At 74.0% G+C, this 111,570-nt stretch carries 109 protein-coding genes and 4 tRNA genes (1 of these 113 only partly in view); 51 read left to right on the plus strand and 62 right to left on the minus strand.

Annotated features, from left to right (window positions below):
- Positions 1-124: 124 nt before the first annotated feature.
- The 4 genes from J3473_RS16645 to J3473_RS16660 form a co-directional block, all read right to left on the minus strand.
- Positions 125-625, minus strand: coding sequence for a DUF4395 domain-containing protein (locus J3473_RS16645; RefSeq protein ID WP_207025010.1), 501 nt, complete (start codon positions 623-625; stop codon positions 125-127).
- A 229-nt stretch (positions 626-854) separates the two neighbouring features.
- Positions 855-1,715 (minus strand): 3-keto-5-aminohexanoate cleavage protein, encoded by an 861-nt coding sequence (locus J3473_RS16650; RefSeq protein ID WP_207025011.1) that lies wholly within the window; start codon positions 1,713-1,715, stop codon positions 855-857.
- Between the two features lie 75 nt (positions 1,716-1,790).
- Complete coding sequence (locus tag J3473_RS16655) at positions 1,791-2,822, minus strand: folate-binding protein YgfZ (RefSeq protein WP_242525929.1); 1,032 nt, start codon at positions 2,820-2,822, stop codon at positions 1,791-1,793.
- Entirely contained in the window at positions 2,819-3,238 is a 420-nt protein-coding gene (locus J3473_RS16660; RefSeq protein WP_030528480.1) for a Fur family transcriptional regulator, read from the minus strand. Before J3473_RS16660 ends, J3473_RS16655 begins: the two co-directional genes overlap by 4 nt.
- Positions 3,239-3,296: 58 nt before the next feature.
- Between J3473_RS16660 and J3473_RS16665 the strand changes: the two genes are divergently transcribed.
- Positions 3,297-4,364 (plus strand): LCP family protein, encoded by a 1,068-nt coding sequence (locus J3473_RS16665; RefSeq protein WP_242525930.1) that lies wholly within the window; start codon positions 3,297-3,299, stop codon positions 4,362-4,364.
- A 21-nt stretch (positions 4,365-4,385) separates the two neighbouring features.
- On the opposite strand, the gene J3473_RS16670 is transcribed toward J3473_RS16665, so the two are convergent.
- Positions 4,386-4,895: an FABP family protein gene (locus J3473_RS16670; RefSeq protein WP_030528478.1), complete on the minus strand. Its 510-nt coding sequence runs from the start codon at positions 4,893-4,895 to the stop codon at positions 4,386-4,388.
- 12 nt (positions 4,896-4,907) lie between these two features.
- Here J3473_RS16670 and J3473_RS16675 point away from each other — a divergent pair, with 12 nt between their 5' ends.
- Positions 4,908-5,279 carry a DsrE family protein gene (locus tag J3473_RS16675; RefSeq protein WP_030528477.1) on the plus strand — a complete coding sequence of 124 codons (372 nt, stop codon included), beginning with the start codon at positions 4,908-4,910 and terminating at the stop codon, positions 5,277-5,279.
- A 19-nt stretch (positions 5,280-5,298) separates the two neighbouring features.
- Here J3473_RS16675 and J3473_RS16680 read toward each other — a convergent pair whose 3' ends face one another.
- Together J3473_RS16680 and J3473_RS16685 are read right to left on the minus strand one after the other, a co-directional pair.
- Positions 5,299-6,252 (minus strand): hypothetical protein, encoded by a 954-nt coding sequence (locus tag J3473_RS16680; RefSeq protein WP_207025013.1) that lies wholly within the window; start codon positions 6,250-6,252, stop codon positions 5,299-5,301.
- 16 nt (positions 6,253-6,268) lie between these two features.
- Positions 6,269-6,562, minus strand: coding sequence for a MoaD/ThiS family protein (locus tag J3473_RS16685; RefSeq protein WP_051750507.1), 294 nt, complete (start codon positions 6,560-6,562; stop codon positions 6,269-6,271).
- 21 nt (positions 6,563-6,583) lie between these two features.
- On the opposite strand from J3473_RS16685, the gene J3473_RS16690 reads away from it, so the two are divergent.
- The 10 genes from J3473_RS16690 to J3473_RS16735 all read left to right on the plus strand — a co-directional run bounded on the left by J3473_RS16690 (position 6,584) and on the right by J3473_RS16735 (position 18,439).
- Positions 6,584-7,291 carry a response regulator transcription factor gene (locus J3473_RS16690; RefSeq protein WP_207025014.1) on the plus strand — a complete coding sequence of 236 codons (708 nt, stop codon included), beginning with the start codon at positions 6,584-6,586 and terminating at the stop codon, positions 7,289-7,291.
- A gap of 1 nt (position 7,292) precedes the next feature.
- Positions 7,293-8,174, plus strand: a complete 882-nt coding sequence (gene mshD / locus J3473_RS16695) for a mycothiol synthase (protein ID WP_207025015.1) — start codon at positions 7,293-7,295, stop codon at positions 8,172-8,174.
- Between the two features lie 219 nt (positions 8,175-8,393).
- Complete coding sequence (locus J3473_RS16700) at positions 8,394-9,488, plus strand: oxidoreductase (protein ID WP_207025016.1); 1,095 nt, start codon at positions 8,394-8,396, stop codon at positions 9,486-9,488.
- 52 nt (positions 9,489-9,540) lie between these two features.
- A complete protein-coding gene (locus J3473_RS16705; protein ID WP_207025017.1) occupies positions 9,541-11,853 on the plus strand; it encodes an RNA degradosome polyphosphate kinase in 2,313 nt (770 codons plus the stop codon).
- Positions 11,854-11,927: 74 nt separating this feature from the next.
- Positions 11,928-12,809: an NUDIX hydrolase gene (locus tag J3473_RS16710; RefSeq protein WP_242525931.1), complete on the plus strand. Its 882-nt coding sequence runs from the start codon at positions 11,928-11,930 to the stop codon at positions 12,807-12,809.
- 277 nt (positions 12,810-13,086) lie between these two features.
- On the plus strand, positions 13,087-14,217 hold the full coding sequence (pstS, locus tag J3473_RS16715) for a phosphate ABC transporter substrate-binding protein PstS (RefSeq protein ID WP_030528469.1): 1,131 nt from the start codon (positions 13,087-13,089) through the stop codon (positions 14,215-14,217).
- Between the two features lie 128 nt (positions 14,218-14,345).
- Complete coding sequence (gene pstC, locus J3473_RS16720) at positions 14,346-15,338, plus strand: phosphate ABC transporter permease subunit PstC (RefSeq protein WP_207025019.1); 993 nt, start codon at positions 14,346-14,348, stop codon at positions 15,336-15,338.
- Positions 15,335-16,267: a phosphate ABC transporter permease PstA gene (pstA, locus tag J3473_RS16725; protein ID WP_207025020.1), complete on the plus strand. Its 933-nt coding sequence runs from the start codon at positions 15,335-15,337 to the stop codon at positions 16,265-16,267. Before pstC ends, pstA begins: the two co-directional genes overlap by 4 nt.
- A gap of 46 nt (positions 16,268-16,313) precedes the next feature.
- Entirely contained in the window at positions 16,314-17,090 is a 777-nt protein-coding gene (gene pstB / locus J3473_RS16730; protein WP_030528466.1) for a phosphate ABC transporter ATP-binding protein PstB, read from the plus strand.
- Positions 17,091-17,329: 239 nt separating this feature from the next.
- Positions 17,330-18,439: a type IV toxin-antitoxin system AbiEi family antitoxin domain-containing protein gene (locus J3473_RS16735; protein ID WP_207025021.1), complete on the plus strand. Its 1,110-nt coding sequence runs from the start codon at positions 17,330-17,332 to the stop codon at positions 18,437-18,439.
- On the opposite strand, the gene J3473_RS16740 is transcribed toward J3473_RS16735, so the two are convergent.
- The 4 genes from J3473_RS16740 to J3473_RS16755 all read right to left on the minus strand — a co-directional run bounded on the left by J3473_RS16740 (position 18,412) and on the right by J3473_RS16755 (position 21,220).
- Positions 18,412-19,407, minus strand: coding sequence for an inorganic phosphate transporter (locus tag J3473_RS16740; RefSeq protein WP_306790193.1), 996 nt, complete (start codon positions 19,405-19,407; stop codon positions 18,412-18,414). The two genes, J3473_RS16735 and J3473_RS16740, sit on opposite strands and share 28 nt — an antisense overlap.
- Before the next feature lie 6 nt (positions 19,408-19,413).
- Entirely contained in the window at positions 19,414-20,037 is a 624-nt protein-coding gene (locus J3473_RS16745; RefSeq protein ID WP_207025022.1) for a DUF47 domain-containing protein, read from the minus strand.
- A 67-nt stretch (positions 20,038-20,104) separates the two neighbouring features.
- The gene (locus tag J3473_RS16750) at positions 20,105-20,308 is read right to left on the minus strand and encodes a hypothetical protein (RefSeq protein WP_207025023.1); all 204 of its coding nucleotides are present in this window, start codon (positions 20,306-20,308) and stop codon (positions 20,105-20,107) included.
- Between the two features lie 267 nt (positions 20,309-20,575).
- Positions 20,576-21,220, minus strand: a complete 645-nt coding sequence (locus tag J3473_RS16755) for a hypothetical protein (protein ID WP_030528461.1) — start codon at positions 21,218-21,220, stop codon at positions 20,576-20,578.
- A 145-nt stretch (positions 21,221-21,365) separates the two neighbouring features.
- On the opposite strand from J3473_RS16755, the gene J3473_RS16760 reads away from it, so the two are divergent.
- Positions 21,366-22,484, plus strand: coding sequence for a YihY/virulence factor BrkB family protein (locus tag J3473_RS16760; RefSeq protein WP_207025024.1), 1,119 nt, complete (start codon positions 21,366-21,368; stop codon positions 22,482-22,484).
- Positions 22,485-22,515: 31 nt separating this feature from the next.
- Here J3473_RS16760 and J3473_RS16765 read toward each other — a convergent pair whose 3' ends face one another.
- Complete coding sequence (locus tag J3473_RS16765) at positions 22,516-23,835, minus strand: serine hydrolase (protein ID WP_207025025.1); 1,320 nt, start codon at positions 23,833-23,835, stop codon at positions 22,516-22,518.
- A gap of 264 nt (positions 23,836-24,099) precedes the next feature.
- On the opposite strand from J3473_RS16765, the gene J3473_RS16770 reads away from it, so the two are divergent.
- The 4 genes from J3473_RS16770 (at position 24,100) to J3473_RS16785 (ending at position 27,798) form a co-directional block, all read left to right on the plus strand.
- On the plus strand, positions 24,100-25,248 hold the full coding sequence (locus J3473_RS16770; RefSeq protein WP_242525932.1) for a serine/threonine-protein kinase: 1,149 nt from the start codon (positions 24,100-24,102) through the stop codon (positions 25,246-25,248).
- Positions 25,249-25,503: 255 nt separating this feature from the next.
- Positions 25,504-25,797: a DUF4193 domain-containing protein gene (locus J3473_RS16775; protein ID WP_030528457.1), complete on the plus strand. Its 294-nt coding sequence runs from the start codon at positions 25,504-25,506 to the stop codon at positions 25,795-25,797.
- A 181-nt stretch (positions 25,798-25,978) separates the two neighbouring features.
- The gene (locus J3473_RS16780) at positions 25,979-27,046 is read left to right on the plus strand and encodes an ATP-binding cassette domain-containing protein (protein ID WP_207025026.1); all 1,068 of its coding nucleotides are present in this window, start codon (positions 25,979-25,981) and stop codon (positions 27,044-27,046) included.
- A complete protein-coding gene (locus J3473_RS16785; protein ID WP_207025027.1) occupies positions 27,043-27,798 on the plus strand; it encodes an ABC transporter permease in 756 nt (251 codons plus the stop codon). The genes J3473_RS16780 and J3473_RS16785 overlap by 4 nt, the downstream gene beginning before the upstream one ends.
- Before the next feature lie 15 nt (positions 27,799-27,813).
- On the opposite strand, the gene J3473_RS16790 is transcribed toward J3473_RS16785, so the two are convergent.
- The 4 genes from J3473_RS16790 to J3473_RS16805 all read right to left on the minus strand — a co-directional run bounded on the left by J3473_RS16790 (position 27,814) and on the right by J3473_RS16805 (position 32,644).
- Positions 27,814-28,149, minus strand: coding sequence for a hypothetical protein (locus J3473_RS16790; RefSeq protein WP_207025028.1), 336 nt, complete (start codon positions 28,147-28,149; stop codon positions 27,814-27,816).
- A 240-nt stretch (positions 28,150-28,389) separates the two neighbouring features.
- Positions 28,390-29,457: a DUF1524 domain-containing protein gene (locus tag J3473_RS16795; RefSeq protein WP_207025029.1), complete on the minus strand. Its 1,068-nt coding sequence runs from the start codon at positions 29,455-29,457 to the stop codon at positions 28,390-28,392.
- A gap of 571 nt (positions 29,458-30,028) precedes the next feature.
- Positions 30,029-30,571 carry a cysteine hydrolase family protein gene (locus J3473_RS16800; protein ID WP_207025030.1) on the minus strand — a complete coding sequence of 181 codons (543 nt, stop codon included), beginning with the start codon at positions 30,569-30,571 and terminating at the stop codon, positions 30,029-30,031.
- 189 nt (positions 30,572-30,760) lie between these two features.
- A complete protein-coding gene (locus J3473_RS16805) occupies positions 30,761-32,644 on the minus strand; it encodes an amidohydrolase (RefSeq protein ID WP_207025031.1) in 1,884 nt (627 codons plus the stop codon).
- Between the two features lie 122 nt (positions 32,645-32,766).
- On the opposite strand from J3473_RS16805, the gene J3473_RS16810 reads away from it, so the two are divergent.
- Complete coding sequence (locus J3473_RS16810) at positions 32,767-33,792, plus strand: LacI family DNA-binding transcriptional regulator (RefSeq protein WP_207025032.1); 1,026 nt, start codon at positions 32,767-32,769, stop codon at positions 33,790-33,792.
- A gap of 32 nt (positions 33,793-33,824) precedes the next feature.
- On the opposite strand, the gene J3473_RS16815 is transcribed toward J3473_RS16810, so the two are convergent.
- Positions 33,825-34,373, minus strand: a complete 549-nt coding sequence (locus J3473_RS16815) for a MarR family winged helix-turn-helix transcriptional regulator (RefSeq protein WP_242525933.1) — start codon at positions 34,371-34,373, stop codon at positions 33,825-33,827.
- A gap of 92 nt (positions 34,374-34,465) precedes the next feature.
- Between J3473_RS16815 and J3473_RS16820 the strand changes: the two genes are divergently transcribed.
- Positions 34,466-35,041: an NADPH-dependent F420 reductase gene (locus J3473_RS16820; protein ID WP_207025033.1), complete on the plus strand. Its 576-nt coding sequence runs from the start codon at positions 34,466-34,468 to the stop codon at positions 35,039-35,041.
- Between the two features lie 68 nt (positions 35,042-35,109).
- On the opposite strand, the gene J3473_RS16825 is transcribed toward J3473_RS16820, so the two are convergent.
- Positions 35,110-36,297, minus strand: coding sequence for an MFS transporter (locus J3473_RS16825; protein WP_207025034.1), 1,188 nt, complete (start codon positions 36,295-36,297; stop codon positions 35,110-35,112).
- 133 nt (positions 36,298-36,430) lie between these two features.
- Here J3473_RS16825 and J3473_RS16830 point away from each other — a divergent pair, with 133 nt between their 5' ends.
- Positions 36,431-36,868, plus strand: coding sequence for a MarR family winged helix-turn-helix transcriptional regulator (locus tag J3473_RS16830; RefSeq protein WP_207025035.1), 438 nt, complete (start codon positions 36,431-36,433; stop codon positions 36,866-36,868).
- A gap of 39 nt (positions 36,869-36,907) precedes the next feature.
- On the opposite strand, the gene J3473_RS16835 is transcribed toward J3473_RS16830, so the two are convergent.
- Positions 36,908-37,474: a 2'-5' RNA ligase family protein gene (locus tag J3473_RS16835; RefSeq protein ID WP_207025036.1), complete on the minus strand. Its 567-nt coding sequence runs from the start codon at positions 37,472-37,474 to the stop codon at positions 36,908-36,910.
- Between the two features lie 234 nt (positions 37,475-37,708).
- Here J3473_RS16835 and J3473_RS16840 point away from each other — a divergent pair.
- Positions 37,709-37,784 (plus strand) — tRNA-Lys (locus tag J3473_RS16840).
- A 119-nt stretch (positions 37,785-37,903) separates the two neighbouring features.
- Here J3473_RS16840 and J3473_RS16845 read toward each other — a convergent pair.
- From J3473_RS16845 to J3473_RS16860, 4 genes are all read right to left on the minus strand, one after another.
- Positions 37,904-39,547, minus strand: a complete 1,644-nt coding sequence (locus J3473_RS16845; protein WP_207025037.1) for a glycoside hydrolase family 13 protein — start codon at positions 39,545-39,547, stop codon at positions 37,904-37,906.
- Positions 39,548-39,646: 99 nt separating this feature from the next.
- A complete protein-coding gene (locus J3473_RS16850) occupies positions 39,647-40,471 on the minus strand; it encodes a carbohydrate ABC transporter permease (protein WP_242525934.1) in 825 nt (274 codons plus the stop codon).
- 5 nt (positions 40,472-40,476) lie between these two features.
- Positions 40,477-41,448, minus strand: coding sequence for a carbohydrate ABC transporter permease (locus J3473_RS16855; RefSeq protein ID WP_207025038.1), 972 nt, complete (start codon positions 41,446-41,448; stop codon positions 40,477-40,479).
- Positions 41,445-42,812 carry an extracellular solute-binding protein gene (locus J3473_RS16860; RefSeq protein WP_207025039.1) on the minus strand — a complete coding sequence of 456 codons (1,368 nt, stop codon included), beginning with the start codon at positions 42,810-42,812 and terminating at the stop codon, positions 41,445-41,447. Before J3473_RS16860 ends, J3473_RS16855 begins: the two co-directional genes overlap by 4 nt.
- 210 nt (positions 42,813-43,022) lie before the next feature.
- Between J3473_RS16860 and J3473_RS16865 the strand changes: the two genes are divergently transcribed.
- Positions 43,023-44,066, plus strand: coding sequence for a LacI family DNA-binding transcriptional regulator (locus J3473_RS16865; RefSeq protein ID WP_207025040.1), 1,044 nt, complete (start codon positions 43,023-43,025; stop codon positions 44,064-44,066).
- 4 nt (positions 44,067-44,070) lie between these two features.
- Here the strand turns inward: J3473_RS16865 and J3473_RS16870 are convergent, their stop codons facing one another.
- The 6 genes from J3473_RS16870 to J3473_RS16895 form a co-directional block, all read right to left on the minus strand.
- Positions 44,071-45,138 carry an ABC transporter ATP-binding protein gene (locus tag J3473_RS16870; protein ID WP_242525935.1) on the minus strand — a complete coding sequence of 356 codons (1,068 nt, stop codon included), beginning with the start codon at positions 45,136-45,138 and terminating at the stop codon, positions 44,071-44,073.
- On the minus strand, positions 45,135-45,884 hold the full coding sequence (locus J3473_RS16875) for an ABC transporter permease (RefSeq protein ID WP_207025041.1): 750 nt from the start codon (positions 45,882-45,884) through the stop codon (positions 45,135-45,137). Before J3473_RS16875 ends, J3473_RS16870 begins: the two co-directional genes overlap by 4 nt.
- Positions 45,885-46,027: 143 nt before the next feature.
- Complete coding sequence (modA, locus tag J3473_RS16880; RefSeq protein WP_207025042.1) at positions 46,028-46,867, minus strand: molybdate ABC transporter substrate-binding protein; 840 nt, start codon at positions 46,865-46,867, stop codon at positions 46,028-46,030.
- A 10-nt stretch (positions 46,868-46,877) separates the two neighbouring features.
- Positions 46,878-47,288 carry a molybdopterin-binding protein gene (locus tag J3473_RS16885; protein WP_030526880.1) on the minus strand — a complete coding sequence of 137 codons (411 nt, stop codon included), beginning with the start codon at positions 47,286-47,288 and terminating at the stop codon, positions 46,878-46,880.
- A 169-nt stretch (positions 47,289-47,457) separates the two neighbouring features.
- On the minus strand, positions 47,458-48,480 hold the full coding sequence (locus J3473_RS16890; protein ID WP_207025043.1) for an NADP-dependent oxidoreductase: 1,023 nt from the start codon (positions 48,478-48,480) through the stop codon (positions 47,458-47,460).
- A 129-nt stretch (positions 48,481-48,609) separates the two neighbouring features.
- The gene (locus J3473_RS16895; RefSeq protein WP_226902022.1) at positions 48,610-48,783 is read right to left on the minus strand and encodes a hypothetical protein; all 174 of its coding nucleotides are present in this window, start codon (positions 48,781-48,783) and stop codon (positions 48,610-48,612) included.
- Between the two features lie 305 nt (positions 48,784-49,088).
- Between J3473_RS16895 and J3473_RS16900 the strand changes: the two genes are divergently transcribed.
- Positions 49,089-49,667 carry a TMEM165/GDT1 family protein gene (locus tag J3473_RS16900; RefSeq protein ID WP_030526883.1) on the plus strand — a complete coding sequence of 193 codons (579 nt, stop codon included), beginning with the start codon at positions 49,089-49,091 and terminating at the stop codon, positions 49,665-49,667.
- Positions 49,658-50,500 (plus strand): transglutaminase family protein, encoded by an 843-nt coding sequence (locus tag J3473_RS16905; protein ID WP_207025044.1) that lies wholly within the window; start codon positions 49,658-49,660, stop codon positions 50,498-50,500. The genes J3473_RS16900 and J3473_RS16905 overlap by 10 nt, the downstream gene beginning before the upstream one ends.
- A 220-nt stretch (positions 50,501-50,720) precedes the next feature.
- Here J3473_RS16905 and J3473_RS16910 read toward each other — a convergent pair whose 3' ends face one another.
- The 10 genes from J3473_RS16910 to J3473_RS16955 form a co-directional block, all read right to left on the minus strand.
- Positions 50,721-51,887 (minus strand): AGE family epimerase/isomerase, encoded by a 1,167-nt coding sequence (locus tag J3473_RS16910; RefSeq protein ID WP_207025045.1) that lies wholly within the window; start codon positions 51,885-51,887, stop codon positions 50,721-50,723.
- Positions 51,884-52,717, minus strand: a complete 834-nt coding sequence (locus J3473_RS16915; protein WP_207025046.1) for a D-hexose-6-phosphate mutarotase — start codon at positions 52,715-52,717, stop codon at positions 51,884-51,886. Before J3473_RS16915 ends, J3473_RS16910 begins: the two co-directional genes overlap by 4 nt.
- Positions 52,718-52,820: 103 nt before the next feature.
- A complete protein-coding gene (locus tag J3473_RS16920; protein WP_207025047.1) occupies positions 52,821-53,897 on the minus strand; it encodes a TerC family protein in 1,077 nt (358 codons plus the stop codon).
- A 257-nt stretch (positions 53,898-54,154) separates the two neighbouring features.
- The gene (locus tag J3473_RS16925; RefSeq protein WP_207025048.1) at positions 54,155-55,519 is read right to left on the minus strand and encodes a deoxyribodipyrimidine photo-lyase; all 1,365 of its coding nucleotides are present in this window, start codon (positions 55,517-55,519) and stop codon (positions 54,155-54,157) included.
- Positions 55,520-55,532: 13 nt separating this feature from the next.
- On the minus strand, positions 55,533-56,267 hold the full coding sequence (locus tag J3473_RS16930; RefSeq protein WP_030526889.1) for a CPBP family intramembrane glutamic endopeptidase: 735 nt from the start codon (positions 56,265-56,267) through the stop codon (positions 55,533-55,535).
- A gap of 5 nt (positions 56,268-56,272) precedes the next feature.
- Positions 56,273-57,298, minus strand: coding sequence for an NAD(P)H-binding protein (locus J3473_RS16935; protein WP_030526890.1), 1,026 nt, complete (start codon positions 57,296-57,298; stop codon positions 56,273-56,275).
- Positions 57,295-57,726, minus strand: a complete 432-nt coding sequence (locus tag J3473_RS16940; RefSeq protein WP_030526891.1) for an SRPBCC family protein — start codon at positions 57,724-57,726, stop codon at positions 57,295-57,297. Before J3473_RS16940 ends, J3473_RS16935 begins: the two co-directional genes overlap by 4 nt.
- A complete protein-coding gene (locus tag J3473_RS16945) occupies positions 57,723-58,976 on the minus strand; it encodes a cyclopropane-fatty-acyl-phospholipid synthase family protein (protein WP_207025049.1) in 1,254 nt (417 codons plus the stop codon). Before J3473_RS16945 ends, J3473_RS16940 begins: the two co-directional genes overlap by 4 nt.
- Complete coding sequence (locus tag J3473_RS16950) at positions 58,973-59,728, minus strand: DUF1365 domain-containing protein (protein WP_207025050.1); 756 nt, start codon at positions 59,726-59,728, stop codon at positions 58,973-58,975. Before J3473_RS16950 ends, J3473_RS16945 begins: the two co-directional genes overlap by 4 nt.
- Before the next feature lie 4 nt (positions 59,729-59,732).
- A complete protein-coding gene (locus J3473_RS16955) occupies positions 59,733-61,013 on the minus strand; it encodes an NAD(P)/FAD-dependent oxidoreductase (RefSeq protein WP_207025051.1) in 1,281 nt (426 codons plus the stop codon).
- Between the two features lie 101 nt (positions 61,014-61,114).
- Between J3473_RS16955 and J3473_RS16960 the strand changes: the two genes are divergently transcribed.
- The 3 genes from J3473_RS16960 (at position 61,115) to J3473_RS16970 (ending at position 64,274) form a co-directional block, all read left to right on the plus strand.
- Entirely contained in the window at positions 61,115-62,110 is a 996-nt protein-coding gene (locus tag J3473_RS16960; protein ID WP_207025052.1) for a B12-binding domain-containing protein, read from the plus strand.
- 71 nt (positions 62,111-62,181) lie between these two features.
- Complete coding sequence (locus J3473_RS16965; RefSeq protein ID WP_030526896.1) at positions 62,182-63,480, plus strand: cyclopropane-fatty-acyl-phospholipid synthase family protein; 1,299 nt, start codon at positions 62,182-62,184, stop codon at positions 63,478-63,480.
- Positions 63,480-64,274 carry a DUF1295 domain-containing protein gene (locus tag J3473_RS16970; protein WP_030526897.1) on the plus strand — a complete coding sequence of 265 codons (795 nt, stop codon included), beginning with the start codon at positions 63,480-63,482 and terminating at the stop codon, positions 64,272-64,274. Before J3473_RS16965 ends, J3473_RS16970 begins: the two co-directional genes overlap by 1 nt.
- 24 nt (positions 64,275-64,298) lie before the next feature.
- On the opposite strand, the gene J3473_RS16975 is transcribed toward J3473_RS16970, so the two are convergent.
- Together J3473_RS16975 and J3473_RS16980 are read right to left on the minus strand one after the other, a co-directional pair.
- A complete protein-coding gene (locus J3473_RS16975; RefSeq protein WP_030526898.1) occupies positions 64,299-64,727 on the minus strand; it encodes a DUF2177 family protein in 429 nt (142 codons plus the stop codon).
- Positions 64,728-64,761: 34 nt separating this feature from the next.
- Positions 64,762-66,009 (minus strand): DUF445 domain-containing protein, encoded by a 1,248-nt coding sequence (locus J3473_RS16980; protein WP_306790194.1) that lies wholly within the window; start codon positions 66,007-66,009, stop codon positions 64,762-64,764.
- 214 nt (positions 66,010-66,223) lie between these two features.
- On the opposite strand from J3473_RS16980, the gene J3473_RS16985 reads away from it, so the two are divergent.
- The 7 genes from J3473_RS16985 (at position 66,224) to J3473_RS17015 (ending at position 70,923) form a co-directional block, all read left to right on the plus strand.
- On the plus strand, positions 66,224-67,660 hold the full coding sequence (locus J3473_RS16985) for a GuaB1 family IMP dehydrogenase-related protein (RefSeq protein ID WP_242525937.1): 1,437 nt from the start codon (positions 66,224-66,226) through the stop codon (positions 67,658-67,660).
- A 95-nt stretch (positions 67,661-67,755) separates the two neighbouring features.
- Positions 67,756-68,967 carry a cysteine desulfurase-like protein gene (locus J3473_RS16990; RefSeq protein ID WP_207025054.1) on the plus strand — a complete coding sequence of 404 codons (1,212 nt, stop codon included), beginning with the start codon at positions 67,756-67,758 and terminating at the stop codon, positions 68,965-68,967.
- 76 nt (positions 68,968-69,043) lie between these two features.
- The gene (locus J3473_RS16995) at positions 69,044-70,099 is read left to right on the plus strand and encodes a PHP domain-containing protein (protein ID WP_207025055.1); all 1,056 of its coding nucleotides are present in this window, start codon (positions 69,044-69,046) and stop codon (positions 70,097-70,099) included.
- Positions 70,096-70,512 carry a GntR family transcriptional regulator gene (locus J3473_RS17000; RefSeq protein WP_242525938.1) on the plus strand — a complete coding sequence of 139 codons (417 nt, stop codon included), beginning with the start codon at positions 70,096-70,098 and terminating at the stop codon, positions 70,510-70,512. The genes J3473_RS16995 and J3473_RS17000 overlap by 4 nt, the downstream gene beginning before the upstream one ends.
- A gap of 120 nt (positions 70,513-70,632) precedes the next feature.
- Positions 70,633-70,705 (plus strand) — tRNA-Glu (locus tag J3473_RS17005).
- Positions 70,706-70,723: 18 nt separating this feature from the next.
- Positions 70,724-70,797 (plus strand) — tRNA-Asp (locus J3473_RS17010).
- 49 nt (positions 70,798-70,846) lie between these two features.
- Positions 70,847-70,923 (plus strand) — tRNA-Phe (locus tag J3473_RS17015).
- Positions 70,924-70,990: 67 nt separating this feature from the next.
- On the opposite strand, the gene J3473_RS17020 is transcribed toward J3473_RS17015, so the two are convergent.
- On the minus strand, positions 70,991-71,839 hold the full coding sequence (locus J3473_RS17020) for an SDR family oxidoreductase (RefSeq protein ID WP_207025056.1): 849 nt from the start codon (positions 71,837-71,839) through the stop codon (positions 70,991-70,993).
- A gap of 79 nt (positions 71,840-71,918) precedes the next feature.
- Between J3473_RS17020 and J3473_RS17025 the strand changes: the two genes are divergently transcribed.
- From J3473_RS17025 to J3473_RS17050, 6 genes are all read left to right on the plus strand, one after another.
- Positions 71,919-72,791, plus strand: coding sequence for a DUF72 domain-containing protein (locus J3473_RS17025; protein WP_242525939.1), 873 nt, complete (start codon positions 71,919-71,921; stop codon positions 72,789-72,791).
- A gap of 75 nt (positions 72,792-72,866) precedes the next feature.
- The gene (locus J3473_RS17030; protein ID WP_207025057.1) at positions 72,867-73,616 is read left to right on the plus strand and encodes a sulfite exporter TauE/SafE family protein; all 750 of its coding nucleotides are present in this window, start codon (positions 72,867-72,869) and stop codon (positions 73,614-73,616) included.
- An 86-nt stretch (positions 73,617-73,702) separates the two neighbouring features.
- Entirely contained in the window at positions 73,703-74,215 is a 513-nt protein-coding gene (locus tag J3473_RS17035) for a hypothetical protein (RefSeq protein ID WP_207025058.1), read from the plus strand.
- A gap of 82 nt (positions 74,216-74,297) precedes the next feature.
- Positions 74,298-75,149 (plus strand): DUF4097 family beta strand repeat-containing protein, encoded by an 852-nt coding sequence (locus J3473_RS17040; RefSeq protein ID WP_207025059.1) that lies wholly within the window; start codon positions 74,298-74,300, stop codon positions 75,147-75,149.
- 53 nt (positions 75,150-75,202) lie between these two features.
- Positions 75,203-76,159 carry an ATP-binding cassette domain-containing protein gene (locus J3473_RS17045; protein WP_207025060.1) on the plus strand — a complete coding sequence of 319 codons (957 nt, stop codon included), beginning with the start codon at positions 75,203-75,205 and terminating at the stop codon, positions 76,157-76,159.
- On the plus strand, positions 76,156-76,971 hold the full coding sequence (locus tag J3473_RS17050) for an ABC transporter permease (RefSeq protein WP_207025061.1): 816 nt from the start codon (positions 76,156-76,158) through the stop codon (positions 76,969-76,971). Before J3473_RS17045 ends, J3473_RS17050 begins: the two co-directional genes overlap by 4 nt.
- Here the strand turns inward: J3473_RS17050 and J3473_RS17055 are convergent.
- A complete protein-coding gene (locus J3473_RS17055) occupies positions 76,947-77,825 on the minus strand; it encodes an ROK family protein (protein ID WP_207025062.1) in 879 nt (292 codons plus the stop codon). The two genes, J3473_RS17050 and J3473_RS17055, sit on opposite strands and share 25 nt — an antisense overlap.
- Positions 77,826-77,993: 168 nt before the next feature.
- On the opposite strand from J3473_RS17055, the gene J3473_RS17060 reads away from it, so the two are divergent.
- Together J3473_RS17060 and J3473_RS17065 are read left to right on the plus strand one after the other, a co-directional pair.
- Positions 77,994-79,145, plus strand: a complete 1,152-nt coding sequence (locus tag J3473_RS17060) for a lysylphosphatidylglycerol synthase transmembrane domain-containing protein (protein WP_207025063.1) — start codon at positions 77,994-77,996, stop codon at positions 79,143-79,145.
- A complete protein-coding gene (locus J3473_RS17065; RefSeq protein WP_207025064.1) occupies positions 79,097-80,065 on the plus strand; it encodes an aldo/keto reductase in 969 nt (322 codons plus the stop codon). The genes J3473_RS17060 and J3473_RS17065 overlap by 49 nt, the downstream gene beginning before the upstream one ends.
- 13 nt (positions 80,066-80,078) lie before the next feature.
- Here J3473_RS17065 and J3473_RS17070 read toward each other — a convergent pair whose 3' ends face one another.
- Positions 80,079-80,963: an alpha/beta hydrolase gene (locus tag J3473_RS17070; RefSeq protein WP_207025065.1), complete on the minus strand. Its 885-nt coding sequence runs from the start codon at positions 80,961-80,963 to the stop codon at positions 80,079-80,081.
- A 44-nt stretch (positions 80,964-81,007) separates the two neighbouring features.
- A complete protein-coding gene (locus J3473_RS17075) occupies positions 81,008-81,739 on the minus strand; it encodes an HpcH/HpaI aldolase/citrate lyase family protein (RefSeq protein WP_207025066.1) in 732 nt (243 codons plus the stop codon).
- Positions 81,740-82,441: 702 nt separating this feature from the next.
- On the opposite strand from J3473_RS17075, the gene J3473_RS17080 reads away from it, so the two are divergent.
- Positions 82,442-82,909 (plus strand): hypothetical protein, encoded by a 468-nt coding sequence (locus J3473_RS17080; RefSeq protein WP_207025067.1) that lies wholly within the window; start codon positions 82,442-82,444, stop codon positions 82,907-82,909.
- 41 nt (positions 82,910-82,950) lie between these two features.
- Here the strand turns inward: J3473_RS17080 and J3473_RS17085 are convergent, their stop codons facing one another.
- From J3473_RS17085 to J3473_RS17130, 10 genes are all read right to left on the minus strand, one after another.
- The gene (locus J3473_RS17085) at positions 82,951-84,486 is read right to left on the minus strand and encodes an ATP-dependent DNA ligase (protein ID WP_207025068.1); all 1,536 of its coding nucleotides are present in this window, start codon (positions 84,484-84,486) and stop codon (positions 82,951-82,953) included.
- 37 nt (positions 84,487-84,523) lie between these two features.
- A complete protein-coding gene (locus J3473_RS17090; RefSeq protein ID WP_242525940.1) occupies positions 84,524-84,958 on the minus strand; it encodes a GNAT family N-acetyltransferase in 435 nt (144 codons plus the stop codon).
- Positions 84,959-85,052: 94 nt separating this feature from the next.
- Positions 85,053-86,741, minus strand: a complete 1,689-nt coding sequence (locus J3473_RS17095; RefSeq protein ID WP_242525944.1) for a BCCT family transporter — start codon at positions 86,739-86,741, stop codon at positions 85,053-85,055.
- Positions 86,742-87,107: 366 nt separating this feature from the next.
- On the minus strand, positions 87,108-87,794 hold the full coding sequence (locus tag J3473_RS17100; protein WP_207025069.1) for a response regulator transcription factor: 687 nt from the start codon (positions 87,792-87,794) through the stop codon (positions 87,108-87,110).
- A complete protein-coding gene (locus tag J3473_RS17105; protein ID WP_207025070.1) occupies positions 87,791-90,292 on the minus strand; it encodes an ATP-binding protein in 2,502 nt (833 codons plus the stop codon). Before J3473_RS17105 ends, J3473_RS17100 begins: the two co-directional genes overlap by 4 nt.
- A gap of 10 nt (positions 90,293-90,302) precedes the next feature.
- The gene (gene kdpC, locus J3473_RS17110; protein ID WP_030526923.1) at positions 90,303-90,872 is read right to left on the minus strand and encodes a potassium-transporting ATPase subunit KdpC; all 570 of its coding nucleotides are present in this window, start codon (positions 90,870-90,872) and stop codon (positions 90,303-90,305) included.
- Positions 90,873-90,882: 10 nt separating this feature from the next.
- Positions 90,883-92,919 (minus strand): potassium-transporting ATPase subunit KdpB, encoded by a 2,037-nt coding sequence (gene kdpB / locus J3473_RS17115; protein WP_207025071.1) that lies wholly within the window; start codon positions 92,917-92,919, stop codon positions 90,883-90,885.
- Complete coding sequence (kdpA, locus tag J3473_RS17120; protein WP_207025072.1) at positions 92,916-94,562, minus strand: potassium-transporting ATPase subunit KdpA; 1,647 nt, start codon at positions 94,560-94,562, stop codon at positions 92,916-92,918. Before kdpA ends, kdpB begins: the two co-directional genes overlap by 4 nt.
- Before the next feature lie 13 nt (positions 94,563-94,575).
- On the minus strand, positions 94,576-94,662 hold the full coding sequence (locus J3473_RS17125; RefSeq protein WP_084696573.1) for a potassium-transporting ATPase subunit F: 87 nt from the start codon (positions 94,660-94,662) through the stop codon (positions 94,576-94,578).
- Positions 94,663-94,904: 242 nt separating this feature from the next.
- Positions 94,905-95,666, minus strand: a complete 762-nt coding sequence (locus tag J3473_RS17130; protein ID WP_207025074.1) for an enoyl-CoA hydratase-related protein — start codon at positions 95,664-95,666, stop codon at positions 94,905-94,907.
- A 61-nt stretch (positions 95,667-95,727) separates the two neighbouring features.
- On the opposite strand from J3473_RS17130, the gene J3473_RS17135 reads away from it, so the two are divergent.
- On the plus strand, positions 95,728-96,894 hold the full coding sequence (locus J3473_RS17135; protein WP_242525941.1) for an SGNH/GDSL hydrolase family protein: 1,167 nt from the start codon (positions 95,728-95,730) through the stop codon (positions 96,892-96,894).
- Between the two features lie 82 nt (positions 96,895-96,976).
- Here the strand turns inward: J3473_RS17135 and J3473_RS17140 are convergent, their stop codons facing one another.
- From J3473_RS17140 to J3473_RS17150, 3 genes are all read right to left on the minus strand, one after another.
- Complete coding sequence (locus tag J3473_RS17140) at positions 96,977-98,131, minus strand: CaiB/BaiF CoA-transferase family protein (protein ID WP_207025076.1); 1,155 nt, start codon at positions 98,129-98,131, stop codon at positions 96,977-96,979.
- Complete coding sequence (fgd, locus tag J3473_RS17145) at positions 98,128-99,165, minus strand: glucose-6-phosphate dehydrogenase (coenzyme-F420) (protein WP_030526929.1); 1,038 nt, start codon at positions 99,163-99,165, stop codon at positions 98,128-98,130. Before fgd ends, J3473_RS17140 begins: the two co-directional genes overlap by 4 nt.
- 274 nt (positions 99,166-99,439) lie before the next feature.
- Positions 99,440-99,838, minus strand: a complete 399-nt coding sequence (locus J3473_RS17150) for a VOC family protein (RefSeq protein ID WP_207025077.1) — start codon at positions 99,836-99,838, stop codon at positions 99,440-99,442.
- Positions 99,839-100,015: 177 nt separating this feature from the next.
- On the opposite strand from J3473_RS17150, the gene J3473_RS17155 reads away from it, so the two are divergent.
- The 5 genes from J3473_RS17155 (at position 100,016) to J3473_RS17175 (ending at position 105,011) form a co-directional block, all read left to right on the plus strand.
- Entirely contained in the window at positions 100,016-101,107 is a 1,092-nt protein-coding gene (locus J3473_RS17155; protein WP_207025078.1) for a Glu/Leu/Phe/Val dehydrogenase, read from the plus strand.
- Between the two features lie 184 nt (positions 101,108-101,291).
- Positions 101,292-101,474 (plus strand): DUF3073 domain-containing protein, encoded by a 183-nt coding sequence (locus tag J3473_RS17160; protein ID WP_030526932.1) that lies wholly within the window; start codon positions 101,292-101,294, stop codon positions 101,472-101,474.
- 98 nt (positions 101,475-101,572) lie between these two features.
- Positions 101,573-103,117, plus strand: a complete 1,545-nt coding sequence (locus J3473_RS17165; protein WP_030526933.1) for a cytosine permease — start codon at positions 101,573-101,575, stop codon at positions 103,115-103,117.
- Positions 103,114-103,641, plus strand: coding sequence for a cysteine hydrolase family protein (locus J3473_RS17170; protein ID WP_207025079.1), 528 nt, complete (start codon positions 103,114-103,116; stop codon positions 103,639-103,641). Before J3473_RS17165 ends, J3473_RS17170 begins: the two co-directional genes overlap by 4 nt.
- Before the next feature lie 191 nt (positions 103,642-103,832).
- The gene (locus tag J3473_RS17175; protein WP_207025080.1) at positions 103,833-105,011 is read left to right on the plus strand and encodes an endonuclease; all 1,179 of its coding nucleotides are present in this window, start codon (positions 103,833-103,835) and stop codon (positions 105,009-105,011) included.
- Positions 105,012-105,203: 192 nt separating this feature from the next.
- Here J3473_RS17175 and purM read toward each other — a convergent pair whose 3' ends face one another.
- Positions 105,204-106,331 carry a phosphoribosylformylglycinamidine cyclo-ligase gene (purM, locus tag J3473_RS17180; protein WP_207025081.1) on the minus strand — a complete coding sequence of 376 codons (1,128 nt, stop codon included), beginning with the start codon at positions 106,329-106,331 and terminating at the stop codon, positions 105,204-105,206.
- A gap of 172 nt (positions 106,332-106,503) precedes the next feature.
- Between purM and J3473_RS17185 the strand changes: the two genes are divergently transcribed.
- Together J3473_RS17185 and J3473_RS17190 are read left to right on the plus strand one after the other, a co-directional pair.
- Positions 106,504-106,848 (plus strand): PadR family transcriptional regulator, encoded by a 345-nt coding sequence (locus tag J3473_RS17185; protein ID WP_207025082.1) that lies wholly within the window; start codon positions 106,504-106,506, stop codon positions 106,846-106,848.
- A complete protein-coding gene (locus J3473_RS17190) occupies positions 106,845-107,534 on the plus strand; it encodes a hypothetical protein (RefSeq protein ID WP_207025083.1) in 690 nt (229 codons plus the stop codon). Before J3473_RS17185 ends, J3473_RS17190 begins: the two co-directional genes overlap by 4 nt.
- Before the next feature lie 264 nt (positions 107,535-107,798).
- Here J3473_RS17190 and pntB read toward each other — a convergent pair whose 3' ends face one another.
- The 3 genes from pntB to J3473_RS17205 form a co-directional block, all read right to left on the minus strand.
- Positions 107,799-109,202 carry a Re/Si-specific NAD(P)(+) transhydrogenase subunit beta gene (gene pntB, locus J3473_RS17195; protein WP_207025084.1) on the minus strand — a complete coding sequence of 468 codons (1,404 nt, stop codon included), beginning with the start codon at positions 109,200-109,202 and terminating at the stop codon, positions 107,799-107,801.
- Positions 109,199-110,749, minus strand: coding sequence for a Re/Si-specific NAD(P)(+) transhydrogenase subunit alpha (locus J3473_RS17200; RefSeq protein ID WP_207025085.1), 1,551 nt, complete (start codon positions 110,747-110,749; stop codon positions 109,199-109,201). Before J3473_RS17200 ends, pntB begins: the two co-directional genes overlap by 4 nt.
- A gap of 183 nt (positions 110,750-110,932) precedes the next feature.
- A protein-coding gene (locus J3473_RS17205) for a hypothetical protein (RefSeq protein ID WP_207025086.1) crosses the window boundary here: on the minus strand, positions 110,933-111,570 show its 3' portion. 1,396 nt of this gene lie beyond the right edge of the window; 638 of the gene's 2,034 nt are visible here — the last part of the coding sequence; its start codon lies beyond the right edge, outside the window; its stop codon occupies positions 110,933-110,935.

Consider the following 111,570-nt stretch of genomic DNA (forward strand, 5'->3'; position numbering starts at 1 on the left):
CCGGCCGCCCCCGAAAGTCCCTACTGTCAGGCCCACGATGACACTTGTGTCAGCGATGTCCTGGCACATGACAGTCGGCAGGCCGACGTTCTTCACACACGTTCGGAGAAGGAGGAGGCGAGCGTCAGGCGGCGGCGGCCTCGTGGCGGTGGCGACGCAGCGAGATGTCCGCACACTCGACGCAGGTGTCGTCCGAGACGACGCCGAGGCGCATCAGCTGCGCGAAGGCGAAGCAGCCGGCGCAGAAGCCGACGAAGGCCTCGAGCGCGGCGAAGACCATGAGGACCGACAGCAGCACGACGGTGACGACCGGCGCGCCGAGCGCGAGGGCCACGGTGCCGGCGAGGGTGAACGCGAGGCCGATGCCCTGCGCGAAGCGCTTCGGCGCGCCGGAGACCATCCGGGGCTCACCGAGGCGCGGGGCGATGAGCTGCGTGGCGAGGCGGCCGAACGGGTCGAACCGCGGCCCGGAGGCCACCCGGAGGGCGAACCCGACGGCGAGGACGGCGGTCAGCCAGAGCCACCCGGTGGCCAGGGCGACGACGGCGACGAGCACGACCTGGGCGGCGACGGCGCGCGCGGCCTTCTCGTTGACGATCGCCGGGAAACCGATCAGTGAACGCATGGTCGCCATAACACCGGATTATGCGGTCGGCATTCCGCGACCGGCGATCCCGGTCCATCCCTCGGACCCCGAAACCCCCCGAACCCCCGAGACCCGCGCCGCCCCACCCCGCCCCGACCATCCGCGAACGCGTGTGAAATCGCCGGGCGGTACCGGCGGTTTCACACACGTTCGCGGAAGGGAGCGAGGGGAGGCGCGGGGCGGGGACGGGTGGACGGGGCGCGCGCGGTCAACGGCCGGGGCGGCGCTCCTTGATGCCGAGCAGGGTGCGGGCCTCGTCCGTCGAGAGCGCCGGGCGCTGCATCGTCGCGGCCAGCTCCGCGGCCCGCGAGACGAGCTCGTCGTTGTGCTGGACGACCTGCCCGCGCCGGTAGACGACGTTGTCCTCCATCCCGACGCGCAGGTGGCCGCCGGCCGACAGCGCCGCCGCCATGACCGGCAGGTGGCCGCGGCCGATGCCGGTGGCCGACCAGGACGTGACCTCGGCGGGCAGCATCGCGACCCCGGCCATGAGCGCGGCCGTCGTCGCGGGCATCCCGCCAGGCACGCCGGTCACGAAGTCGACGTGCACCTTGCCGCCGTACGGCAGGCCGTGGGTGTCGAGCAGGCGGGCGAGCGCGTGGACGTGGCCGAGGTCGAAGAGCTCGAACTCGGGGACGACCTCGCGCTCCTGTGCCTGCACGTAGAGGTCGCTCATGAACCCCCACGGGTTGAGGAACACGTCGTCGCCGAAGTTCGTCGTGCCGCAGGTGAGCGAGCACGAGTCCGGCTCGGCGTCGAGCACGGTGAGCCGCTGCTCCAGGGGGTCGTGCACGGACCCGCCGGTCGAGAGCTGGACGACGAGGTCGGTGGCCTCGCGCAGCGCCTCGACCGCCGCGCGCAGGTACCCGCCGTCGAGGGTCGGCCGGTGCTCGGCGTCGCGGATGTGCAGGTGGACGAGCGACGCGCCGGCGGCCTCGCAGCGCCGGGCCGTCTCGACGACCTCGTCGAGGGTGGTCGGCAGCTGCGGCAGGTCGGCCTTGGCGTGCTCGGCGCCGGTCGGCGCGACGGTGATGAGCGTGCCGGTCACCCCGGCGGACGGCGTCGTCATGCCGCCATCCTGTCAGGCGGGGGACGCCGCGCGCCATCCGGTCGCCGCCACGGTGCGCCGGAGGATCTTCGGCGATCAGCCGCGGACGACGACCGTCTGTGCGGCCGAGATGCCGTCGACGAGAAGATCGACGTCCTCGGCGACCGACCGCTTGACGACCCCCAGCGCGACCGGCCCGTCCTCGTGGTGGCGCGCGACGCTCGTCAGCCGGCCGACCTCACGACCGTCGAGGCTCAGCGGCGACCCGACGGCCGGCAGCACGTGCCCGGACCCGTCGAGGTGCAGGAAGACGAGGCGGCGCGGCGGCCGCCCGAGGTTGTGGACCCGGGCGATCGTCTCCTGGCCGCGGTAGCAGCCCTTGTGCAGGTGGACGGCGGTGCGCAGCCAGTCGACCTCGTGCGGGATGGTGCGGTGGTCGGTCTCGTGGCCGAGGCGCGGACGCCACGCCGCGACGCGCAGGGCCTCGGCCGCCCACGTCCCGGCGAGCGGGCGGTCGCCGACGGCGGCCTCGAGCCCGTCGCGCGGCACGAGCAGCTCGCGCCAGGCGCGCCCCTCCCCCGCGTGACCCTCGACCGGGCCGTACGCAACGGTGTCGCCGACGAGGCGCGGCCAGGGGTCGACCCAGGCCAGCGGCTCGCCCTCGGCCGACTCGGTGCCGACCGGCTCGCCGAGCACCGCCCAGGCGTCACTGACGTCGGCGACCTCGACCCGCAGCATGAAGCGCATCGACTCCAGCCACGCGACGAGCGCCGGCGCGGTGCCGGGCTCGAGCGTCAGCCACGTCGTCGTGCCGTCGTCGACGACGTGCAGCGCGTGCTCGACGTGACCCTTCGGCGACAGGACGAGCGACTCGGCCGAGGTGCGCGGCGGCAGCCCCGTCAGCTGCTGGGTGGTCATCGAGTGCAGCCACGTGAGCCGGTCGGAGCCGGTGACGGTGACGACACCGCGGTGCGACAGGTCGACGACCGCGAGCCCCTCGGTGAGGAGGCGCTGCTCGCGCATCGGGTCGCCGTAGTGGGCGGCGACCCCGGCGTCGGGCCCCTCGCCCTCGACCGCGCCGTGGCGGTCGAGCAGCGGGGAGCGGGTGGTCTGGACGGATGCGGTCACGGGTCCTCCCGGCAGGTGCGGCACAGCCCGTGCACGGCGGCGTGGCCGACGTCGGCGGCGAAACCGAGCCGGTCGTCGACCCGGGCCACCAGCTCGTCGGCGACGTCGAGCGGCAGCTCGCCGACCCAGCCGCAGCCGCGGCAGACGAGGTGGAGGTGGGTCGCGTGCTCGGCCAGGTGGTAGCTGGGGCTGCGGTGGTCGACGTGCGTGTGGGCGACGAGCCCGAGCTCCTGGAGCGCGTCGAGGGAGCGGTAGACGGTCGAGACCGGCACGGCGCCGCCCCCGTCGGCGGCGACCGCGTCGGCCACCTCGTCGGGGGTGCCGTGCCCGAGCCGGCCCACGGCCGCGAGCACGCGCTCACGCTGCGTCGTCAGACGCTTGCCGTGCGCCCGCAGGCGCTCACCGAGGTCGCTCACCCCTCCAATGTAGGCCGACCTCCCGACGCGACCCAGCGGGCCTTCCTACACTGACCCGGTGAGCGGACAGAACCTCGACCTGCTCGGGTTCGGTGACGACCGCCCCGAGACCCCCGACGACACCCGGGAGGACGGCGCCGGCCGTCCGCCCCGCCGCCGCCTGCGCCGGGTCCTCACCGTCCTCGGCGTGCTCGTGCTGCTCGTCGTCCTCGTGGTCGGCGGGTTCGTCGGCTACCTCGGCTGGCGCGTCTCCGACAACGTCACGCAGGCGGACCTCCTGCCCACCGTGGCGCCGCCCACCGTCGCCGCCGACGGCACGCCCATCACGATCGGCCCCGACAAGGGGACGAACTTCCTCCTCGTCGGCTCCGACAGCCGCGGCGCCGACCGCGGTCGCGCCGACGTCATCGTCCTCGTCCACGTGCCCAAGGACCCGCAGACCATCCAGATGGTCCACTTCCCCCGCGACCTCTTCGTCAGCATCCCCGGCCACGGCAAGAACAAGATCAACGCCGCGTACGCCTTCGGCGGCGAGCCGCTGCTCGTCGAGACCATCCAGGACCTCGTCGGCATCAAGATCGACCACGTCGCCCGCACCGACTTCGAGGGCTTCAAGGGCATGACGGACGCCGTCGGCGGCGTGCGCGTCTACGCCGAGGAGGGCAACTCCGCGACCGGCAACGGCGGCCTGGCCATCAAGAAGGGGTGGAACGAGCTGAACGGCGAGCAGGCGCTGGCCTTCGTCCGGGAGCGCTACCAGCTGAGCGAGGGTGACATCTCCCGCGGCCGCCGCCAGATGGCGTTCGTCAAGGCGCTGCTGCTCAAGGCGACGAGCGCCGAGACCGTCCGCAACCCGCTCGCGATCGCCCGGTTCACCGACGCCGCGACGAAGAACCTCGTCGTCGACCGCGGACTGAGCGTCGGGACGATGAAGGACTACGCCCTCGAGCTGCGCGACATCCGCGGCTCCGACGTCGTCTTCGCGACCGCGCCGTTCACCGGGTTCGGCACCGACCCCACGGCGGGCAGCATCGACATCGTCGACGAGAAGGGGATGGCCCTGCTCGGCGAGGCGCTGCGCGAGGACACGATGGACGACTACCTCGACGTCTTCGTCACCCCGTGACGCCCCGGCGGGGCCGGGCGCTCACTCGACGCGCTTGAGCTCCGCCGAGACGTGCGACTGGAGCGGCTGCCCGACGGCGGCCATGTCCATGACCCACATGAGGTTGGAGTTGACGTACCCGTAGAGCCGGTGCGCCGCGCTGTACTCCTTGGCGTCGGGGCTGCGCATCACGCCGTCGGTGCGGATCTCGACCTTGGCCGGCTCGGCGACGCCCGCGTACATCTCGACGAAACCGGTGGGGTGGGCGAGCAGCAGCTCGACGTTCGTGCCGTCGGTGGCGCCGGTGACCGGGCGCCAGAAGCCGGTCTCGGTCGCGAGCGGGCGGACCTGGTTGCCGTCGTCGTCGAGGAGCCAGGTGCGCGAGTCCCACCGCAGGAAGCGGCGGCCGTCGTGGCTGCAGACGACCTCCTGCCCGAAGCGCTGCGACTCCATCGTCGGGTAGCCGACGAGGCCGGCCCCCGCCCAGGTGCCGACGAGCCAGGCGAGCGGGGCGAGATCCTCGTGGAGGGAGGTGTCGAGCGTGAAGACCATAGGGTCCAGTCTATGGATGACGCCGCGCGCACCCTCGTCGTCAAGGTCACGTGCGGGCCGGAGGCCCCCGAACGGCTGGCGCAGGGTCTCACCGTCGCGGCCACCGCCCTCGCCTCCGGGCTCGAGGTGAGCCTGTGGCTGACCGGCGACGCCGCCTGGATGGCGGTGCCCGGCCGCGCCGAGGAGGTCGACCTGCCGCACTCGGCCCCGCTCGCCGAGCTGCGCGACGCGGTGCTCGCGGGCGGCCGGATGACGGTGTGCGGGCAGTGCGCGGCCCGCCGCGGGCTCACCGAGGCCGACCTGCTGCCGGGCGCGACGGTCCGGGGCGCCGCGGCGTTCGTCGAGGAGGTCGTCGCCCCCGCGACCCGGGCGCTCGTCTACTGACCCGGGCCGGCCGCAGCCGTCAGCCGACGAGCCAGAGGGAGAGGCCGTAGGCGACGACGCCCGGCACGAGCAGCGAGGCGGCCCCCGTCGCCAGCTGGCAGCGCACGGCGGTGACCGGCGGGAGCACGACGAGGGTGCGGCGCAGCGCGTGGGCGACGGCGGTGCAGAGGACACCGACGGTCGCGGCCGTGCCCGCGCTCGGTCCGCCGAGGAGGCTCGCCGCGACGAGCGCGCCCGCCCCACCCAGCACCATGGAGAGCGGGAGCAGCCAGCCGCGCAGCGGCTTGGTCCCGGCGGCGAGGTCGGCGAGCGCCCCGACGGCCACCCCCACGAGGGCCACCGTGGCGAGGTCGGTCGCGCGCGCCGAGCGGGCCAGCGGCAGCCACGTGGTGCCGACCGCGACCAGGCCCAGCCCGAAGGCGGTGACCCCGATCGACTCGGTGAGGCGGGGCCGGCCGTCGCGGCGGACGATCTGGTGGACGAACATCACGCCGAGCGCGATGGCGAGCGCGACCGGCACGAGGCGCAGCCACGGCTCGTCGGAGGTCGCGGCCCCGGCGGCGGGCGCGAGCACCCCCGCCACGCCGACGGCGAGCGAGGAGCCGAACCGGCTCGAGCTGCCGAGCAGTCGCGGCCATCCCCACGCGAGGACCAGCCCGGTCCACGCGAGGCCGCCGGCGAGGACGACCGCGTCGGTGCGCAGCGCGAGGACGAGCAGGGCGGCGAGCACGACGGTGACGGCCACGACGACGGGACGCACGACGGTCGCCATCTCCGGGAGCACCGGGTGGCGGCGGAGGGCCTCGAGCCGGGCGCGGCGCGAGGCGCGTGTCTCGGCGGCGGGCGCGCCGGAGGGGTCCGAGCCGTCCGGGGCCTCCGGGCCCTCGAGCACCGCGTCGCTCCCGACGGCCTCGTCGATCGTCACGGGCGCGTCGGATGCCTCGGCGCCTGCGCCGTCCGGGTGCTCGTCCACGCCCGGCATCCTCGCATCACCCACCGGCGAACGGCGGGAGCACCTCGACCGTGGCCCCGGGCGGCAACGGGTCGTCGCCGGAGGCGGCGAGCCCGTCGACGAGCACGGAGCAGACCGGCAGCACGGCGGCGAGTGCCGGGCGGGCCTGCCCGAGAGCCGTGGTCAGCTCGCCCACCGTGGCGGGCGCGGCGACGTCCTCGCCGTCGACACCCGCGGCGGCCCGGGCCCCGGCCCAGTAGCGCACCGTGACGACCGCCGTGGAGGAGGCGCCTGTCCCAAGAGGAGCCGTGGCCCCGTGCCGTGCGTCCATGACCGCCTATCCTGTGGGGCGATGGCCCACCTGCTGCTGTTGACGAACACTTTGGCCCCCGCGGCCGAGGTGCTCCCGGCGCTCGGGCTGCTCAGCCACCATGTTCGCATCCTCCCGGCCGAGGCGTCGGCGCTGGTGGACGCCCCGGAGGCGGACGCCGTCCTCGTCGACGCCCGCCGCGAGCTCGCGATGGCCCGCTCGCTCTGCCGCGTCCTCACGACGACCGGCGTGTCCGGGCCGCTGTTCGCCGTCGTCACGGAGGGCGGCCTCGCCGGGCTGACGAGCGAGTGGGGCGTCGACGACGTCCTCCTCGACACCGCCGGCCCCGCCGAGGTCGAGGCCCGGCTGCGGCTCGCCCTCGGGCGCCGCGCCGAGACCGCCGACGACGAGGCGGGCCCGATCACCGCCGGCGCGCTCGTCATCGACGAGGCCACGTACTCCGTGCGCCTGCGCGGCCGGCTGCTCGACCTCACGTACAAGGAGTTCGAGCTCCTCAAGTACCTCGCGCAGCACCCGGGCCGCGTCTACACGCGCTCGCAGCTGCTCCAGGAGGTCTGGGGCTACGACTACTTCGGCGGCACGCGCACCGTCGACGTCCACGTCCGCCGGCTGCGCGCGAAGCTCGGCACCGAGCACGAGCTGCTCATCGGCACCGTGCGCAACGTGGGCTACCGCTTCGTCCCGGAGGCCGCGGCCGCCGACGACGAGCTCGAGGAGGTCGAGGGCTGACGTGGGGTCGACGGACCGGCTGGAGGCGATCGACGGCGACCTCGCCGCACGGCTGCGCGCGCTGTGGGCGCGGGCCGAGGAGGCCGACGGGGTCGGCGCGGTCTCGGAGGCGTTCCGGCTCGCGGTCGGGCCCGCGCGCGACGGCGTCGTGCACCTCGTCCGCGCGGACGGCGACGAGGTCGTGGGGTACGCGCAGGTCGCATCCGCCGGCACCGACGACGCGGTGGCCGAGCTGGTCGTCGACCCGGCGCACCGGCGCGCGGGCCACGGCCGGGCGCTGCTCGACGCCGCGCTCGCCGGGGGCGCCCGGTCGGTCTGGGCGCACGGCGACCTGCCGGCCGCCGGCGCGCTCGCCGCGTCCGCCGGGCTGGAGCGCACCCGCGAGCTGTTCCGGATGGCGCGGCCGCTGACCTCCGACGACGCCGCCGACCCCGAGCTCCCCGACGGGTACACCGCTCGCGCCTTCGAGCCCGGGCGCGACGACGAGGCCTGGGTCGCGCTCAACGCCACGGCGTTCGCGAGCCATCCCGAGCAGGGCCGGCTCACCGTGGCCGACCTGCACGAGCGGATGGAGCAGGACTGGTTCGACGCCGCGGGGTTCATCCTCGTCGAGCGCGACGGGCGGGTCGTGGCGTTCCACTGGACCAAGGTCGAGCCCGGCTCGACATCAGGAGAGGTCTACGTCGTCGGAGTGGACCCGGCCGAGCAGGGCCACGGCCTCGGCGGTCCGCTGACCCGCCTCGGCACGGCGCACCTGGCCAGGCGCGGCCTCGCCGAGGTCGAGCTCTACGTCGACGGCGACAACACCGCCGCGCGCCGCACCTACGCGCGCCTCGGCTTCGAGGACGCCGCGGTCGACGTGCAGTACACCGTCCCCCGCTGATCCCGGCGCACCCTCCATCGCGGGCTACGCCGCAGTAAGTGTCGCCACAGCAGCAGTTACTGCGGTGTAGCGCGCGCCCGGTCGAGGTACACCAGCGCGGGCTACGCCGCAGTACGTGTCGCCACAGCAGCAGTTACTGCGGTGTAGCGCGCGCTGCTCGCGCGGAGGGGGTCGGCTGCCCGGGTGGCGCGACCCACCCGGCGGGGGAAGAGTGCCGGCATGCGCCGAACGCTGCCCGCCGCCCTCGCCTCCGCTGCCGTGCTCGCGGCCTCCCTCGTCGCCGCCGCGCCGGCTCACGCGGGCACCGCCGACGGACGCCACGCACCGCACCTGACGACCTCGACCCGCGTCGTCGACGCCGACCAGTCCTTCCGCGGCCTCGACGCCGTCGACCGCCGGACCGCCTGGGTCGCCGGCGGCAGCGTGTCCGGCGGCACGGGCGGGGTCTGGCGCACCCACGACGGCGGCCGGACGTGGGTGGACGTGTCGCCACCGCAGACCGAGGGCCTGAACTTCCGCGACGTCGAGGTCACCGGCCGCGGCACGGTCACCGTGCTGGCCATCGGCGAGGGCGAGGCCTCACGCATCTACCGCACCCGCGACGACGGCCGGACGTGGACCGAGAACTTCCGCAACACCGAGCCCGCCGCGTTCTACAACTGCCTGGCGTTCTTCCCCGGCGGGCGCACCGGACTCGCCGTCAGCGACCCGGTCGACGGCCGTTTCCGCATCGCCCGCACCACCGACGGCGGCCGCTCGTGGCACGTCCTGCCGAGCACGGGGATGCCCGACAGCACCGGTGAGGCCAACTTCTCCGCGAGCGGAGAGTGCCTCACCGTCTCCGGCCACGAGGCGTGGTTCGGCAGCGGCGGCGAGCGCGCGCGCATCTTCCGCTCGGGTGACCTCGGTCGCACCTGGAGGGCCACCGAGTCCCGCATCCCCGCCGGTGAGGCCGCGGGGGTCTTCGGCCTCGCGGTGCGCCCCGGCGTGGGCGGTCTCGCGGTCGGCGGCGACTTCTCGGCCCCCGCCGACGGCGTCGATGCGACCTCGACGAGCCGCGACGGCCGGCGCTGGACCTCGGCGGGCGACCTCGAGCACCTCGGCGAGGACGTCGCCTGGCTCCCCGGTGTGCGCCGCGGCGCGGTGACCGTCGGCGAGAGCGGCGACGTCGGCGGCGTCAGCGTCACCCTCGATGCGGGCCGCTCCTGGTACCGGCTCTCCGACACCGGGTTCCACACCGTCGACTGCACCGCCGACGGGTCGTGCTGGGCCGCCGGGGGCAAGGGTCGTGTCGCGCGCGTGTCCATCCGCTGAACCGGCCGCGAGCGGGCTGACCGCCCGGGCGCGGACCTGACAGGATGGACGCATGACGGACGAGACGGCGGTGGACGTCGAGGAGCAGGGCGGGACGGCGCGCGACGCCGCGGCCGACGCGTCGGCCGAGGGCGCGATCGTCAGCGAGGTCTCCATCGCGAGCGCCTCGGCCACCGAGACCCGGCAGCAGCCGCGCAGCGCCAACGGACGGTTCGTCCGCGGGGCGCACCACCCCGAGCCGGACGACGACGAGGGCCTGCCGGCCGACCGCTTCCTCGACCGCGAGATCTCGTGGCTCCAGTTCAACGAGCGCGTCCTCCAGCTCGCCGGCGACGAGAACGTGCCGCTGCTCGAGCGCGCCCGCTACCTCGCGATCTTCGCCTCGAACCTCGACGAGTTCTTCATGGTCCGGGTCGCCGGCCTCAAGCGGCGCATCGCCACCGGCATCGCCGTCCGGTCGGCCTCCGGGCTCGAGCCGCGCGAGGTGCTCGAGCAGATCAGCCTCGTCGCGCACGAGCTGATGGGGATGCAGGCCCGCGTCTACGCCGAGCAGGTCCGCCCCGCGCTGGAGTCCGAGGGCGTGACGATCGTCCACTGGGACGCCCTCTCCGACGACGAGCGCGAGCGCCTCGGTGACGTCTTCACGCAGCGCCTCTTCCCCGTCCTCACCCCGCTGGCCGTCGACCCGGCGCACCCGTTCCCGTACATCTCGGGCCTGTCGCTCAACCTCGCGGTCATCCTCGTCAACCCGCGCACCGGCAAGGAGCACTTCGCCCGCGTCAAGGTGCCGCCGATGCTGCCGCGCCTCGTGCGCGTCGAGCCCGGGCCGGACGAGTCACCGCTGGCCGACATGTACGACACCCGGTTCGTGCCGCTCGAGGACGTCATCGCCGCGCACCTCGACCAGCTCTTCCCGGGGATGGAGATCCGCGAGCACTTCACCTTCCGGGTCACGCGCAACGAGGACCTCGAGGTCGAGGAGGACGACAACGAGAACCTCCTCACCGCGCTCGAGCGCGAGCTGACCCGGCGCCGCTTCGGGCCGCCGGTGCGCCTCGAGGTCGAGGAGGACATCGACGACCACGTCCTCGACCTCATCGTCCGCGAGCTCGGCGTCCACGCCGCCGAGGTCTACCGGCTGCCGGCGCCGCTCGACCTGCGCGCGCTCAACGTCATCGCCGACCTCGAGCGCTCCGAGCTGCACTTCGAGCCGTTCGTGCCGCGCACCAACGCCGACCTCGCCCCGACCGAGTCGGCCAAGGCGCGCGACATCTTCGCGTCCATCCGCAAGCAGGACGTGCTGCTCCAGCACCCGTACGACTCGTTCTCGACCTCGGTGCAGGCGCTCCTCGAGCAGGCCGCGGCCGACCCGAAGGTCCTCGCGATCAAGCAGACCCTCTACCGGACGAGCGGCGACTCCCCGATCATCGACGCCCTCATCGACGCCGCCGAGGCCGGCAAGCAGGTGCTCGCGGTCGTCGAGATCAAGGCCCGCTTCGACGAGGAGAACAACATCTCCTGGGCCCGCAAGCTCGAGCACGCCGGGGTCCACGTCGTCTACGGCATCGTCGGCCTCAAGACCCACGCCAAGCTCTGCCTCGTCATCCGCCAGGAGGCGGAGGGGATGCGCCGCTACTGCCACGTCGGCACCGGCAACTACAACCCGAAGACCGCGCGCCTCTACGAGGACCTCGGGCTGCTGACCGACGACGAGCAGGTCGGCGAGGACCTCAGCCGCCTGTTCAACCAGCTGTCGGGCATCGCCCCGCGCAGCAAGTTCCGCCGCCTCCTCGTCGCGCCGCGCTCGGTCCGCTCGGGCCTCGTCGCGCACGTCCACCAGGAGATCGAGCACGAGCGCGCCGAGCCCGGCAGCGGCTACATCGGCCTCAAGGTCAACTCCATCGTCGACGAGCAGGTCATCGACGCCCTCTACCGCGCCTCGCAGGCCGGGGTGCGGGTGCAGCTGTGGGTGCGCGGCATCTGCGCGCTGCGGCCGGGCGTGCCGGGCCTGTCCGAGACGATCGAGGTGCGCTCGGTGCTCGGGCGCTTCCTCGAGCACTCGCGCATCTTCTACTTCGGCGGCGGCGGCGACCCGCTCGTCTACATCGGCAGCGCCGACATGATGCACCGCAACCTCGACCGCCGCGTCGAGGCGCTCGTCCGGCTCACCGACCCGCGGCACGTCGAGGACCTGCGCTCACTCATGGAACGCGGTGCCTCGGAGCGGTACTCGCACTGGGCCCTCGGCCCGGACGGTCGATGGACCCGCCGCCACCTCGACGACGAGGGCCAGCCGCTGGAGGACCTCCAGACCGCGCTGGTCGAGATGCACGCCAAGCGCCGCCGCAAGGCCCGCCGGCGCTGAGCGGCCCGACCGTGCCGACGACGATCCCGGCGGCCGGCACCCTTCCCTGGAGGGTGCGCGGTCACGCTCTCCAGGTGGCCCTCGTGCACCGTCCGCGTTACGACGACTGGGCCTGGGCCAAGGGCAAGCTCGACCCGGGCGAGGAGTGGGCGCCCGCCGCCGCCCGGGAGACCGAGGAGGAGACCGGGCTGCAGGTGCGCCTCGGCGTGCCGCTGCCCGAGGCCCGCTACACGATGCTCGACAAGGACGGCCGGCCCGCCGACAAGGTGGTGCGCTACTGGGCGGCGCGCGTGGTCGGCGGCACCGGCGAGCTGGTCAACGAGATCGACGACGTCGCGTGGCTCGACCCCCGTGAGGCCCACGACCGGCTCGACTACGCCCGCGACCGCGAGCAGCTGCGCGCCCTCGTCCGCCACCACCAGGCCGGCTCGCTCGACACCTGGCCGCTCGTCGTCGTCCGGCACGCCCACGCCGTCGCGCGCGGGGCGTGGTCCGGCGGCGACGACACGTTGCGGCCGCTCGACGCCGCCGGGGTGGCGCGCGCGTCGGCGCTCGTCGGCGTGCTCGGGGCGTACGCCCCACGGCGGGTCGTCAGCTCGCCGTCGGTGCGCTGCGTCGCGACCGTCGCGCCCTTCGCGGACTCCGCCGGGCTGACCGTCCGCACCCGCGCCGGGCTGTCGGAGGAGGGGTTCGACGAGGACGCCACGAAGGCGCCCCGCCGCGTCCTGCGGCTGCTCGAGGCCGGCCGGCCGGCGGTGCTCTGCTCGCACGGCCCGGTGCTCCCGGCCCTCCTCGAGGTGCTGGCGCCGCTCGCGGCCACGGCCCCCGCCGCCGACCGGGCGCTGCTGGCGGCCGCGGCCGACGCGAAGCTCGTCAAGGGCGAGGCCCTCGTCCTCCACGTCGCCGGCACCGGCCCGGCCGCCCGCGTCGTCGCCGTCGAGCGCCACCTCCCCTGACACGGGGGCCCCACCCGCTCCCTCCCGGACGTGTGTGGAGAACGTCGGCATGCCGACGTTCTCCACACACGTCCGCAGGAGGGCGGGACGCGGGAGCGCCCGTCGCGACACGCATCCGTCCCCGGGACCTGACCGTCCCGTCGGCCGATGCTCGGGTGCTGTTCACGCCCCGTTCACCGGTGACGGGCCACGGCGTCACCCGGCGTCCCTACCGTCCTCAGCGTCGGACATCGGTGTCCGGCTCCACGACTCCCCTTGACCTCCGAGAGGTACACCTGTGAAGACCCGCCGCTTCGGCCAGCTCGCGAGCCTCGCCCTGGTCGGTTCCATCGCTCTCGCCGGCTGTGGTTCGGACAACAACTCGGGCACCGGCGCGACCGCCGGCTCCGGCTCGAGCTCCGCTGCCTCCTCCGCGTCCGCCGACTGCTTCGACGGCACCCTGAACGCCGAGGGCTCCTCCGCGCAGAAGAACGCCTTCGAGGAGGCCGCCGCGTCCTACTCGGAGGCCTGCTCCGGCGCCACCGTCAACTACAACCCGACCGGATCGGGCGCGGGCATCAAGCAGTTCATCGCCGGCCAGGTCGACTTCGCCGGCTCCGACTCGGCGCTCAAGACCGAGGAGAAGGACGGCGTCGTCGAGACGGACGCGGCCGCCCAGACCTGCGGCTCCCCCGCCTGGAACATCCCCATGGTCACCGGCCCGATCGCCCTGGCGTACAACGTCCCCGGCGTCGACTCGCTGACGCTCACCCCGGACGTCGCCGCGCAGATCTTCGACGGCAAGATCACGAAGTGGAACGACGCCAAGATCGCCGCGATCAACTCCGGCGTCACCCTCCCCGCGACCGACATCAAGGTCTTCTTCCGCTCGGACGAGTCCGGCACCACCGAGAACTTCATGAAGTACCTCTCGGGTGCGGCCGGCGACGCGTGGAGCTACGACCCGGCCAAGGTGTGGCCCGCCTCCGGTGAGGGCAAGGAGAAGTCCGCCGGTGTCGCCGAGGGCGTCAAGTCCACCGAGGGCGGCATCACCTACGTCGAGTGGAGCTACGCCAAGGACAACGACCTCGGTGTCGCGAAGGTCGACAACGGCGGCGGCGCCGTCGAGCTGACCGGCGAGTCGGTCGGCAAGGCCCTCGAGGCCGCGGCCAACGACGGCGAGGGCAACGACCTGCGCCTCAAGCTCGACTACGCGACCAAGGAGGCCGGCGCCTACCCGATCCTCCTCGTCACCTACGAGATCGTCTGCTCGAAGTACAAGGACGCGGCGACCGCCACCAAGGTCAAGGGCTTCCTCACGCACTTCGCGGACCCGGAGGTCCAGAAGGGCCTCGAGGAGATCGGCTACGCGCCGCTCCCGTCCTCCATCGAGGAGAAGGTCCAGACCGCCATCGCGGCGATCTCCTGACCCACCGGCGCCCGCGGCGCCACCCGGTCGGAGCGTCTCGCCGCCCCGACCACCCGCCACGGGGGCGGGCCGGAACCACCGGCCCGCCCTCTGGCACGACCACCACCCCCACCGAGACCGAGGACGACGTGACGACCTCCATCACCGGCCGCTCGACGATCGACGACGACCCGCACGACGCCGACCGCGCCTCCACCGGCCGGCTGGGCGACCGCATCTTCGGCGGTCTCGCCACCGGCTCGGGCCTGCTCGTCGTCGCGATCGTGACGCTCGTCGGCGTCTTCCTGCTCGTGCAGGCCGTGCCGTCGCTCATGAACAACGACGCCAACTTCCTCCTCTCGCGCGAGTGGAGCCCGAGCGGCGCGAACCCGCGCTTCGGCATCGCCGACCTCGCCTGGGGCACCCTCGTCACCTCGGTCATCGCGATGGTCATCGCGGTGCCGCTCGGCGTCGCCGTGGCCCTCTTCATCACGCAGTACGCGCCGCGCTGGCTCTCCCGCCCGGCGGCCGCCACCGTCGACCTGCTCGCCGCCGTCCCCTCGATCGTCTACGGCTTCTGGGGGCTCAACATCGCGGGCCAGTACTTCGAGCCGGTCGCGGGCCTCCTCCAGGGCGCGCTCGGCTGGATCCCGTTCCTCTCCGACCAGAACGTCAGCGCCAAGAGCACCCTCGCCTTCGCCGGCGTCATCCTCGCGATCATGATCCTGCCGATCGTCACGGCCATCTCCCGCGAGGTCTTCGCCCAGGTGCCGACGACGCACAAGGAGGGCGCGCTCGCCCTCGGCGCGACGAAGTGGGAGATGATCCGCGTCGCGGTGCTGCCCTACGGCAAGCCCGGCATCATCAGCGCGGCGATGCTCGGCCTCGGTCGTGCGCTCGGCGAGACCCTCGCCGTCCTCATCCTCCTGTCGACCCTCAGCCCGACGAAGGAGTGGAGCTTCTCGATCTTCAACGGCGGTTCCACCTTCGCCTCGAAGATCGCCGGCGGCGCGAGCGAGTTCGACACCCCGCAGAAGACCGGTGCGTACATCGCCGCCGGCCTCGTGCTCTTCGTCGTGACGTTCCTCGTCAACGCCGCCGCCCGCATCGTCATCGAGCGCAGGAAGGCCTTCTCCGAATGAGCACCGCCCAGCTCGACACCACCGCCCCCACGACGCCCCCCGGCACCGGGTCCTCCCCGACCCGCGGCCTCGGCGAGAAGTCCGGCGGCCGCGCCGCGAAGGACCTCCTCGCGAAGGTCGTCATGTGGCTGGCCTTCGCCATCGCCGTCGTGCCGCTGGTCTGGATCCTCGGCTCGACGCTCGTCAAGGGCGGCCACATGCTGCTCGAGGCGCAGTGGTGGACCAACAGCCAGGCCGGCATCACCTCGCGGCGCGAGGGCGGCGGCGCCGTCCACGCCATCCAGGGCACGCTCATCCAGGCCGTCGTCACCGCCGTGATGTCGGTGCCCGTCGGCGTGCTGACCGCCGTCTACCTCGTGGAGTACGGCCGCGGGCGCCTCGCCCGGGTCGTCTCGTTCATGGTCGACATCCTCACCGGCATCCCCTCCATCGTCGCAGCGCTGTTCATCTACGCGCTCTGGGTGACGACGTTCGGCTTCCAGCGGGTCGCCTTCGCGGTGACGCTCGCGCTGACCCTGCTCATGATCCCGACGGTCGTGCGCTCGACCGAGGAGATGCTCAAGCTCGTCCCCAACGAGCTGCGCGAGGCGTCGTACGCGCTCGGTGTGCCGAAGTGGAAGACGATCATGAAGGTCGTCGTCCCGACCGCGTTCTCGGGCATCGTCACCGGCATCCTGCTCGGCCTCGCCCGCGTCATGGGCGAGACGGCGCCGCTCATCATCCTCGGCCCGTACACGAAGGTCATCGCGACCGACCTGTTCGGCGGCCTCATGGCGACCCTGCCGACGATGATCAACCAGGACCGCACCGAGGCCCTCCAGCCGGCCCTGGACCGGGTCTGGGGCGCCTCGCTCACCCTCATCCTCCTCGTCTTCCTGCTCAACCTGCTGGGCCGCTTCGTCGGCCGCTTCAGCAAGGTCAAGAGCTGACCCCCGACGTCCCCGACGACCACCTCCGGAAAGAGACACCGCACCCATGGCCAAGCGCATCGACGTCAAGGACCTCGACATCTACTACGGCGACTTCAAGGCCGTCGAGGGCGTGACGATGACCGTGGAGCCCCGCTCCGTCACCGCCTTCATCGGCCCGTCCGGCTGCGGCAAGTCGACCGTGCTGCGCACCCTCAACCGGATGCACGAGGTGATCCCCGGCGGCCGCGTCGACGGCTCGGTCATGCTCGACGACCAGGACCTCTACGCCTCCTCGATGGACCCCGTGGCGGTGCGCCGGACGGTCGGGATGGTGTTCCAGCGACCAAACCCGTTCCCGACGATGTCCATCCGCGACAACGTCGCCGCCGGGCTGAAGCTCAACGGGCTGAAGAACAAGAAGAAGCTCGACGAGGTCGTCGAGACCTCGCTCAAGGGCGCGAACCTCTGGAACGAGGTCAAGGACCGCCTCGACAAGCCCGGCGCCGGCCTCTCGGGCGGGCAGCAGCAGCGGCTGTGCATCGCGCGCGCCATCGCCGTGAACCCGCAGGTGCTCCTCATGGACGAGCCGTGCTCGGCGCTCGACCCGATCTCGACGCTGGCCATCGAGGACCTCATCAACGAGCTGAAGTCCGACTACACGATCGTCATCGTCACGCACAACATGCAGCAGGCGGCGCGCGTCTCGGACCAGACGGCGTTCTTCAACCTCAAGGCCACCGGCGAGCCCGGGCGCCTCGTCGAGGTCGGCGACACCCAGCGCATCTTCTCCAACCCGACCGAGAAGGCGACCGAGGACTACATCAGCGGCCGCTTCGGCTGATCCGCCAGACCCAGCCCCCTCCCACACCACCACCCGCGACCCCCTCCTTTCCGACTTATTGCGAGTTCCGCCGCTCGACACGCCCCCCTGCAGCGTGTCGAGCGGCGGAACTCGCAATAAGTCGGGTGGATCGGGAGTGACCGGGGCGTCGTCCACAGGGGTGCGGACCGCCGGCCGTCGTCCACAGATCAGCGGTGGCCACTGGCGGCGCTCATCGGTCGCGTCCCAGCATCGACCGGGTGCTGCTCACCCGCCTCCAGGCCCTGCCCCAACCCTTCTTCCTCGACGACGCGGCCGACGCCGGGGTGACGCGGCACCAGGTCGCACGCGCCGTCGAGCGCGAGGTCCTGACCCGGGTGCACCGAGGGCTCTTCGCCGTGACGGACACCTGGCACGGCACTGCCCCGTGGGACCAGCACCTCGGACTCGCCGACGCCGCGCACCGGGCGCACCCCGGCTACGTCACGAGCCACGTCAGCGCTGCCGGTCTGCACGGTCTTCCGTTGCCCTCTCGCCGGCTCCCGCTGGCCGTCCTCACCGTCGACGACGACTCGACGACCAGCCACCACGAATGGCTCGACCTGCGGCGCGGCGGGCTCCCCGACGACGAACGCACCAGCCTCGCCGAGGTCGACGTGACGAGCGTCGCCCGCACCGTCGTCGACTGCAGCCGCTCGCTCCACCTGCCCGAGGCCGTGGCCATCGCCGACGCCGCGCTCCGTTCCGGTGCGTGCAGCGCGGCGGAGCTGACCTCCGTCCGACGCGGGCAGCGCCGCTGGCCCGGGGTCACGGGCGCCGACGCCATGTTCGCCTTCGCCGACCCCCGGCGCGAGAGCTGGCTCGAGTCCGCTTCGGCCGTGACCTTCCACGGTTGGGGGATGCCCCTCGGCGTGCCGCAGGTCGACGTGTTCACCCCGGACGGCGAGTGGCTCGGGCGGGTCGACGTCGCCTGGCCGACCCTGGGGGTCGCCGGGGAGGCCGACGGCCGCGGCAAGTTCCTCGGCGCCCCCGAGCTCGGGTTCGGCGACGCACCGGCCGACGTCGCCACCCGGCTGCTCAGATCGCACGACCGGGCCGAGTCGATCCGCTCCCTCGGGCTGCAGATGGTCCGCTGGACCTCCCGCGAGCGCACCGAGTCCCCTCTCGCGGTGGTCACCCGCTGGCACCGCGCGGTCGCCGCCGCGGCGGCGACGGGCCATCGGGCGGTCCTGCGGTGCAGCTGCTGCCGACGCCCGCCCACTGATTGCGAGTTCGACCGCTTTCCGGGCCTCACACCGGCGCGTCGAGCGGCTGAACTCGCAAGAAGTCGGGAGAGGCGGGGTCAGGTGAGGGGGGAGAGGGCGGCGTAGACGAGGGCGGCCGCGAGGCCGGCGCCGGGGAAGGTGAGTAGCCAGCCGATGACGATGGAGCGCGCCACGCCCCACCGCACCGCCTTGGCCGAGCGCGTCGCCCCGGCCCCCGTGATCGCCGCCGTGATGGCGTGCGTCGTCGAGACCGGCGCCCCGGTCATCGTCGCGACCCACAGCACGGACGCCGCCGACGCCTCGGCCGCGAACCCCTGCGGCGGGTCGAGGTGGATGATCCCGCGCCCCAGCGTGCGGATGATCCGCCACCCACCGGCGTACGTCCCGAGCGAGAGCACCACCGCCGACAGCGCGAGCACCCACCACGGCACCGACGCGTCGTCGGCCCCCCGGTGCCCCCCGGCCACGAGCGCGAGCACGACGACACCGGCGGTCTTCGAGGCGTCCTGCATCCCGTGGCCGAACGCCATCGCCGCCGCCGACACCGTCTGCGCGTACCGGAAGCCGCGCACCGCCGGCCCCGGCCGCGCCCCCCGGAAGACCCACAGGATGAGCGTCATCAGCACGAACCCGCCGGCCAGCCCCACGACCGGCGAGACGAGCATCGGCACGACGACCTTGTCGAGGATGCTGTCCCACTTGACGGTCGCCCCGGCCGCGAGCGCCGCCCCGCCGAGGCCGCCGATCAGTGCGTGCGTCGACGACGACGGCAGTCCCCGCCACCAGGTGAGCAGGTTCCAGCCGGTCGCACCGAGCAGCGCGCCGACGCACAGGACGATCCCCGTGGGCCCGGTCGGCACCGAGACGATGTCACCGCCGACGGTCTCGGCCACGCGCACGCCGACGAACCCGCCGGCGAGGTTCATGACCGCCGCCAGCGCCAGGGCGATGCGGGGCGTGAGCGCCCGCGTCGAGACCGAGGTCGCGATGGCGTTCGCCGAGTCGTGGAAGCCGTTCGTGTACGTGAAGCCCATCGCGAGGACGACGACGAGGGCCGCGGGCCACCACTCCACGACCGGTCAGGACTCCCGGACGGCGATCGCCTCGACGGTCATCGCCACGTGCTCGAAGCCGTTCGCGGTGGCCTCGAGCGCGTCGATGATGTCCTTGTGCTTCATGACCGTCAGGGGGTCGGCCTTCTTGGCGTTGAAGAGGTCGGCGAGCATCCGGCGGTACTGCTTGTTCGCCCGGTTCTCGAGCCGGTTGATCTCCACCCAGTAGGCGTCCATCTCCTTGAGCGAGCGCAGCCGGGGCATCGCGTCGGACGTCAGCTCCGCCATCCGCTGGATCACCTCGACCTGCTTGGCCACGCGCGGCATCAGCTCGTCGACGCGGTAGAGGACGATGAGGTCGACCGCGGCCTCCATGAGGTCGACGCACTGGTCGAGGGCGACCGCGAGGGCGTGGATGTCGGAGCGGTCGAACGGCGTGACGAACGAGCCGCCGACCTTGCGGACGATCGCGCGCGTCGCGTCGTCGGCCGCGGCCTCGATCTCGTGCATCTGCTTGAGGATGGCCTCGCGCTCGTCCGCGTCCGCCCCGAGGAGCGCGGTCAGCGCCCCCGCGCCCTCGACGAGCTGTCGGGCCGAGTCGGCGAACAGCGCGAAGAAGGAGGGGTCGGACGGGGTGCGGCGAAAGCCCACGATGAAGGTCTCCCGGGGAACGGCCTGGTGCTCGGGTACAGGCTAGGCCCCCGCACGACACCCCGCGTCAGGACCCCGCATCCTCCGCGGTCGCGTCGTCCCCGTCGGCGTCTGACTCCGCCGGTGCGTCGCCCTCCCCGACCCCGAGGACGGCGTCGATGTGCTCCTGGTCCATGGGGCCGTCGCTGGCCGAGGCCTCGAGCACGAGCGCTCCGACGAGCTCGATCTCCTCCTGGAGCGCGTCGTCGGTCAGCGGGTCGTCCGGTGGCATGTCGTCACCGTAGGGGCAAACACCGCATGACGGCAGGACGCCGACCGGACGAACGGGCGCGGCGTCCAAGACGGCCGCGGGGCGATGAGGGTGGATGCCGGACCGGGAGCGCCTCACGGCGCGTGGCCGCTCGTAGCGGCTGATGTTGGGACCCGGGGCTGCCGCGGCCCGGCACCCACGGAAGACCATAACGCGTGCCCCGGCCGGGGATGTTCCCGATGCGGGGACGGATCCGTCGACGGGACCGCCGGACGGGCCGGAGGGCTCTCAGTCGAGCTCGCCGGTGCGCCAGAGCCGCGCGCTGGCCCGCAGGTCCTCACCGGTCGCGAGCAGCGCGGCGCCGCTGCGCGTGAGGTCGGTGGCCGAGAGGGGGTCGAGGACGTCGTGGTCGTGGGCGAGCTCGGCGCGTCCGGCGGCGATGACCGCGCAGAACGCCGACGCCCGTTCCAGCGCCACGGCGAGGTCGCCCTCGAAGACGCCGGCGAGGATCTGGTCGGCGACGCGCATGAGCTCGGCGGGCTCGGGCGGCTCGGCGATGCCCGCGACGACGTGCGCGACGTCGGTGAACCGGATGCCCGCCGCGTACTCGCGGCTGGCGGCCTCCGGGCTGCGCCGCACCCACTCGCGCAGCGCGTAGAGCCGCCACAGCGCGCCGGGCAGGGAGCGTCCCGGCCGTGAGGACCACAGGTCCGCGACGGTCGAGAGGCCGAGGTCGTCGACGAGCGAGACGAGGCGCGAGGTGACCTGCGGGTCGTGGGCCGCGCGTCCCGCGCCGACGAGGATGGCGGCCGTCTGGTGTGCCATCTCGGTGGTCTCGGCGGGGCCGGGCAGGGTGCCGCCGTGGGCCTCGAGGGCGTCCGGGCCGAAGCGCACCGGCCGGCGCGGCACGGGTCGTCCTCCGTCGCTCGTCATCCGGGCAGTCTCGCACCTCGCACGCCGCCCCGTGGCGGCACGGGGCATCGAGGCGCCCTCACCAGCGCCGATGCGGGTGGCCCCGGCTAGGTTGGGAGGGACCGCCGTGCCCCGCCGGGCACCCCCGCACCCCCGGAGGACGACCATGGCCACCGACGCACCCGCCGACCGGCGGCGCGAGCCCGGGGCCGGCCGCGACCGCACGCCGGACTCGCCCACCGACGTCAGCCCCCGCGGATGGCGCCGGACCGCCAAGGCCGCGTTCGCGGAGTTCCAGCGCGACCAGTGCACCGACCTCGCCGCCGCCCTCACGTACTACTCGGTGCTGGCGATCTTCCCCGCGATCCTCGCGCTCGTCTCGCTGCTCGGCGTGTTCGGGCAGGGCGAGTCGACGACCCAGCAGCTGCTCGACATCGTGCGTCAGCTCGGTCAGGGCGACGCGGCCGACCAGCTGCAGGAGCCCATCCGCTCGATGATCGGCGCGAGCGGCGCCGGGTTCGCGCTGGTCCTCGGCATCGGCACCGCCCTCTTCTCCGCCTCGGGCTACGTCGGCGCGTTCGGCCGGGCACTCAACCGCGTCTACGAGGTGCCCGAGGGGCGTCCGGTGTGGAAGCTGCGGCCGCAGCAGGTCCTCATCACCCTCGGTCTCGTCGTGATGGCGGGCCTCGTGCTCGTCGGGCTCGTCGTCAGCGGCCCGCTCGCCGACGTCGTCGGCAGCCGGATCGGGCTGCAGGCGGCCACCGTCACCGTCTTCTCCGTCGCCAAGTGGCCGGTGATGCTCGGTGTCGTCGTCGTCATGGTCGCGGTGCTCTACTACTGGACGCCCAACGTGCGCCAGCCGCGCTTCCGCTGGGTCTCCGTCGGGGCCGCGGTCGCGATCGGCGTCTGGGTCCTCGCCTCGGTCGGCTTCGGGTTCTACGTGACGACGTTCGGCTCCTACGCGAAGACCTACGGCTCGCTCGCCGGCATCATCGTCTTCCTCCTCTGGCTGTGGATCACCAACCTCGCGCTGCTCTTCGGTGCCGAGGTCGACGCCGAGCTCGAGCGGGTCCGCGAGCTCGAGGCGGGCATCAAGGCGGAGCACACGGTCCAGCTGCCGCTCAAGGACGCCTCGGGCGCGGAGAAGGCCAAGGAGAAGCTCGACGAGCGGGTCCGCGCGGGGCGCCGGCTGCGGCGGGGCATCCCGGAGCCGCGGCCGCACGACGAGCGCGCCGACGGCGTCGAGCTCGAGCCGCTGCCCTCGCAGGGCGCCCGCCGCCGCTGAGCCGGCAGGCGCCCCGCGGGAGGAGCCGCCCTCACCGGGCCGCGAGCGCCTCGGGCAGGGCCTCGGCCCGGGTGTCGAGGCCGGCCGAGAGCCGGTCGAGCTCGCCGAGGCTGCGCTGCGCCGCCCCCGGCGGCACGGGCCGGGGGCACGTCGAGACGAGCGCGTCGACGAGGACCTGGTTGGCCGCCGGGAGGGTCGGTGCGTCGGCGGTGTACTGCCGTCCACCGAAGGCGACACTCGCCTGGCGGGTGCCGTCGGCGGAGGTGAAGACGAGCGTGATGGTGCCGAACGAGGCGCCGTCGTGGCCGTAGAGGGTGCCGGGCTGCCCGGAGGCGTCCGGGCAGGGGTCGGTCGCGCGGTAGACGCCGAGGCCGTAGGCGAGCGGCTCGGTGGTGCGCGGGGTGAGCATCTGCGCCAGCGAGCGCTTCGAGACGAGCCGGCCCGCCATGAGGGAGCGGTAGAAGGACCCGATGTCCGCGGCGCTCGCGACGACCGCGCCCGCCGACGAGAAGACGCTCGAGCTCGTGCCGTCGAGCAGGTAGGGCCGCTCGAGCACGGCGTAGTCGCCGAGGTGCGTCGGCCCGGAGAAGGTCCGTCCGACGGTCGGGAAGCGGGCGTCGCGCATCCCGGCCGGGCGGAAGACGCGCTGCTGGAGGAGCGAGGCGACCGAGCGGTGCGTCGCGCGCTGCAGCATGAGCCCGACGACGACGTAGTTGGTGTTGGAGTACGAGAAGGACGTGCCGGGCTCGAACAGCCAGGGCTGGGAGAGCCCGGCCCGCACGAGCTGCCGGTCGGTGCGGTCCCGGGTGAGGACGTCGACGAGCTCGGTGCCGGTCTGCGCGTCGCCGAGGAGCGGCACGAGGTAGTCGGGCAGGCCGCTGCGGTGCGAGAGCAGCTGCTCGAGGGTGACGTCACCGTGGCCGGGCAGCAGCCCCGGCCAGACGTCGTCGACGGTCGTCTCGAGCGTCCACCGCTGGCGGTCGACCTCCTGCAGCGCGAGGACGGCGACCATCGCCTTGGTGACGCTCGCGACGCGCGCGGTGTCGCCGGGCCGGGCCGGGCGCGCGGCGTCGATGGTGCGGACGCCGGCCGCCCCGTTCCAGGCGCGCCCGGTGGCGCCGCGGCTGTGGGCGACGGCGCCCACGGCCCCGGCGGCGGTCAGCTCCTCGAGGCGGTCGTCGAGGCGCGCGCGGGCGGCGGCCCGGTCGTCGGCCGTCACCGCAGCCACCGGCGAGGCCTCCGTCGCGGCCGGGGCGGGGGCGGCCTGGGCGGCGCCGGTGGCGGTCAGGGCGCCGACCGCGCCGAGGGCGAGGCCGGCGCGGAGGCGGTGGAGTCGTCGGGTGCTGGTCATCGGGTTCCCCTCGGGTCGGGTCGGGTGGCGCGGGCGTGCTGCCCTCCTCCGGTCTACCCGTGGGCCGAGGTCCGCGGCTCCCCCGCAGGGCGGGCTCCGGCCTCCCCCTCACGCCTGAGGCGACGGGTGCACCGGTGCCGGGTGGGGCGGATGGGGTCTCGGTTCGGTCTCATCTCGACAAACCCTCAACACCGCAGGTCAGCCTTGGCGAGCGGACCGCCCCGACGGGCGTATCGTCGTCCCCGTGCGAACGAGTCGACACCGGTGAACCGGCTGCAGCAGGGGTACCGCCTCGGGGGCCGGTACCTGCTGGGCTCACGCATCGCCTCCGGCGGGATGGGCGACGTGTGGCGCGCCGACGACGAGGTCCTCGACCGCACGGTCGCCGTCAAGGTGCTGCGCCCCAGCACCGACAGCGAGCCGGTCTTCGCCCGCCGTTTCCGTGACGAGGCCCTCTACACCGCGGGACTCGCGCACCCGAACATCGCGACCGTCTACGACTACGGCGAGGAGGACCACCTCGCGTACCTCGTGATGGAGCTCGTCGACGGCGAGCCGCTCTCGGTCCTCGTGCGCCGTGAGGGAGCCCAGCCGCCGGAGCGCGTGCGGTCGGTCATGGCCCAGGCCGCGCTCGCCCTCGGCGCCGCGCACGAGGCCGGGGTCGTGCACCGCGATGTCAAGCCGGCCAACATCCTGCTCACCGCCGACGGCACGGTGAAGCTCACGGACTTCGGCATCGCCCGCGCGCTCGACGGCAGCGGGCACACCCAGACCGGCGAGGTCGTCGGCACACCGCACTACCTCTCCCCCGAGCAGGCCCTGGGCGAGGCCGCCACGGGCGCCAGCGACCTCTACGCCCTCGGCATCGTCGCGCACGAGATGCTCACCGGCAGAAGGCCGTTCGACCGCAACACGCCCGTGGCCACCGCCTTGGCGCAGGTCAACGACCCGCCGCCGCCGCTGCCCGAGCACGTGACCGGCGAGCTGCGCGCGCTCGTCGAGCGCTGCCTGGCCAAGCGGGCGGACGAGCGCCCGGCGAGCGCGCGCGAGCTCGGGGAGCAGCTGTCCGACTCGCCAGTGCGGACGCCGGACGAGGTCGCCGCGCACCACGTCGAGGGTCGCGCCCTGTCGGCCGAGCGCCGTTCCGCGGCGGCCGAACCCCAGGACGCACCGGGGCACGCCCACCACGACCCCGCCCCGACCCCCACCACCCCGGTGGCCCCTCTCGCCGCTCCGCGGGTCCGCCGTCGACGTCGGCGGGCGCTGCACCACGAGCGCGGGAGCGTCCCGGCCGGCCCGTCGGTGACGGTCGGCGAGGACGGCGTCCGGCGCGTCCACTGGGCCTGGCTGCCGGCCACGGCCGTGCTCGCGGCGACGCTCGCCGTCGGCCTCGTCCTCGCCCTCACGCGCTGACCGACGCCCGCGGCCGACGGCCCCGTCCGGGGTCGACCAGCCCTCCTGTCGACACCCGTCGACCACCCACCGGACGCAGCGCGCCGACGGCTGCGGGACCCCTCGGGAACATCGGCGGGCCCCCCGCCGTTCACCGAGCAGACGCACCTTCGTCAAACTTCAGACAAAGCTTTGACAAAGGTCCCTGACCTCGACATACTCATGGCTCCGGCCTCACCGCCCCAGCCGACCCAGACCGACCGAGAGGTGCTTGACATGGCAACCGACTACGACGCTCCCCGGGTCCGTGACGGCGAAGAGGAGAAGTCCGACAACATCATCGAGCTCGACGCCGCCCGCTCCCGCGGCACCAGCGTCGACCTCCTCGAGGAGGACACCGAGGCCGTTGACGGCCTCACCCTCCCCGGCGCCGACCTGTCCGACCTCTCCCTCGAGGTGCGGGTCATCCCGCGCCAGGCCGACGAGTTCTCGTGCATCAGCTGCTTCCTCCTCGTGCACCGCTCGCAGGAGTCCAAGCCGGGCACGAGCATCTGCCTCGACTGCGCCTGAGCGTCCGGAACCCGCCGCACCGCACGCCCCCGAAGGCCGCACTCCACCGGAGTGCGGCCTTCACGCGTCCCACCCCGCGCCGATGAGTCCGGCGGCCGGCCCCGGTCCATCCTGACGGGACGGCGACCGTCGTCCCGTGCGACGACGCGGCCCCGCCGTCACGGGGCCCCCGGGAGGGACCATGATCCAGGCACGAGGCCTCGTGCAGACCTTCACGACCCGCGAGGGACGTGCCAAGAAGCAGGTCCGAGCGGTCGACGGCGTCGACCTCGACGTCGCCGAGGGCGAGGTCGTCGGCTTCCTCGGACCGAACGGCGCCGGCAAGACGACGACCCTGCGGATGCTCACGACGCTGCTGCGGCCGAGCGCGGGCACCGCCACCGTCGCCGGCTTCGACGTGGTGCGTGCGCCGGCCGAGGTGCGGCGCCGCATCGGCTACGTCTCGCAGAGCGGCTCGACCGGCAGCTTCGCGCGGGCCGGTGACGAGATCGTCGACCACGGCATGCTCTACGGGATGTCCGGGGCCGACGCCCGTCGACGCGGACGGGAGCTCTTCGAGCAGCTCGACCTCCCCGGGATGTGGACCCGCCAGCCGAGGTCCATGTCGGGCGGCCAACGCCGGCGCCTCGACATCGCGATGGGTCTGGTCCACGACCCGACGCTGGTCTTCCTCGACGAGCCGACGACCGGTCTCGACCCGCAGGCGCGCGCGAACCTCTGGCAGCACATCGCCGGGTTGCGCACGGAACGCGGGGCCACCGTCTTCCTCACGACCCACTACCTCGACGAGGCCGACACGCTGTCGGACCGCATCGTCGTCATCGACCACGGCCGGATCGTCGCCGCGGACACCAGCGACAACCTCAAGGCGCAGGTGGCCGGCGACCTCGTCGACCTCGAGGTCGTCGACCCCGGCCGCGTCGCCGACGTCGCGGCACGGCTGGGAGCGATCGCGACGGGCGTGGAGGTCGAGGGTCGGCACGCCCGTGGCCGGGTACCGCGCGCGGCCGTGGCCGTGCCCCCGCTGCTGCGCGACCTCGCCGTCACCGGGACCGACCTCGCGACGTTCGAGGTGCGCCGCCCGACGCTCGACGACGTCTTCCTCGCCCTCACCGGCCGCTCGCTGCGCGACTCCGGCGCCGCCTCCGAGGATCCCGGCCCGCCCGGCTCCGCCGACAGCCCCGAGCGCGCCGACCGCGCCGACTCGCCGACCACCGACACCAGCCGTCCGACAGGAGTCCGGGCATGACCTTCCTGCGCCAGTCCTTCATCGTCTTCCGTCGCCAGCTGCGGATGAACCTGCGCAACCCGGCGTGGGTGCTCATCGGGCTCATGCAGCCCGTGCTCTACCTCTTCCTCTTCGGGCCGCTGCTGGAGCCGATCGCCCGGCAGTTCGGCTATGCGAACAGCTGGACCTTCTTCGTCCCGGGGATGCTCGTCCAGCTCGGCCTCTTCGGCGCCTTCTTCGCCGGCTTCGGCCTGATCTCGGAGTGGCGCGACGGGGTCGTCGAGGCCGAGCGGGTCACCCCGGCGAGCCGCACGGCGCTGCTCATGGGCCGCCTGTGGCGCGACCTGCTGCAGCTGTTCGTCCAGGCCCTCGTGCTCGTCGGGCTCGGCTACGCGCTCGGGATGGACGCCTCGGCCGGCGGCGCGGCGCTCGGGGTCGTGCTCACCCTGCTCATGGGCGGGGCGTGCGCCGCCGCCTCCAACGCCCTCGCGCTGACGACGAAGAGCGAGGACGTCATGGCGCCGGTCATCAACGTCGTGATGATGCCGGTGCTCCTGCTCTCGGGCATCCTTCTGCCGATGACCCTCGGCAAGCAGTGGCTCCAGGACGTCAGCGACTTCATGCCGGTGCGCTGGATCACCGATGCCGTCCGCACCTCGTTCCTCGGCGAGTTCGGCAACGACCGGATGCTCTGGGGGTCGGCCTGGGCGCTCGGGCTCTTCGCCGCCGCCATGTGGTGGGGCACGTCGACCTTCCGGAAGGAGGACGCCTGACGCCGGCCCGGCGCCTCAGGGGGTGCCGGGCTCCCGGGCGAGGGTCCCGCAGGACGAGGACGGGTCGCCCGACCCCTCGGGCAGGACGGTGTCGAGGTCGATGCCCTGCTTCTGCGCCACGGCCCCGAGCAGCCGGCACATGTCGTCGACCTGGGCGCTCGACGCGGCGTCCCCACCACCGAGGACCCCGGAGACGACGTCACCCGACCGGCTCGCCGCGCCGCAGGACGCGAGCAGCGTGATGATCAGCACGATGTTGACCCAGGTCTGGAGCCGGACGAGCGGAGGGCCGGACGGGCCGCGCGGCGGTGGCTCGAACCCCGGGACGGGCGGTGTCTCGTGCGTGGACATGGTGCTGCTCCCCTCACTCGCGGCCCGGAGCGCCGTGCTCCTCGGAGTCTGCCGGACCCGTCCCACGGGTCGAGGGAGGCGATCTCCGCCGGAGCGGCGCGTCGTCGGTCGGTTGACAGGACGCAGGGATGCTCCGTGCCGTCCTCGTCGGCCTGCGCCGGCACGGCGTGCGCGTCGGTCTCCTGTCCAACATCGGCCTCGACCCACGCGATCGGCTGGACGAGCTCCGTGCGACCGGGGCTACTCGCAGACCGTGCCGTCGGAGTCGCCGTCGCGGTACCAGCCGTACTCGACGTCCCGGCCCTCGACGTAGGGGCCGTACCCGGCGGCCAGGGCTGCGCGGCACGAGCCGAAGCGCGGGTCGGGGGTGCGCCCGGAGGAGACCGGTCGCGGCGTCGCACGATGTGACGGAGCCGGTTCGGGCTCCTCGGGCGCGCCTCCGAGGGCGACGGGTCGCGTCGTGGGCACGGCCTGCCCGGGACAGCCGCCGAGGACGCGCTCGGCGGCGGCCCGCTCGGCGGCGGTCATCCACAGGCGGTAGCGGCTCTTGACCGCGACCTGGCGGGCGACGTACCCGCAGCGTGCGGCCTTCCGTGGCGGCAGCCAGGTCGCGGTGTCGCCATCGCCCTTCGCCGCGTTCGTGGGCCCGTCGACGGCGAGCAGGTTGAGGGGGTCGTTCGCGAACGCCGTGCGGGTGGCCTCGTCCCAGCGCTGAGCGCCCTTCTGCCAGGCGTCGGACAAGGCGACCACGTGGTCGACCTGCACCGCGCCGGAGGTGCGTGCGCCGCGCACGAAGGCGAGGGTGCGTCCGGTGTAGGGGTCGTGCAGGGTCCCCGACAGGACGACGCACCCGCGCGTACCGCGCTTCAACGTGACTGCCGAGAGGTCACGCCGGAGGATGTCGTTGCGGGTGTCGCACCCGTTGCGGTCGACGTCGGCCCACGCCTGCCCGAACCGGTCGCGGTCGTACCCGGACTTCGCCGCACGACCCTTGACGGGGATCGAGCCGAGCGTGGCCAGCGCGGTGCCGAGCTCGGGGGGCGACGGCGCCGGGGCGGGCGTCGCTGCCGGGGACGACGGGCGAGAGGGCGTCCCCGAGGCCGAGGGCCCCGGGAGGGGAGGAACCGTGGTCGCGGGTCCCGATGCTGCAGTGGGGGTGGGGGTGGGAGCGTCGGCCGACGCCCCCGCACATCCGCTGAGCACGAGAGCGAGCAGACCGGCTCCGAGCGTCAGTCGCCGGCGGGCGGACCCGCGCGCCACCCGTCCGAGCCCGGGGAGTCGATGGTCATGACTCCCGGTGTGCCGCACCCGGACAGGATGCCCGCGGCCGACCCTGCCGCCACGGGGACCCGCCGAGGAGGGTCCGAACGGACGACGGACCCGCCGATCGGACGGGTGCGTGCGTGGAGGCCTGTCGTGGACCGCGCCCGATCGCGACGATGCCGGCGAGCGCGGCCGACGTCATCATCACGCCGGCGGCGAGTGGCCACGGCCCGAGCGTGACGGCGAGGACCACCCCGGTGAGCGCGAGGCCCAGACCGGCGACGAGGACGAGGAGAATGGCGAGCACGCCGACGACTTCCGACCCCGGCCCGACGCGTCGGCCGGCCGATGCGCCCGCCGCAGGACGTCGCTCGGGTTCGTGCGACCCCGCAGGGTCTCCCGTCCACGCGATCATGCCGTCGGCTCCTCCCTCATGACCCGACGGTCGACGACCCCCGGTCCGCGATGCCCCGTCGACCCCGGACGCCCGACCGTGTCGTGGCACCCGGGACCGCGACGCCGGGCACGCTCGTGCCCCACGTCGATCCCCCGTGACGGCGCGACTCTAGGCGCCCGGGCCGGACCGTGTCCCGAGAACGGCGCGACGACCGCAGGCTCAGACCTCGAGCTCGGCGGCGGTCGTGACGGTGGCGTACGAGTCGGCGAGCGCGGCGAGGAACGCGGCGTGCACGTCGGCGGCGGCGACCGTGCGCCCACCGAACTCCAGGTCCGGTGCAGCACAGGCGTCGGCGACCACCGTGACGTCGAACCCGAGGTCGGCGGCCGCCCGGACGGTCGCGTCGACGCAGAGGCTCGTCATCATCCCGGCGACGACGAGCGCGTCGACGCCGAGCGACGCGAGCTTCGCCCGCAGGTCGGTGTCGCGGAACGCGTTCGGGAAGGCCTTCTGCACGACCGGCTCGCCGTCCCGCGGCGCGACGAGGTGGTGGATCTCGACGCCCGGCGTCCCCGGCCTGAAGAAGTCGGCCTCCGGGTCGTCCCACACGTGCTGCACGTGGACGACGGGGCGGCCGGCCACGCGGAACCGGTCCAGCACGTCCGCCGCGTGGCCGGCGGCCTCCTCGGGCCCGACGAGGGGGAACGCGCCGCCGGGGAAGTAGTCGTCCTGGATGTCGATGATGAGGAGCGCGGTGGTCATCGGGGTCCTGTCGTCAGGGGCCGCCCCGCGGGCGGCCGGGCCGTCTCCCCATCCCAGCACGAAGGCACCGCGGAGTGGCTGCGCGAGGTCGACCTCGGGCTTTCGGGTGACGGGTCGTCACGGGAGGACGCGACCGGCCGGGGTCCGCGGGCGCAGGGAAGACCCCGGCCGGTCACGCGATGGAGGGGGTCAGTGACCGCAGGCGGAGTGCGGAGCGGGGCGCTGGGCCGCCCGTCCGTGACGCTCGACCGCAGTCATCGCCGCATCCACGGTCCGCGCGCTGCGGGCCGCCGCCGAGCCGGCCGAGTAGACGACCTCACCTCGGATCAGGGTGTGCTGCACCAGCGCGCTCCGGATGTCCCCGACCGGCCCGCGGGTGATGTCCCGGTCGAGCACGACGAGGTCGGCCCGCTTGCCGACCTCGACGGTGCCGGTGCGGTCCGAGTGCAGCTGCCGCGCACCGCCGGCGGTGTGCATCCTCAGGCTGGCGGCGCGAGAGATGCCCAGGCTCCGGTTCAGCGGCGTCGTGTCACCCGTGGGATCCAGCCGGTCGACCGCGGTCGCGATCTGGTTGAAGGGGCGGAACTGGTCGACCGGCCAGTCGGACCCGCCGACGAGCTCGCCGCCCGCCCGGGCGATGGCGGCGGCAGGGTAGATGCGGGCCCACCGCTCCTCCCCGAGATAGGGGCGCAGCGCGTCCAGGGTGAAGACGTTCCGGACGGCCCACTGGAGCTGCATCGAGGCGAGGACGCCCAGCCGGCCGAACCGAGGGACGTCGCGGGGGTGGACGAGCTGGAGGTGCGCGATCGTGTGCCGACGCGCGCGGGCCCGCGCACCGTGCGCGGCCACCGCGGCCTCGTAGGCGTCGAGCGCGACCCGGACCGCCGCGTCACCGATGGCGTGCGAGTGCATCTGCCACCTCGCCGCGTCGAGGGCCACGGCCAGGCGCCGGTAGCGCGCGCTCGTCACGTACAGGTCCCCGCTCTCGGTGGTCGGGTTCCCGTCCGCGTCGAGGTAGGGCTCCAGGAGGGCGGCGGTCTGGGCGGGGAACTCCATCACGCCGTCGACGAACACCTTGATGGTCGACAGGTGCAGCCGCTCCAGGCCTGCGTGCTCCCGCCGCACGGTGCGCAGCCAGTCGACCGTCCCGGCCGGGTCGGTGACCTGCTCCCCCTCGATGAGCAGGGCCGGTGTCACGTCCTGCAGCAGCTTCCCCGAGGACTGCAGGGCCGCGTACGTGGCGAGGCTGCCCGGGCCGGAGACGGCATCCATGAACGCGACGACCCCCTGCGAGAGCAGGAAGCCGGCCATCCGCGCGTAGGCGCCCTGGAGCTCCGCGTCCGACGGCGGCGGGACGATGTCCTGGACCAGCCCCTGCGCGGTGTCCTTGAGGAGACCGGTCGGCTCACCCGAGGCGTCGCGGACGATCTCGCCACCCGCCGGGTCCGGGGTGCTGCGGGTGATCCCCGCCAGCGCCAGGGCCCGGCTGTTGACCAGGCTGTTGTGGAAGTCGCTGCCCTGCAGATGGATCGGGCGCGAGGTGTCGAGGGCGTCGAGGAACGACTTGTGCCCGGCCGTCCCCGGGGGCAGGAGGCCGACGGGGTTCCAGTCGGTGACCTGCAGCCAGGCGTCCGGGCCGCGGTCGGCCGAGGCGTCGAGGAAGGACCGCAGGATGGCCTGGAGCTCGGTGACCGTCACCGTCGCGTTCTGCAGGGACGGGTTGAGCGACTGCCGCGCCGCGCCGAGCGGGTGCATGTGGCCGTCGTGGATGCCCGGCATCACCGTGCCGCCACCGGCGTCGATGACCTCGGTGCCACGGCCGATCCAGGAGCGGGCCCGGGCGTTGCGTCCCACGGCGACGATGCACCCCGAGCCGTCGATCGCGACGGCCTCGAGGGGCCGCTGTTCGCGCCCCGTGGCCGTGAAGACCTTCCCGTTGACGACCACGGTGGCGATGCGCCGCCTCCGGTCGGTCGTCGCGGCGGCCGGGCCGGCCGCCGCCGTCCCTGCCGCTCCGACCGCCAGCGCTCCTGCGCCGGTGATGAGTCCTCGTCGAGTCAGGTCGACCGTCATGACGCCTCCTGCGTGCTCGTGGGCCGGTGGTCACACCGCCCTGCGCGTCCGGTGGCCGGGCGGCCGTGGACGTCCCGGGCGAGACGCTCGATGATGAACGTGTTCACCACAAGGGGGCGCCCATGACCTCTCGCTACCGCTCCCGGCCGACCGTCCGCGAGGTCGCGGCGCTGGCCGGTGTCTCCCCTGCCACCGTCTCGAACGTCATGAACGGCACGGGCCGGATGGCCACACCGACCCGCGCGCGCGTCCTCGACGCCGTCCGCGAGCTGGGCTACAGCCCGTGGACGTCGGCGCGGGCCGGCGAACGGGGCGGCACCGGGGTCGTCGGGTTGACCCTCACGCTCTACGGCGACCACCCGGTCGACTACCTCGAGATCTCCTACTACCGCGAGCTGGTCCTCGGCGCGATGGCGGAGGCCCTGCGCCGCGGCTACCTCCTCCTCGTCCTGCCGAGCTCGCTCACCTCGTGGGCCTGGATGTCGACCCCGCTCGATGGCGTCGTGCACAGCGAGCCCCGCGCCGACGACCCGGTGCGCGAGATCCTGCTGCGGCGCGGCATCCCGATGGTCAGCGCGGGCCACCCCGGGCCGACGGCACGCGACGAGCTGTGGGTCGACAGCGACATCCCCGGCGCTATGATCATGGCGCTGGACCACCTGTGGGAGAACGGATCCCGGCGGCCGGCCCTCCTCCTCCCCCAGCACGACGACGCCTTCCCGACCCAGCTGCTGGCCGGGTGCGAGGCCTGGACCGCACGCACCGGGGTGGCCGTGCGCATCGCCCCGTTCGCGCCCCTGCCCGACTACCGCGGATCGGAGACGGCGGCGGCGGCCGCGCTCCTCGCCGGGGACGATCGGCCGGACGGCGTCGTGGGCGTGTACGAGGACTCCGGCCACCACGTCCTGGACGTCGCCGACCGCACCGGCCTGCAGGTGCCCCACGACCTGCGCGTCGTCTGCATCACCGACAACCCGGCGTACGCGTCCACCAGACCGCCCATCCCGTGCATCGCCTTGCGCGCGAACGAGATCGGCCGCGAGAGCGTGGACCTGCTCATCGACTCGGTCCACGGTCGCCGCCGCCTCGGCCGACATCGGCTGGTGCCCCCGCGGTTGGTCCTCCACGCGCCCGGTACCGCCTCCTGAGCAGCACGGACCTGAGGTCGCCCGGCCTCTCGTCAGCCGGTGGGGCCGTTGGCCCCGAGCCCGTCGAAAGCCTTCGTACGCCCTTCTGTGTCGAGCGTGGTCAGCACGGCATCGCAGATGGCGGTGAGCTGCGCGACCTGACCCGGCCCGAGGCCGTCGAACACGCGGCTGCGCACCTCCCCGACGTGCTCCGGCGCGGCGGCGACCACCGCGTCCCAGCCTGCATCCGTGAGGTGGGCGTTCGTCGCGCGACCGTCGCCAGGACAGGGCAGCCGTTCGACGAGGCCCCGGTCCTCCAGCCGCCGCACGACGTGCGAGAGGCGGGGCAAGGTCGAGTTGGTGCCGTGCGCGAGAGCACTCATCCGCAGCACGCGGTTCGGCGCCTCGGAGAGCCGGGCGAGGAGGTAGTACTCGAAGAAGGTGAGTCCGGCGTCGCGGCGCAGCTGGGAGTCGAGGGCTCCGGGCAGGAGCTCGAGGACCGAGACCACGCGGATCCACGCGGCACGCTCGGCGGTGGAGAGCCAGCGCGGTTCGCGGGGCTCGCGGGAGGACACCGGGGTCGAGGGGTCGTCGGCAGGCACGGGGACAGTCTGCCGCGGCCGTGGTTGTCGGTACAACTATTCGCTGCTACGTTAGTTGTCGGAACAACCAAATCATCCCAGGGAGACACGTCATGACCGCAGTGAGCATCATCGGGGCCGGGTCCATGGGCTCGGCCATCGCCGCCCTCGCCGAGAAGGGCGGTCACACGGTGCAGGTGCTCGGCCGCGCCGACGCCGACCAGGCCGTCACGGGTGACGTCGTCATCCTCGCCGTGCCCTATCCGGCGCTGCACGAGATCGTGGGCGCTCGCGCTGCCGAGCTCGCTGGCAAGGTCGTCGTCGACATCACCAACCCCCTCGACTTCGAGACCTTCGACACGCTCGTCGTGCCGGCCGACTCCTCCGCGGCGTCCGAGCTCGCCGCCGCCCTGCCCGACGCGCACGTGGTCAAGGCGTTCAACACGAACTTCGTCGCCACCCTCACCTCCGGGACGGTCGGCGGTCGGCCGACCGCGGTCCTCGTCGCGGGTGACGACGCGAACGCCAAGGCGACGCTGTCGGAGGTCGTGACCTCCGCCGGCCTGCGTGCCGTCGACGCCGGCAGCCTGCGCCGGGCGCGCGAGCTCGAGGCGCTCGGCTTCCTGCAGCTGACCCTCGCCGTCGGCGAGAAGACCCCCTGGACGGGCGGCTTCGCCCTCGAGGCCTGACGCACGACGCGGACGCACCCCCACCGGCGCCCCGGCCGGAAGGGGTGCGTCCGCTCGTGGACCGACGGTCAGACCAGCGCGGGCTCGGCGGCCTCGATCACCTCGGCCGTCCGGCGTGCCCGTCGCGCCGCCGGGAGGAGGACGACGAGCCCGAGCACGGTGATGCCGGCGCCCGCCCAGATGGGCGAGGTGTACCCCAGCCCGGCGGCGATCGTCATCCCACCGACCCAGGCGCCGAGCGCGTTGCCGACGTTGAAGGCGGCGATGTTCGCGCCCGAGGCGAGAGTCGGGGCCTGGCCGGCGAAGCGCATGATGCGCATCTGCAGCCCGGGCACGGTCGCGAAGCCGAACCCGCCCATGAGGACGAGCAGGACCACCGTCGCGACCGGCGAGGACGCGAGCAGGGCGAAGGCGACCATGACGACCGTGAGGCCCGCGAGGACGACGACGAGGGTGCGGTCGACGTCGCGGTCGGCGGCGCGTCCGCCGGCAAGATTGCCGACGAAGAGCCCCACCCCGAAGAGCACGAGCAGCCACGGCACCCAGCCCGCGGCGAAGCCGGAGACGCCGGTCAGCGTGTAGGCGATGTAGGTGAAGGCGCCGAACATCCCGCCGAAGCCGAGGACGGTCACCGCGAGCGAGAGCCAGACCTGGCCGCTCGCGAACGCCCGGACCTCCGTGCGCAGGCTCGTCGGCTGCCGGTCGTCCGCGCCCGCGGCGGGCACGAGCGCCGCGATGGCGGCGAGGGCGAGCACGCCGATGGCCGTGATCGCCCAGAAGGCGGAGCGCCAGCCGTACGCCTGCCCGAGGAAGGTGCCGAAGGGGACGCCGAGGACGTTGGCGACGGTGAGCCCGGCGAACATCGTGGCGACGGCTCCGGCCCTGCGGTCCGGTGCGACGAGCCCGGCGGCGACGACGGAGCCGATGCCGAAGAATGCTCCGTGGCAGAGGGCCGCGACGACCCGGCCGGTCATCAGCAGCCCGTAGGTCGGCGCCAGCGCGGAGACGAGGTTGCCGACGACGAACAGCACCATGAGGCCGAGCAGGACGCGCTTCGGGCTCATCCGGGCGGTGGCCATCGTGAGGAACACGCCGCCGACGGCGACGGAGAGCGCGTAGCCGGAGATGAGCCATCCGGCGGCGGCCTCGGAGACGGCGAAGTCCGCGGCGACCTCCGGCAGCAGGCCGGCGATGACGAACTCGGTGAGCCCGATGCCGAAGCCGCCGGCGGCGAGGGCGAGGAGTGCGAGGGGCATGACAGGTCCTTCTCGTGATGGGTGCACGCGGCGATATCCCGCGTGTGCAACTAACTCGGACGACGGTAGTTGCACGCGCGGGATATTGCAAAACGCGATAGGATGGCGGGACGCCCGACCACGAGGAGGACCGATGGGCATCAGCGACAGCGCCGTGGAGGTGCGCGCCCAGGGCTGGCGCCGGCTCGTCGCCCTGCACGGGCTCATCGAGTCGACCCTCGAGCGCTCGCTCGCCGAGGAGCACGGGCTCTCGGTCGTCGAGTACACCGTCCTCGACACGCTCTCGCGCCAGGACGGCTGGCACCTGCGGATGACGCAGCTCGGCCGCGCGGCCGCCCTCTCCCCCAGCGCCGCCACCCGGCTCGTCAACCGGCTCGAGGACCGCGGGCTGCTCACCCGCATCCTCTGCGCCGACGACCGCCGCGGCATCTACACCGAGCTCACCCCCACCGGCCGCGAGCTGCTCGAGCGGGCCCGGCCGACCGCGGACGACGCCCTGCACGGAGCGGTCGAGCAGGCCCGTGCGACACCGGAGCTCGCCGACCTCGTCGGGGCCGTCGGTCTCGCCTGAGCGACGGACCGAGCTGGCCGCCGTCGGCCGGGCCGGCCGCTAGGACGGGACGACGGTGGGGAGGTCCTCGAAGACCTCGAACGAGTGGCCGGTGTCGCGGTTGACCCGGCTGAGGATCTGCACCGCCGAGATCTCCCACTCCTGGCTCTCGTACCGTTCGAGCGCCTCGACCAGGTGCTCGAGGACGGGCACCGTGGTCTCGGGGGTCACGCGCGCCACCGTGAGGCGGGGCACGAAGATCCGGCGGTCGACGTAGAAGGCGTGGTCCGCGACGAGCGGGGGCAGCCGGCGCGCGATCTCCGCCAGCGCGTCGAGGTCGCCCTCGAGCTTCATCGCGATGCTCGGGTCGGTCTCGTCCTCGAGCGCCCAGACGCCCGAGAGCCGGACCTTCGCGACGAGGCCGAACCGCGTCACCGGCCAGTAGAGGGCCTCGTGCAGCCGTCGGGCGTCGGGGACGGTGAGGTTGCCGAGGCCGATCATCCTCAGCCGGAACGCTCCCGAGTGCGTGAGCTCGAGCTGCTGCCGGGCACCGGGGACGCGCGCGGCGATGCCGGTCACCGCGTCGCGGATGTGTTCGGGCGGACGCACCGCCACGGACACCTGCATGGCACCTCCTCGCTCGTCGGGTCCACGACATCGTGGCACTGTCGGCCCCCGCGTTCCGGGAGGCTCGGGCCGTCACCGTCCGACGCGATCCGGGCAAAGGGCCCGTGGACGGCCCACCGGTCCGGTCCCTCCGGAGACGACCGGAGGTGACGCTACCCTCGGTCACGCGGGTGCACGGGACATCCGGGCCACCGGATGTCGTCGGTGGGCTCCACGACCACGTCCCCCACCCTCGGGCCTCTAGCTCAACGGTCAGAGCTGCGGACTTTTAATCCGTAGGTTGTGGGTTCGAATCCCACGGGGCCCACCACGTGTCGGTCGTGCTTCGCGTGGTGCCGGCCGTCTCGACGTCGGCCACCCCGCGACGCCGGCGCCACACGTCCGACGGCCCGCACCCGATGTCCGGTCAGCACCGAGCCGCGTTGCCGCTCAGCCCTCCTCGACCCAGACCGCGGTCTCCGGAGCCAGACGCTCCCCCTGAGATGGGTTGCTGCTCAGGAGCACACGACCCGGCAACGGCACCTCTCGCGCGGAGACATTGAGCAGGCACGACCATCCGTCCGAGCGGCGGAAGTGCAGCACCTGGGGGTCGTCGGTCGGGACCCACGCGAACGAGTCGTCGACGGCCAGCTTGCGGCGCAGGTGGAGCGCCGACCGGTACAGCTCGAGGCTGCTCTCCGGCCGGCCCGACTGCGTGTCGGCGGCGACGTCCGCGAACCAGTCGGGCTGCGGGAGCCAGGCGTCACCGGCGCCGAAGCCGAAGGACGGACCGGAAGAGGCCCACGGCAGCGGGACCCGACAGCCGTCGCGCCCCTTGAGCGTGCCGCCGGTCCGCTCGTGCACCGGGTCCTGCAGCCGCTCGCGCGGGAGGTCCGCGACCTCGAGCAGCCCGAGCTCCTCCCCCTGGTAGAGGTAGGCGGACCCCGGGAGCGCGAGCATCGTCAGGGTCGCGGCCCGTGCCCGGCGTGCGGCGACCTCCGGGTCGACGGCCGGGGTGCGGCCGTCGCCCGCGAGCCAGGCGTCGAGGTCGGTCCCGACCGGGAGGGCGAGCCGGCTCGCGTGCCGCGGCACATCGTGGCTGGAGAGCACCCACGTCATGCCGCCGCCGAGACCGGCGTGCTCGGCGAGGGAGCGGGTGATGACGGTGCGGAACTGCTCGGCGTCCCACTCGGACTTCAGGAGCGAGAAGTCGAAGACCTGCCCGAGCTCGTCGGGCCGCGCGTAGAGGAAGGTCCGGCTGCTCGCCGGGTGCCACGTCTCGGCCACCGCCATGCGCGGCGGGTCGTACTCGTCGAAGACGCGCCGCCACGACCGGTAGATCTCGTGCACCTCCTCGCGGTCGTAGAGCGGGTCGGAGCCGTCGAGCGGCAGCCGCGCGTCGAGGTGGGGCTGGCTCCGCAACGGCTCGGACAGGTCCTTCGCCAGGGAGTGCGCCACGTCGATGCGGAAGCCGTCGACGCCGCGGTCGGCCCAGAAGCGCAGCGTGTCGAGGAAGTACTGCCGCACCTCCGGGTGCGCCCAGTTGAGGTCCGGCTGCTCGCGGGCGAAGAGGTGGCAGTACCACTCCCCGTCCGCCGCCCGCTCCCACGCCGGGCCGCCGAAGTGCGAGCGCCAGTCCGCCGGCGGCAGCGAGCCGTCGGGCCCGGCGCCGCGTCGGAAGATGTAGCGATCACGTTCCGGCGCACCGGGACCGGCTTCCAGTGCCGCACGGAACCACGGGTGCTGGTCGGAGGTGTGGTTGGGGACGATGTCGATGATGACGCGGATGTCGTGCGCGTGCGCCTCGGCGACGAGCGCGTCGAGGTCGGCCAGCGTCCCGAGCCGCGGGTCGACGTCGCGGTGGTCGGTGATGTCGTAGCCGCCGTCGGCCAGCGGTGATGGGTAGAACGGGCTGAGCCAGACGGCGTCCACGCCGAGCGCCGCGAGGTAGGGCAGGCGGCTGCGGACACCGGGCAGGTCACCGATGCCGTCCCCGTCGGCGTCGGCGAAGCTGCGCGGGTAGACCTGGTAGACGACGGCGTCGCGCCACCACTCACGCCTCGCCGGGTCGTGCGGTGCTGCGTCCTCGGGCATCCGGGGTCGCCTCCTTCGGGTGGTCGTGTCGACAAGTGTGGACCGGGCAGCCCGTTCCCGACCCAGACGGGACGGGCTGCCCGGAGCGTGCGGAGGGCGTCAGCCCTTGACGGCGCCCGCGAGCATCGCCTGGATGAAGTACCGCTGGAAGGCGAGGAAGACGAGGATCGTCGGCGCCATGATGAGCAGCGCCCCCGCGTTGAGCAGGACGACGTCGGTCGAGTGCGCCCCGACGAAGCCCTGGAGGGCGCCGGCCATCGTCCGCTTGTTCGGGTCGTCGATGAGCACGATCGCCAGCAGGAACTGGTTCCACGTGCTGAGGAACATGAGGACCGCGAGCGAGGCGATCGCCGGGATCGCGAGCGGGAGCTGGATGCGGCGGAACGCCTGCCACGGACCGGCGCCGTCGATCGCCGACGACTCCGACAGCTCGGCCGGCACCGACATGAAGTGCGTCCGCATCCAGAACACCGCGAACGGCATGTTGAGCCCGATGAGCGGGAGGATGAGCCCGAGCCGGGTGTTGAGCAGCCCCAGGCTCTGCATCTCGTAGTACAGCGGCACGACGACGATCTCGTAGGGCAGCGTCAGGCCGAGCAGCAGGAGCAGGAAGAACACCTTGCCGAACGGGATGCGCAGCTGCGCGATGGCGTAGGCCGCCATCGACGCGATGAGCACCGCGACGGGCACGACGCCGACGACGAGGATGATGCTCGACTTCATGAGCGTCGTGATGTTCGCGACGTCCCAGGCGTCGACGAAGTTGTGCCACTGCGGGTTCGTCGGGATCGAGAAGCCGGCCGGCGAGGAGCCCTGGGGCTGCAGCGCGGCGGACAGCATCGAGAGCAGGGGGAAGACCGAGAAGAGGGCTGCTCCCCCGAGCAGGAGGGTCTTGGGCGTGGAGTCCTTGAGCCGGGTCAGCACGGGGCTCACCTCTCCCTGAAGAGTCGCTGGAGCGGGAGGATGACGGCCAGCACGATGATGCTGAGCACGACCGCCACCGCGGACGACTGGCCGATCCGGTTCTCCGTGAACGCCAGCTGGTAGACCTGCACCCCGGGCACCTGGGTCGAGTAGCCCGGGCCTCCCTGGGTCGACATGAAGACGACGTCGAAGCTCGCGAGCGCCGCGATGATCGTGATCGTCACGCACACCCCGATCTCCTGCCGCAGCCCCGGGAGGGTCACGTTGCGGAACTGCTGCACCCGGTTGGCCCCGTCGAGCTGGGCCGCCTCGTAGAGGCTGGCGTCGATCTTGCCGATGCCCGACATGAGCAGCAGCGTGCACAGGCCCGTCGCGAGCCAGGTGCCGATGATGCCGACCGCCGGCAGGGCCCAGGTGAAGTCGCCGAGCCAGGGCCGGGCCAGGGCGTCGAGACCGACCGCGCGCAGCCCCTGGTTGACGGCGCCGTCGGGCGCGTACATCCACGTCCACGCGATGGCCGCCGCCGCGCCGGGGATGATCTGCGGCAGGAAGAGCAGCGTGCGCGCCAGGCCGCCGGCGACCGCGGAACGGATCTCCCGGACGATCGACGCCACGACGAGCGCGAGGAGCACGGGGACGAAGGAGAAGAAGATGATGAGGATGAAGGCGTGGACGATCGAGGAGAGCAGCTGCGGCTCGGTGAAGACCCGCACGTAGTTGTCCAGCCCGACCGGCGTCGAGAGGTTGATGCCGTCCCAGTCGTAGAACGAGTACTGGACCGCGGTGAGGATCGGGTACAGCTCGAAGACGACGAACATGACGAGCGCGGGGAGCGCGAACCACCAGCCGGCCCAGCGGGCGCGGCGCCGGGAGGACCCGGCACCGCCCGCCCGCCGGGGGCGACGCTGCGGCCGCCCGTCGGTCACCAGCTCCGCCTCGGCGACGGCCGCACCGCTGAGGCCGTCGACCGCGCTCATCGCTGGAGCTCTTCGTCGTACTTCGCCTGCACGTTCGTCACGAACTGCTGCGGCGTCTCGCGACCGGCGTAGAGCAGCTGGCTCTCGGGGTTCCACGCACGGTTGTTGATCCCTGCGGTCGCGTTCTGGACGAAGGGCACCTGTCCGCCCGCCTCCGACACGGCGCTGAAGGCCGTCGTAACGTCGGCCAGCACCGAGCCGTCCTTGACGGTCGGTGCCTGCTGGTCGCTCGTGCCGGTGGGCATGAACCCGGCGTCGACGGCGATCTGGCGGGCCTCGTCGCTGGAGAGGAAGTTCAGGAAGGCGGCGGCCGCGTCCTTGTGCTGCGACTTGGCCGGGATGCCGAACGCGGTCGCCGCGTCCGACATCGCCGCGGGGCCGACGCCGTCCTTGGCGGAGGGGAACGGGAAGAAGCCGACCTGGTTCGGCATGGTCTTGTCGAGGTTCGCGGCGTCCCAGTTGCCCCACGGGAAGAACAGGCCCTTGTTGCTCGCGAAGAGCGCGTCCGCCGCCGTGGCGTCGAGGGCGTTGACCGACTCGGGGAAGTAGCCGGCCTTCTGCCACTGCGCGACGGTCGTCGCCGCCTCGACACCGGCCGGGTCGTCGATCGTCGCGTCGGGGGCGTTGAACACCCACTGCGACACCTTCTCCGGGCCCATGAGCGTGTTGAGGAGCAGCTGGAAGGGGAACACCCCGCCGCCCTCCTTGTTGTGCACGACCATCGGGGTCAGACCCTGCGCCTTGGCCTTGTCCATGTACCCCGTCAGCTCGGCGAGGGTCGTCGGCGGCGTCGACATCCCGACCTTCGTCGCGAGGGACTTGTTGTAGTAGAGGCCCGTCATCGTGAACCCGGAGGCCTTGGCGTAGAGCGACCCGGAGCCGGCGACGCCGTTCTCGGCCCGGAACTGCGCGAGCTGGGAGGCCGGCAGCGCGTCCCAGCCGTAGGCCTCGGCGTACTTGTCGAGGTTGGTCAGCAGGTTGTTCTTCGTCCCCGCCGTGACGGAGATGACCCGGACGAGGTCCGGCGGGGTGGCGGACGCGAGCTGGCGCGGCTGGTTCTGGGTGGTGACGTTGTCGGGGTCGTACGTCGGGGTGATCGTCACGTTGGGGTACTTCTTCGTGAACGCGGCGATGAGCGCGTCGTCGAGCGGCTTGAGGCCCTGGCCGTCGTAGAGCTCGAGGGTGACGGGGTCGGTGCCGATGCTCGTGCTGACGGCCGAGGGCACCGCCTGGCTCGACGAGACACCGGCGGAGCCGCCGGGCGCCGAGCAGGCGGCGAGGGCGCCGACGCCGAGGGCGCCGACGGCGGCCACGAGGGCGCGGCGGGTGGTGGTGCTGCGGTGGTGCTGGGCTGCCGAGGGCATGTGACTTCTCCTGCGTCGTTGGAGGACCGGCGAGCCGACTCGCCGCCGTGGGGTCTGCTTCCGGTCTGAATGGAAGCGTTTCCGGTTCGAGGATGGAGGCCGCGTGCCCTTCTGTCAAGACCTCATTCAGGCGCGGATCGCCCGACAGGCGCCCGCAGCACGGCGCGTGGGTCGAAACGCTTCCGGTCAGCCGTCGGTTACGCTGCGCGCATGCCCCGCAAGGCCGAGTCCCCCGGCAAGGTGACGATCGTCGAGATCGCCCGTCTCGCGGGCGTCGGCGTCGGCACCGCCTCGCGCGCCCTCGGCCGCGGCAAGGACGTCGCCCCCGCCACCCGCGAGCGCGTCCTGCGGGTCGCCGCGGAGCTCAACTACGTCGTCTCCCCCGAGGCCTCCCGCCTGGCCAAGGGCACCCGCGGGCGCGTGGCCGTCGTCGTCCCGCACCTCTCCCGCTGGTTCTTCGGCGAGGTCGTCGAGGGGCTCGTCCGGGTCCTCCACGCCGCCGACCTCGACGTGCTGCTCTACCACGTCGCCGACCCCGAGGAGCGGCGCGACTTCTTCACCCGCCTCCCGGCGCGGCGCAAGGTCGACGCGGTCGTCGTCGTCGGCTTCCAGGTCGACCCCGACGAGCAGAACCAGCTGGCGACGATGGGCGTGCACATCGTGGCCGCGGGCGGCCAGAGTGCGGCCTACCCGTCGGTGCACATCGACGACCACACCGCCGCCCGACAGGCCGTCGACCACCTGCTCTTCCTCGGGCACCGCCGCATCGGGATGCTCGAGGCCCACGACCCGGCACAGCCCGACCTGGCACCCACGCGCTCACCGGCCTACGCCGAGGCGCTGCGCGAACGGGGCCTGCCGGTCGACCCCTCGCTCGTCCTCGCGTCGTCGTGGAGCGGGGAGAACGGCGCCGCCCTCATGGCGCGGCTGCTCAGCCTCCCCGAGCCGCCGACCGCCGTGTTCGCGCACTCGGACGAGGTCGCGCTCGGCGCCGTCCGCACCCTGCGCCGCAGCGGACTGCGCCCCGGGGTCGACGTCTCCGTCATCGGCATCGACGACCATCCGCTCGCGGAGCTCACCGACCTGACGACGGTGCGCCAGCACCCCTCCGCCCAGGGCGCGGTGGCCGGCGACATGGTCGTGACGCTCCTCGGGGGCGGGTCGCTGCCCGACGAGTCCGTCATCGCGCCGACCGAGCTCGTCGTCCGGTCGTCGACCGGTCCGCCGCCCCGGGCGACCTCCCGGCACGCCTGACTCGTCAGCGGGCGTAGACCTCGAGGTCGACGGCCTTGGCGGACAGCCAGACCCGCTGCCCGGCCGACAGCCCGAGGTCGGCCACGGCCGCGGGCGTGATGTCGACGAGGCACGACGGCTCGCCGTCGAGGTCGAGCCGCACGCGGTCGGTGAGCAGCGTCAGCCCGGAGATGGTCGCCGCCCACGTGTTGCGCGCGCTCGAGGGGCCCGGTGGCTGCGCGCTGACCGTCACGGCGGAGGGCCGCAGGGCCACGAGCACCTCGCCGCGCTCGCCGTGGTCGGGGACGACGAACCGGCCCCCACCCTCCAGCGCGACCCCGTCGGCATCCGCCGTCCCGGCGTAGAGGTTGAGCCCGACGAGGCGCGCGACGTACTCCGTCGCCGGACGCCGCGCGACCTCCGCGGGGCTGCCCTCCTGGACGACGCGACCGCCCTCGAGGACGACGAGCCGGTCGGCGAGCACGAGCGCCTCGAGCGGGTCGTGGGTGACGAGCAGGCTCGGGCCGCCGAACTCGGCGAGGTGCGTGCGCAGCTCGGCCTGCACGTCGAGCCGGGTCCGGGCGTCGAGGGCGGACAGCGGCTCGTCGAGGAGCAGGAGGTCGGGCGAGCCGGCCAGCGCGCGCCCCAGCGCCACGCGCTGCGCCTGCCCGCCCGACAGCAGGTGGGGCCGCCGACGCGCGAGGTCGGCGAGCCCGAGACGCTCGAGCCACTCCGCGGCGACGGCCCGGGCCTCGGCCCGCGAGCGCCCGCGGACCCGCGGCGAGAACGCCACGTTGTCGAGCACCGAGAGGTGCGGGAAGAGGCGGTAGTCCTGGAAGACGAAGCCGACCGGGCGGTGCGCCGCCTCAACGAAGGCCCCCGTGCTCGCGTCGTCGAGCACGACGTCGTCGAGCCGGATGCTCCCACCCACCAGCGGCACGAGCCCCGCGACGGCGCCGAGCAGCGTCGACTTGCCGGACCCGTTGGGCCCGAGGACGGCCAGCACCTCCCCCGGCGCCGCGCGCACCGCGGCGTCGAGGACGAAACCACCCCGGCGCACCTCGACCCGCGCCTCCAACCCGCGGCTGCTCACACCGTGCCTCCGCGCAGCCAGCGGTCGCGCAGCGCGACGAGGATGGCGACCGACACCAGTAGCAGGACCAGGCTGAGGAGGATGGCGGCGTCCGGGTCGGTCTCGAGGGCGTAGTAGACGGCGATCGGCATCGTCTGCGTGCGCCCCGGGAAGCTGCCGGCGAAGGTGATCGTCGCCCCGAACTCGCCGAGCGCCCGCGCCCAGCAGAGCACCGCGCCGGCCGCGAGCGACGGCGCCACCATCGGCAGCGTGACCCGCCGGAAGACGGTCATCCGGCCGGCCCCGAGCGTGGCCGCGGCCTGCTCGTAGCCCTGGTTCGCCGCCCGCAGCGCCCCCTCGACGGTGACGACGAGGAACGGCATCGCGACGAACGTCTCGGCCATGACCACCGCCACCGGGCTGAACGGGATCGTCAGGCCGAACCACTCGTCGAGCCAGCGACCGAGAAAACCGTTGCGCCCGAACGCGAGCAGCAGGGCCACGCCACCCACGACCGGAGGCAGCACCAGCGGCAGCGTGACGAGTGCCCGCACGAGCCGCAGCCCCGGGAAGCTGCTGCGCGCGAGCAGCCAGGCGAGCGGCACCCCGACGACGAGGGCGATGACGGTCGCGACGCTCGAGGTCCACAGCGACAGCCTCAGCGCCTCGGACGCCTGCGACTCCCTCAGGATGCGCCAGGCGTCCCCCCAGGGCGCCCGCACGACCAGCCCCAGCAGGGGGACGACGAGGAAGGCGACCCCGACCATGGCCGGCACGAGCAAGGGTGCCGGCGGCCGACGAGACGCCCCGCCCGTGCTCGCGCGCCGCTGCCGCTCACGTGCGTCCAGGGTGACCGGACGGGCTGTGGCAGAACCGGGCCGGCCGCGACGTGTCCCGTCGCCGTGCGAGCTCACGGCTGCTCGAAGCCGGCCGCCGTGAGGACCTTCGCCCCCTCCGCCGAGAGCACGTAGTCGACGAACGCCTTCGCGGTCGCGGCGTTCGGGGCGTCGCCGAGCGCGGCGATCGGGTAGCTCGTGGAGGCGTTGACGTCGGCCGGGATCGGGATGCCCTCGACCTTGTCGCCGGCGGCACGGACGTCGGTGACGTAGACGACCCCGGCATCCACCTCGCCGAGCGTGACCTTGCTGAGCACCGACTTCACGTCGGGCTCGAGGGTCACCGGCTTCACCGTGACGCCCGCGTTGGCGAAGACCTTGGCCGCGGTGGCACCGCACGGCACCTGCTCCTGGCACAGCGCCGTCTTCACGCCCGAGCCGGCCAGCGACTCGACCCCCGTCACCCCGCCGGGGTTCGACGGCGGGACGGCGATCTCCATCACGTTCTGCGCGAACGTCTTCGGGTCAGTGGCGGCGCCGGCCGAGACCACCGCGTCCATGTTCTTCGCGCTCGCCGACGCGAAGACGTCGGCGGGCGCGCCCGAGGTGACCTGGGTCGCGAGCGCCGAGCTCGCGCCGAAGCTCAGCGTCACCGTCGTCCCGGGGTGCGCGGCCTCGAACTGCTTCGCGATCGTCGTGAAGGACTCGGTGAGCGACGCCGCGGCGAGCACGGTGATGTCACCCGTCACCTGGCTGCTCGCCGACGCGGACGACCCGCCGCCCGCGGTGGTGGACGCGGCGGGGCTCGACGAGCCCGACCCGCACCCCGCGAGGCCGAGCCCCGCGACGAGGACGACGCAGGTGATGACGGCACGGCGCACGGTGGCTCCTCGTAGACGACGGGTGGTGGTCATCGGACGACGCTCACCGGCTGCTCGGGATCTCGACGGACACGTTGGTGGCCTTCATCGCGGCCACGGCGAGCACCCCCGGCTCGAGGCCGAGCTCGTCGGCGGCCTCCCGGCTGAGGAGCGAGACGAAGCGGTGCGGCCCGGACTGGATCTCGACCTGCGCCATCACGCCGTCCTTGAGCACCCGCGTCACCAGCCCGGTGAAGCGGTTGCGGACCGAGGCCGCCGCGACCTCTCCCACGTCGAGGTGCGCACCCTCGGCCGCGAGCTCCTCGGCGAAGCGGGCGAGGACGGGGCCCTCGACGGCCCGCCGCCCCGCGGCATCGGTGACGGTCTCGAGCCGCCCGGCGTCGGCCCAGCGACGCAGCGTGTCGTCGCTGATCCCCAGGAGGTCGGCCGCTTCGCGCATCCGGAAGAGGTGCATGCACGGACCCTAACCGCAGGTGCGGCCAGAATCCACGGATCGGCGCGAACCTGCCACTTCTCGTCGGGTCATCGTCCGCGCCTGAGCCGGCCTCGGGACGCCGACGGCCGCGGACCGGTGGTGCGCGGAGGCGCCCCGGCCCGCGGCCGTGTCGTGGGTCAGGCGGAGGTCAGAGCGTGACGACCATCTTCCCGGTGTTCTCGCCGCGCAGGACGCCGAGGAAGGCGTCGACGGCGTTCTCGAAGCCCTCGACCGAGGTCTCGCGCTGCGACAGCGTGCCGTCGGCCAGCCACCCGGCGGCGGTCGAGAAGTACTCGCCCGCGAGGTCGTAGTGGTCGCCGACGAGGAAGCCCTCGATGCGGCCGCGGGTCTGGATGAGGCGCGCGAGGTTGCGCGGGCCCGGGGCCGGCTCGGTGTCGTTGTAGACCGAGATCATCCCGCAGACGGCGATGCGGCCGCCGAGGTTGAGCGAGCCGATGGCGGCCTCGAGGTGCTCGCCGCCCACGTTGTCGAAGTAGACGTCGATGCCGTCCGGCGCGAGCTCGCGCAGGTGGTCGGCGACGCGGCCGTCGCGGTAGGAGAACGCCGCGTCGAAGCCGAGGTCCTCGGTCAGGTGGCGGACCTTCTCGGGCGAGCCGGCCGAGCCGATGACGCGCGAGGCACCCATCGCCTTGGCGATCTGGCCGACCGCACCACCGACGGCGCCGGCGGCCCCGGAGACGAAGACGACGTCGCCCTCCGTGAGGGCGGCGACGCGCTTGAGGCCGGCGTAGGCGGTGAGGCCGGTCATCCCGAGGATGCCGAGGTAGGCGGACGCCGGTGCGGCAGAGGTGTCGACGACGCGCGCGTCCTTGGCGTCGAGGACGGCGACCTCGCGCCAGCCCAGGCCGTGGAGGACGTGGTCACCGACCGCGAACCCGTCCGCGCGCGACTCCTCGACGACGCCGACGGCGCCGCCGTTCATCGCCTCGCCGACCGCGTAGGGGGCGGCGTAGGACTTGGCGGCGCTCATCCGCCCGCGCATGTACGGGTCGACGGAGAGGACGACGTTGCGCACGCGCAGCTGGCCCTCGGCCGGCGCGGGGACGTCGCTCTCGGCGAGCTCGAAGTTCTCGGGCGTCGGCCAGCCGGTCGGGCGGGACGCCAGGCGCCACTCGCGTGCGGTGGTCGAGGAGCCGGTGGTGTCGGTCATGGGTGGACCTCCAGGGGTGTCGGGGACGTGGACCGAGTGGTTCCAACGCCACCGGGGCCGGGGTCTATGCCGTGACCTCGTTCACCCGCCGGAGGTCGCCGCGCCGGCGCCCGTGCGCCGACGGATCCGTCAGCCCTCGCGCGAGCGCCGCGCCTCCTCGACCCGCCGGGCCCGTTCGCGGCGCAGCTTCGCCTGGGGGTCGTCCTCGGTGCCGAGCTGCGCCGGCCCGAACACGCTGGTCAGGAGGTACCGGACCCGCCACCCGAACCGGTAGCCCAGCGACAGTCCCTCGGAGCCCGCCACGGCGGCCACCTCTCCTCGTGCGCGGACGGTGACGCCCGCGTGCTCGTGCCTCGACCCGTCCAACCTACGGGATGCGCACCGCCGGCGATTTCCGTCTCCGCGTCGTGGGCCGCTACGGTTGGTGGCGAAAGGGAGTAGTCCCCAATCGCCGTGTCGACACACTGACCCCCGGGTCCGGTACGGCGGGCCACCTCGGGTGGCGGACGAGACTTTCGGCCAGAAGCACGCCCGTCCAGTCACGCGTGCCGGCCGAGAGGTCCGTCCCGCGGCACTCCTCGTCCGGCACGAGGAAGAGCCCCCACCACATGTACGCGTTCCTGCTCAGCACTGCCGTCATCTTCGTCGCCGAGCTCGGCGACAAGAGCCAGCTCATGGCGATGACCTTCGCGACGCGCTACCGCGTCCGCGACGTCCTCATCGGCATCACCGCCGCCACCGCCATCGTCCACCTCGTCTCCGTCGGCATCGGCGCCGCCGTCGGGACCGCCTTCGAGCAGTACCAGGGGACGATCTCGATCGTCGCCGGCGTCGCCTTCCTCGTCTTCGCCGCGTGGACCCTGCGCGGCGACGAGCTGACCGAGGACGAGGCCGACAAGGCCCGCCGCAGCACCGGGGCGGCGCTCCTCGCCGTCGGTGTCGCGTTCTTCCTCGCCGAGCTCGGCGACAAGACGATGCTCGCCACCATCACGCTCGCGACGCAGGAGGGCTGGTTCGGTACCTGGATCGGCAGCACCGTCGGGATGGTCGCCGCCGACGCGCTGGCCATCGGCGTCGGCGCGGTCCTCGGCCGCAAGCTGCCGGAGAAGGTCATCAAGTACGGCGCGGCCGCCGCGTTCCTCGTCTTCGGCCTGCTCCTCATCGCCCAGGGCGCCGGATGGCTCTGAGCCCCGCCGCGGGCGGTACGCCTGCCGGCCCGACGACCTCGGTGGCGCTCGACCTGCGCACCGAGGTCGTCACGGCCGGCGAGGTCGCGTTCTGCCTCACCGTCGCCGGGCACCTCGACCGCGACGAGTCGCTGGCGGTCACCGGCCCCGACGGGCACCCGCTCGACGCCCGCGAGGTCGGGCTGCACCACCACACCCGCCTGCACGTGGTCGACGCCCCGCGGGGCGAGCTGTCGGTGCGCTACCGCGCGACCGTCCGTCGCGACCTGCTCGACCCGGCGCCGGTCACCGACGCCGACCGGTTCACCTACGTCCTGCCGAGCCGCTACTGCCCGAGCGACCGCGTGCAGGGCTGGGCGACATCCGAGTTCGCCGGTGTCGACGACCCGTGGGACCTCGCCCGCCGCGTCGCCGCGTGGGTCCACGACCGCACCGCCTACACCCCCGGCTCCACCGACGCCGGCGACGACGCCCTCGTCCCGCTGCACACCGGGCAGGGCGTCTGCCGCGACTACGCGCACCTGACGGTCACGCTGCTGCGGGCCCTCGAGGTCCCGGCCCGCTACGTCTCGGTCTACGCCCCCGGCCTCGACCCGATGGACGCGCACGCCGTCGTCGAGGCGGCGGTCGGCGACGAGTGGCGCCTGCTCGACGCGACCCGGCTCGCGCCCCGTGCGTCGATGGTGCGCACCGGCACCGGGCGGGACGCGGCGGACGTCGCCCTCATGACGACGCTCGGTGCCGAGACCGGTCCGTTCGCGATGGACGTCACCGCGACCGCGGACCCGGACCTGCCGGTCGAGGACCCGGACGCGGTGGTCGTGCTCGGCTGAGCCCGGTCCGCCGGCGCGTGGTCCCATCCGTGGCGCAGGACCTGGGGTCATCACCCCGGTTCTCACGCCACCGGACGCGCCATCAGCGACACTCCGGACCCGGCGGCGTCGAGACCACGGTTCGTCCGCGAGACCCCGGCTCCGAGCCGGGGTCTCGCGGACATTTCGGGGTGACCCCGAAATGTGGTGACGCGAGGGACGCGTGGGGGGTGAGGGGCGGTCAGGCTTCGAGGGGGCCGGAGAGGGCGCCGCCGCAGTGGTAGACGTCGGGGCGCCCGGGCCAGATGGTGCCGGCCTCGCGCATCTCGTGGTCCAGCTCGTTGCGCCAGGTGCCGCGCTCGTCGACCCAGAAGCGCGCCGCGTGGTCCCAGAGCCGGCGGTACCAGCCCTCCCAGTGCGGGTCGCCGGTCAGCCGGACCATCGACGCCGAGAGCTGGATGCCCTCGCACACCGGCCAGTGCAGGCGCACGTCCGCGACGGGAGCGCCCTCCCAGTCGACCGTGTAGACCAGGCCCGGGCGACCGTCGAGGGCCCAGCCGCCGTCGAGCGCCCGTCGCGCCAGGGCGTCCGCCGACTCGACGAGCCAGTCCGGCGACCCGACGAGCGGCGAGGCGTCCAGCTGGAGGAGGAAGCGCGCCCACTCGAGCGAGTGGCCGAAGGTCGCGCCGTACGGGCGGAAGGGGTGGTTCGGCTCGTCCCGGTTGTACTCGGGCAGCACCTGCCAGTCGGCCGAGAAGTGCTCCGGCAGCAGCCAGCCGTTCTCGCGGGCGGCCCGGTTGATCAGCCGGTCGGCGATGTCGAGACCGCGCTCGTGCCAGACGGCGTCACCGGTGGCGTGGCCCATCGCGAGGAAGGCCTCGAGCCCGTGCATGTTGGCGTTGGCGCCGCGGTAGTCCTCGGAGTCGCTCCAGTCGGCGGCGAAGGACTCCCGCAGCGACCGCGAACCCTCGTCCCACAGGTGGGTGTCGACGACCTCGACCACCTGGTCGAGCAGCGCCCGCGCTCCCGGGTGCCCGACCCCGAGGGCCGCGGAGGCGGCGAGCCCGACGTGCACGTGGTCGTACGTCGCCTTGCGCGTCTCGGTCCCCGGCTGGGTCAGCCAGCCGCCGTGCCGGGCGTCGGCGTGCAGCCCGGTGAGCGAGGCCATCGCGTGGTCGAGCAGCTCCCCCGAGCCCGGGACGCAGTGCCGCACACCGGCGGACGCGGAGTACGCCATCCGCGCCGTGAGGAACAGCATCGGCGGGTGGTCCGGCAGGGGGGTGCCGTCGGCGTCGAGGTGGTGGAAGCCGCCCTCGGGCCGGATCGAGCGCAGGGCGAAGCCGAGGACGTCGGACAGTCCCCGGCCGAGCCACTCGCGGTGGGTCGGGTCGTCGAGCCAGCTGGTCACAGGTCCTCCACGGACAGGCGGTAGGTCAGGGTGTGGGTCTCTCCGGGGCCGACGGTCACCACGTCGGCGAGCGCGTTGGCGGCCTCGACGCAGACGAAGCGCGGCCACTCGTCGCCGATGTCGGGGATCCCGGGGCCCTTGTCCGGGCCGGGGTTCCAGACGACGCGGTCGGCGGCGCCCTCGGTCTCGACGCGCAGCCGGCGGCCGAGCACGGGGTCGGTGACGGTGACGGCCGCGTCCGAGCGGTAGACGCGGTCGGTCTCGCCGTCGAGGACGAGGTCGCCCCGCTGGGTCTCGTCGCGCCCGGTCACCTTGTCGTGGAAGCGTGCACCGTCGAGGCCGCCGATGCTCACCTGCCGCACGTCACCCACGGCGAGGTAGGCGTGCAGGGCCTCCTCGACGACGACGGGCTCGCGCCCGGGGTTGGTCGTCGAGAGCGAGACCTCGAGCTCGCGACCCATCCGGGCGACGAGCTCGAGCCGGTAGGGGTGCGGCCACTGGAGGCTGCCGGAGTCCCGCGACGACAGGCCCATCCGCACCGTGCCGCCACGGGCGTCGGCGACCTCCTCGAGGAGGTGCCAGCGCGTCGAGCGCACCCATCCGTGCGAGGGCGCCTTGTCGCCGTAGCGCCCCGCGCCGAACCAGGGCCAGCACACCGGGATCCCGGCGTGCGGCGGCGTGCCGGAGCGCACCGGCAGCGTCGGGTGGGAGAAGAGGACCGGCTCGGAGCCGACGGGGTGCCAGCGCAGGACGAGCGCCCCCTCGTCGAGCACCTCGCCGGTGCAGTCCGCCCCCGAGACCGGGTGCGAGGTGGGGGCGTCGTCGGTCACCGGCCCACCGTAGTGAGGCGTGCCGCGCTCGTGCACGTCGCGTCCACACGGGACGGCCCGGCGGGAGGGGTCCCGCCGGGCCGTCCGGTGTCGTGCGTGGGGGTCAGGAGCGTTCGGGCTCGAGCTCCGGGCGCCGCGTGGCGTCCGGGTCGTCGTCGCCCCGGTCGACGCCGTTCGCCTCGTCGCGCTTGTTGGCGATGATGCTCGTCGTCGTGACGAGCGCGAGGATGCCGACGATGACGCCGAGCGAGGCGAGGGTCGGGACCTCCGGGGTGCCCGGCCAGACGCCGTGCGCCCAGTGCAGGACGAGCTTGACGCCGATGAAGGCGAGGATCGCCGCGAGGCCGAAGCCGAGGTGGCGCAGCGCGCCGAGCAGGCCCTCGAGGACGAAGTAGAGGGCGCGCAGGCCGAGCAGGGCGAACGCGTTGGTCGCGAAGACGAGGTAGGCGTCGCCGGTGATGCCGAAGACGGCCGGGACCGAGTCGACGGCGAAGACGATGTCGGTGCCGAGGATCGCGACGGCGACGAGGCCGAGCGGGGTGAGGGCGCGCTTGCCCTTCTCCTTGACCGTCAGGTGCGGGCCGCGGTAGTCCTCGACGACCGGGAAGAACCGGCGGAGCAGCTTGACGGTGCGCAGCGAGCCGATGTCGACGGCCTCCTCCTCGTCGGACATCGCGTCCTTGAGCACCTTGACGGCGGTGATCAGGAGGATGACGCCGAACAGGAGGAAGGTCCACGCGAACATCGAGATCAGCTGCGCCCCGACGGCGATGAAGATGCCGCGCAGGATGAGGGCGCCGGCGACGCCGATGAGCAGCACGCGCTGCTTGAGCTCGTCCGGCACCGCGAAGGCCGCGAGCAGCAGCATGAAGACGAAGAGGTTGTCGACCGAGAGCGACTTCTCGACGAGGTAGCCGGTGTAGTACTCGAGGCCGCGGTCACCGCCGTACTGCGACCAGATGAAGACACCGAAGGCGAGGGGCAGGGCGATGTAGAAGCTCGACCAGCCGACGGCCTCCTTCATCGACACCTCGTGCGGCTTGCGCGTCAGCACGAAGTCGAGGGCGAAGAGGCCGAGGACGGCCGCGATGGTGACGCCCCACAGCAGGGGGGTGCCGACGGACTGCTCGGTGGCGGCGGCGGGCTCGGCCGCCGCGACGAGGGTGTGGAGGGATGGCATGACGCTCCTCGGGGCACGATCGTTGTCCCGAGGTCTCCTTCACCACACCGGGGTGTGGCGCCGCCCCGGGAGCACCATGGGATGCTCGTACTGACCGGTGACGGACTTGGGAAGTACTCCCCTCGTCGTGACCAAGGCTACCGGCGGGCCGATCTTTTCCCCAAGTCCGTGTGCGGAAAACCGCCCAACCTTCGACGCCCTCGCCGGCCCGGGGCAGGACCCGGGACCGACGGTCGGGACCCGGTCGGTGGCCGACCTCAGCCGCGGACGGCGGCGTACCGGTCGAGGGCCTCCTGGCGCTCCTCGGCGTGGTCGACGATGCGCTCCGGGTAGCCGTGGGCGTAGCCGTCGTCGTGGTTCCACGGCTGGTGCGCGGCCTTGCCCGACAGGTGCCGCAGCTCCGGCACCCAGCGCCGGACGTAGTCGCCGGTCGGGTCGAACTTCTCGCCCTGCGTGACCGGGTTGAAGACCCGGAAGTACGGCGAGGCGTCGGTGCCGGTGCCGGCCACCCACTGCCAGCCGTGGTTGTTGGAGGCGAGGTCGCCGTCGCAGAGGTGGTCGAGGAAGTGCCGCGCCCCGACCGGCCACCACACGTGGAGGTCCTTGGTGAGGAAGCTCGCGGTGATCATCCGGACGCGGTTGTGCATCCAGCCCTCGGCGAGCAGCTGCCGCATCCCGGCGTCGACGACGGGGTAGCCGGTCTCGCCACGGCGCCACGCCTCGACGGCGTCCTCGGGCTCGTCGTAGCGCATGCCCTTCAGGGCCGGTCGCAGGTCGGACCAGGCGCTGCGCGGGTTGTGGAAGAGCACGTCGGCGTAGAACTCGCGCCAGGCGAGCTCGTCGCGGTAGGTCTCGACCCCGGTGCCGCTCCGGTCGGCCAGCTCGGCGAGCAGGGTGCGCGGGTGCACGACCCCGAGCTTGAGGTAGGGCGACATCCGCGACGTGGCGTCGAGGGCCGGGCGGTCGCGGTCGTCGTCGTAGTCGGTGAGGGCGTCGTCGCGGAAGGCCCGGAAGCGGCGCAGCGCGGCCTCCTCGCCGACCGGCGGCAGGTCGGGCAGGTCGGCGGCGGAGAGAGCGGCGTCGAGCGCCGCGGTCGCGTCGGCGTCGTTGCGGGCGTGCCGCAGCGGCAGGGTCCGTGGGGTGGGCGCCGGCTCGGGCCATCCGTGCGAGCGCCAGGCCTTGGAGAACGGGGTGAAGACCTTGTAGGGGTCGCCGGAGCCGTTGGTCACCAGGCCCGGCCCGACGGCGTACGGGGTGCCGGTCTCGACCCACTCGACGCCCTCGGCGAGCGCGTCACGGACGGCCTCGTCGCGCCGCAGCCCGCCGGGGGTGGTCTCGCGCGAGACGTGGACGCTGGAGGCTCGCACGCGCTCCGCGAGGGCGGGCACGACCTGCCGCGGGTCGCCGTGGAGGAGGGTGAGCGAGCCGTCGAGCGTCTCGTCGAGGTCGCGCAGCGTCGCCGCGAGCCAGGCGCGGCGCACCGGCCCCCCGCGGTCCCAGAACCGCGGGTCCACGACGAAGGCGACGACGAGGTCGCCGTCCCCCGCCGCGTCACGGGCCGCGAGGAGCGCCGGGTGGTCCCGGCGGCGCAGGTCGCGGCGGAGCCAGAGGACGGAGGTCATCGCGGGTCGCTCCTCAGGAGAGGCGGTCGAGGACGGGGGGCAGGAGGAAGAGCATCCCGAGGGACCAGGTGAGGTGGGTGACGATCGGGCCGAGGATGCCGCCGGTCACCCGTCGCTGCAGCCCGACGACGACGCCGACGACCGCCGCGGCGAAGACGAGCAGCGGGATGGCCGAGGTGGCGGTCACGAGGGCGTAGACGACGGTCGTCACCGCGACGGCGTGCTTGCGGCCGACGCCCGCGTAGAGGGCACCGCGGAAGTACAGCTCCTCGGCGACCCCGTTGACGACCGTGATCACCGCGACGACCCAGAGCGAGCCGTACCGGGCGTGGTCGAGCAGCTGCTGCACGGGGTCGCGCAGGAAGGGGATCTGCGCGACGACGACCGAACCGAGCAGGAAGACCCCGAGCAGCAGCGCGCCGAGCGCCAGCGACTGCACGACCGGCCGGCTGTCGGTGCGCCCCGCACGCGAGTGGGCGCGGCCGAGGTGCAGCGGCCCCGAGACGAACGCCCCGACCGCCCAGACGAGCGCCAGCGCGAGGGTCGCGAGGTAGAAGGTCGGGTCGCCGGGCTCGATCCGCAGCGCGTACGCGAGGATGCCGGCGCCGACGAGCAGGGTGACGACCGCGACGACCCGGCGCCGACGGAAGGCCCGGTCGGTCTCGGTGTGGTCGCGCGGGACGGGGTCGACGAGCGCGGCGCGGACGAACGCGCGCAGCTCGGCGACCGGCCGGACGGACGTGGCCATCGGACTCAGCCCGACGACCCGCTGCCACCCCCGGCCCACGAGGGGTCGGCCGCGGTGACCCGGGCGGGGTCGACGGTGCCGGGCTCGGGACGCGGGTCCGCGTCGTCGCCGGCGATGGCGTCGGTGACGGCGCGGTCGAAGCCGAGCGCGCCCTGCGGGGGCGGGCCGACGAGGTCGTCGACGTCGTGCTCCTCGCAGACGACCTCGTGGAGCAGGCTCTCGACGAGCGGCTTGGCGACCCCCGTGGGCACCGGGGTGACGAACCCGACCCACTGGCTGGCCAGGCGGGGCGTCAGCACCGGCACGGTGAGGACGGTGCGCGGCAGCATGCCCCCCAGCCTCGCGAAGCGGGTGATCATCTCGCGGTAGGTCAGCACCTCCGGGCCGCCGATGTCGAACGTGCGGTTGACGTCCGGCGGCAGGTCGGCCGCGCCGACGAGGTAGTGGAGGACGTCGCGCACGGCGATCGGCTGGATCCGGTTGTCGAGCCACTTGGGGGCGACCATGACCGGCAGCCGCGAGGTGAGGTGGCGCAGCATCTCGAAGGACGCCGAGCCGGACCCGAGGATGATCGCCGCCTGCAGCACCGCGGTCGGCACGCCGCTGGCCATGAGGAGGTCGCCGACCTCGACGCGGGAGGCGAGGTGGTCGCTGAGCGGGCCGTCGTCGGGATGCAGCCCGGAGAGGTAGACCAGGCGGCCGACCTCGGCCTCGTAGGCGGCGAGGCCGAAGGCGCGGGCCATCTCGCGGTCGCGCTCGACGAAGTTGCCCGCGCCGTCCATCGAGTGCAGGAGGTAGTAGGCGACGTCGACGTCGGCGAGCGCCTCGGCGAGGGTGGCGCGGGAGGTCGCATCCCCCTCGACGACCTCGGCACGCTCGCGCCACAGGCGCCGGTCGAGCTTGGTGGCGTCGCGCGTCAGCACCCGGACCGTCCAGCCCTCGTCGAGGAGGGCCGGCACGAGCCGGGAGCCGATGTAGCCGGTGACGCCCGTGACGAGGGCTCGGCGGCCGGCGCCGCGGGAGTCGCTCACCGGCGGTCCAGCACGTCCTTGAGCTGGGCGGCCGTCTTGTCACCCAGCCGCTCGAGCAGCGGCGTCATGAGCGGGCCGACGAGGGCGACGATCCCGCTGAAGTCGAACTCCGCCTTGTACGTGACCTCGGAGCCGGTGCCGTGCGGCCGCACGGTGATGGTGTCGTGGCTCGTCGCGGCGTCGTTGCGCCCGACGATGACGACGTGGTCCTCGCCGAGCTCCTCGGTCGTGTACTCGAGCTCGACGGTGTTGCCGGCGAACTTCGAGACGTTCTTGTACGTCGTGCCGACGCCGCCGTCGCCGCTGACCCGCTCGCACGAGACGGTGCCCGCGTCCCACTCGGTCGCGTTGCGGAAGTCGGCCAGGTAGGGCAGGACGTCGGACGGGGGTGCGGTCGTCGTGATGGTGCGCTCCACCGTGGTGCTCATGCGGTGTCCCTTCGTGAGAAACGGATCTGGGCCACGTCGAGGTAGCCGGTGGCGAAGCCCGCCTCGCAGTACGCGAGGTAGAACTCCCACATCCGGCGGAACGTCTCGTCGAACCCGTACCGCTGGATGTCCGGCCACTGCGCGTTGAAGCTCTCGCGCCAGCGACGCAGCGTCTCGGCATAGTCGGCGCCGAAGCCGTGGACCCTCTCTACCCGCAGGGTGGTCGACTCACGCGTCACGTCGCGGATCGCCTGGAGCGAGGGGATGAGGCCGCCCGGGAAGATGTACTTCTGGATCCAGCCGAAGGAGCCCTTGGTCGCCAGCAGCCGGTGGTGCTCCATGAGGATGGCCTGCACGGCGACGACGCCGCCCGGCGCGAGCAGCGCGTCGATCTGTCGGAAGTAGGTCTCCCAGTACTCCTCCCCGACGGCCTCGATCATCTCGACGCTGACGACCGCGTCGTACTCGCCGGTCGTCTCGCGGTAGTCCTGGAGCAGCACCCGGACGCGGTCGGTGTACCCCGCGGCGGCGATGCGCTGCAGCGCGAGGTCGCGCTGTTCCGCCGAGAGCGTGACCGAGGTGACGGTGGCGCCGCGGGCGGCCGCCCGGATGGACAGCTCGCCCCAGCCGGTGCCGATCTCGAGGACACGGGAGCCCTCGCGGACGTCGGCGGCGTCGAGGATCGCCTCGACCTTGCGCACCTGCGCCTCGTGGAGATCCTGCTCGGCGACCGGACGGGTCGGGTCGAACAGCGCCGAGCTGTAGGACATCGACGGGTCGAGGAAGGCCGCGAAGAGGTCGTTCGAGAGGTCGTAGTGCGCGCTGATGTTGCTGCGCGAGCCCTCGAGCGTGTTGCGCTGCGCCCGCGGGATGGCCCGGTCGACGAGTCCGCGCAGCGACAGCAGCGGCTTGGGCACGAGCTCACCCATCCGGGCCGCGAACGGGGCGAGCGCCCGCGCGAGGTCGGTGCCGTCGGCGACGCGCCAGTCGCCGGCCATGTACGCCTCGCCGAGGCCGATCTTCGGGTGCGCCTCCAGCCGGCGGAACATCGCCCGCGGCCGGACGACCTCGAGCACCGGCGAGTCCGGTCCGCCGGCGCCGACGACGGTGCCGTCGGGGTAGCGCATCCGGACCGGCATCGGCTTGACGGCGACCTCGGTGATGGCCTTGGCGACCGCGCCCCGCGTCAGGACGTGGGGGAAGCGCAGCGCCGGGGTGGCGAGCTCGAGGCGGGGGGTCTCTGCGGTCATCGGACGGTCTCCAGTGAGTTCTCGGGGCGGGGTCGGACGGGCAGCCTCCGCAGCCACAGCCAGATGCCGTGGACGCGGATGAGCGCCGTGACCCGCTGGGGCATGAGCGGGTACCGCAGCGCCGTGCGGGCGACCTGCGCGGTGGTGGCCGCGCGGGGGCGTCCGGTGACGGTCGCGGTGACGAGGGGTTCGTCGCGGGTGCGCAGCCGGATGGCCACGCCGACGGTCCTGGGGGTGAGGGTGAGGCGGATGGCGTACTCGCCCTCGACGTCGTTGAACGGCGAGACGTAGAAGTCCTTGTCCATCGAGGCGCGGCCGCCCTCGTCGGGGCGCAGGACGTAGGCGTGCCGGCCGCCGTAGGTGTTGTGCACCTCGACGAGCACCGCGCGCAGCGCACCGTCGGAGGCGAACACCCAGAAGGCGGACATCGGGTCGAACACGTGCCCGAGCACCCGGGCGTGCGACAGCATGACGACCCGGTCGTGGGCCGACGTCGGCACGCCGTCGCGCTCGAGGACGCGCAGGACGTTGGCCTTGAGGGCCGGGATGCCCGGGTTGCCGGCGAGGTGGTCCTCTGCGCGGAACGTGGCGAAAGGCCTGAGCGGCAACGGGACCCGCGGCATGTCGTCGAGGTCGACGAGCCACTGCGTGTGCTTGTGCGTGAACGAGTGACGCACCGGGCGGTGCCGCGTGTGGTGCACCTGCCCGACGACGATCGAGGGGAGGGCGGGCAGGTCGGCGGTGGTGGTCATCGGGTCACCACTCGACACCGAAGGCGCGCGCCGCCTCCACCCCCGAGCGGCAGCCGTCCTCGTGGAAGCCCCAGCCCTGGTAGGCGCCGGCGAACGCCGTGCGGTCCGTGGTGATCTCGGGCAGGCGTCGCTGGGCCCGGACGGCCGCCACGTCGTAGAGGGGGTGGGTGTACTCCATGGTGGCGACGACGCTACCGGGGTCGATGCGCTCGGTGGCGTTCAGCGTGACGTAGAAGGGCTCGCTGTCGGGGATGCCCATGAGCTTGTTCATCCAGTACGTGACGACGGCGCCCTGCGCCGGGTCCCCGACGAGGTAGTTCCACGACGAGCGCGCGAGCCGGGCGCGCGGCATCAGCGAGCCGTCGCGGTGCAGGACGGTCTCGTTGCGGGAGTAGCGGAACGCCCCGAGGACCTCCTTCTCGGCGGGCGTCGCGTCGGCGAGCAGCCGCAGGGCGTCGTCGGCGTGAGTCGCGACGACGACCTGGTCGTGGCGGTCGAGCCGCCCTCCCGCCGTACGGATCTCGACACCCTCGGGGGTGCGGGCGACGGAGGTGACGGGGTCCCCGACGTGGACCGCGGGCAGGCGGGCGGCCAGCAGGTCGACGTAGGTGCGGGAGCCGCCGACGACGGTCATCCACTGCGGGGAGTCGCCGACCGAGAGCATCCCGTGGTGCTGGAGGAAGCGGAAGAGGTACCGCGCCGGGTAGTCCAGGGCGTCGCCGCCGCCGCTCGACCAGACGCAGGCGACGACCGGCACGGCGTACAGCCGGGTGAAGGACTCGGGGAAGCCGTGCTCGCGGATGAACTCGCCGTAGGTCGTCGTGTCCTCGTCGTCGGTCTCGTCGAGGAAGCGAGCGGCGAGGCCGTGGAAGCGCTTGACGGAGCGGAGCATCCCGACGTACTCGCGGTCGAGCAGCTGGCGGGGCCGGGCGACGAAGCCCTTGACCCCGCGGCCGCCCGCGTACTCGAGGCCGGTCGAGGCGTCCCGGATGCTCATCGACATCTCGGTGTCGCGCGCCTCGACGCCGAGCTCGCGGAAGAGGCGGCGCAGGTGCGGGTAGGTGCGGTCGTTGTGGACGATGAAGCCGCTGTCGACCCGGACGTCGCCGCTCGCCGTCGGGACGGTGTGGGTGTGGGCGTGGCCGCCGAGGCGGCCCTCACCCTCGTAGAGCGTGACGTCGTGGGTGGACGAGAGGACGTGTGCCGCAGTCAGACCGGAGACTCCGGCGCCGACGACGGCGATGCGCCGGCGAGCGTCGGGGCTCGCCGCGGGGTGGGTGGGCATGGCCACGACCGTAGAACCTTTCATCGAATGTCGTCAAAGGTTTGTCAAATCTCTGCCGAGCGCCTACCGTGGAGGACGTGAGGCGTTCGGTTCCGCCATCGATGCGGATTGGAGAGCTGGCCACCAAGGTGGGGGTCAGCACCCACGTGCTGCGTGCGTGGGAGTCCCGCTACGGGCTGCTGACCCCGGTCCGCAGCAGCGGCGGCTACCGGCTCTACGGGGCCGACGACGAGCGCCGCGTCCGCGACGTCCTGGCCCTGCGCGAGCAGGGCGTCAGCGCCATGGAGGCGTGCCGGCAGGTGCTGGCCGCCGAGCGCGCCGGCAACGCCGCGACCGGCATCACCACCGACGACGTCGAGGGCGAGCCGACGACCAACGGTCACACCGTCGACCCGATGCGCACCGACCCTCCGCTGCTCGTCACCCAGCTGCTCGACGCGGTCACCGCGCTCGACGAGGACCGCGCGCACGCCGTCCTCGACACCGCGTTCCTCGACCGCTCCGTGGAGAGCGCCATCGTTGACGTGCTCGTCCCGTTCTTCGTCCGGGTGGGCGAGATGTGGGAGCTCGGGCGCATCGGCATCGCCCAGGAGCACTTCGCCTCCAGCCTCGTGCGGCGGCGCCTCGGCGCCCTGTCGCTCACCTGGGGCATCGGCACCGGCCCGGTGGCCGTGCTCGCGTGCCCGCCGGGCGAGTTCCACGACATCATCCTCCTCAGTTTCGGCGTGCTGCTCGGCCGGGCCGGATGGCGCATCCGCTACCTCGGTCCGGACACCCCGATCGCGTCGCTCGCGTCGGCCGCCGACCTCACCCAGCCGGACGCCGTCGTCCTCGCCAGCCGCCGCCCCTCGGGCTTCCGGGCGCACGCACCGGCCCTGCGCCGGCTCGCCGAGCGCCACTCGGTCTGGCTGGCCGGCCGCGGCACGACGCCGCGCGTCCTCGACGAGATCAAGGCCTACCACCTCGGCCCCGACCTCGTCGGTGACGTCACCGAGCTGACCAACGCCGCGCGGGAGCGCCGCCGGGCGCAGGCCCAGGAGCAGGACGCGGGCGACGGGGCATCCGCGACCCGGACGGACTCCGAACCCCGGTCGTGACCACACCCGACGGGCCGGGCGCTGCAGCCAGCGCCCGGCCTTCCCCTACCCCCCACACCCCAGGAGCCCCCGTGACGCTGACCGACCGGAGCACGACGAGCACCTCGACGCAGGGGCTCGCCCCCCGCATCGAGGCCGCCCTGCGCCCCCTCCTCGCCGGCCCCCTGCCCGTGCGGCTGCGGGCCTGGGACGGCTCCGAGGCCGGCCCCGAGGGCGCCATGCTCGTCGAGCTGCGCTCGCCGCAGGCCCTGACCCGCCTCCTCTGGCACCCGGGCGAGCTCGGCGCCGCGCAGGCCTACGTCACCGGCGAGATCGAGGTGCACGGCGAGATCGGTGACGCCCTCGACCTCGTCCGCGAGACGGTGGCCGCGCGCAGCCTCCCGCCGCTCACCCCGGCCCGCGTCGCGCGGATGCTCCCCGACCTCGTCCGGCTCGCCCGTGACGCCGGGGCCCTCGCCCGCCCGCCGGCCCCGCCGGCCACGCAGGCCGTCATCAAGGGGCGGCTGCACTCGCTGGCCCGCGACCGCGCCTCGATCAGCCACCACTACGACCTCTCGAACGAGTTCTACGAGTTCCTCCTCGACCCGCACATGGCGTACTCGTGCGCGTTCTACGCCGACGGTCCGCAGATGCGCCTCGAGGACGCCCAGGCCGCCAAGCTCGACCTGGTCTGCCGCAAGGTCGGCCTCCAGGAGGGCATGCGCTTCCTCGACGTCGGCTGCGGCTGGGGCTCGCTGTCGCTGTACGCGGCCGAGCACTTCGGGGCGCACGTCACCGGCGTGACGATCGCCGCCGAGCAGAAGGCGTTCATCGACGAGCGGATCCGCGAGCGCGGGCTCCAGGACCGGGTGCAGATCCGCCTGCAGGACTACCGCGAGGTGCACGACGGCCCGTACGACGCCGTCGCGTCGCTCGAGATGGGCGAGCACGTCGGCGAGAAGAACTACGACACCTACGCCGAGGTGCTGCACCGCAACGTCAAGCCCGGCGGGTACGTCCTCGTCCAGCAGATGTCGCGCTTCCGCGGCCACCACCCCGGCGGCGGCCCGTTCATCGAGCAGTTCATCGCCCCCGACATGACGATGCGGCCGGTCGGCGACACCCTGACCTTCCTCCAGGGCGCCGGCTTCGAGGTCCGCGGCGTGCACGCCCTGCGCGAGCACTACGTGTGGACGGTCGAGGCCTGGCACCGCACCCTCGAGGAGAACTGGGACCGCGCGGTCGAGCTCCTCGGCGAGGAGGGCGCGCGGGTCTGGCGCCTCTACCTCGTCGGTGGCGCGCAGGCCTTCCGCGACAACCGGATGGGCGTCGACCAGCTGCTCCTCCGCCGCACCGGCGGCCCGGCCGTCGTCTCGGACCCCGCGCGCTGATGGACGGCTTCTCCGGAGGGACGCTCGGCGTCGTCCTCGTCGCGTCCGCCCTCACGTCGCTCGTGGCCATGGGCGCCACGGCGCTGTGGTCGAAGCGGGTCGGCAAGTACGCGGTCGTCGACATCACGTGGGGCCTGGTCTTCGTCGCGATCGGCTGGGTCGCGTACCTGGCCGGCCAGCACTCGGGCCGCTCGCTGCTGCTCGCCGTGCTCGTCACCCTCTGGGGTGGCCGGCTGGCGTGGCACATCCGCGGGCGTGCGCTCGGGCAGGGCGAGGACCCGCGCTACGCGAAGATGCTGTCGGGCGTCCCCGAGGAGAAGCGGTTCCGCACCGCCCTGGTCAAGGTGTTCGGCACCCAGGGCGCGGCGGCGTGGTTCGTGTCGCTGCCGCTGCAGGTCGCGGCCGCCACCGACTCGGCCCTCGGCTGGGTCGCGGCGCTCGGCGTCCTCGTCTGGCTCGTCGGCGTGACCTTCGAGTCGGTCGGCGACGCCCAGCTCAAGGCGTTCAAGGCCGACCCCGCCAACAAGGGCAAGGTCATGGACCGCGGCCTCTGGGGCTGGACCCGCCACCCGAACTACTTCGGCGACTCCGCCGTCTGGTGGGGCATGTGGGTCGTCGCGGCCGAGGCGTGGCCCGGGGTGCTCACCGTGCTCTCGCCGGTCGTCATGACCTACTTCCTCGCGTTCGCGACCGGGGCCCGGTTGCTGGAGTCCGAGATGGCCAAGCGTCCCGGCTACCCGGAGTACCAGGAGCGCACGAGCATGTTCTTCCCGCTCCCCCCGAAGAAGAAGTGAGCGCCGTCGCCCTGCTGCCGCCCGTCAGCGGCGGCGCAGGGTGACGCCCAGCGCGACGGCGGCGGTCACGGTGCACAGCACCGTCCCCCACGCGATGTCGACGAGGACGACGACGAGCGGGAAGTCGCGCAGGACCGCCATCGAGGTGAGGTCGAAGGTCGCGTAGGTGACGACGCCGAACGCCGCCGCGTCGCGCACGCCCCGCCGCACCGAGCCCGCCGCGAGCGCCGGCCGGACGACGAAGTGGACGAACCCGAGCAGGTAGACGACGTAGAACGCCACCGCAGCGGCCATGTTCGGCTTCTCCGCGAGCAGGTGGCCGATCCGGTCGTCGTAGAGCGTGCCGGAGCCGGTCGTCAGCCAGACGGCGTCGAGCACGGCGAAGACGAGCGCGCTCAGAGCAGCAGCGGTGAGCAGCAGGCGGGTCGGCGGGGTGGCGGCCTCGGCGGTCATGCGCCCCAGCATCCCAGCCGGGCGCCCGCCGGGGTCATCCGAGCAGCTGCGCGACCGCGTGGATGACGAGGCCCGCGAGGGCGCCGACCACCGTGCCGTTGATCCGGATGAACTGGAGGTCGCGACCGACGTGCAGCTCGATGCGCTCGGAGGCCTCGCGGGCGTCCCAGCGCTCGACGGTGACGGAGATGACCTCGGCGAGCTCCTCACCGTAGGTCGAGACGACGAACGAGACCGCCTCGCCGAGGCGCGCCTCGGCGACGGCCTTCCACTCCGGGTCGTGCTCGAACCGGGCGCCGAGGTGCTCGAGCAGCTCGTCGCCGCGGGTGTGGAAGTACGAGTGCTCGTCGTCCATCGCCGTCTCGAGCGAGGTGCGGAACGAACGCCACAGCCCGACCGCGGTCTCAGCCGCCTGCGGGTGGGTGAGCAGGCGCTCCTTGAGCGACTCGGCGCGCGCCATCACGTCGGCGTCGTGCTGGAGGTCGTGGGCGAGTCGGCGCAGGAGGTCGTCGAGGGCGAGGCGCGCCGGGTGGCGCGGGTCGCGGCGGATCTCGCGCAGCCAGGCGAGGACCTGGTCGTAGGTCCAGGTGATGACGCGGTCGTCGAGCCACGGCGGGGTCCACCACGGCGCCTTGCTGCCGAGGACGTCGGCGTAGGTGCCGGGGTTCTCGCGCAGCCAGTCGTGCAGCTGCTCGAGGCCGAGGTCGACGAGCCCGTGGTGGGTGCTCTCCTCGACCACCCCCTCGAGGAGCGCGCCGGCGATGGGGCTGACCGGCTCGCGGACGAGGCGGGGCACGAGGACGTCGGCGACGAGCGAGCGCACCTCGTCGTCGGTGAGCCGACCGAGGCCGGCGCGCGCGACCCGGACGACCTCCGTGAGGACGCGTCGGCGGTTGCGCGCGACCCCGAGCCAGCGGCCGACCCGGCCGGTCACGTCGGCCGCCGCGAGCCGCTCGCGGGCGATCTCGACGGTGAGGAAGTTCTCGGTGACGAACTCCTGGAGGTTGCGCCCGATCTCGTTCTTGCGCCGCGGGATGATCGCCGTGTGCGGCACCGGCAGGCCCAACGGGTGCCGGAAGAGGGCGGTGACGGCGAACCAGTCGGCGAGCGCGCCGACCATCGCCGCCTCGGCCGCGGTGTTGACGTACCCCCACACGCCGCCGTGGTCCAGGCGCAGCGTCGCGAGGAAGACGACCGCCGCGAGCAGCAGCAACGACAGCGCGACCAGGCGCATCCGGCGCAGCGCCGTGCGGCGCCGCGCGTCGGCCGGGGACTCCGCCATGAGGCTCACCCGGCCGATCCTGCCCGACGTCGGTGTCGAGTGCGGAAGTGGTGGTCAGGACGACCACCTCCGCCCTCGACGCCAGGGGTCCCCCGCGCCTCGCTGGGTCGAGGGCGCCGGCGGTCGCTGGGGCAGCCGCGAGCGCACTCGACTCCGGGGGGGGGGGGGCGGGATGGCGAGGTGGCGGGCGGGCGGGCGCGCCTACGCTGGACCCGTGCAGTTCCTCAACGGCCTCATGCCCCAGCTCGACCTCACCTACGACGACGTCTTCATGGTGCCGAACCGCTCGTCGGTCACGAGCCGGCTCGACGTCGACCTCGCCAGCACCGACGGCACGGGCACGACGATCCCGCTCGTCGTCGCCAACATGACGGCGATCGCCGGCCGCCGGATGGCCGAGACGACCGCCCGCCGCGGCGCGCTGACCGTCATCCCGCAGGACATCCCCGTCGAGGTCGTCCGCGAGGTCATCGCGTGGCAGAAGTCGCGCCACCTCGTCTACGACACCCCGATCAGCCTCGCGCCGACGACGACCGCCGGCGAGGCGCTCGTCCTCCTCCACAAGCGCGCGCACGGCGCGGCCGTCGTCGTCGAGGGCGACCGCCCGGTCGGCATCGTCAGCGAGACCGACCTCACGGGGGTCGACCGGTTCACCCAGCTCGCCGACGTCATGGTCCGCGAGATGGTGACCCTCGACAACGGCGTCGACGTCGAGAAGGCCTTCGACGTCCTCTCGCACGCCCGCCGACGTCTCGCCCCGGTCATCGCCCCCGACGGCACGCTCGTCGGCCTGCTGACCCGCGCCGGCGCCCTGCGCGCGCACCTGTACTCCCCCGCGGTCGACGCCTCGAACCGCCTGCGCATCGCGGCGGCCGTCGGCATCAACGGCGAGGTCGCGGAGCGGGCCCAGGCCCTCGCGGAGGCCGGCGCCGACGTCCTCGTCATCGACACCGCGCACGGCCACCAGGAGAAGATGATCGAGGCGCTGCGCCAGGTGCGCGCCCTCGACCTCGGGGTGCCGGTCGTGGCCGGCAACGTCGTCTCCGCGCAGGGCACGCGCGACCTCATCGAGGCGGGCGCCGACATCGTCAAGGTCGGCGTCGGCCCGGGCGCGATGTGCACGACCCGGATGATGACCGCGGTCGGCCGCCCCCAGTTCTCCGCGGTGCTCGAGTGCGCCACGGCGGCCCGCGAGCTCGGCAAGCACGTCTGGGCCGACGGCGGCGTCCGCCACCCCCGCGACGTCGCGCTCGCCCTGGCCGCCGGCGCGTCGAACGTCATGGTCGGCTCGTGGTTCGCCGGGACGCTGGAGTCCCCCGGTGACCTCTACACCGACGAGCAGGGCCGCCAGTACAAGGAGTCCTTCGGGATGGCCTCGGCCCGGGCCGTGCGCAACCGCACGGCCACCGAGAGCGCGTACGACCGCGCCCGCAAGGCCCTCTTCGAGGAGGGCATCAGCAGCGCCCGGATGTACGTCGACCCCGCGCGCCCGAGCGTCGAGGACGTCATCGACCAGATCGTCGCCGGCCTGCGCAGCGCATGCACCTACGCCGGCGCGCGCTCGCTCGAGGAGTTCCACGCGCGGGCGACGGTCGGCATCCAGAGCACCGCCGGCTTCGCCGAGGGACGGCCGCTGCACACCTCCTGGTGACCCACCGCCGCGGTGCGCGCCCACCCCTCGGACAGCCGGTCATCGGCCGGGAGGGCGCGCACCGTGCGGCGTCGCCGATGGGCGAAAATGAGTGCATGGCCTACGACGTCGAGCGGATCCGTTCCCACTTCCCGTCCCTCGTCGAGGGGGCGGCCCACTTCGACGGCCCCGGCGGCAGCCAGGTGCCGGACGTCGTCGGCCGCGCCGTCGCCGACACCCTGACCTCGGCCATCTCCAACCGCGGCGTCGTCACCTCCTCCGAGCGCCGCGCCGACGCCGTCGTCGTCGCCTACCGGCAGGCGATGGCCGACCTCCTCGGCGCCGACCCGCGCGGCATCGTCCACGGCCGCAGCGCCACCACGCTCACCTACGACCTGGCCCGGGCCATGGCCAAGGGCTGGGGTCCCGGCGACGAGGTCGTCGTCACGCGGCTCGACCACGACTCGAACATCCGCCCGTGGGTCCAGGTGGCCGAGGCGGTCGGTGCGACCGTGCGCTGGGTCGACTTCGACCCGGAGTCGGGCGAGATGCCGACCTCCGCCGTCGAGGCCGTGCTCAGCGAGCGCACGCGGCTCGTCGCGACGACGGCGGCGGGCAACCTCATCGGCACCCGTCCCGACACCGCCGCGATCTCGGCCGCCGCGCACGCGGTCGGCGCCCTGCACTGGGTAGACGGCGTGCACGCGACCGCCCACGTCCCGGTCGACGTCGCCGCGCTCGGGGCCGACGTGTGGACCTGCTCGCCGTACAAGTTCCTCGGGCCGCACTGCGGCGTCCTCGCGGCCGACCCGGAGCTGCTGGAGTCGCTGCACCCCGACAAGCTGCTGCCCTCGAGCAACGACGTGCCCGAGCGCTTCGAGCTGGGGACGCTCCCCTACGAGCTGCTGGCCGGCGCCACGGCCGCGGTCGACTTCCTCGCCGGCCTCGACGACCTCGACACGCCCGTGACGCCCGAGGACCGGCGGGCGCGCCTGCGCTCGTCGATGGCCGCCCTCGAGAAGCACGAGGAGGGGCTGCTCGCCCGCCTCGAGCCGGCCCTGCGCGGCCGCCGCGGGGTGCAGGTGTGGTCCAACGCCGCCCGCCGGACGCCGACCCTCCTCTTCACGGTGACCGGCCGCGACCCGCAGGACGTGCGCCGCACGCTGGCCAGCCACGGCGTCAACGCCCCCGCGGGCAGCTTCTACGCGCTGGAGTGCAGCCGCCACCTCGGCCTCGGCGACGCGGGTGGCGTGCGGGTCGGCCTCGCGCCGTACACGAACCGCCAGGACGTCGACCGGCTGCTCAGCGCGCTCGACGACGTCTGCTGACGTCGGCCCCCTGCCCGGCCGGACGGGGCCGTCGCGTCCCGTCCGGCCGTGCCGCGGCTGTGACAGCATCGACGGCATGGTCGCCCTGCTCGAGCCGCTGGAGGCTCCCGTCGACCCCGTCGATGCGCTGCGCCGTATCGCCTTCCTGCTCGAGCGCACCCGCGCCGGCACCTACCGGGTCGAGGCGTTCCGCAACGCGGTGAAGCGCGTGAGTGCGCTCGACGACGACGAGCTGCGCGAGCGCGCCTCAGCCGGAACGCTGCAGGAGCTCGACGGCATCGGGAAGTCGACGGCGGGCGTCATCGCCGAGGCCGTGGCCGGCGAGGTGCCGGAGTACCTGGCGTCGCTCCAGGAGAAGTCCGGCGGCCCGCTCGTCGACGGCGGCGAGGACCTCTACGGGATGCTCCGCGGCGACTGCCACCTGCACTCGGACTGGAGCGACGGCGGCTCCCCCATCGACGAGATGGTGCTGACCGGCGTCGAGACCGGGCACGAGTGGATGGTGCTCACCGACCACAGCCCGCAGCTGCGCGTGGCCAACGGCCTGACGGTGGAACGGCTGCGGCAGCAGCTGAAGATCGTCGACGGCGTGAACCGTTCGCTCGCAGGCCAGTTCACACTGCTCAAGGGCATCGAGGTCGACATCCTCGACGACGGCTCGCTCGACCAGACCGACGAGATGCTGGGCCGCCTCGACCTCGTCACCGCCTCGGTCCACAGCAAGCTGCGGATGAACGCCGACCCGATGACGCGGCGGATGGTCGCCGCGGTGTCGAACCCGCGGGTCAACGTGCTGGGGCACTGCACGGGGCGGCTGGTCACCGGATCGCGCGGCACGCGCCCGCAGTCCGAGTTCGACGCCCGGGCGGTGTTCGAGGCCTGCGCCGAGCACGGCACCGCCGTCGAGATCAACAGCCGCCCCGAGCGCTGCGACCCGCCGGACGAGCTCGTGACCCTCGCGCTCGAGATCGGCTGCCTGTTCAGCATCGACTCCGACGCGCACGCGCCGGGGCAGCTGGACATGAAGGCGTACGGGTGCGAGCGGGCCGAGCGCCTCGGCGTGCCGGCCGACCGCATCGTCACGACGTGGGACGTCGAGCGGGTGCTGGGGTGGACGGGGACCGGGCGGTGAGCGGGCGCGTCACCACCGCGCTCGACGGCGTGCTGCGGGTCGAGCACGACGGCGCGCGACCGCCGTTCGACCAGGTGCGCACCCAGCTGGCCGAGGCCGTCGGCGACGGGCGCCTGTCCGAGGGCACGCGGCTGCCGACGGTCCGCGGCCTGGCCGAGGAGCTCGGGCTCGCCGCCAACACCGTCGCGCGGGCCTACAAGGAGCTCGAGGCCGCCGGGCTCGTCGTCACCCGGGGACGCCTCGGGACCGTCGTCGCGCCCCGCGGCGGGGGCGGCGCACGCGGCGGGGCATCCGTCCCGGACCCCGCGATGCGGCTGGCCGCGGCCGACTTCGCCCGCGCCGCACGGGCCGCCGGACTCACCGACGAGGCGGCCGTCGCGCTCGTCCGGGACGCCCTCGGGCACCTGCGCTGACGCTCCTCCCGCCCCGGCCGGACCCCGTTTTGGTGGTCGCGAGAATCTCCCCTATGCTTTCGGAGTCCTCGACGGATCCGATCCCGGGTTGTGCGACGGAGAGGGTCCGACGAGAGTCGGGTCCCCATCGTCTAGCGGCCCAGGACCCCGCCCTTTCACGGCGGTAGCACGGGTTCGAATCCCGTTGGGGATACGGTCTTGCACCAGCCAAGGCCCCGTAGCGCAGTTGGTTAGCGCGCCGCCCTGTCACGGCGGAGGTCGCGGGTTCGAGTCCCGTCGGGGTCGCTCCTTCACGAGAGGGGCCGGATACGTCCGGCCCTTCCGTGCAGGTCCAGGCCAGGTAGCTCAGTTGGTACGAGCGTCCGACTGAAAATCGGAAGGTCGGCGGTTCGACCCCGCCCCTGGCCACCACCACGAGCCGCAGTCCGCACCCCGGGCTGCGGCTCCTGTCGTCCCCGGCGAGTCGTCGTGCCCGGGCTCAGGTCAGCCAGGTCGACGTCGCGCCGAGCACCCGGCTGCCGTCGAGGTCCGCCAGCGAGAGGCCGACGAACGCGGAGGCCTGCTCGGTCGTCTGCCAGCGGAAGCGGGGTGCGTCCGTCGTCGCCGCCTCGACGATGACCGCCGCCGCGGACTCGGAGGTCTGTGCGTCGTCGAAGGCACCGGCGGTGCGGCGCAGGTAGGCGGCGAGCAGCTCGGCGTACGGGTCGTCGGCGTCCGCGTCACCCCCGCCCGTGTCGGCCCGGTGGACGTTGCCGGTGAAGTCGCTCGCGACCGCGCCCGGCTCGACGATGCTCACCGTCACCCCGAACGGGGTGACGACGGGAGCCAAGGACTGCATGAGGCCCTCGACGGCGAACTTCGCCGCGCAGTAGGCGTCCGCGAACGGCTGGCCGACCGCGCCGCCGACGCTCGTGACGGTGACGACGCGCCCGCGGCCGGCGGCGCGCATCGCGGGGAGGACGAGGCGGGTCATCCGCGCCACGCCGAGGTAGTTGACGTCGAGCTGCTCCTGGAGCTGGGCGTCGGTCAGCTGCTCGAGCGTCGCGACCGCCCCGCGGCCGGCGTTGTTGACGAGGACGTCGACACCCCCGTGGTCGGCCAGCACCCCCTCGACCGCGGCCCGGGCACCGTCGGCGTCGGTGACGTCCAGCGCCCGGACGTCGAGCTCGACGCCCGCCGCCTCGGCCGCCGCCCGCAGCCGGTCCGCCCGTCCGGTGTCGCGCATCGTCGCGACGACGGTGCGGCCGGCCCTCGCGAGGCCGACGGCGGTCGCCAGCCCCATCCCGCTCGACGTACCGGTGACCAGGGCGACCTCGCGACGCGACATGGCCGGAGCGTAGACCCGCCCGCAGCCTCCGCGGGAGGTCGCCGGTGTGACCGTCGAACCTTCCGGGTAGGTGCCCGGGGTGACGGTGGACCAGGCGCGCGGGGGACGCATCCGCGTCGGGACGTCGGGCTGGACCTACCCGCGCTGGCGGGGGGACTTCTACCCCCGCGGCCTGGTCCGGCGCGAAGAGCTGCGGTACGCCGCCGAGCGGATGGGCGCCCTCGAGGTCAACGGCTCGTTCTACTCCCTGCAGCGGCCGACGACCTACGCGCACTGGCGCGAGCAGGTCCCCGACGGCGTCGAGCTCGCCGTCAAGGGTGGCCGGTTCGTCACCCACCTCAAGCGCCTGCGCGACGTCGAGGTGCCGCTCGCCAACTTCTTCGCCTCGGGCGTGCTGGCGCTCGGACCCACCCTCGGCCCGGTGCTCTGGCAGCTGCCCGAGCGGCAGGAGTACGACGCCGCGCTCCTCGCCGACTTCTTCGCGCTCCTCCCCCGGACCGTCGGTGACGCGGCCGCGCTCGCCCGGCGGCACGACGCCAAGGTCCCCGAGGCCCGCGCCCTGACCCGGGCCCCGCGCGGGCTGGCCTCGCGTCGCATCCGGCACGCCCTCGAGTTCCGCAGCGCGACGTTCTGCACCGACGAGGCGGTCGACCTCATGCGCCGCCACGACGTCGCGACGGTGGTCGCCGACACCGCCGGGCGGTGGCCGACGGCCGCCGCCGTCACGAGCGACCTCGTGTACGTCCGCCTCCACGGCGACACCGAGCTCTACGCGAGCGGCTACTCCGACGCCGCCCTGGACCGGTGGGCCGAGCGCTGCCGCGGCTGGGCGCAGCGCCACGACGTCGTCGTCTTCTTCGACAACGACGCGCGAGGCCACGCGCCGCACGACGCGGTCCGGCTCATCGCCCGCCTCGGCGACCACCACGTCCCGGTGACGCACCGACCCTGACCCTGCGGGTTGCACACCCCGGGGGGTATCTGTACCCTCAGGCACGACCCCGCCGCCGGACCCCAGGACCCCACCGTGCTCGCTGCCGCTCTCGGACTCGTCGTCGGCGTCGTCCTCGGCACGCTCGGTGGCGGCGGCAGCGTCCTGGCCGTCCCGGCGCTCGTCTACGCCCTCGGCCTCTCGCCGCACGACTCGACGACCGGGTCGCTCGTCATCGTCGTGGCGTCCTCGACCGCGGGGGCCCTGGCCCACGGCCGCCGCGGCCACGTCCGTCTCGGCCGCGGGCTGGCGTTCGCCGCGTCCGGCCTGCTCACCTCGGTCGTCGCGGCCCACCTGTCCGCCAACCTCCCCGACCTGCTGGTCCTCACCGGCTTCGCCGCGGTCATGGCGGCCGCCGCGCTCGTCACGTGGCGCGGCGCCGGTCGCGCCACGGTCGCCGCGGACGGGCCCACGCACGGCTCGACCCTGCGGACCGTGGCCGCCGGAGCGGCCGTCGGCGCCCTCATCGGCGTCTTCGGCGTCGGCGGCGGTTTCCTCGCGGTGCCGGCGCTGGTCGCGACCGCCGGCTTCACGATGGCCGACGCCGTCGGCACCTCGCTCGTCGTCATCGCCCTCAACGCGAGCGCCGCGCTCGCCACCCGGGCCACGACCTCCCACGTCGAGTGGTCGGTGGTCGGCCCCTTCGCGGCCGCCGCGGCGCTGGCCGCGGTCGGTGGACAGCTCTTGTCGACCCGGGTGTCCGCGCCCGCCCTGCAGCGGACCTTCGCGGCACTCCTCGCCACGCTCGCCGGATGGGTCCTCGTCGACCAGCTCGTCCTCCACTGACCCTCCACCGGTGTCCGGAGCCGCGTGACGCCACGGTGACGCCATCCCTCTTGCGGATGACGTCATCGTGGTGTCATAGTGGCGTCATGGACCTCACGCCCTACGTCGCCCGCCTCCAGCGCGACCTCGTCGTCGCGGCCCGGGCCGGGGGACCCGAGGCGTCGGAGCTCGCCGAGCTCGTCGCCGGCACCCTCGAGCCGTCCGCCCGGATGCTCCTCCTCGACGCGGTCGTCGAGGCCGCCGCCGAGGTGAGCGAGCGGATGGCCCCGGGCTCGGTCGACGTCCGGTTGCGGGGGCGCGACCTCGACCTCGTCGTCTCTCCCGCCGTGCCCGACCTCGCGCCGGCCCCGACCCCCGTCCCCGTCGTCGCCGACGCGGACGACGACGAGGCCGGCGGCACCGCCCGCCTGAGCCTGCGCCTGCCCGAACGCCTCAAGCCCCGCGTCGAGGAGGCGGCCGAGGCCGCCGGGATGTCCGTCAACGCCTGGCTCGTCCGCACGGTGGCCGCCGCGGTCGCCGACCCCGCCTCCTCGCCGACGGCGGGCCACCAGGTGCCGCCGGTGAGGACCGGCCAGCGCCACACCGGCTGGGTGCGCTAGCCCCCGCCAACCGGCCGGGGACCACGCCCGGCTCCACCAGAACCCCACCGCCACAGCCCGACCCGCCACGGGAGGATCCGCCATGCCCACCTTCAGCACCGCAGGACCGGTCACGCTCCACGTCGACGTGTCAGGCGCCGACCTCACCGTCCGCGCCTCCGCCACGGACGAGACCGTCGTCGACGTCCGGCCGCACAACCCCGGGCGCCAGGGCGACGTCGACCACGCCGCCGCCGTGCTCGTCGAGCACACGGACGGCCGCGTCGTCGTCCGCTCGCCGCGCTCCGTGGCCGGCCGGCTGCGGGCCATGGTCGGCACCGGCGACCGCGCCGACATCGTCGTCGGGCTGCCGGAGGGCTCCGGCCTCGAGGTCCGCGGCTGGGGCGGCGTCCGCGCGACGGGGACCCTCGGGACGGTCGATGTCGACACCTCGATGGGCGACATCACGCTCGAGCGCACCGGTGCCCTCCGCGGCCGCACGTCGATGGGCGACGTCCGCGTCGGCACGGCGCAGGGCCGGGTCGAGCTGCGCACGTCGGCGGGGAGCATCCGCGTCGAGGACGCCGGCGACGAGACGACCGCGCGGACGGCCGCCGGTGACGTCACGGTCGGCACCGGACGTGGGCCGCTGCACCTCTCGACGACCGCAGGCGACGTCCGCGTCGAGCGGGCCGACCGCGGCGTCACGGCCAAGGCCTCGGCCGGCGACGTCCGCGTCGCGGTCGTGCGCGGCGGCACGGTGAGCGTCGACAGCGCCTACGGGCGGGTCGAGGTCGGTGTCGCCGACGGCGTCGCCACCTGGCTCGACGTCGAGGCCCGGCACGGCACCGTCCGCAGCGACCTCGAGGCGAGCGCCCCTCCGGCCGAGGGCGAGCCGACCGTCGAGGTCCGGGTGCGCGCCGGCTACGGCGACGTCGTCCTGCGGCGCGCCTGACCGCCCGCCACCCACGCCCTGCCCACCACCCGGAACCGCTCGAGAGGACCACCATGACCAGCACCCCGGCCGTCGAGATCCGCGGCCTGCACAAGTCCTTCGGGGACCACGTCGTCCTCGCCGGTGTCGACCTCACGGTCGCGCCCGGGACCGTCCACGCGCTCCTCGGCCCCAACGGCGCCGGCAAGACGACGACGGTCAACATCCTCACGACCCTCCTCGCGCCGGACGCCGGCACGGTGGCGGTCCTCGGCCACGACGTCGCGCGCGAGCCGCGGCTCGTCCGTGCGTGCATCGGGCTCACCGGGCAGTTCGCCGCGGTCGACGACCTCCTGACCGCCCGGGAGAACCTCGTCCTCGTCGGCCGGCTGCACCACCTGCCCGCCACCGAGGTGCGTCGACGCTCCGCCGAGCTGCTCGAGCGCTTCGGGCTCGCCGACGTCGCCGACCACCGGCCGTCCACGTTCTCGGGCGGGATGCGCCGCCGCCTCGACCTCGCGATGGGGCTCGTCGGGCGGCCGAGCGTCCTCGTGCTCGACGAGCCGACCACCGGCCTCGACCCCCGCAGCCGACGGTCGACCTGGGACGTCGTGCGCGAGCTCGTGGCCGAGGGCGTCACCGTCCTGCTGACCACGCAGTACCTCGAGGAGGCCGACCAGCTCGCCGACCACGTCTCGCTCCTCGACGGCGGCCGGGTCGTCGCCGACGGCACCCCTGCCGAGCTGAAGCGCCGAGTCCCCGGCGCCCACGTGCGCCTCACCGTGGCCGACCACGCCGCCCTCGACGCCGCGCGGCGAGCGGTGGGCGGCGAGCCCGACCCTGACGCGCTGACCCTCGACGTGCCGGGCTCCGGCGACGTCGCCGTCCTGCGCGCCCTCCTCGACCGGCTCGACGACGCGCAGGTCCGGGTCGACGACCTCGCCATCCGCACCCCCGACCTCGACGACGTCTTCCTGGCCCTCACCGGCCGACCCACCCCCGCCGACCCGGCCGAGGAGGCCCTGCGATGAGCACCGCCAGCACCGTCCCCACCCGCTCGCACCCGGTCGCCGACGCGATGACCATGCTCGGCCGGCAGCTGCGCCACGCCCGCCGCTACCCCGAGCTGACGGTCATCGTCCTGCTCGTGCCCGTCGTCCTGCTCGTCCTCTTCGTCCTCGTCTTCGGGGGCACGCTCGGCGCGGGCCTCGGGCCGGTCGCCGGTGGCGGGCGCGGCGCCTACGCCGACTACGTCCTGCCGGGCATCCTCGTGATGACCATCGCGTCCATCGCCCAGGGCACGTCCACGACGATGGCGATGGACACCACGCAGGGCATCATCGACCGGTTCCGGACGCTGTCGATCTCCCCCGGCGCCGTGCTCTCCGGGCACGTGCTCGCCGCGACCATCCAGTCCGTGGCCTCGATGGCCGTCGTCACCGGTGTCGGGCTGGCCGTCGGGTTCCGGCCCCGGGCGTCGCTCACCGACTGGCTGCTCGTCCTCGCCCTCCTCACGGGGCTCTCCCTCGCCGTGTCGTGGCTGTCGGTGGCCCTCGGGCTGGCCTCCCGCACCGTCGAGAGCGCGAGCAACTACCCGATGCCGCTCGTCCTCCTGCCCTTCCTCGGCAGCGGCTTCGTGCCGACGGGGTCGATGCCGGCCGGCCTCGCCTGGTTCGCCGAGCACCAGCCCTTCACGCCCGTCATGGACACGGTGCGCGGCCTGCTCCTCGGCACCGGGGTGACGGCCGGCACCGCGTGGCTCGCCGCCGGCTGGTGCGTCGTCATGGCGGTCGCGGGCTGGTGGCTGGCCCGCCGGCTCTACGCGCGCCCGCGCCGGGCCTGACCCGACGTCGCCGCGTCGTCCTCCAGGAGGGCCACGAGCCCGCGGGCCACGAGCGTGCCCGGGTCGTCGTCCACGACGAGCTCGCAGCGGGCCCAGGGCTCGGGCAGCGCCGCCTCGGCTGCCGCCGACTCAGCCGCCTCGACGTACCCCGGGTAGCGGGTCGTGCCGCCGGCCAGCACGACGCGCGCGGGGTTGAGGAGCGTGACGACGGTGGCGAGACCGCGCCCGAGCGCGGCGCCGGCCCGCGCGACGGCGTCGGTCGCCGCCGGGTCGCCCCCGGCGACGAGGGCCGCGACCTCGGCGCCCGGTCGCCCGAGTGCCTCGACGACGGCCCGACCGGAGGCGACGTCGTCGAGGGTCGCGGTGTCGCGGCCGGCCAGGTCGACGGGGACGCTCCCGAGCTCGCCGGCCCAGCCGTCCGCGCCCTCGAGCACGTTCCCCCCGCTGACGACGCCGGCGGCGATGCCGGTCCCGACCACGACGACGACGAGGTCGCGCACCTCCGGCGCCGCGGCACGGGCCGCCGCGAGCGCGGCGCGGACGTCGTTGACGACTACCGGCGCTCCTGCGGCCGTCGGCCGTGGTCGCCATCCGGCGAGGAGCGGCAGGACGTCCGAGACGACCACCCGCCCCTCGGGGTCGACGAGCCCCGGCACGGCGACCGCGACCGAGCGCGTGCTCGGATGCTCCGCCACGACCTCGCCCACGAGGCGGTCGAGCCGTTCCCCGGTCGTGCCCGGGCCGGTCGGCTCGAGGACCTCCGCCACCACCGAGCCGTCCGCGGCGAGCGCCCGCAGGAGGGCCTTGGTCCCACCCACGTCGGCCACGACCAGCACTGCGTCACCCGGCTCCACACCGCCCACCCTAGGAGGTACGACGGGTCGGCCCGGGCCGCCGGCGGGCCGGCGCGACACGACGGAAATCCCGTGGACCCTCACCCCCACCTCGCTACGGTGGGCCGGGGTCGATGTCCGGGTCACCCCTGATGTGCGGGCGGCAGGAGGCACGCCACGGTGGGGACCATGACGAGGATGTGGGGTCCGGGGCTGCGGCTGGGCCTGGGGACGGCGGCCGCCGCCGCGGTGCTGGCGCTCGCGCTGCCGCGGGTGGCGGGGACGTCGTGGCGGCCCATCGCCCAGGCCCTGACCCACCCGAGCCCGCTCCAGCTGGGGCTCCTCACGGTGCTGTGGCTGGCGGGCCTGTGGGTGCACACCCCGTCGCTCACGGCAGCCCTGCCGGGCCTCAGCCACCGTCGCGCCCTCCTCCTCAACCTGTCCGGCTCGTGCGTCTCGAACCTCCTGCCGCTCGGCGGCGCCGCGGGGACGGTCGTCAACTGGCGGATGGCCCGCGGCTGGGGCTTCGGCTCCGCCGCCTTCGGGCGCTGGGCGCTCGTGACCAACCTCGCGGACACGGCGGTCAAGCTGCTCCTGCCGGGAGTCGTGCTGTGCTGGTTCGCTTTGTCCGGTGACCGCGGCACCGCGCGCCTGGCGGTCCCGGGGGCGCTCGGCCTGCTCCTGCTCCTCGTCCTCCTCAGCGGGGTCGTCCTCGTCGGACGCGACGACCGGGCCGTGCGGCGGGCCGGTCGCACGCTCGATCGCCTCGCCGCCCGCCACCGCCGGGTGCCGGCGGCCCCCGAGGGCTGGGGCGAGCGGGGCGCCCGCTTCCGCGCCGAGAGCGCCGACCTCGTGCGTCGCGGCTGGGCGCGGATGCTCGGGGCCAAGGTGCTGTACGCGCTCTTCCAGGCGCTCCTGCTGTGGGCGTGCCTCGTCGTGGTGGGGGCGCCGGCGGCGCCGTTGCTCGTCGCGTCGGCCTTCGTCGTCGAGCGGCTGCTGTCGATGCTCGTCATCACGCCGGGCGCGACGGGGGTCGTCGAGGTCGGGATGGCCGGAGCGCTCACCGCGCTCGGCACCCCCGCCGCGCCGGCCGCCGCGGGGGTGCTGCTCTACCGCGCGTTCGTCGTCGGGATGGAGGTGCCGGTCGGCGGCCTCGCGCTCGGCGGGTGGTGGCTCGCGCACCGCCGCGCGGCTCGACGCGTCCACGGTGCGGTCGGCGTGCACCCGGCGCCCGCCGTGGAGGTGGTCGGGGCGCATGATGCGGGGAGCATCCCGACCGAAGGAGCACCTCGATGGAGTACACCCGCCTCGGCAGCACCGGGCTCACCGTCAGCCGGCTAGCGCTCGGCTGCATGAGCTACGCCGACGGCTCGCGCGGCTACCACCCGTGGGCCCTCGACGAGGAGGCGTCCGGAGCGTTCTTCCGGCAGGCCGTCGAGCTCGGTATCACTTTCTGGGACACCGCGAACGTCTACAGCGCAGGGACGTCCGAGGAGTTCGTGGGGCGGGCCATCCGGACCTACAGCCGCCGCGAGGACATCGTGCTCGCCACCAAGGTGCACGGGAAGATGCACGACGGCCCCGGTGGGAGCGGCCTCTCCCGCAAGGCGATCCTCGAGCAGGTCGACGCGTCGCTGCGCCGGCTGCAGACCGACCACGTCGACCTCTACCAGATCCACCGCTTCGACCCCGAGGTCCCCGTCGAGGAGACGATGGAGGCCCTCCACGACGTCGTGCGCGCCGGCAAGGCTCGCTACATCGGGGCGTCGTCGATGTGGGCCTGGCAGCTCGCGACGATGCAGCACGCCGCGGACCTGGGCGGCTGGACCCGCTTCGTGACGATGCAGGACCAGTACAGCCTGCTCATGCGTGAGGAGGAGCAGGAGATGTTCCCCCTGCTCTCGCACCAGGGGCTCGGCGCGCTTCCGTGGAGCCCGCTGGCGCGCGGGCGGCTCGCGCGGCCGTGGGGCGAGCAGACCGGGCGCTCCGACACCGACGAGTTCGGCAAGCGGCTCTACCAGGACGGCGACGGCGAGATCGTCGGCGCGGTCGAGGCCGTGGCGCGCGAGCGCGGGGTGGCGATGTCGACCGTCGCGCTGGCGTGGGTGCTGCGCAACCCGGTCGTCACCGCCCCCATCGTCGGGGCCACCAAGCCGCACCACCTGCCGGACGCCGTCGCCGCGCTCGGCCTGGAGCTGACGGACGACGAGGTGTCAGCGCTCGAGTGTGCCTACACGCCGCGGCGGCCGACGGGCTTCTGACCGCCGTCGCCGGTCAGGCCTCGGGCACGCCTGCCGCGCAGGCCTCCCGGATGCGCGCCACGACCATCTGCATGGTCAGCCGGGCGCGCGCCGGGTCGCCGGTGAGGAAGTAGTGGTCGGCGCCCGGCGTCACGTCGTGCAACACGTCGACGCCGGCGGCGCGCAGCCGGGCGGCGTACCGGTCGCCGTCCGGTCGCAACGCGTCGTGCTCGCCGGTCAGGACGACGGTCGGCGGCAGGCCGGCGAGGTCGGGCGCGAGCAGCGGTGAGGCGTAGGGCTCCTCGCGTCGGGCGACATCCGGGAAGTAGACCCGGCGGACGAGGCGGCGCAGGGCCGGGTCGACCATCCCCGGGCGGTCCTCGACGTCGGAGGCGAGGTCGAGCGCGGGGACGCCGAGGACCTGGAGGACCGGCGCGCACGAGCCGGCGTCGCGCGCCATGAGGCAGACCGCGGCGGCCACCTGACCGCCGGCGCTGAAGCCGCTGACGACGAGGCGCGTGCCGTCGAGGCCGTGCTCGTGCCCGGCCGCCGCGAGGTGGGCGACGACGTCGTGCCCCTCCTCCTGGCCGACGGGGTAGCGCGCCTGCGGACCGACGGACCAGTCCACGTTCGCCACCGCGACGCCGGCGGTCGCTGCGAGGTAGCGGCACCACCAGTCGTCCATCTCGGGGTAGCGCATGACGAAGGCGCCGCCGTGGAAGTGGACGACGACCGGAGGCGCCTCAACGCCGGGCGGGCGGTACAGGTCGACCCGCACCGGCCCGTGGCGCGTCGGGACGCGCAGGCGCTGCGGGGCGGGCAGGTCGCTGCCCGCGAAGCGCAGCGGCTCGCCGTAGCGCACGGTGAACCGCGCCGAGACCTGCATCGCGAGCGCACGAACGTCGTCGAGGAGGGTCACGCCGCGTGGTTCGTCGCCTCCGGTGCGGGCGGATGGCCCTCCGGTCAGGCCTGGCGCGGGCCCAGCTCGTCGAGCACCGCGCGCACGCCGGCCGCGACGACGCCGGCGTCGGTCGTCACGGCGAGGAACCCGATGCCGTGCGCCCGCAGCCGGTGGGCGACCGCCGGGCTGCCCGCGAAGGCCCCGACGAGGATCCCCTGCCGGTCGGCGGCCGCGACGACGCGGGCGAGGGGACCGCCCGGCGTGGTGTCGTCGAGGAGCGCGTCGACGGTCGTGCCGAGGGCGAGGGCGAGGTCCAGCGGGCCGACGAAGAGGCCGTCGACGCCAGGGGTGGCGGCGATCTGCTCGACCTCGTCGAGGGCGCCGACGGTCTCGACCATCGCCCAGCAGCGCACGAGCTCGTTCGCGGTGGCGGTGTCCGGGGCGTCGACTCCCCACATCGGTGACCACGGGCCCCAGCTGCGGTCCCCGAGGGGCGGGTAGCGGGAGGCGAGGGCCGCGCGCTCGGCGTCGCCGGCGCCGGTGACCGACGGCACGACCACCCCGTGGGCGCCGGCGTCGAGGGCGGCCCCGATCCAGGCGGGGTCGACGGCAGGGACGCGGACGAGGAACGGGTGGTGGGCCGAGGTCAGCGCGCGCCCGGCGGCGTGGAGGGCGGCGCGGTCGAGGGCGCCGTGCTGCGCGTCGAGGGCGAGCCAGTCGACGCCGCTGCCCGCGAGCCGCAGGAGCAGGTCGACGTCGGCCGTCATCGTCCAGATGCCCCGGGAGTCCTCCATCCGGGCATCGTGCCAGCCGGGGGGCTGCGCGGTGCGGCGGCGAGCCGGTCGACCGACGGCCGGCGGGGGTCCGGAGACGAGGAGCCGGTCGGCCCAGACCGGCAGGCGGGGGTCCGGAGACGAGGAGCAGGTCCGCCCAGGACCGGCAGGCGGGGGTCCGGAGACGAGGGGCAGGTCGGCCGAGGACCGGCAGACGGGAGGCGAGCCGCAGGTCGGCCGAGGACGGCTCCGGCAGGACAAAGGAGTCCGCCCGTCGCTGTCGTTCGCTCCCGTCGCCGACGCAACCATGACGAGCGGTCAGAAGCATGTCGCACGAAAGCAACCGCCCGCTCATCCCGGTTGCTCCAGCAGGTGACGCACACGCGCCCGCTCGTCATGGTTGCTCCAGGGGTGGACGCACGCGCGGCCGCTCGTCATGGTTGCTCCAGCAGGTGACGCACACGCGACCGCTCGTCATGGTTGCTCCAGGGGCGGACGCGAACGACAGCGGCCGACAGAGCACTTCTCCCTCGCCCGCGCCGCCGCCGGCTGACAGTCCTCGGGGACGCCGGCGACCCCGGCGCCGGCCGCCCCCGACCCGTTCCACGTGACGTCCCTCCCAGCCGGCCGTCGCGCCGCCCGCCCGGTGGGACGATCGAGGTGGCGGTGGCGCGCGCCCGGCGGCGCGGCTCTCCCGACGCCGCCGCCGGTAGGAGCACCACGATGTCAGCAGCCCTCGCCCGGCCGAGCCCGCCGCGAGCAAGGACCCGCTCCCTCCCACCCCGCGCGGTCTCCGCCGTGGTCGCGGTCGTCGAGCTGGGGCTGCTCTACCTCGTCCAGGTGTGGCCGGGCTGGCGCACCCTGCCCCTGCTCACGCCGGCCGCCGAGGAGCTCGTGCCGTGGGTGGTCGGAGCCCTGTGGACGGGCGTCGTCCTCGAGACCGTCGCGCTCGTCGTCCGGACGCGCTGGTGGCGGGCCGTCGCCGACCTCACGTCCTCTGCCGTCGGCCTCGCTGCGTCGGTCGCCGCGTGGGACCTCTTCCCCGTCGTGGCGGGGAGCCCGTGGCGCACGCCGCTGCGGGCCGCTCTCGTGGTGGCGATCGTCGGCGGGGTGGCGGGCGTCGTCTCCTCGCTCGTGCGCATCCTCGGTGGCCGCCCGCCCGACCCGGACGCTCGCCGGCGCCGCCACTGACTGCCCGGCGCCCGGGGCCGGCCGTCGACGCGACGGTCGGCTCAGTAACCCCCGAGGGCGCGAACCGTGGCGAGGGTGTCGACCTCGTCGACCGGCTTGTCGTCGCGGTAGCGCAGGACACGGGCGAACCGCAGCGCGACGCCGCCCGGGTAGCGGGTCGAGCGCTGCACGCCGTCGAGGGCGATCTCGACGACCTGCTCGGGGCGGACCGTCACGACGTACCCGTCGCTCGGCCCGTCGGCGAGCTCGGTGAACCGCTCGGTCTGCCAGCGCAGCATCTCGTCGGTCATCCCCTTGAAGGTCTTGCCGACCATGACGAGCTCGCCGGTCCCGGCATCGCGGGCCCCGAGGTGGATGTTGGACAGCCAGCCGCGCCGGCGGCCGGAGCCCTGCTCGACGGCGAGCACCACGAGATCGAGCGTGTGCGTCGGCTTGACCTTGACCCAGCCGCTCCCCCGGCGACCCGCGGCGTACGGCGCGGCGGCGTCCTTGACGACGACCCCCTCGTGGCCGTCGGCGACCAGCCGCCCGAAGAAGGCGCCGGCCTCGGCGGGGTCGGCCGTCACGAGCCGGGGCACGAGCAGGTGCGGCGCCAGCGCGGCGAGCACCTCGTGCCGCTCGCGGGCCGGCGCGTCGACGAGGTCGCGACCGTCGGCGTGCAGCACGTCGAAGAGGAACGTTGTCAGGGGCACCTCGGCCCGCAGCCGCTCGACGTCGGCCGAGCTCGCGGTGCGCGCCCCGGTCACCTGGAAGGGCGCCGGCCGGCCGTCGTCACCGAGGACGATGGCCTCGCCGTCGAGCACGAGGTCGCCGCCGGGGAGGGCCGCGACCGCCTCGACGACCTCGGGCAGCCGCTCGGTGATCTCGTCGAGGCTGCGGGTGAAGACCGTGACCTCGCCCTCGCGCCGGTGCACCTGGACCCGGATGCCGTCGAGCTTGCCGTCGACGAGCAGCTCGGCCCCGCCGAAGCCCTCGACCGCCTCGTCCGTCGTCTTGGCCGACCCGGCGAGCATCGGGCGCAGCGGCCGCCCCACGACGAGCCCCACCTCCTCGAGGGCCGGCTGCCCGCCCGTGGCGGCGATGCCGGCCACCTCGTGGGCCGAACCGGCGAGCATGACCGCCCGGCGCACGACGGCGTCGGGCACCTCGAAGGCGCGGGCGAGGGCGGCGAGCACGACGCCGTCGAGCGCTCCCTGGCGGAGGTTGCCGGTCATGAGGTCGCGCAGGAACCGCTGCTCGTCGGCGGTCGCCCGGCCGAGGAGCCCGCCCAGCTCGGCCCGGCGGGACGCCGTGGACCCGGCCCCCGCCGTGGCGGCGAGCCGGTCGAACGCGGCGTCGACCCCGGCGACGGTCAGCGTCGGCTCGGCGGCCGGCTCGGGCAGCCGCGACAGCGAGCGGTGGCCGACACCCAGCCGGCGTTGCGGCAGCACGCCGGACAGGAACGCGACGACGGTGCCGACCTCGGCGGCGTCGGCGCGGGCGAGGAGCGCGGCGATGGCCTCGGTCTTCGCGGTGCGCGAGCGCGTGGCCGCGACCTCCTGCGACGTGGCGACGAGCTCGGCCAGCGTGACGTCCATCCGGTCATCCTGCCCGCCGCCACCGACAGGGAGGGCGTCAGCGCGCGAGGCGCATCGGCACGTGCGGGATGCCGTCCTCGACGAACTCGGCGCCGTCGCGCGCGAACCCGAGCCCGGCGTACCAGTGCTCGAGGTGGCTCTGGGCGTCGAGCACGACCGGGCCGCGGGTCGCCGCGAGCACGGCGAGGACCAGCTCGCGCGCCACCCCGGCCCCGCGGGCCGACGCCGCCGTCGCCACCCGGCCGATGCGCAGCACCCCGCCCCCGTCGTCGAGCACCCGCAGCGTCGCCACGACCTCACCCGACCCCGACTCGGACCACCACTGCACGGCGCTCGGCTCGAGGTCACGGCCGTCGAGGTCGGGGTAGAGGCACTCCTGCTCGAGGACGAAGACGTCCTGCCGCAGGCGCATCAGCGCGTAGAGCACCTCGGCGGGCAGGTCACGGGTCGGGGCGGAGCGGACGACGGGCACGCCGTCCACCCTAGGGACCCCCACGACGCACGGACGCGTGTGAGCTCGCCGGGGACGTCCGGCGAGCCCACACGCGTTCGCGGTGGGGGCGGGGTCAACCGCGCGCGACCTCCGCGGCCTCGCTCGGGGTGCCGTCGCCCTCGCCGAGCACCGGCTCGTCCGCCGGCTCGACGGAGAGCGCGAAGTCGTCGCCGTGCAGCGTCGCGCCGGTCACGACGGCCTTCTCGACGGCGGCCACGGCGTACTTGCGCCGGACGACGACGGGGTCCTCGCGCAGGTCCCTGACGAGGGCCCAGGCCAGCCCCACCATGACGAGCGCGAACGGCAGCGCCGCGACGATCGTCAGGTTCTGCAGCCCGGTCAGCGCCGAGTCACCGCCGACCAGCAGCATGACCGCCGCGACGGCGCCGGTCGCGACGCCCCAGAAGACCACGTTCCAGCGGCTCGGCTCCATCGTCCCGCGCTGCGACAGGGTGCCCATGACGATGGAGGCCGCGTCCGCGCCCGAGACGAAGAAGATCGCGACGAGGACCATGACGACGACGGTCGTGAGGCCGGCCAGCGGCATGGTGTCGAGGAGGCCGAACAGCTGCCCCTCGGACGTCGACTGCCCGGCGAGGTCGGTGCCGTTCTGCTGCGCGTGGATGCCCGCGCCGCCGAAGATCGCGAACCACACGAGGCTGACGAGGCTCGGGACGAGCAGCACGCCGGTGACGAACTGGCGGATGGTGCGGCCGCGCGAGATGCGGGCGATGAACATGCCGACGAAGGGCGTCCACGACATCCACCAGGCCCAGTAGAAGACGGTCCAGCCGGACAGCCAGTCGGCCATCCCGTCGCCACCCGCGGCGTCGGTGCGCGCCGACATCATCGCGAGGTCCTGGAAGTACGAGCCGACCGCGGTGGGGACGAGGTCGAGCATGAAGACGGTCGGGCCGACGACGAAGACGAACACGGCGAGGCCGATGGCCAGCACCATGTTGATGTTCGAGAGCCATTGGATGCCCTTGGCGACGCCGGAGACCGCCGAGAGGATGAACGCGACGGTCAGCAGCGCGATGACGCCGACGAGCACGCCGTTGCCGACCGCACCGATACCGGCGACGATCTCGAGGCCGCTGCCGATCTGGAGCGCGCCGAGGCCGAGCGAGGCGGCCGACCCGAAGAGCGTCGCGAAGATCGCGAGCATGTCGATGACGCGGCCGGCGCCACCGGTCGCGCGCTTCTCGCCGATGAGCGGGATGAACGCGGAGGACACCAGCTGCGAGCGCCCCTTGCGGAAGACGCCGTACGCGATGGCGATGCCGACGACGGCGTAGATCGCCCACGGGTGGAGCGTCCAGTGGAAGAGCGTCGTGGCCATCGCGGTCTGCACGGCCTGCGGGTTGCCGGCCTCCCCGGTGCCGGGCGGCGGAGTCACGAAGTGCGACAGCGGCTCGCTGACGCCGTAGAACATCAGGCCGATGCCCATGCCCGCCGAGAACATCATCGCGATCCACGAGACGGTGCGGAACTCGGGCTCCTCGTCGTCGGTACCCAGCGGGATGTCACCGAACCGGCTGACGGCCAGCCAGATGACGAAGGCGACGAACCCCGAGGCGAGCACGACGAACATCCAGCCCATGTTCGTCACGGACCACCCGAGGGCGGAGTCCGACGCCGCCGAGAGCGTGTCCGTGCTGAGGAACCCCCAGGCGACGAAGGCCACGGCGATCGCCGCGACGACGCCGAAGACGACCTTGTCGACGGTCGCACCGCGCGCCGTCTGCTCGACGACGTCGATGCCGAGGACGGGGTGCGGCGCCTCGTCGGCGACCGGGGCGCGGGTGCCGTCGTCGTCGGTGGGCGGTGGGGTGGGCTCGGGGGTGGTACGGATGTCTGTGCTCACGCTCGTGGTGTGTGCCGCGGGGTGCCCGCGGCCCTCCGTTCTCGCTCTGCTCGGGGGTACTCGGTCAGGTCAACCTTTCAACCACACCACCGATGCGCCGCTCGCTCAAACCGGCTCGTGGGCGCGGCGCCGCACGCCGTGCGCGTCGAACCCCTGCTGACCTGCGGGGACGCCGGACCTATTCCCCGGCCCGGCGAGACGGTCGTCACGCCCCGCCGCGGAACCCACGTCCCCCCCGCAGCCGTGGCGCCGCGCTGCGGCTCAGACGGCGAGCCGGTAGCCGATGCCGGGCTCGGTGACGATGTACCGCGGCGCCGACGGGTCCGCCTCGAGCTTGCGGCGCAGCTGGTTGCCGTAGACGCGCAGGTAGTTGGACTCGCGGCCGTACCCCGGCCCCCAGACCGCCCGCAGCAGGTCGGCCTGGGTGACGACGCGGCCGCGGTGGCGCGCGAGCTCGGCGAGCAGCCGCCACTCGGTCGGGGTGAGGTGCACCGGGGAGCCGTCGCGCGTCGCCGACAGCGTCGCGAAGTCGAGCGTGAACGCGTCCGTGACGACCGGACCGACCGCGGCGAGCCCCTCGTCCTCACCGCCGCGCCGCAGCGCCGAGCGCACCCGGGCCATCAGCTCGTCCATCCCGAAGGGCTTGGTCACGTAGTCGTCGGCGCCCTCGTCGAGCGCCTCGACCTTGTCGTCGGACTGGTGGCGCGCCGACAGGACGACGACGGGCACGCGGGAGCGGGCGCGGATGCGCCGCAGCACCTCGACGCCGTCGAGGTCCGGCAGCCCGAGGTCGAGCACGACGAGGTCCGGCGGGGCGTCGGCGACGGTCGTCAGCGCGTCGTGGGCGGTGCCGACCTCCTCGACCTCGTAGCCGCGCGCCCGCAGGTTGATGCGCAGCGTGCGGCGCAGCGTGGGGTCGTCGTCGACGACGAGCACGCGCTGGCTCATCCGGCCTCCTCCTCGCTCGGCAGGTCGACGACCATCGTCAGGCCGCCACCGGGAGTGTCCTCGGCGGTCACCCTGCCACCCATCGCCTCGGCGAGCCCGCGGGCCACGGCGAGGCCGAGCCCGACGCCGTCACCACCCGGTGCGTCGCCGTGCCGCTGGAAGGGCAGGAAGATGCGGTCGCGGTCACCCTCCGGCACACCGGGTCCGGTGTCGACGACGCGGATGTGCACCCGCCCGCCGAGCGCGCTCGTCGTGACCCGCACGCAGCCGGGAGCCGGCTGGTGGCGCAGGGCGTTCTCGACGACGTTGCCGAGCACCCGGTCGAGCAGCCCGGCGTCGGTGTGCACGACGCGTGCCGCGGGGTCGAGGTGCCACTGCACCCGCTCCGGTTCGGCGACGGCGTCGACGACCCCCGGCACGACCTCACCGAGGTCGACGGCCCGCGGGTGGGCGACGAGCGCGCCGGCCTGGAGGCGCGACATGTCGAGGAGGTTGCCGATGAGGGCGTCGAGCCGGTCGGCGGAGTCCTCGATGGCGGCCTCCAGCTCGGCCTCGTCCTCGGGGCTGAAGGTCACCTCGCTCGAGCGCAGGCTGCCGATGGCCGCCTTGATACCGGCGAGCGGTGTGCGCAGGTCGTGGGAGACGGCCGAGAGCAGCGCGGTGCGGGCCGAGTTGTCGCGGGCCAGCGCCGCGGCCTCACCGGCCGAGGCCTGGAGCGAGCGCCGCTGGAGGATGGCGCCCGCGTGCGCCGCGAAGGCCGCGAGCAACCGCTGGCGACCGGCGGGGACGGCGGCCCCGACGAGGACGAGGTCGTGCGCGTCGTCGGCCTCGGCGCGGGGCAGCCCCTCGCGGCGCAGGTCGTCGGGGGTGAGCGAGGCGTCGGTGGCGGCGACCACCTCGGAGCCCGACCGGCCGCGGTGCACGACGGCGGCGGCCTCGGCCCCGAACATCTCCACGGCCCGGGCGAGCAGCAGCGCGAGCTGGTCGGTCGAGCCGAGGAGGGTGTGGCTGAGCTCGGCCAGCGCCGACGCCTCGGCCTGCGCGCGCAGCGCCCGGTCGGCCCGCCGCGCGCTCCGGTGCACCACCCAGGCCACGGCGGCGGCCACGACGACGAACACGAGCAGGGCGACCGCGTTCTGCGGCTGCGAGATCGTCAGGCCACCGGTCGGCGGCGTGAAGAACCAGTTGAGGAAGAGCGACGACGTCAGCGCCCCGACGACCGCCGGGCCCATCCCGCCGAGGAGCGCGGTGAGGACGCTGAGCAGGAGGAACAGCGGCACCGTGAGGGGCAGGTCGGGGTCCTCCGGCAGGCCGACGAGGGCCTCGGTGAGGGCGAAGGGCCCGACCACGGCGAGGGCGTACCCCAGCCGCACCCGCCGCTTCGGCAGCGCGGCCCGTGAGACACGCCGGCCCTTGCCGTGCGCGAAGCGGTGGGTGACGACGTGCACGTCGATGTCGCCCGAGCGGGTGATGACCTCCTCGGTCGTGCTGGGGGACAGCAGGGTCCGCCAGCGAGCGCGCCGCGAGGAGCCGATGACGACCTGGCTCGCGTTGACGCCACGGGCGAAGTCGAGCACCGCCTCGGGCAGGTCGTCGCCCGTCACCGTGTGGAAGGAGCCACCGAGCTCGTCCGTCAGCCGACGCTGGGTCACGAGGTCGGGGAGTGTCGGCCCGGCGAGGCCGTCCGAGCGCGCGACGTGGACCGCCAGCAGCTCGCCGCCGGCGCCGCGGGCCGCGATGCGCGCCGCCCGGCGCAGGAGCACCTCGCCCTCCGGCCCGCCGGACACGGCGACGACCACCCGCTCGCGCGTCGGCCACGTCGCGTCGATGCCGTGGTCGGCGCGGTAGCGGCCGATGCCCTCGTCGACGCGGTCGGCGAGCCAGAGCAGCGCGAGCTCGCGCAGCGCCGAGAGGTTGCCGACCCGGAAGTAGTTGGCCAGCGCGGCGTCGACCTTCTCGGGGGCGTAGACGTTGCCGTGCGCCATCCGGCGGCGCAGTGCCTCGGGCGACATGTCGACGAGCTCGATCTGGTCCGCCGCCCGCACGACGGCGTCCGGCACCGTCTCGCGCTGGACGACGCCGGTGATCGCCGTGACGGCGTCGTTCAGCGACTCCAGGTGCTGGACGTTGACCGTCGAGACGACGTCGATGCCGGCCTCGAGCAGCTCCTCGATGTCCTGCCAGCGCTTCTCGTTCCGCGATCCGGGCGCGTTGGTGTGCGCCAGCTCGTCGACGAGGGCGACCTGCGGCCGCCGCGCCAGCAGGCGGTCGAGGTCCATCTCGTCGAGGGTCGCCCCCCTGTGCCCGACCCGGGCGCGGGGCACGAGCTCGAGGCCCTCGAGCAGCGCCCGGGTGTGCGCCCGCTCGTGGGTCTCGACGAGGCCGACGACGACGTCGGTGCCGCGGTCGAGCCGCCGGTGCCCCTCGTCGAGCATGGCGACGGTCTTGCCGACGCCCGGAGCCGCCCCGAGGTAGATGCGCAGCCGACCGCGTGCCATGACGCCATTCTCACCCGCGGCCGAGGGCGGCGAGCGCGACGTTGAGCTCGAGGACGTTGACGCGCTCCTGCCCGAGGACCCCGCCGAGCGGCGCGGGTCGCACGTGGTCGGCGACCAGGCGCAGCACCTGGGACACGTCGAGGCCACGGGCGGCCGCCACGCGCGGCGCCTGCCAGCGGGCGTACGCCGGCGAGACGTCGGGGTCGAGGCCGCTGGCGGAGGAGGTCAGCGCGTCAGCCGGGATCTCCTGCGGCGCATCCGGGTTGGCGGCGCGCAGGGCCTGCTCGCGCTCGGCGACCGCGGTCGCGAGGTCGGGGTTCGACGGGCCGAGGTTGGAACCACCGCTCGTCTCGCCGGAGGCGTCGGAGGCCGAGGGGCGGCCCTGGAACCACTCGGCGCCGCTCGGCGGCTGGCCGAGGAGGGCCGAGCCGACCTCGCGCCCGCCCACCTCCACCGGCTGGCCGGCCGCGCGGTCGGGCACGAGGAGCCCCACGGCGAGGATCGCGGCCGGGTAGAGGACGCCGCACAGGACGGTGAGGACGAGCAGCGCCTTGAGCGCCGCGGACAGCTGACGGGTCATGGTGGTCACCTCAGAGACCGGGGACGAGCGAGACGACGAGGTCGATGAGCTTGATGCCGACGAACGGCACGACCACCCCACCGAGCCCGAACACGAGCAGGTTGCGACGCAGCATCGCGTGCGCCGACAGGGCGCGGTAGCGGACTCCCTTGAGCGCCAGCGGGATCAGCGCGACGATGACGAGTGCGTTGAAGATGACGGCGCTGAGCATCGCCGACTCCGGGCTGGACAGGCCCATGACGTTGAGCGTCTGCAGGCCGGGGAAGATGCCGACGAACATCGCGGGGATGATCGCGAAGTACTTCGCGACGTCGTTGGCGATCGAGAACGTCGTCAGGGCGCCGCGGGTGATGAGCAGCTGCTTGCCGATGGCGACGACGTCGATGAGCTTCGTCGGGTCGGAGTCGAGGTCGACCATGTTGCCGGCCTCCTTCGCGGCGGACGTGCCGGTGTTCATCGCGACGCCGACGTCGGCCTGTGCGAGCGCCGGCGCGTCGTTGGTGCCGTCGCCGGTCATCGCGACGAGCCGCCCGCCGGACTGCTCCTTCTTGATGAGCGCCATCTTGTCCTCGGGCGTGGCCTCCGCGAGATAGTCGTCGACCCCGGCCTCCTCGGCGATCGCCTTGGCGGTCAGCGGGTTGTCGCCGGTGATCATCACGGTGCGGATGCCCATGGCCCGCAGCTGCTCGAAGCGCTCGCGCATCCCGGGCTTGACGACGTCCTTGAGGTGGACGACGCCGACGACGGTCGGCGCCCCGCCCGGCGCGGCCTCGGCGACGACGAGGGGCGTGCCGCCCGAGGCGCTGATGGCGTCGACGTGCATCTCGAGGTCGCCCCCGACCGTGCCGCCGTTCTCGCGGACCCAGGCGGTGACGGCGCTGCCGGCGCCCTTGCGGACCCGCGTGCCGTCGGGGAGGTCGACACCCGACATCCGCGTCGTCGCGCTGAACTCGACGACCTCGGCGCCGGCGCGACGCAGGGCCACCACGTCGCCGAGCGCGTCGGCGTCGACGCCGTCCTCGACGGTGTACTCGACGATGGAGCGGCCCTCGGGCGTCTCGTCGGCGAGCGAGGAGAGGTACGCGGTGCGGGCCAGGTCGGCGCGCGAGGCGCCGCCGACGGGCACGAGCTCGCTGGCGCGCCGGTTGCCGAAGGTGATCGTGCCGGTCTTGTCGAGCAGCAGGGTGCTGACGTCGCCGGCCGCCTCGACGGCGCGGCCCGACATCGCGAGGACGTTGCGCTGCACGAGCCGGTCCATCCCGGCGATGCCGATGGCCGACAGCAGCGCACCGATCGTCGTCGGGATGAGGCAGACGAGCAGGGCGACGAGGACGACGAGCGAGAGCCGCTGCCCCGAGTAGACCGCCATCGGCTGGATGGCCGCGACGGCGAGGACGAAGATGATCGTCAGCGTCGTCAGGAGGATCGAGAGCGCGATCTCGTTCGGCGTCTTCTGCCGCGAGGCGCCCTCGACGAGCGCGATCATCCGGTCGATGAACGTCTCTCCGGGCTTGCTCGTGATCCGGACGACGACGCGGTCCGAGAGGACCGTCGTGCCACCGGTCACCGCGCAGCGGTCGCCGCCGGACTCGCGGATGACGGGGGCGGACTCGCCGGTGATCGCCGACTCGTCGACCGTCGCGACGCCCTCGACGACGTCGCCGTCGCCGGGGATGACCTGGCCGGCCTCGACGACGACGCGGTCGCCGAGCAGCAGCGCCGTGCCGGAGACCTCCTCGACGGTGCCGTCCTCGCGCAGCCGCCGGGCGACGGTCTCGGTGCGGGTGCGGCGCAGGGTGTCGGCCTGCGCCTTGCCGCGCCCCTCGGCGACGGCCTCCGCGAGGTTGGCGAACAGCACGGTCGCCCACAGCCACACCGTGACCGCGATCGAGAACACCGACGGGTCGAGGACGGAGAGCACCGTCGTGAGGACCGACCCGACCCAGACCACCATGATGACCGGGGTGTGCCAGAGGTGGCGCGGGTCGAGCTTGGCGAACGCCGCGGGCAGGTTCTGCCAGGCGGTGCGCGCGAGGGACGTGGTCATGACAGGGCCTCCGCGATGGGTCCCAGGGCGAGGGACGGGAAGAACGTCAGGCCGGCGACGACGATGACCGTGCCGACGACGAGCGTGGTGAACAGGGGGGTGTGCGTCGGCATGGTCCCGGCGGTGACCGGCCGGCGGCCCTGGGCCGCGAGCGAGCCGGCGAGGCGCAGGACGAGGACGATCGGCACGAAGCGGCCGGCGAACATGCAGAACGCGAGGAGCAGGTTGAGGTAGGGCTGGTCCGCCGAGAGGCCCGCGAACGCCGAGCCGTTGTTGTTGGAGGCGGACGCGACCGCGTACATCAGCTCCGAGAGGCCGTGCGGCCCGTCGTTGGCCCGGGCGTCGAGGGCCGTCGGGAGGACGACCGACAGTCCGGTGCCGAGCAGGACGAGGGCGGGCATCGTCAGGGTGACGAGCGCGGCGCTCGTGATCTCGGTGCGGCCCACCGTCTTCCCGAGCAGCTCGGGGGTGCGCCCGACCATCAGCCCGGCGATGAACACGGCGAGCACGACGACGACGAGGTAGGAGTACAGGCCGGTGCCGACGCCGCCGGGCGAGAGCTCGCCGAGCAGCATGTTGACCAGCGGCACACCGCCGCCGAGCGCGCTGTAGCTGTCGTGCATCGAGTTGACCGCGCCCGTCGAGGTGCCGGTGGTCACCGATGCGAAGAGGCTGGACCACACGATCCCGAAGCGCTGCTCCTTGCCCTCCATCGAGGCGAGCGGACCGGCCGCGGCGTGCGCCTCGGCCCACGTGGCGAGCGCGATGCTGCCGACGAGCAGGGTGCCCATGACGCCGACCGCGACGGCGCCCTGGCGGCGGTCGCCGACCATGAGGCCGTAGGTGTAGGGCAGCGCGAACGGGATGAGGAGGATGAGGACGATCTCGAGGAGGTTGGTCCACGGGCCGGGGTTCTCGAAGGGGTGGGCCGAGTTGGCGTTGAAGAACCCGCCGCCGTTGGTGCCGAGCTCCTTGATGGCCTCCTGCGACGCCACCGGGCCGCCCTGGATCGTCTGCTGGACGCCGGTCAGCGTCTCGATGCTGTGCGGCGAGGCGAGGTTCTGGATGACCCCGCCGAGGAGCAGGAGGACTGCGGCGACGGCGGCGATCGGCAGGAGGATGCGCACGGTCGCGCGGGTCAGGTCGACCCAGAAGTTGCCGAGCCGGTCGGAGTGCCGGCGGGCCAGGCCGCGCAGGAGCGCGACGGCCACGGCGATGCCGGTGGCGGCCGAGACGAAGTTCTGGACGGTGAGGCCGAGCATCTGCACGGCGTGGCCGGCGCCGGACTCGCCGGAGTAGGACTGCCAGTTGGTGTTCGTCGTGAACGAGACGGCCGTGTTGAGCGCGGTGTCCCAGTGCATCGAGCGGCCGAGGTTCCACGGCAGCAGGCCCTGGCCGAGGATCAGGAGGAAGAGCAGCGCGACCGAGGCGACGGCGAAGGCCAGCACCGAGCCGGCGTAGCCCTGCCAGCGCTGCTCGGTGCGGGGGTCGACCCCGACGAGCCGGTAGACGACGCGTTCGACGCGCCAGTCGCGCTCGTCGGTGAAGACGCGGTGCATCCAGGCGCCGAGGGGGACGTGGGTCGCGGCGAGGATCGCGGCGACGAGGAGGACGGCGGTGGCCGTCTGGAGGGCGATGGACATGGTGCGGCGCCCCTCAGTACCGGTCGGGGCGCACGAGCGCGTCGAGGAGGTAGCCGAGGAGGAGCAGGCCGATGACGCCTGCGAGGAGGTCTTCCCACATGCGGCCCACCACACCAGCGGGCCGCCGCCGCACCTCGCGCGGTGACGCGGCGCTGACGGCCTCTTGACGCCATCCTGACGCCCCTCGCCCGACCCGGCGGCCGAGCGCACGGCATCCGGGGTCGAGTGCGCAAGTGGCAGCCAGGGCTACCGCGAGCGCCCTCGACCCCGCAGCACCCCGAATCGAGTGCGGAAGTGGCAGCCAGGGCTACCGCGAGCGCCCTCGACCCCGCAGGACCCGGCTCAGCGGGCGCGGAACTCCGGGCGGCGCTTGCCGACGAACGCGGCCGCGCCCTCGCGGTGGTCGGCCGTGGTCGCGAGCGTCCGCTGGCCGGCGTCCTCGCGGGCCAGCGCGCCCTCGAGGTCGAGCGTGGCGGCGTTGACGGCGGCCTTGGTCTCGCCGAGCGCGAGCGTCGCCCCCGCGGCGAAGGCGGCGAGCAGCTCCTCGGCCCGGACGGCGAACCCGTCGGCCGGCACGGACTCGGCGACGAGGCCCCACTGCGCGGCGGTGCGGCCGGGCAGCGCCTCGCCGGTCAGCGCGAGCCGCATCGCCCGTGCCCGGCCCACGGCGGCGGCGACGAGCGCGGTCGAACCACCGTCCGGCATGAGCCCGATCCGGCTGAACGCGAGGACGAACGGCGCCTCGTCAGCGGCGAGCACGTAGTCGCAGGCGAGCGCCATCGGCACCCCGATGCCGGCCGCCACCCCGTGGACGAGCGCGACGACCGGCGTCCGCGACCCGACGATCGCCCGGACGAGGTCGGCGCCGGCGTCGAGCACGCCCATCTGCGCGCCCTCGGCGGTCAGGGGTGCGCCGGAGCAGAACCCGCGCCCCTCGCCGGTCAGCGCGACGACGCGCACGTCGGGGTCGGCGTCGAAGCGGCGCACGGCCTCGGTCACGGCGGCGCACATCTCGGGGTCGACGGCGTTGAGCCGCTCCGGGGCGTCGAGGGTGATCCGTCCGATGGCCCCGTCCGCCTCCACGCGGACCCGTGCGCTGCTCATCCCGCCATCCAACCGCACCCTGCGCGACCCCGCAGCGGCGGCGGGTGATGGACTTGTGCCCGTGACCGGACTCCAGCCCGTCCCCCTGACCCCCGACCTCGTGCACGGCGCCGTCGAGCTCGAGACGAGCGACGGCGGCCTGCGCCCGCACCGGCTGCCGGCCTGGGCCCGCGCCCAGAACGCCGACCCGATGCTCGCGATCAACGAGGGCCAGCCGGCGGGTGTGCGCCTCGTGCTGCGGACCACCGCCACGGCCGTCGAGCTCGACGCGGTCGTCACCCGGCGGGCGCTGACCGGCGCCCCGGCACGGCCGGAGGGCCAGGTCGACCTCGTCGTCGACGGCGAGGTGAAGGACGGCGCCGTCGTGCCGAACGGCGACCTGCTGACCACCGACATGACGACCGGCGCCACGACCCTCGTCGAGGGCGGCGCCGGCACCGTGCGCTTCCCGCTGCCCGCCGGCGAGAAGACCGTCGAGCTGTGGCTGCCGCACCAGGAAGGCGTCGAGCTCGTGGCCCTCCGTGCGGACGCCCCCGTCACCGCCGTGCCGCGCGACGGCCGCCCCCGCTGGGTCCACCACGGCAGCTCGATCAGCCACGGCAGCAACGCGGTCCGCCCCACCGGCACCTGGCCCGTCGTCGCCGCCCGCACCGCCGGGCTCGACCTCGTCAACCTGGGCTTCGGCGGCTCGGCCGTCCTCGACCCGTTCGTCGCCCGCACGATGCGCGACCTCGACGCCGACCTGCTGAGCCTCAAGGTCGGCATCAACATCGTCGGGGGCGACCTGATGCGCCGCCGCGTCCTCGGGCCGGCGCTCCACGGGTTCCTCGACACGGTCCGCGAGGGCCACCCGACCACCCCGTTGCTCGTCGTGACGCCGGTTCTCTGCCCGATCCACGAGGAGACCCCCGGCCCCGGCTCGGTCGACGTCGAGGCGCTGCGCGAGGGCCGGCTCGTCTTCACCGCCACCGGCGACCCCGCCGAGGTACCGGCCGGCCGGCTCACCCTGCGCACGGTCCGCGAGGAGCTCGCGCGCGTCGTCGAGCAGCGCCGGGCGGACGACCCGAACCTCCACCTCGTCGACGGCCTCGCGATGTACGGCCCGGACGACGTCGCCGCCCACCCGCTGCCGGACGCCCTGCACCCCGACGAGGAGACGCACGGGCTGATGGGAGAGCGGTTCGCGCGCACCGTCTTCGCCGGCGGCGGCCCCTTCCCCACCACCTGACGGCCCGTCCTCCCCGCGACCTGCGGGGTTCCGGGTGCGGTCGCGCCGAGACCCGCGCAGGTCGCGCGGAGAAGACGGCCGGTCAGGCCTGGACGACCGCCCCGGACGCGATCAGCTCCTCGACCTCGTCGGCCCCGAACCCGTGCGCCAGCAGCTGCTCGCGCGTGTGCTGCCCCGGCACCGGCTCGGGCCCGGGCGTGCCGAGCGGCGTCCCCGACAGCCGCGGCGCCGGCCGCGGCACCGGCGAGCCATCGGGCCCGGGCACGAACGACCCACGCGCCGCGTGGTGCGGGTGCCGGTGCGCCTCCTCGAGCGAGAGCACCGGGGCGACGCACGCGTCCGAACCCTCGAAGTGCGCCGCCCACTCGTCGCGGGTCCGCTGCGCGAAGGCCGTCTCGAACGCCGAGCGCTGCTCCGCCCAGGTCGTGGGGTCGTACTGGTCCCCCTCGACCGACACCCCGAGCAGCCGTAGCAGCTCGCGCCAGAACTGCGGCTCGAGCGCCCCCACCGCGACGAACCGGCCGTCGGCACAGGCGTACACGTCGTAGAAGGGCGCACCGCCGTCGAGGACGTTCGACCGGCGCCGGTCCGTCCACTCGCCCGCTCCGAGCATCGTGTGGACGAGCGTCAGCAGGTGCGCGGCGCCGTCGACCATCGCCGCGTCGACGACCTGCCCGTGCCCCGTCGCCCCCCGGGAGACGAGCGCCGCCAGCACGCCGGACACGAGGTACATCGCCCCACCGGCGAAGTCGGCGAGCACCGGCACCGGCGCGACCGGCCGCTCGGCGCCGCCCATCGCGTGCAGCGTCCCGGACAGCGCGGCGTACGTGATGTCGTGGCCCGCGCGCGGCGCCCACGGCCCCTCCTGCCCCCAGCCGGTCATCCGGCCGACGACGAGGCGCGGGTTGTCCGCCAGCAGGTCGTCGGGCGCGAGCCCGAGCCGCTCGAGCACTCCCGGCCGGAACCCCTCGACCAGCACGTCGGCCCCGGCGACGAGCCGCCGGACGGCGGCCACGCCGTCCGGGTGCTTGAGGTCGACGGCGATGCTCGGCCGCGAGCGCCGCAGCCCGCCCGAGGCGTCGACGTCGCTCGGGGCGCCGGGCCGGTCGACCCGCACGACGTCGGCCCCCATCTCGGCGAGGACCATCGCCGCGAACGGCGCCGGCCCGATGCCGCCGAGCTCGACGACGCGGACGCCGGCGAGCGGGCCGGCGGCGACGGACGACCCCGCGCTCACCGGGCGGCGGGGACGAGCTCGCGCAGACCGGGCAGGACCTGCTCGGTGAAGGTGCGCAGGAACCGCTCCTGGTCGTGGCCGGGGCCGTGGACGACGAGGTGGTCGAACCCGAGGTCGGTGTAGAACCGCATCGTCTCGACGACCTCCTCGGGGCGGGAGGCGACGATCCAGCGCTTGGCGACCTGCTCGATCGGCAGCTCGTCGGCGGCGCGCTCCATCTCCTCCGGGGAGTGGATGGAGTGCTTCTGCTCGGCCGAGAGCGACAGCGGCGCCCAGAAGCGGCAGTTCTCCAGCGCCTTCTCGGGGTCGGGGTCGTAGGAGACCTTGACCTCGATCATCCGGTCGATCTCGGCGTGGTCGCGCCCGGCCTTGTCCATCCCCTCGTCGACCGAGGGCACGAGCTGGTCGCGGTAGAGCTCCTCGCCCTTGCCGGAGGTGCAGATGAACCCGTCGCCGTGCCGGCCGGCGTACCGGGCGACCATCGGGCCCCCGGCGGCGATGTAGACCGGCACGGGGGTGTCCGGGCGGTCGTAGATGGCGGCGTCCTCGGTGCGGTAGTACTCGCCCTCGAAGGTCACCCGCGGCTCGGTCCACAGCTGCCGCATCAGCGTGACGGCCTCGCGCAGCCGCCCGAAGCGCTCCTTGAACTCGGGCCACTCGCCCTCGGCGACCGACCCGACGGCGATCTCGTTGAGGGCCTCGCCGGTGCCGACGCCGAGCATCACGCGCCCCGGCGCGAGGCAGGCCAGCGTCGCGAAGGTCTGCGCGACGACCGGCGGGTTGTAGCGGAAGGTCGGCGTCATCACCGAGGTCCCGACCATGACCCGCTCGGTGCGCGCCAGCACCCACGACATCCACGCGAGCGAGTTCGGCGCGTGCCCGCCCTCGAGCCGCCACGGCTGGAAGTGGTCCGAGATGGTCACCGAGTCCAGCCCGAGCTCCTCCGCCAGCACCGCGTACCCCGCGAGCTCACCCGGCGCGAACTGCTCCGCCGACGCCTTGTACCCGACCCTGATGCCCTGCGCTGCGCTCATGTCGCCATCCTGCTACACCCGGCGCGCGGGCGGACCGGTCGGCGGCGCGGCGCCCTGTCGACGCCGGCCACCGGACCCCCCGTCCGGTGCGGACCGACCCCCTCCGACCGGTCCGCACCCCCCTGACGACGAGTCCCGCGCCGCCACCCCCTGCCGACGCGGGAGCCGCCGCGCCCGGTCCCCCCCGGGTGCAGCGACGGGACCAGCGTGACCGCGGGCGCTACGACGGCGCTGCGAATCCGCTGCGAAGCTCTCGCCGGGGCCGCAGGTGCGGTCACTCGGGACCGGTGAACAGCTCCAGCGCGATGTTGTCCGGGTCGCGGAAGGACAGGCCGACGCCGTAGCCGGCCCGCTTGACGCCGCCGTGCTCGACGCCGAGCTCGTCGAGGCGGGCCTGCCACTGCTCGAGCTCGGCCACGGACCCGACGGCGAACCCGACGTGGTCCAGGCCGGTGCGCTCCTCGTCGAAGGCGTCGCCCGACTCGCGGCCCTGGTGGGTGTGCAACCCGAAGAGCTGGCCACCCTCGAGGACGAACACGGTGTGGTGGAAGCGACCGCCCTCCTCGTCCTCGTCGAGGACCGGGTCGGCCCCGAAGAGGACGGAGTACCAGCGGGTGCTGCGCTCGAGGTCGGTGACGGTGATCGCGACGTGCTGCAGACCGGGGAAGGCCATGTCGGCTCCTTTGCCGTGTGCCGTGGGGCGTGGGGCGTACTGGCCGCCCCGCGCCGGGCGCGTCGACGGCCTCCGTCCGGTCTACCAGCGCCCGGCCGCCCCCACCCCGTCCGGCCGGACGGGCCGAGGACGGGACGACGGCCGTCGTCGCGCGGTCGCGCGGTCTACCGTGGCCGCATGCCCCCCACCGACCTCGTCGACCTCGCGGGCCACGAGCAGGTCGTCTTCTGCTCCGACCCCGCCACCGGGCTGCGCGCCGTCATCGCGCTGCACTCGACCGCCCTCGGGCCGGCCCTCGGCGGCACCCGCTTCCACCCCTACCCGTCGATGGACGCCGCCGTCGCCGACGTCCTGCGCCTGTCCCGGGCGATGTCGAGCAAGAACGCGCTGGCCGGCCTCGACCACGGCGGCGGCAAGGCGGTGGTCATCGGCGACCCGCACCGCGACAAGACCCCCGAGCTGCTGCGCGCCTACGGGCGCTTCGTCGAGTCGCTCGACGGCCGCTACGTGACCGCCTGCGACGTCGGTACCTACGTCGCCGACATGGACGTCGTCGCCGAGGAGACCCGCTGGGCCACCGGTCGCTCCCCCGAGCGCGGCGGCGCCGGCGACTCCTCGCTGCTCACCGCCCTCGGGGTCTTCGAGGGAATGCGCGCCGCCGCCGAGCACGTCTGGGGCGAGCCGACCCTCGCCGGGCGGCGCGTCGGCATCGCCGGCACCGGCAAGGTCGGGGCGCGCCTCACCGAGCACCTGCTCGAGGACGGGGCGGAGGTCGTCGTCACCGACGTCGACTCCGCCGCGGTCGAGCGCCTCCTGGTGCGGCACCCGGAGGTCACCGTCGTCGCCGACGCCGAGGAGCTCGCGCGCACCGACCTCGACGTCTTCAGCCCCAACGCGCTGGGCGCCGCCCTCGACGACGTCACCGTCGAGGCGCTGCGGGCCCGCGTCGTCTGCGGCGGCGCGAACAACCAGCTCGCGACCCACGAGACCGCGGACCGGCTGGCGGCCCGGGGCATCACCTACGCCCCGGACTTCCTCGTCAACGCGGGTGGGGTCATCCAGGTCAGCGACGAGCTCCACGGCTTCGACCTCGAGCGGGCCCGGGCCCGGACGCGGACGATCTTCGAGGCCACCCGCGAGGTGCTGCGGACCGCCGACGCCGAGGGCGTGACGCCCGCCGTGGCCGCCGACCGGCTCGCCGAGCGGCGCATCGCCGGCGGCGGCCGGACCCCGTGGCTGCGGCGCGGGGACACGCCGCCGTCCCGCTGACCGGACACCCTGCCCACCCGGTCGCGTGCGGTCGGTCCGGTCACCGTCACGCCCCCGGGCCATGTATCGTTGGCAGCACGATATGCACACCATTCCCGGAGCCGCCCCGCGGAGCTGGATGACCCTCCTCGAGGGCCATCGGACCTGTGGTGCCGCCCCGGCAGATTCACGAGGGGGTCACGCCATGGGGCGCGGCCGGGCCAAAGCCAAGCAGACCAAGGTTGCTCGCGAGCTGAAGTACTTCAGCCCCGACACCGACCTGTCGGCGCTTGAGCGTGAACTGCACACCCAGAGCCACACCGGCGACACCGCCGATGAGCGCGACTGGGAGGACGACGACGGGCAGTGGGTCTCCGGGCGGCGTTGACGCCGCCCTCCCCCTCCCTCCCCCCGGTGCCGTGAGGCGTCGCTGACGGCGGTGTGCCGTGCGCCGTCGGCGCGTCGACGGTCTGCCATGCTCGCTCCATGAGCGAGACCAGCGCAGCCGAGACCCGGCGCCTCGGCGTCGAGACGACCGGCATCGAGATCATCGACGAGGCCGAGCGCACCGCGTCGCCCCGCGACCTCTTCTGGCCGTGGTTCGCGGCCAACGTGTCGGTGTTCGGCATCTCCTACGCCGCGTTCGTCCTCGGCTTCGGCATCTCCGTCGGCCAGGGCGTCCTCGTCGCGGTCCTCGGCATCGTCGTGTCGTTCCTGCTCTGCGGGGTCGTCGCCATCGCCGGCAAGCGCGGGTCGGCCCCGACGATGATCCTGTCGCGCGCGTCCTTCGGGGTGACCGGGCAGAAGGTGCCCGGTGTCATCTCGTGGCTGACGTCGATCGGCTGGGAGACCTTCCTCGCGATCACCGCCGTGCTCGCGACCGCGACGGTCTTCGAGCGCCTCGGCCTCGGCGGCGGCACGGTGACGAAGGTCGTCGCGGCGGTGGTCGTCGCGCTGCTCATCGTCAGCGCCTCGGTCGCCGGCTACCACGTCATCATGCGGCTGCAGTCGGTGCTCACCTGGGTCACCGGCGCCGTGACCGTCATGTTCGTCGTCATCGTGCTCGTGCAGGGCACCATCGACTGGAGCAAGGTCTCGGCCGTGCCGTCCGGCCCGGCGGGCGCCGTCGTCGGCGCCTTCGTCATGGTGATGACCGGCTTCGGCCTCGGCTGGATCAACATCGCCGCCGACTGGTCGCGCTACCAGCGCCGCGACGCCTCGGACCGCGCGGTCGTCCTGTGGAACACGGTCGGCGGGTCCGTCGCGCCCGTGCTGCTCGTCGGCTTCGGCCTGCTCGTCGCCGCCTCCGACCCCGACGTCGCGGCCGGCATCGGCAGCGACCCGATCGGCGCGCTCGCCGGCATCCTCCCGACGTGGTTCCTCGTGCCGTTCCTCGTCGCGGTCATCCTCTCGCTGGTGTCCGGCGCGGTCCTCGGCATCTACTCCTCGGGCCTGACGCTGCTCTCGCTCGGGGTCAAGGTCCCGCGGCCGGCCGCGGCGCTCGTCGACGGCGTCATCCTCACGCTGGGCACGTTCTTCGTCGTCTTCGTCGCGCAGGACTTCCTCGGGCCGTTCCAGTCCTTCCTCATCACCCTCGGCGTGCCGCTCGCGGCGTGGGCCGGCATCTTCATCGCCGACCTCGTGATGCGCCGCCGCGACTACGACTGGGGCCCCGACGGCGCCGACGCCCTCTTCGACCCGCGCGGCCGCTACGGCGCGTGGGACTGGGTCTCGGTCGGGACGATGGTCGTCGCCTCCGTGCTCGGGTGGGGCCTGGTCGTCAACAACTTCGCGGTCGACGCCGCCTGGAACAACTGGCAGGGCTACCTCCTCGAGCCGCTGGGGCTCGGCACCTACGTCACGCAGGGCGAGGGCGCCCCGTACTGGGACGGCACCTGGCCCTACGCGAACATCGGCGTCATCCTCGCGTTCGTCATCGGCTTCGGGGTGACGCTCCTCGCGCGCCGTGCCGCGGTCCGCCGGCAGGAGCGGGGCGCCGAGACCCCGGCGGCCGCACCGGCCGCCCGATGACGTCCGACGGGCACTGGCTCGTCGTCGTCGACCCCCAGGTCGTCTTCGCCGACCCCGGCACCTCGCCGTGGGGGTCGCCGATGTTCGCCGCCGCCGTGGGCCGGATGCGTCAGCTCGCCGAGCGGTTCGGGCCGGAGCGCACGGTCGTCACGCGGTTCGTCGCCGACCCCTCGCTCGGCGGGTCGTGGGGGCCGTACTACGACGAGTGGCCGTTCGCCCTCGTCCCCGACGGCGACCCGCTGTACGCCGTCGTGCCGGAGCTCGAGGGCCTCGCCGGCACCGTCGTGACCGCCGGGACCTTCGGCAAGTGGCCGGTCCTGCGCGACGTCGTCGGCGTCGACGCCCGGGTGACGGTGGCCGGGGTGGCGACGGACTGCTGCGTCGTCTCGACGGTCCTGCCGATGGCCGACGCCGGCGTCACGGTCGAGGTCGTCGCGGACGCGTGCGCCGGCTCGACCCCCGAGAACCACGCCCGGGCCCTCGCGGCGATGGCCCTCTTCGCCCCCCAGGTCACCGTCACCTGACCCCGCCTCTTCCCCACTGATTGCGAGTTCCGCCGCCCGACGCGCCCGTGGACGGCGTGTCGGGCGGCGGAACTCGCAAGAAGTCGGAGGGAAGTCCCGGTTGGGGTTGACCCGGGGATGGGTGAGTCCTGACCGAATCCTTGACCCCGGCAGACCCCCGCCCGACCGCCCGACCGGCAGGGTCGTCCACCGTGACCCGACACCAAACCCGACGGCGCGCGCTGCCCACGGCCCTCGCGCTCGCCTCCGCCCTCGTCGTCCTCCTCGGCCTGACCGCCCCCGCGTCGCAGGCGGCGACCCCGCTGACCGTCGCCCAGGCCGTGGCGACCCAGGACGGCGCCTCCCACACGGTCCGCGGCTACGTGGTGGGCCAGCCGACGGCGACCTCGACCGTCGTGCGCTCGGCCTTCCCCAACGACTACGCCCTCGCGATCGCCGACACCGCGTCCGAGACCTCGACGTCGAAGATGCTCTTCGTCCAGCTGCCGAGCGCCCTGCGCTCGCAGTGGGGCCTGAAGACCAACCCGAGCCTCATGGGCCGGCAGGTCGACGTGACCGGCACCCTCGCCGCGTACTTCTCGCACCCGGGGATGACCGGCACGACCGCGGTCGCGACCGCCGGCACCGGGGGTGGCGGCACCGGCGGGGGGACGGGTGGTGGCACCGGGGGCACCGGTGACTACGACGGCACCTACTACGCCCCGGCCGTCGGCAAGACCGGGTCGGCGCTCAAGACGGCGCTGCACGGCATCATCGACGACCAGACGAAGCTCACCTACGACCAGGTGTGGACCGCCCTCAAGGACACCGACGAGGACCCGAACAACACCAACAACGTCGTCGAGATCTACTCGGGGCGATCGATCGCCAAGTCCGACAACGGTGGCGGCGTCGACCAGTGGAACCGCGAGCACGTCTGGGCCAAGTCGCACGGCGACTTCGGGACGGCGACCGGCCCGGGCACGGACGTGCACCACCTGCGCCCCGAGGACGTCACGGTCAACTCCACCCGCGGCAACCTCGACTTCGACGACGGCGGCAGTGCGGTCGCGCAGTGCACCGGCTGCCTCTCGGACTCCGACTCCTTCGAGCCCCGCGACGCGGTCAAGGGTGACGTCGCCCGGATGATCTTCTACATGGCGGTCCGCTACGAGGGCGACGACGGCTGGGCGAACCTCGAGATGAACAACTCCGTCGGCAACGGCAGCGCCCCGAACATCGGCAGACTCTCGGTGCTCCTCCAGTGGAACGCCCAGGACCCGGTCGACGCCTTCGAGATGCGCCGCAACGACCGCATCTACACGACGTGGCAGCACAACCGGAACCCGTTCGTCGACCACCCGGAGTGGGCCACGGCCATCTGGGGCTGACCCGCCCGGGGCCGCTCTCCCCCACCACCCCCACCAGAACCGCCGGTCGTCCGTCGCCGACATCCTGTCCCCTGTCCCGACGGGCGGCCGGCCCCTCCCGTCATCGACTCATTGCCCGTCCGCCACCTCGAAGGCCCCCACGAGGGCACGCAGAGGTGGCGGATGCGCAAGAAGTCGCGGTGGGGGCGTCCCTCAGGCGGCGGGGTGGTCGCCGACGAGCTCGACCGAGCCGCCGTCGACGCCCTTGGCGCCGCGCACGACCTCGCCGGTCGCGGCGCCCGCGGCCGACGCCTCGTGCACCTCGCCCATGACCCACGTGTCGATGCCACGAGCGGTCAGGTGCGCCGTCGCCGCGTCGACCGAGGCGGCCGGGAGCACCGCGACGAAGCCGACGCCCATGTTGAGCGTGCGCTCGAGGTCGGCGCGCGGGACGTTGCCGAGCGAGCCCACCGTCGAGAACACGGCCGGCGGCGTCCACGAGGCGCGGTCGAGCCGGGCGTGCACGTCGTCGGGCAGCACGCGCGCGAGGTTGGCCGCGAGCCCGCCGCCGGTGACGTGCGAGAGCGCGTGGACGTCGACGCCGTCGAGCCGGACGAGGTCGAGCAGGTCGGCCGCGTAGACGCGGGTGGGGGTGAGCAGCTCCTCGCCGAGGGTGCGACCGAAGTCGTCGACGTGCCGGTCGAGTGCCCAGCCGGCGTGCGCGACGACACGACGCACGAGCGAGTAGCCGTTGGAGTGCAGGCCGCTGCTCGCGAGGCCGAGGACGACGTCGCCCGCGCGCACCCGCTGCGGCCCGAGCACGGCATCGTGCTCGACGACGCCGGTGGCCGCGCCCGCGACGTCGTACTCGTCGGGGTCGAGGAGCCCGGGGTGCTCGGCGGTCTCGCCACCGACGAGCGCGACCCGCGCCTGCTCGCACGCGCGGGCGATGCCGGAGACGATGGCCGCGATGCGCTCGGGCACGACCTTGCCGCAGGCGATGTAGTCGGTCATGAACAGCGCCTCGGCGCCGCAGACGACGATGTCGTCGACGACCATCCCGACGAGGTCGAACCCGATGGTGTCGTGCCGGTCGAGGGCCTGCGCGATGGCGACCTTCGTGCCGACGCCGTCGGTCGACGTCGCGAGCACCGGCCGACGGTAGGACGCGAGCGCGCTGGCGTCGAACATCCCGGCGAAGCCGCCGAGGCCGCCGAGGACCTCGGGGCGGGTGGCCCGGCGGACGGACTCCTTCATCAGCTCGACGGCGCGGTCACCGGCCTCGACGTCGACCCCCGCCGCGGCGTAGGTGATGGCGGTGGGCTGCTCGGTGTTGCTCACGCCGCGCAGCCTACCGAGACGGGGCCGCCCCACCCGCCCGCGCCCGCCGGCCCCCTCCCCCTCCCGGGGTCGAGGGCGCACGCGGCAGCCCTGGCTGCCGCTTCCGCACTCGACCCCGGGAGGTGTGCCGGATGCTTGCCGACGACCGCCCGGCAGCAGTACCTTGTGACGCATGGAACCCGGTGACAGCGCCATCCTGACGCACCTGCGTCGGGGCGCGCTCGAGCACTGCGTCCTCGCGCTGCTCGACACCGAGCCGATGTACGGCCTCGACATCGCGCGCCGCCTCGGCGACGACGGGGTGCTGCTCGCCGGCGAGGGCACGCTCTACCCGCTGCTGTCGCGGCTACGGAAGCAGGGGCTCGTCGAGACCACGTGGGCCGAGTCGAGCGCCGGCCCGCCGCGCCGCTACTACACGCTCACCGCGCAGGGGCGGATCGCCCTCGAGACCTTCCGGCGCACGTGGAAGTCCTTCCGCGACGCCGTCGACACCACCCTCCAGGGAGGACACCCGTGAACGGCTCCGACACCCGCGTCACCACCTACCTCGACGACCTCGCGCGGATGCTCTCCGACCTCGACCCCGGCACGCGCGACGACGTCCTCGCCGGCGTGCGCGAGCACCTCGATGCCGTCGCCGCCGAGCACCCCGGGGACCCCGCCGCCCTCGAGGAGGCGCTGGTCCGCCTCGGCCCGCCGGAGCGCATCGCCGCCGAGGCCCGCGCCGACCAACCTGCGGTACCGCCGCCCGGGCCGTGGGCCACAGCGCCGACACGACCGCTGCCGGCCCGGGGCTGGCTGGGGGCCGGCCTCGCGCTGCTGCTCCTGAGCACGGTGCCCTTCACCGCGACGGCCGCCCTCGCGCGCATCGTCGGGCTCACGCCGAGCGGGGCCGACACCGCGTTCGGGGGCGGGATGTTCGGCGTCCCGCTGCTGCCGCACGTCGCCGAGATGATCTTCCTCGGCTGGTTCCCCTGGGCGGTGTCGGTCGCCTGCCTGCTCGTCGCGTGGCGGCTCGCACCCCGCACCCGCGGCGTCCTGCTCGCCCTCGGGCCGATCAGCGTCGCCACGGTGCTCGTCGCCGTCATCTGGCAGGAGCCGCGGGTCCTCAGCGGCATCCTCACCGCGGTGCTGGCGCTCGCCACGACCGGGCTCGTCGTCGCCGCGGCCGTCAGTGCCTGGCGCGAGCGCCCCACCGCCTGACGCCGGACCCTCGGCGCCGCCCGCGACCTGACCGGAGGAACAGCGTCGTCCCTGTGATGACGCGGATGCTCACGCGCGTCGCGGATGCATCCCCGCCCCGCAGGAGCTTCCGCGCCGTCACGGTGATGACGCGGAAGCTCGGGCCCCTCGCGCGACGCCGGGGCGCTGCGGTGTCGAGGGCGCCGGCGGTCGCCCTGGCGACCACTTCCGCACTCGACTCCGCAGAGGAGGAAGGGAGGGAGCGCCGGAGTCGCGGGGGCGTCGTCAGAGGGCGGCGATGATGTCCTCGACCCGGGCCTTGGCGTCGCCGAAGAGCATCTGGGTGTTCTCGCGGAAGAACAGCGGGTTCTGCACGCCCGCGTACCCGGTGGCCATCGACCGCTTGAACACGATGACGTCCTTGGCCTCCCACACCCGCAGCACCGGCATGCCGGCGATCGGCGAGGTGGGGTCCTCGGCGGCGGCCGGGTTGACGGTGTCGTTGGCGCCGATGACGAGGACGACGTCGGTCTCGGCGAGGTCGTCGTTGACCTCGTCCATCTCGAGGACGATGTCGTAGGGCACCTTGGCCTCGGCGAGCAGGACGTTCATGTGCCCCGGCAGCCGCCCGGCGACCGGGTGGATGCCGAACCGCACGTCGACGCCGGAGGTCCGCAGCCGCTTGGTGAGCTCGGCGACGGCGTGCTGGGCCTGCGCGGTGGCCATCCCGTAGCCCGGGGTGATGACGACCGAGCGCGCCGAGGTGAGCAGCGAGGCCGCACCCTCGGCCGTGACCTCGCGGTGCTCGCCGTAGTCGACGTCGCCCGCCGCGACCGTGCCGCCCTCGACCCCGAAGCCGCCGGCGATGACCGAGATGAACGAGCGGTTCATCGCCCGGCACATGATGTACGACAGGTACGCACCCGAGGAGCCGACGAGCGCGCCGGTGATGATGAGCAGGTCGTTGCCGAGGAGGAAGCCGGCCGCGGCCGCCGCCCACCCCGAGTAGCTGTTGAGCATCGAGACGACGACCGGCATGTCACCGCCGCCGATCGACGCGACGAGGTGCCAGCCCAGCGCGAGGGCCAGGAGCGTCACGAACCCGAGCAGCAGGTGCCGCACGAACACCGCGTGCTCGGGCACCGCGGCGTAGACCACCGTCAGCACGACGAACAGGACCAGCGCACCGACGTTGAGCCAGTTGCGGAACGGCAGCATCAGCGGCTTGGACGGGATGCGCGCCGAGAGCTTGAGGAACGCGACGATCGAGCCGGTGAAGGTCACCGCGCCGATGAAGACGCCGACGAACACCTCGACGTCGTGGATCGTCGGGTACGCCGTGATCTCGTAGGAGGAGTTCCAACCCACGAGCACGGCCGCGAGCCCGACGAAGCTGTGCAGCATCGCGATGAGCTCGGGCATCCCGGTCATCTCGACCTTGCGGGCGCGGTCGAGGCCGATCGCCGCGCCGATGCCCATGGCGACGACGATGAGCAGCAGGCCGAGCCAGCCGGAGCCGCCCGTGCCGGCGGTCGCCGCGAGCACCGTCGCGGTGAGCGCGACGACCATCCCGGCGATGCCGAAGCGGTTGCCGCGGCGCGCGGACTCGTGCCTCGACAGCCCGGCGAGGGCGAGGATGAAGAGCAGGCCCGCGACGATGTAGGCGCCCTGCGTGAGGGTCGAGCTCATCGGACGGGCTCCTCGCGCTTGAACATCTCGAGCATTCGCGCGGTCACCCGGAAGCCACCGAAGACGTTGATGCTCGCGACGAGGATGCCGACGAACGCGAGCACCGTCACCGCCACGCTGTCCCGCCCGACCTGGAGCAGCGCCCCGACGACGATGATGCCGCTGATCGCGTTGGTCACCGACATCAAGGGCGTGTGCAGCGCGTGGTGCACGTTGCCGATGACGTAGAAGCCGATGACGACCGCGAGCATGAAGACCATGAAGTGCCCGAGGAACGGCGGTGGCGCGTAGGCCGACACGAGCAGGAAGAGCGCGGCGCCGACCCCGGCGAGGGCCAGCTTTGTCGTCCCGCTCATCAGCTGCCTCGCGGGCTTGGCCGTCGTGTCGACGGTGACGACGTCGGTGCCCGGCGTCGGCGCGGCCGAGACCTGCACCGGGGGAGGCGGCCACATCACCTCGCCGTCCTTCGCGACGGTCATGCCGCGCTGGACGACGTCGTCGAGGTCGAGGTGGACCTCACCGTCCTTCTGCGGCGTCAGCAGCTTCATGAGGTTGACGAGGTTGGTGCCGTACAGCTGGCTGGCCTGCGTCGGCAGCCGCCCCGGCAGGTCGGTGTAGCCGAGCAGGGTCACGCCGTGGTCGGTGACGACCTTCTCGCCGGCGACCGTGCCGGCGACGTTGCCGCCGTTGGCCGCGGCCATGTCGACGACGACCGACCCCGGCTTCATCGAGGCGACCATCTCCTCGGTGAGCAGGCGCGGCGCCGGGCGCCCGGGGATCAGCGCGGTCGTGATGACGATGTCGACGTCCCTGGCCTGCGCGGCGTACAGCTCGGCGGCCTTGGCGTCGAAGTCGGCGCTCGTCTGCTTCGCGTACCCGTCGGCGGACGGGCCGTCGTCCTCGACGTCGATGCGCAGGAACTCCGCCCCCATCGACTCGACCTGCTCGGCGACCTCCGGCCGCGCGTCGAACGCCCGCACGACCGCGCCGAGGCTGCTCGCGGTGCCGATGGCCGCGAGCCCCGCGACGCCGGCGCCGACGACGAGCACCTTGGCCGGCGGGACCTTGCCCGCGGCCGTCACCTGGCCGGTGAAGAAGGAGCCGAACTCGTGGGCGGCCTCGACGACGGCGCGGTAGCCGCCGATGTTGGCCATCGAGGAGAGGACGTCGAGGGACTGCGCGCGGCTGATCCGCGGCACCGCGTCCATCGCGAGCGCGGTGACCCCGGCGTCGGCGAGGCGCTGCACGAGGTCGGGGTCTAGCGCGGGCGCGAGCAGGCAGGCGAGCACGGTGCCCGGCCGCAGCCGCGCGACCTCCTCGTCGGTCGGCGGGGTGACCTTGAGGACGACGTCGGCGTTCCAGACCGCGCCCTCGATGACGTCCGCACCGGCCTCGCGGTAGGCCTCGTCCGAGAAGCTCGCCCGCGCCCCGGCGCCGGCCTCGACGAAGACGGTGTAGCCGAGGCCGACCAGCTGCTCGACGGTCTTCGGGGTCGCGGCGACACGGGTCTCCCCCCGTCGTGACTCGCGGGGCACTCCGATGCGCACGGGGCTTCCTCTCCGTTGCCGGGGCGGGCTCCGTCCGAACCTAGCGGGTCGGGCCCGGGGATTCGCGACGTGTGGCGCGTGGCACACGGCCGGTCGTCGGCGATCTCGGGGCCGGCTCGGCGCCGGGGGACGCGCGACGCGCCGGCCCCCGAGGGGACCGGCGCGTCGACGGAGGGGGTGGGCTCAGCCCTCGGAGCGGTGGAAGCCGCTGCGCTCGGCGGCGTCCGCGTCGTAGAACCAGACGTCGGCGACGGCGTCGGCGTAGCCGTCGTCCTCCGGGAGGCGGTAGGTCATCGTGTCGCGGTAGGCCTGCACCGGGTGGTCGAGCGGCTGGGCGCCGTCCTCGAGGGCCGCCGCGGACCCCATGCCGTAGCCGCCGTCGCGGATCTCGTGGAACTCGGAGACCCGGCGGGCCGCGGGGGCGTCCGTGGCCGTCTCGTCGGAGGGGGCCGACTCGTCGGTCGTCGGCTCGTCGGTCGTCGGCTCGTCGGCCGACGGCTCGTCCGTCGTCGGCTCGTCGGTGCTCGCCGCCTCCTCGACCGGGGCCTCGGCCACCGGGTCGGGGTCGGCCGGGACCTCACCGACGACGTCCGTCTCCGGCGCGTCGGCGACCGGCTCGTCGTCCGTCGCGGAGGCGTCCGCGGCCTGCTCGACGTCGTCCTGCTCGGCGCCGGTCGCGTCCGCGACCGGCTGCTCACCGGTGACGGGCTCGTCGGCCGCGGCCTCGTCGGACACGGGCTCCTCGGACACGGGCTCCTCGGACACGGGCTCGGCGGACGCGGGGTCGACCGGGTCCATCCCGACGGCGGCCGCCTCGCGGT

It is taken from the genome of Phycicoccus sp. DTK01 (assembly GCF_017312765.1).
In the GTDB taxonomy this organism is placed as follows: Bacteria; Actinomycetota; Actinomycetes; order Actinomycetales; family Dermatophilaceae; genus Phycicoccus; species Phycicoccus jejuensis.

What these genes read in the sequence shown, in the direction of transcription:
- J3473_RS16835 (WP_207025036.1), bottom strand. Translation starts at nt 37,474, where the DNA reads ATGCAGGTGTCCGTGGCGGTGCGTCCGCCCGAACACATCCGCGACGCG.
- kdpA (WP_207025072.1), bottom strand. Translation starts at nt 94,562, where the DNA reads ATGTCCATCGCCCTCCAGACGGCCACCGCCGTCCTCCTCGTCGCCGCG.
- fgd (WP_030526929.1), bottom strand. Translation starts at nt 99,165, where the DNA reads ATGAGCGCAGCGCAGGGCATCAGGGTCGGGTACAAGGCGTCGGCGGAG.
- J3473_RS16790 (WP_207025028.1), bottom strand. Translation starts at nt 28,149, where the DNA reads ATGTCCACGCACGAGACACCGCCCGTCCCGGGGTTCGAGCCACCGCCG.
- J3473_RS17085 (WP_207025068.1), bottom strand. Translation starts at nt 84,486, where the DNA reads ATGGACGTCACGCTGGCCGAGCTCGTCGCCACGTCGCAGGAGGTCGCG.
- J3473_RS16970 (WP_030526897.1), top strand. Translation starts at nt 63,480, where the DNA reads ATGGACGGCTTCTCCGGAGGGACGCTCGGCGTCGTCCTCGTCGCGTCC.
- pstB (WP_030528466.1), top strand. Translation starts at nt 16,314, where the DNA reads ATGGCCAAGCGCATCGACGTCAAGGACCTCGACATCTACTACGGCGAC.
- J3473_RS17100 (WP_207025069.1), bottom strand. Translation starts at nt 87,794, where the DNA reads ATGAGCCAGCGCGTGCTCGTCGTCGACGACGACCCCACGCTGCGCCGC.
- kdpB (WP_207025071.1), bottom strand. Translation starts at nt 92,919, where the DNA reads ATGACCACGTCCCTCGCGCGCACCGCCTGGCAGAACCTGCCCGCGGCG.
- J3473_RS16945 (WP_207025049.1), bottom strand. Translation starts at nt 58,976, where the DNA reads ATGACCGCAGAGACCCCCCGCCTCGAGCTCGCCACCCCGGCGCTGCGC.
- J3473_RS17065 (WP_207025064.1), top strand. Translation starts at nt 79,097, where the DNA reads ATGGAGTACACCCGCCTCGGCAGCACCGGGCTCACCGTCAGCCGGCTA.
- J3473_RS16820 (WP_207025033.1), top strand. Translation starts at nt 34,466, where the DNA reads ATGACCGCAGTGAGCATCATCGGGGCCGGGTCCATGGGCTCGGCCATC.
- J3473_RS16990 (WP_207025054.1), top strand. Translation starts at nt 67,756, where the DNA reads ATGGCCTACGACGTCGAGCGGATCCGTTCCCACTTCCCGTCCCTCGTC.
- J3473_RS16955 (WP_207025051.1), bottom strand. Translation starts at nt 61,013, where the DNA reads ATGCCCACCCACCCCGCGGCGAGCCCCGACGCTCGCCGGCGCATCGCC.
- J3473_RS17075 (WP_207025066.1), bottom strand. Translation starts at nt 81,739, where the DNA reads ATGGAGGACTCCCGGGGCATCTGGACGATGACGGCCGACGTCGACCTG.
- J3473_RS17125 (WP_084696573.1), bottom strand. Translation starts at nt 94,662, where the DNA reads ATGTGGGAAGACCTCCTCGCAGGCGTCATCGGCCTGCTCCTCCTCGGC.
- kdpC (WP_030526923.1), bottom strand. Translation starts at nt 90,872, where the DNA reads ATGACCCGTCAGCTGTCCGCGGCGCTCAAGGCGCTGCTCGTCCTCACC.
- J3473_RS16645 (WP_207025010.1), bottom strand. Translation starts at nt 625, where the DNA reads ATGCGTTCACTGATCGGTTTCCCGGCGATCGTCAACGAGAAGGCCGCG.
- J3473_RS16885 (WP_030526880.1), bottom strand. Translation starts at nt 47,288, where the DNA reads ATGCACCTCTTCCGGATGCGCGAAGCGGCCGACCTCCTGGGGATCAGC.
- J3473_RS16700 (WP_207025016.1), top strand. Translation starts at nt 8,394, where the DNA reads ATGCGCCGAACGCTGCCCGCCGCCCTCGCCTCCGCTGCCGTGCTCGCG.
- J3473_RS16830 (WP_207025035.1), top strand. Translation starts at nt 36,431, where the DNA reads ATGGGCATCAGCGACAGCGCCGTGGAGGTGCGCGCCCAGGGCTGGCGC.
- J3473_RS16975 (WP_030526898.1), bottom strand. Translation starts at nt 64,727, where the DNA reads ATGACCGCCGAGGCCGCCACCCCGCCGACCCGCCTGCTGCTCACCGCT.
- J3473_RS16690 (WP_207025014.1), top strand. Translation starts at nt 6,584, where the DNA reads ATGGCCCACCTGCTGCTGTTGACGAACACTTTGGCCCCCGCGGCCGAG.
- J3473_RS17040 (WP_207025059.1), top strand. Translation starts at nt 74,298, where the DNA reads ATGCCCACCTTCAGCACCGCAGGACCGGTCACGCTCCACGTCGACGTG.
- J3473_RS17165 (WP_030526933.1), top strand. Translation starts at nt 101,573, where the DNA reads ATGAGCGAGACCAGCGCAGCCGAGACCCGGCGCCTCGGCGTCGAGACG.
- J3473_RS17160 (WP_030526932.1), top strand. Translation starts at nt 101,292, where the DNA reads ATGGGGCGCGGCCGGGCCAAAGCCAAGCAGACCAAGGTTGCTCGCGAG.
- J3473_RS17080 (WP_207025067.1), top strand. Translation starts at nt 82,442, where the DNA reads ATGTCAGCAGCCCTCGCCCGGCCGAGCCCGCCGCGAGCAAGGACCCGC.
- J3473_RS16810 (WP_207025032.1), top strand. Translation starts at nt 32,767, where the DNA reads ATGACCTCTCGCTACCGCTCCCGGCCGACCGTCCGCGAGGTCGCGGCG.
- J3473_RS16685 (WP_051750507.1), bottom strand. Translation starts at nt 6,562, where the DNA reads ATGGACGCACGGCACGGGGCCACGGCTCCTCTTGGGACAGGCGCCTCC.
- J3473_RS16865 (WP_207025040.1), top strand. Translation starts at nt 43,023, where the DNA reads ATGCCCCGCAAGGCCGAGTCCCCCGGCAAGGTGACGATCGTCGAGATC.
- J3473_RS16980 (WP_306790194.1), bottom strand. Translation starts at nt 66,009, where the DNA reads ATGGCGGAGTCCCCGGCCGACGCGCGGCGCCGCACGGCGCTGCGCCGG.
- J3473_RS16670 (WP_030528478.1), bottom strand. Translation starts at nt 4,895, where the DNA reads ATGGTCTTCACGCTCGACACCTCCCTCCACGAGGATCTCGCCCCGCTC.
- J3473_RS17035 (WP_207025058.1), top strand. Translation starts at nt 73,703, where the DNA reads ATGGACCTCACGCCCTACGTCGCCCGCCTCCAGCGCGACCTCGTCGTC.
- J3473_RS16860 (WP_207025039.1), bottom strand. Translation starts at nt 42,812, where the DNA reads ATGCCCTCGGCAGCCCAGCACCACCGCAGCACCACCACCCGCCGCGCC.
- J3473_RS16825 (WP_207025034.1), bottom strand. Translation starts at nt 36,297, where the DNA reads ATGCCCCTCGCACTCCTCGCCCTCGCCGCCGGCGGCTTCGGCATCGGG.
- J3473_RS16760 (WP_207025024.1), top strand. Translation starts at nt 21,366, where the DNA reads ATGGCCACCGACGCACCCGCCGACCGGCGGCGCGAGCCCGGGGCCGGC.
- J3473_RS17185 (WP_207025082.1), top strand. Translation starts at nt 106,504, where the DNA reads ATGGAACCCGGTGACAGCGCCATCCTGACGCACCTGCGTCGGGGCGCG.
- J3473_RS17150 (WP_207025077.1), bottom strand. Translation starts at nt 99,838, where the DNA reads ATGGCCTTCCCCGGTCTGCAGCACGTCGCGATCACCGTCACCGACCTC.
- J3473_RS16925 (WP_207025048.1), bottom strand. Translation starts at nt 55,519, where the DNA reads ATGACCTCCGTCCTCTGGCTCCGCCGCGACCTGCGCCGCCGGGACCAC.
- J3473_RS17020 (WP_207025056.1), bottom strand. Translation starts at nt 71,839, where the DNA reads ATGTCGCGTCGCGAGGTCGCCCTGGTCACCGGTACGTCGAGCGGGATG.
- J3473_RS17105 (WP_207025070.1), bottom strand. Translation starts at nt 90,292, where the DNA reads ATGGCACGCGGTCGGCTGCGCATCTACCTCGGGGCGGCTCCGGGCGTC.
- J3473_RS16900 (WP_030526883.1), top strand. Translation starts at nt 49,089, where the DNA reads ATGTACGCGTTCCTGCTCAGCACTGCCGTCATCTTCGTCGCCGAGCTC.
- J3473_RS16960 (WP_207025052.1), top strand. Translation starts at nt 61,115, where the DNA reads ATGCGGATTGGAGAGCTGGCCACCAAGGTGGGGGTCAGCACCCACGTG.
- J3473_RS17130 (WP_207025074.1), bottom strand. Translation starts at nt 95,666, where the DNA reads ATGAGCAGCGCACGGGTCCGCGTGGAGGCGGACGGGGCCATCGGACGG.
- J3473_RS17050 (WP_207025061.1), top strand. Translation starts at nt 76,156, where the DNA reads ATGAGCACCGCCAGCACCGTCCCCACCCGCTCGCACCCGGTCGCCGAC.
- J3473_RS16845 (WP_207025037.1), bottom strand. Translation starts at nt 39,547, where the DNA reads ATGCCCGAGGACGCAGCACCGCACGACCCGGCGAGGCGTGAGTGGTGG.
- J3473_RS16675 (WP_030528477.1), top strand. Translation starts at nt 4,908, where the DNA reads ATGGATGACGCCGCGCGCACCCTCGTCGTCAAGGTCACGTGCGGGCCG.
- J3473_RS16855 (WP_207025038.1), bottom strand. Translation starts at nt 41,448, where the DNA reads ATGAGCGCGGTCGACGGCCTCAGCGGTGCGGCCGTCGCCGAGGCGGAG.
- J3473_RS16705 (WP_207025017.1), top strand. Translation starts at nt 9,541, where the DNA reads ATGACGGACGAGACGGCGGTGGACGTCGAGGAGCAGGGCGGGACGGCG.
- J3473_RS17060 (WP_207025063.1), top strand. Translation starts at nt 77,994, where the DNA reads ATGACGAGGATGTGGGGTCCGGGGCTGCGGCTGGGCCTGGGGACGGCG.
- J3473_RS16950 (WP_207025050.1), bottom strand. Translation starts at nt 59,728, where the DNA reads ATGACCACCACCGCCGACCTGCCCGCCCTCCCCTCGATCGTCGTCGGG.
- J3473_RS16930 (WP_030526889.1), bottom strand. Translation starts at nt 56,267, where the DNA reads ATGGCCACGTCCGTCCGGCCGGTCGCCGAGCTGCGCGCGTTCGTCCGC.
- J3473_RS16875 (WP_207025041.1), bottom strand. Translation starts at nt 45,884, where the DNA reads ATGGTCGGGGTCGCCTTCCTCGTCGTCCCCCTGCTGGGGCTGGTCGTG.
- J3473_RS16775 (WP_030528457.1), top strand. Translation starts at nt 25,504, where the DNA reads ATGGCAACCGACTACGACGCTCCCCGGGTCCGTGACGGCGAAGAGGAG.
- J3473_RS16755 (WP_030528461.1), bottom strand. Translation starts at nt 21,220, where the DNA reads ATGACGAGCGACGGAGGACGACCCGTGCCGCGCCGGCCGGTGCGCTTC.
- J3473_RS16890 (WP_207025043.1), bottom strand. Translation starts at nt 48,480, where the DNA reads ATGACCGACACCACCGGCTCCTCGACCACCGCACGCGAGTGGCGCCTG.
- J3473_RS16800 (WP_207025030.1), bottom strand. Translation starts at nt 30,571, where the DNA reads ATGACCACCGCGCTCCTCATCATCGACATCCAGGACGACTACTTCCCC.
- J3473_RS16805 (WP_207025031.1), bottom strand. Translation starts at nt 32,644, where the DNA reads ATGACGGTCGACCTGACTCGACGAGGACTCATCACCGGCGCAGGAGCG.
- J3473_RS16650 (WP_207025011.1), bottom strand. Translation starts at nt 1,715, where the DNA reads ATGACGACGCCGTCCGCCGGGGTGACCGGCACGCTCATCACCGTCGCG.
- J3473_RS16765 (WP_207025025.1), bottom strand. Translation starts at nt 23,835, where the DNA reads ATGACCAGCACCCGACGACTCCACCGCCTCCGCGCCGGCCTCGCCCTC.
- J3473_RS16750 (WP_207025023.1), bottom strand. Translation starts at nt 20,308, where the DNA reads ATGCCACCGGACGACCCGCTGACCGACGACGCGCTCCAGGAGGAGATC.
- J3473_RS17155 (WP_207025078.1), top strand. Translation starts at nt 100,016, where the DNA reads ATGCCCCCCACCGACCTCGTCGACCTCGCGGGCCACGAGCAGGTCGTC.
- J3473_RS17170 (WP_207025079.1), top strand. Translation starts at nt 103,114, where the DNA reads ATGACGTCCGACGGGCACTGGCTCGTCGTCGTCGACCCCCAGGTCGTC.
- modA (WP_207025042.1), bottom strand. Translation starts at nt 46,867, where the DNA reads ATGACCACCACCCGTCGTCTACGAGGAGCCACCGTGCGCCGTGCCGTC.
- J3473_RS17045 (WP_207025060.1), top strand. Translation starts at nt 75,203, where the DNA reads ATGACCAGCACCCCGGCCGTCGAGATCCGCGGCCTGCACAAGTCCTTC.
- J3473_RS16940 (WP_030526891.1), bottom strand. Translation starts at nt 57,726, where the DNA reads ATGAGCACCACGGTGGAGCGCACCATCACGACGACCGCACCCCCGTCC.
- pstA (WP_207025020.1), top strand. Translation starts at nt 15,335, where the DNA reads ATGAGCACCGCCCAGCTCGACACCACCGCCCCCACGACGCCCCCCGGC.
- J3473_RS16780 (WP_207025026.1), top strand. Translation starts at nt 25,979, where the DNA reads ATGATCCAGGCACGAGGCCTCGTGCAGACCTTCACGACCCGCGAGGGA.
- J3473_RS16920 (WP_207025047.1), bottom strand. Translation starts at nt 53,897, where the DNA reads ATGCCATCCCTCCACACCCTCGTCGCGGCGGCCGAGCCCGCCGCCGCC.
- J3473_RS16785 (WP_207025027.1), top strand. Translation starts at nt 27,043, where the DNA reads ATGACCTTCCTGCGCCAGTCCTTCATCGTCTTCCGTCGCCAGCTGCGG.
- J3473_RS16905 (WP_207025044.1), top strand. Translation starts at nt 49,658, where the DNA reads ATGGCTCTGAGCCCCGCCGCGGGCGGTACGCCTGCCGGCCCGACGACC.
- pntB (WP_207025084.1), bottom strand. Translation starts at nt 109,202, where the DNA reads ATGAGCTCGACCCTCACGCAGGGCGCCTACATCGTCGCGGGCCTGCTC.
- J3473_RS16995 (WP_207025055.1), top strand. Translation starts at nt 69,044, where the DNA reads ATGGTCGCCCTGCTCGAGCCGCTGGAGGCTCCCGTCGACCCCGTCGAT.